We start from the raw sequence: 111,330 nt of genomic DNA, 5'->3' as shown, positions 1-111,330 counted from the left end.
ATTTCAGAATTAAAAGAGCTTAAACAGAATAGTTTTGAAAAGATAGATGAAGCAATCAATGACTTTATTAACCAACTGTCGCGATTCATTCAAAATGCACTGAAACAGATCATATAAAAACTAATTACGTCTAGAAAAGCTCAATAGTGACAGGGCTTGAGCTTGATTTTGGTGCTTTCAAGTTTCAGGTACCTTATTCAAAGATATTGAAGCCCCAGGTTCATAGACAATCTTAACTTTTCTAGCAAAATTATCCGCTTATAATTTCATTATAAAGTGATTTTGTATTGGTAGCAAATATTTAGAATTGCAGCCAATCACATCTTCTCAACCGTACTCAAGTCATAAATACTGTAGTCGCAACGGTAGATAAACAAGCGCCGACCATCCACATTGATCTTAGTCGTTGATTTCATATCCGTGCCTGTGACCCTAACTCGGTTGCCAACAAAGACAGCGATTGGCTTGCCTGCTTGTGATCTAATCATGATCACTCTCGACTTGCCGACCCAATTGTTTTTGAAATTGTTATAAATCTCTGACAGCATTGGCACGCTAGGATTTAGATTCTTGATATTTACCTTTTGGTTGAATTTATCTTGGTAATTGGTCAAACCTTCATTGGCAATCAAAGACGAACCTACGTGAATCATTTGGTGGTTGCCATACTCCACATCAATTACATTAGATTGCTCATTGCGGTTAGAATCCACCTTTGACATTGGCTTATAAGTCGAAATCTTAACCGAAGATGCCTTGATCTGATCAATCTTTTGACCATCATAATCATAAGTTGAAATGGTAAATGGCAAACCCGTGATGTTAGAGCGAATATCAAGCGTTACATCAGAAAACCAGGCACAACCTGACAACGTCAAGCTAAGCACCATCAATAAAACAGCTATTCCGATTTTTTTACGTTTCATTTTTACTACCTACATTCTATGATTCATCCTAAGCAAAAATTTGCTTAATCCATCTAGCAAACATCTCTGGCCAAACCTGAACTTCTGGAATTACCTTTTCCGCCTTATCATAGTTGCTTTCTAGATTGGCTAGACCTAGTCCGTGTCTACCATAAGGGAAAATATGGAGTTCAAAAGGAATCTCTTGATCGCTCAAGGCCTGAGCAAAGAGCAGACTATTTTGGCAAGGAACAGAGGCGTCAGCTGCCGTATGCCATAAGAAAGTTGCTGGAACATCAGCATTTACCTGCTTAATTAAGTCGAATTTGTCTAAAAGTTCCTGATCGACCATTTTTTCACCTAACAGATTTTCAAAAGAGCCTTGGTGGGCATACTTACCACTTGAAAGTACGCTATAGCCGAGCATCAAAGCGTTAGGCTTAATGTCTTCAGCGTTGAAATGTTCTTTAAGCAAATCCGAATTCCAGAAAACGCCCAAACTGCCGGCTAAATGTCCACCTGCAGAAAAGCCCGCAACGCAAATCTGTTCAGGATCGACATGCAATTCTTCAGCATGATCGCGGACATATTTAACTCCAGTTGCTAATTCTATTAAAGCTTGCGGAAAGCGAGCTGGCGCAACGCTATATTCAACTATAAACGCCTGCATCCCTAGACCAAGCATTCTAATTGCCACCGGTTCAGCTTCGCGATCAGACCGCATCCGGTAAGCACCACCAGGGCAAATAATTACTGCCGGACGCTTTCTGCCAGCGTCAAATTCTTCGAAATTATCCAAAATATAAGCATTCAACTTAACTTCTTTATTTTCTGGGGTTGTTAACTTTTCAGTAAAAAATTTCATTTTCGATCATCCCGTTTCTTGTTATTACTTATAAATATTATACCTTTTAAATAATTACATTGGCATGGCAAGAATGGGGATAAAAATACCCTTTTCAAATCCTGAAGGATTCAAAAAGGGTACAAATTAAGCTCTATTTTCTATCAATGGCTAAATAGATTGCACCTACAAAGATGACGGTATTGCTTTAAAAGCTCAAAGAATCTATTTTTAGAATATTTTTTCGTCAAAAATAAAATTAATGACATTATTAACAAATATACGATTAATAGCCAAATTTTTACTCTCCCAAACAACTAATCAAAGTTATTATAGATCAGATTTACAAAAAATACATAGCTCTATACTAATATAAAAATCAAGCCATCATTATGACAGCTTGATTTTTCCTTACTATTTGCTTTTTAATTCTGATCAATCTTTCTTGCATACGAATTGCCAATATTCAACCGCTTGCGATATTTAGCAATTACTCGTCTAGATAAATCAATCCCTATTTTTCTAAATTCCATCACCAGTTCATCATCACTCAATGGGGAAAGTTTATTTTCATGGTCGATGAACTCCCTAAGCAAGGTTTGGATCTTCTCTTGTGTGTAGCCAGAGATTCCTTTAACTAGCAGGATTTTCAATGCAAAAACTTGACCGCGGCATTCAAAGTATTTATCCTTGATTGCTCGACTAATTGTAGAGGGAGACAAGTCAAGTTCCTGGGCTAGTTCTTTTAATCCGATTTGCTTAAGCTCTGATTTCTTGGAAGTTAACAGAAATTGTTTCTGCCTTTTGGCTAGCAGCTTTGCCACAGCAAGCAAAGTACCAGTTCTGCGCTCAATGGACTTGGCTATTTGTTGGTAGGATGTTTTTTGATCAAGAAAATAATGTTTCTCTTGATCGCTAGCCTGTTGAGCTAAAGCAGAATATTCATTATCATCAAAGACAAGTTCCGGAGCAAAAATATCGGTCTTGGAGATCGATATTTGACCATCCATAATTGTGAAAATTAAATCAGGAATTAAAAATTGAGTAGCATTGTTGTTTAGTAAGTATCCATTAGCCGGAATCGGCTTGAGCTTTTGAATGGCCGCTAAAGCCTGCTCAAGTTCTATTTCCGACCAAGGAAAACTCTTCCAGACAGCTGGATCAGCTAAAAGTTCTAATTGCTGGTTATTCAAAATCGCTAATGCAACCGAGTTGAAAGTGGGAAGTGCTTGGGCTTGCAATAAAAGACATTCATTTAAGTCTCTAGCTGCGATACCAATTGGATCAAAAGTATGCAAAATTTCGAGTCCATTTTCCAAATCTACTGGAGCAAAAGTCGTCTGACTAGCTAATTCTGCTAAAGGGGATCTAAAATAGCCGTCATGATCTAAGTTTAGAATCAAGTACTTAACAACTGCTGTCTGTTTTGGGGTTAAAGACATTTCTGCCAGTTGCATAAGCAAGTGATCGATCAAGCTCTCTTGACTGTCGCCAATCCAATCTAAATTATGGTTTTGTTTGGGATAAGTGACACTAACGAATGGATTGGTTTCAGCATAATCCTTGATAAATAGCGCTAGATCATTGCTGCCAAGCGATAGAATATGTAAATCTTGCTTTAAGCGATTGGACAAGAAGAGTCGCGTCACTAATTTAGCTTGTGGCTTTAATGCTAATTGCTGATTTTGTGACATCGACTGCTTCCTTCCTAAATACTTACCATCTGAATGCGAACGATATTCTTATTCATCGAAATATCCTCAATAATGTCCGCATAATTTATCGAGCGGGGAACTTCAATATCATAGATATTTTCATAAAGCGCCCCATTAGCTGATTGAGTCACCTTGAAGTTAACATTAGTAATTGTAATATTTTTATCTTCAAAATATTGTTGAAGAAATTCTTTGGTTTCGAGTTTGTGCCGATACTGAATCTCTAGTTTTTTCATTGGATGAATACGGATCAATTTCTTTGAAAAAACTAACACGATCAAAACAATAACCGCACCTGCGATTCCGATTTCGTAATCTCCCATGCCGATTGCCAATCCCATTCCTGCAACGGCCCATAGTGAAGCCGCCGTTGTCAAACCTAATACTGTTCGGTGCTGAACCAAGATTGTTCCTGCACCTAAAAATCCAATACCAGAAATAACCTGAGCGATTAGTCTCGCCTCATCTGCACGGATGATGCCAGCCAATTTCGGCTGAGTCAAAGCCAGCTGCAGGGCATCGTAGCCAATCTTCTTTTGAATCAAGGCAATGATGCAAGAGCCGACGCAGACCAAGACGTGCGTTTTGATGCCGGCTGGGCGATTCTTATGTTCGCGATCGAACCCAATGCAAGTTGCAATAATAACAGCTATGACCAGCCGAATAGTTATTTCCGGAAGGGTCACTGCTTGTATCATCTAGACAACACCAACCAAACCTAAAACGATTGAAAGAACTAATACGCCAAGCAAAATCCAGTTAACGTTGACTTTCTTAGACAATAACCAGTAGCAGCCTAAGGTTACTAATAGTGGTACTAGTCCCTTCCAAAGTTGGTCAAGGTATTGTTGCAACATAATTGGCTTACCACCAGAAATTGGAATACTCAACTTAGATTGGAACTTAACCATTGTAGCGGTCATGCAGCCAATCATCATCAAACCTAAAGTTGAAGCTGCCTTGTTCAACAATTTCATTGAACCTGACTTGTACATGTCTTGAATAAAAGTATCACCAACAGTGAATCCCATGTAAGTTAGGTAATATCTAGTTAAAATAGCAGGAATATTGTAAATAAGCAAGAACAAGATAGGTCCTAAAATTGAGCCTTGGCTTGCTAAACTGATACCAATACCAGCAGCAATAACTCTGATAACACCCCAGAAGATCGAGTCACCGATACCGGACAAAGGTCCCATCAAAGAAGTCTTGATGGCAACGATTGATTCAGGATCGAATTCTGGATCTTGTGCAGCCTTCTTTTCCATTGAAGCAACCAAACCCATTACGAATGTACCAACGTTTTGAGTAATGTTGTACCAAGTAGTGTGACGCATCATTGCCTTACGGTGACCTTCAGGGTCATTCTTGTAGTATTCATCAAAGGCTGGCATTACTGAGTACATGAAACCAGGAGCATGGGTCTTAGTGGCACCTGCTCTACTTGCAAAAACTGTAAATGAACGCCAGAAAATACGGTTGATTACCTTTTTGTCTTCAGGTGAAACGTTTTGTGTTACTTTCATCATGCGAAGAAATCCTCCTCTTCTTGTTCAGCTGATGTTGAAGCAGCGCTAGTAGTCTTTACGCCGGAAACAGCCAATTCTTTTTGCTTGTTTTCAATATCCATAAGTTGCTTATCGCGCATCCATTGGATGAAGACAATAATGATACCAATTGCAGCAACGGCTACAGATGGAAGTTCGCAGTAAGCTGCCAAGATGAAACCTAAGAAGTAGTATGGAGATAATTCCTTGCTCCAAAGCATTCTCATCAAGATAGCGAAACCAACAGCTGGAAGAAGACCACCAGTAGCAGCTAAACCAGCCATCAAGTTAGCAGGAATTTGGCTTACCAAGTGTTGAACTGGCTTAGCACCTGCAAGTACGGCAAAGAATGTTACTAGTGAGAAAGTGAAGTAGTTGGCAACCCACATTCCAAAGTGCAGTCTAGTCAACATCTTAGGATCATTCTTTTCAGCCGCCTTATCAACTAATGGCGCAAAGACGTTCATAACCACGTTCTTTAAGAACATTGAGATAAAAGCACCGAAAACGCCGATTGGCACAGCCAAGGCTAAAGCTGCCTTAGTGTTAACGCCTAAAGTAATGGCAAAAGTAGTTGCCAAAACAGTGGCAGTAACAGGTTCTGCAGACAAGGCCCCACCAATATCAACAGCTCCCATAAAGATTGCTTCCAAAGAAGCACCGATTAAAACACCAGTTCTAATATCGCCGAAGACGATACCTGCGATCATACCAACCACAAGTGGTCGTTCGATCATTGTTTGACCCCAGAGCCAGTTACCACCGAAGCAGATAAATACACATAGGGCTGCAAGAAAAGCAGTTAATAACATAATTATTCCTCCAAAATTTTTTGACCTAGATATTCTTCAACATTGAAGCAATTGAAGTCTTAGCATTGCTTGGAACAACTTGATGGAATACTGGAACATCCAATTCAACCAATTCCTTCAAAGCTGCAAGTTCATCGTCAGACAACATCAAGGTTGAAGAAATTTGCGTAGCATTGTCGGCATCCTTAGTGAAACGACCAACGTTTGCGACATTGATTCCGTCAATGTCCTTAACATTCTTAGCGATCTTCAAGGCATCAGCTACACAGTTAGTCAAAGCGAAAATTCTCATATTGCCGGCCTTAGGGTTGTTGAAGACCTTGATTGCGTCGTCAACGCTTCTGATCAACAACTTCTTGCCAGTTGGCGTTGCCATCTTCAAAGTCATTTGTACCATCTCATTTTCAGCAGCATTGTCATTAGCAACGACGATACCTGGCGTATCCAATTCCTTAGTCCAAACCAAAGCAACTTGACCGTGAATCAAACGATCATCGACTCTTAGTTGTGCAATCATGTTTATTCCTCCATTTAAAAACTAATCAAAAAAATCATCTTGATCATCTTCAGATGAACTTTCAAGTTCTACAAGTTGAACCTGACTTTGAGCAATCAATTCTTGTAAATGCTCCTTGGTTAATTCCTCACCATCAAGCAAAACTGACATAATCACTGCTAAATTCGTTTGCGTTACTATAAAAATATCCTTTTCCTTAGCAGCTGCTAGTGTAACCTTTTGGTTAACGCTCCCTCCCAAGAGATCAGTAAAGATTACAGCTGGACGCTTTGCTTCTTTAATGAATTCATTGATCTTTGGTACATAATCAGTTTGATCAACGTAAGCATCGATCACTTTGATACTATCGCCCATTCCAGTTAAAATCTCGATTGAGCTTTGAATACCAGAAGCCATATGTCCATGACTAGCAATCAATATATCTTTCATTCTCTTGCTCCTTCCTTTTTTGCTATTCACTTACTTATTAGCAAAAATTGTGCCAAGTTGGTCAAATCCCGATTCTAAAGGATAAAAAAAGAAGTGTTTAAAACTTAAACACTTCTAAATTTACTTTTTAAACACTAATCGATGAACTGTTTAAACAATTCATACAAAAGTGAAATTTCATAATCTGATAGCTTGATATTGTATTTCATTTCAATTGGTTGAAAAATGCTGTGAGTTATCATGAAGAACTGCTCTTCCTGCTTACCGCTAACTTCTACCTTAATATCAGCCGTTCTTTGAAGCATCAAACGTTCAATCATTAGCGCAATGTGCATGTAGAGATTGAGTTTAACTTTACCATCTAGTTTCAAATGGTAAAAATTCTCGTACTTGCTGTTGATAGCTTCCACTTCATTTAAGATCACATCTGGATTCAAGAAGGCCAAACGCTCGGAAATTCCTTCTTTAGAGAAGAACTGCAATAGTTTCTGGAAGAAATAGTTGATCTGATCCTCGCTCAAATATACACCTAGCCACTTGCGCAACTGCTTTTCGCCTGAGGCATCCAGCAGATCATAGAGATTCAAATGTCTGAAACTTACTTCATCGCTAATATCCATCGTTGTCAAAACAAACAAAGTATTAGAAAAATAGTTCCATTCCTGGCTGCGGATTTTTTCCTTAAGAGTTGCGTAATCTAAAGGGATAACCTTGATCTTATTTGGCAAAATTGGCTGGATGATCTCCTTGACCTTCTCTGAAATACCAATTCCCGAAATACAAGAAACCAAGATATTAGGCGATTGAGAAAAGCCTTCATAGTATTGAACATTGATTCGGTAGTCGTCGGCCTTTTCTGCAATATTCTTAAAGTCGGTATTTGCCTGCATCTTAAGCGCAATATCTAAAGCAGTTAGCGTAGTAATATTGTTAACAACCAGCAAATCTCCATCAAGATGATCCTTGATCGTCGAATAAAGCTGACTAAGCGAGCCCATATCAACCATCAAGACAAAACCATTAGTCGTATTAAAGCTATCGATCAGCTTATTGGCCTCAGCGATAATCTTATCTACTCCGGCGTCAATTGGCATATCAATCGCATCAAAAATATAGTTGCCACACAAAGTGTTGACCACGCTTTGAATACTAGTAGCTGATCCCTTGCCGTGAGCCACCATCAAGGCTCTTAGCTTGATATTTTCATCAACATGATCGCTCAATAAAAGAGTCAACACGAGCATCAAAATACGGTAGTCGCGCTGATCTTTTTTGACTAATTCTTGATAAAAGGTCGAAGCCACATGGTAAGTTCGTGGCAGCTTGCGACTTACTAATGGTTGCAATTGTTCAAGCTGATCATCAGCAATAGCGAAATTGCTAGCATAGAACAAATACAAAACCTCTTCTAAATAATGCGCTTGGGATAGGCCAAACTTCTCTTCGATAATCTTTTGGTAGAGCTTTTGATGCAGACTATGCAAATTATCATTTAGCTCTTGCTTAGCTTCTTGCTGATCAAGCGACAAAAGATCCAGCTTAACTTGCTTCATCGAGCTGCTGCTAAAATCCTCAGTCAAAGCTTGCAAGTCTGCTTTAATTTGATCAAACTTGCTGTCTAGTTGACTAGTTGCTTTCAACTTTGGCAAAACCTGATAATCTATCATCAATGAGCCATAGTTTTCTGTATTAGTCCTTAAAGGAATTGGCAAATGGCCCAATTTCAAAACGATTGTTTCCTGTTCAACTTGCTCGCGATAAGCCGAAGCACAGGCAACCCGGATGGCATTTTTCAAATAACCAATATTTCCTGGATTGTCTACCTGCAACAGAGCTGCCAATAAATTAGGCTCGATCTCTAACTTACGCTGCATTGTTTTAGCTTCACGATAAAAGAGCAGGCGCAAGATATCTAGCCGCTCATCAAGTGGCCTTTTGGCATAGTCTGGCAACTTAATTCTAATCGGAATTCTTCTTAGAAAAGTCGTCAACAGAACCTTTTCCGGATCTTCTGTTGTCGCCATGATTAGCCGAACTTGGGCCTTATGAGGAGTTGAATTATCTCCCATTTTGAAAAATTGCCCACTATCAATAAAGCTGAATAATTTTTCTTGATTTTCGCTGCTCAAGCGATGCACTTCATCCAAAAACAAATATCCATGATCAGCTTGCTGCAATAGGCCATCTTTTTCTTCATCAGCGCCAGTATAAGCACCTTTAACATAGCCAAAAAGCATGCTCGAGACTAATTCTGGGTTGTTGGCATAATCTGCACAGTTCAAAACAATATAAGGAGCATCTTTAGCAATAATGCCTTCTTTTTTGGCACATTCGCCAATTTTGCTAGCTAAATATGACTTCCCCACCCCAGAGTGGCCAGTGATCAAAATATTCAATCCGTTAGGCGGATATACGACTGCAGCTTTAACTTGTTCAACTGTCTTTTTGAGTGAGCCATGCACCCCAACAAAGTCAGTTAGCCTTGCTGACGCTTTTTTGCTAGCTGCTGCTTGAACCGACCATAGAACTGGCCGACCGTCTTGTTTAACAACCTTCTTTTCAAGCAAGAGTTCATTTAAGTAATGGCTAACAACTGACCGCGAGAGGTTCAATTTTTCAGCCAATTGGCTTGTAGTTATTGGATCGGGTAAGTCTGTCAATTCTGATAAAACTCGATTTTTTGCTATATCCATAATTCTTTCCGTTGTAAAAAGTAACTAAATTCTAAGATAGTGTTATTTTAATTGATACGGCACATTTTTTCTAGTTCTTCTTAGCAAAAGACAATCCGGGTATTTTCATCAATCTGTTCCAATAATGGCAAAAACTCCGGATCAACATATCCGATCACGTTGCTGCGCGAATCAAAAGGCAATTCCTTTTTGATTAAATAAACTTCTCCGCTGTAGCGCTTTGCTAGCTTGTTTTGCATCACAATTGCGCCTGGAATTCGCTTTAGTGGGTGGTCAATTTCAACTTCCGGAGTTCTTGGAAGCAGCAACCTGATCAACTTCTCAGGCTGGTCAGCGCGAATCATTATTTCTTGGCCAGCAAGGCTGGTATAATTTTCACGCAGATGACAAGGCAGATGCATGATCTTTTGCTCTTGATAGTCCTTGATCCAGGCCAAGTACTTTTCACTAATGGCCAAATCACCTACAAAAATATCATCAACTTGTGCTTCGTGAATTAGTTCAACTGCTGCCACATATGGATTCATTCCGCGGTGTCTTTCAACGCTGGGCAAACCTGCATACAAAGGGAATCGTTTCTTCTTGTCGCCTGGAATAAAAGCTTGCGTAACTAGTCCTCGTGACTTAAGCAAGAAGTTGCGCTGCTTGAAGCGGCCCCAGTCCATACCAGTTTCTTCTTCTGGATAAAAATTGTAGGTCAAACGCAATTGATTAAAGTCGATGCCGTTTTGTTCAGCCTTTTCTAGATAAAAATCATTGATCACGCTCGCATTCAAGAAAACCAGAAAGTCCTGTTGCAGATTCTTGATCAAGTCAAAATCATCAAATCCATAGTCTAAACGCAAGGCCTGAATCTTAAATTCTCTTAATGTCGCATAATCGCCAGCTGGCAAGGATAACTTGTTAAAAGTCTCCGGCGAAATATCGGGAACTAAGATTAGTCCCAATTGATTGCATTGAGCAAGCAGCTTTTGAATTGTTGCAGCTACTTGTTCATCGTCTTCTTCAGGCAACTGCAGGGAAGTGAAGACATATTTTGCTCCCATCTGGGCTGACTTTTGCACATAATCTGGATCATACTGACTCAAATATACCGAAATTCCTAACACTATGATCACCTCAAAATACTATTTTTTCCTACTATACCCCACTATGCCAAAAAAGCGAGCCTAGCCGGCTCACTTTTTACAATTATTATAATTTACTTTTCTTGAGTAACTTCGCCATCAGTCATGGCAGATGCTGGAACACCGAAGAAGTAAGTTACCAAAAATCCACCTACATAAGCTGAAAGCAATCCAAGTACGTAGCCCCACCACATGTTGTTAGCAATCAATGGAATCAAAGCTACACCAGATGGGCCAATTGCAATGGCACCGATCTTGCCAATACCGCCAACAACGGCACCGCCGATACCACCACCGATACATGCAGTAATAAATGGCCGACCTAAAGGCAAGGTAACACCATAAATCAATGGTTCCCCAACACCTAAAATACCAACTGGAAGCGCACCTTTGATCAAGCGAGTCAAGCTCTTATTCTTGCGACACTTTACCCACAAGGCAATCGCAGCACCAACTTGGCCGGCACCAGCCATCGCTAAGATTGGTAAAAGTGGCGTATTGCCTAATTTTTGAATCATTTCAAGGTGAATTGGCGTCAAGATTTGGTGCAAACCAAGCATAACCATTGGCAAAAATAGCGATCCTAAAATAAATCCAGCTACAGCCCCGCCGACATTAAGTACCCAGTTGATTGCGCCAACTAATGAATTAGAAACCGCACCAGCTAGTGGCATAATTAGAAATACTGTCAATAAGCCTGTGGCAAGAATCGTCAAGAATGGGGTGAAAATAATATCAACCGAATCAGCTATATGCTTGTGCAGGAACTTTTCAATATATGACAAAAGCCAAACCGCTAGCAAAACTCCGATGATCCCGCCTTGACCAGCAGCTAGAGGCTTGCCATCAAAAATATTGGTAATAGTTACTGGAGCCACAATTCCTGGTAAGTAGACGATCCCACCGATAATACCACCAAGACCGGGCGTTGCGCCAAATTCTTTAGCAGCATTGATACCAACATAGACATTAAGATAAGCAAATAAGGCACTAGACATCATTGCCAAAACGGTTACGCCCAAGTTCCAACTTGCTGGCAAAATCTTAACCGTCAACATGTTTCTCATAATTCCGGCTACGCCAGAAATCAAACCAGCACCAACAAAGGCTGGAATGAGTGGAACAAAGATCGCCGAAATATGTTGCAAGGCAATCCGCCACCAAGTCTGCTTCAAGCTGGCTTTGCGGGCTGCATGAACTTCTGCAGCCTTACGAGCAACCTCCTCTTTTTCAGCCTGGTAGGAAGAAATGTTGCTTGGAAATTCCTCGCCTTCCTTAACGCCAGCTTCTTCATTCATGATAGCCGCCACCTTGGTATTGATTCCCGGTCCCAAGACCACTTCCAAAGTTTCAGCTTCGACCACGCCGATGACGCCATCGAGCTTCTTCAAGCCTTCGACATTGACCTTGGACATGTCTTTGATATGAATTCTTAGTCTAGTCATGCAGTGAATCAGCGACTGAACATTGCCAATGCCGCCAATTTCGCCATAAATCTGATCGCTAAGAATCTGATATTTATCAGCCATTTCAAATTCCCCTCTCTATGGTTGAAAATGATAGCTATACCTAAATATTTTTGAAATAATATTTTATATTTACGGTATAAGTAACCGCTTACTCATGGTCAATCTTAGCATTCACTAGTAATTTATTCAAGCTTATTTGTTAAAAATCTTTATTTATAGCAAAGGTATGTACCAAATTTATCAATATTAAAATAATAATTATTGAAATTTAATTTCATAAGTATATATTTTTGGCAAAAATAAACCCTTCCAAATATTTCTTCGGAAGGGTTGATTTTTCTCTTATTTCTCCAAAACTCGACTAACATTGCCGTCATTTTCTGCCAGTAACTTTTCAGCTTGATCCTTATCTAGGCCGCTCTTAGCCATCACAATTGCTAGACCAACATTCATCTGAGCTGACTGCAAAAGCTGCTGGGCTTGTTCATAACTAACGCCTGTACAAGTTTGGATGATTCTTTGTGCACGATCAACCAATTTCTCGTTAGTTGGCAAAACATCGATCATCACATTTTGATAAACCTTGCCTTGCTTGATCATTACAGCTGTTGAAATCATATTCAGAATCATCTTCTGTGCCGTTCCGGCCTTCATCCTAGTTGAGCCAGTAATAACTTCAGGGCCAACCACAGCTTCAATAGCCACTTGAGAATTTTGGCCAATTAAACTGCCACTGACGCAAGCAATTGAAATGGTCGCTGCCCCGCACTCATTGGCATATTTTAAGCCCCCAATTACATATGGCGTTCTGCCACTAGCGGCAAGGCCAATAACAACATCTTTAGCACTCAAGTGCAAGTCTTGCAAATCTTTTTTGGCTAAAATTTGACTGTCTTCTGCCCCTTCAACCGCCTGATACATCGCACCTTGACCGCCGGCAATTAAACCAATTGCCTGCTTGGGGTCAATACCATAAGTTGGCACTAATTCGGCCGCATCTAATACACCCAAGCGGCCACTAGTTCCAGCGCCAATGTAGATCAAGCGTCCACCTGCATGATAATTAGCAGAGGCTAAGTCGATTGCATGAGCAATTTGCTGTTTTTGACTAGCAACGGCGCTTGCTACTTTTTGATCTTCTTGATTAATTGTTTCGACCATTTCAAGCGTTGACATTTGGTCAATATGAAGCGTATTTTGATTGCGCTGCTCAGTTGGTAAATCTTTAATCGCCATCATCTGATCCTTCTTTCAATTTTTCAGTTATCTGCTGAGTATTCTTCATCTTCTGGTCAATTTGATCAAATTCTGGGACAATCGAGCTTAAGTATAAGAGACTCGAAATAAACATTTCTGAAAATAGCGAGTACACTGCTCCAACTCGAAGAAGCTGTTCGTTATCTGGCAAGGCCAAAATTACATCTGCTAGTTCACTTAAAGGCGACTTAGTATTTCTAGTCACAGCAATGATTGGGGTACCATTTTGCTTTGCTTGCTCAGCTGCTAGAAGCAATTCAGTTGTCTTTCCGCTATAAGAAAAGCAGATCATGACATCATCTTTGCTAGCATAGACTGATCGCTCCAAAGCCAGATGCAAATCGTCGTTGTAGTAAACGCGTCTACCAACGCGAATAAATTTGTAAAACAAATCCTTAGCTGCAAAACTTGACGCAGCCACGCCTTCTAAATAGATTGCCTGGGCCGAATTGATGAGATTAACGGCCTGCTTTAGTGCTTGGTGGTCAAGCTGGCTAGCGATTTTATCGAAGTTGTCAGTTAGGCCAAGATTTAATTTTTGCATGATGATTTCAGGCGAATCATTTTGCGCTACAAAAGTATCGACTTCATCCTTAGGCTGATTTTTGATTGCTAAATCTTGCGCCAGTTGCAATTGAAAGTCTTTCAAGCCTTTGAAATTTAGCAATTTGCAGAATCTAATGATCGATGCAGCTGAAGTTTCAGTTATTTCGCCCAATTCTTGCGCATTTTTGGTCAAAAAGAGTTCCGGATTTTTAAGCAAAACGCTAGCAATCTTTTTGGACGTTTTTTTGAACTTGTCATAAGAGCCAAGTACCAAATCACGAACATTCATCTTTTTTGCCTCCCATCAAAAATAAATTTTACTATTTTTGAAATAGTATTTCAACTTTTGTTAGTTGTGTACAATTAATCTGTTTATTTTTACTAAAAATTCGCGAAAAAACTGATGGTCTTTGCAGGAAATTATATTTCAAAAAACAAAAAAGCAGTTATTTAGTCACAAATTCACTCATCCAGCAAGTCGAACCCTGATCTGTCGAAATAAAATTCTCATTCAAAAATTTTTTAGCTAGATTTTACAAAAAAGTATCCTAAATCGCAAATTTTTCCGTTCTAAGACGTTTTTTCGACTTTTACTTGGAATTATACTCAAAAAAATTAAATCCATCAGATGCTATATTTTTGCCTTTTTGAGTGGAATGTAAAAATTAAGAACTCGAATTACATGTTTATTATTAAAAATGTTTTAGCTGGTACGGTATTTTTAGTGATTTAGCTCTTTTCTGCTCTGCCTATTTAGCTCAAAAATAATTCAGCCACTGTGAAGTAGAATTTTGCCTACAAAAATTATCGAGCGATTTTCTTTTTCGAGGGTAAAAAAATACATAAAAATCTTTTTATCTCTTTTTATATTCTTTTTATATTCTTTTACGCGGCTGGGAGCCCTACAGCCACAAGGGCTAGCGACACCTTTACTATAACATTTTGATACGGTTTACTATAACATTTTGATACCTTTACTATAACATTTTGAGACATCTACTATAACATTTTGATACATTTTTGGGGTCTTTGCTATAACATTTTGATACGCTAAAAATGTATCAATTTGTTATAGTAAATAGTCCTATTTCAGATGCGTAAATCTTTTCCTAACAAATTATAAAAAACTGTTATAATAAAAGCTATAAAAAACGATGGGGTGATTCTATGGCTAATGAAATCGTAAAATATAGCAACCGACTAAATGCCATTCCATTGGGAAGCTTGAAGCCCAATGAACTTGATTTCTTTTTTTCTTTGGTTCAGCAATCTTATAACCAAGGTACCAACGAAATTTCAATTGAATTTGCCAAGCTTAAGTCGCTGAGCAAGTACTCGCAAAGGGGCAATCGCTTCATTACCGACTTGATGGGGACTAACGCTGCCTTGCTCGAAATTCAGGCCTTGGTTGATGACGGAGATCGAATCAGTCAATTTTCTTGTTTTGACAAATTCGAAATAATTCGGAGTAAAAAGGTATTAAATATTCGGGTTAACCGAGATTTTTTGAGTTTGTTCAACGATTTGAAGCAATGGACTAGATTCAGTTTGGAGCAGTTCGTTGATTTGAAGTCTTCTTACGCCAAAAATATGTTCCGTTTGCTCAAGCAATATCGAACTACTGGATTTGCTAGATTGGACAAGGATTCATTTTTCGATTTTTTGGATTTGCCTAAGAGCTATCGCAAGAATCCGGCCATGCTCGAAATCAGAGTGCTCAAGCCAATTGAGGAAGAGCTCTCACCTATTTTCAAAAATCTCGAGATCAGCAAGGTCCGTGGAAGCGGGCGTGGTAAGCCGATCATTGCCTTTGAATTCAAGTTCGACGCTGAACCTAATGATCAAGATGACTTCTTTGAAACGCCAGCCAATGATCAAAGGCGAGTAGTTGGACTTTATCGCAGAGTAAAAAATCCAGCAACTAGAAAGCGCGTGGAAAAGAAAACTGATTGGAGCAAGAAAAAGCCAGCTGATGAACTATCTGCTGACGCAGAAAAGTTGAACCAGATGTTTAGAGAGCTTGAAGAGGGCGATTCTAAAGGCAAAAGCGTGAAATAAATTGTTTAGCTATAACATTTTGATACATTTCAACTAGACACAAGATTTTGTATCAAAATGTTATTGATAATCAATATCTAGTTTTTATCTATAACACTTTGATACATATTAGCAAATCTTTCTTAATCTTGTATTTTTGCTGGTTTTGAATCAATATCTAGTGCTTTAGCTATAACATTTTGATACATTAGGCTCAAATTGCTCAAAATTATTGAACGATTTGGGCCTTTTTGTATAACGTTTTGATACATTTGGGCTTGATTTGTTCAATTTAACTATAACGTTTTGATACAGTTGCTAAGCAGAATTTGTTTAACTATAACATTTTGATACACTAGAAAAGTTTGCAAAGAAAGACTCCAGAACCGCGTGATTCTGGAGTCTTTTGACTATAAAGCTTTGATAATATCTTCAATCAATTCGCTGGCTGAGCTATAGCCACGCTTCTTGTATTCAACAGTGAGCTTTTCTCTGACATCTTCATGCAAACTGAAGTTGTAGGTCTTTTTAGGATTTTTCTTCTTTTGAAAAGCCTTCAAGTTAGTTATTTCTTCATGCTTTGGTGTAGCAGCTGGCTTTTCGTTTTCTTGTTTGTTGATTGCCTCCCCTTTTTCGATTGAGTTGGCAATGCTAATATCGCGCTTAAATGGCATCTTACTTCCCTCTTTCTAGTTAGACAGCCTTGGTAATTTCAGCAAAAACTTCGTTAATTTCTTCGTAAAACTGTGGCTTTTGTTGATCGAAGTAACGCTTCATCTTCATGAATTCTGGATTGCTGCGTTTTTCTTCTGGCAAATCAGCGTTGTTGATTTTGGCATATTCTTGCATTTCGGCCACAGAAACCTTGTAGCTGGTTGAACGGTTGAAGATTTCTCTTTCAGGAATAATGGCTAACCAGTTGACGCCTTCTTCGCGTTCTTTTTCAACCATTTTCAAAAAGTCCTGACTCAAGCCATAATTGCGGCGGATTTCGTTAGCCAAATAGAAGAACTTAGCCTTAACGAAAGTCTCGCCAGTGGTGTAGTCAATGGCTTCATTTTTGAGCTTTTCAACCCGAGTTGAAAATTCAACAATACTGTCATAGGACATTTGGTTAGGAATGACTGGACTTAGGACTGCGTCAGAAACGATGATTGCATTCTTGGTTGCAGTTTGTACATCAGGGTGAGTGTCGATAATCATGTAGTCGTACTGATCTAGATTGTAGCGATCATAATGTTTATTTAGCCAAAGGAAGAGCAACATGTTCTTTTGAGGATTGTCGTTGATTCGACTTTGAACAGTATCAAGGCGAGTGCTTCCGCCGATTAGATCAATATTGTCTTTAACATGGTGAATCTTGACTGTTGAACCATCAGAATTATCAACGTCCAAAATGTCAGCAGCTGTACCCTCTTGGTCGGTTACATCATAGATTCGACTCAAGCTGCTTTGTTCATCAAAGTCTAAAAGCAAAACTTTGTGACCTTGGTGAGCGAGATATTCCGCGTAATTGTATGAGAGAGTGGTCTTGCCAATACCACCCTTAACGGTTGAAAAAGTAATGATTTCCATTGGGAAATACCTTTCTATTTATACATCTTATTATAGAAATCTTTGTTTAATAATACATGTAAGCATGCATACAAAGATATATTGATTTGTAAAGCTAAATATTTATGCAAAAATATGTTGAAATTAGTCAACAAGATAAAATCGCTAACTTTGTTGAATTACATATGTCTAATTATACATTATTTTTAAGTGATTTGAATATACAAGATTACATATATTTATTTAATCAAAGATAAAAATATATTTTTCGACAAAATATCAAACAAAAATATAACTAATAATTTCAACAAATTATTACACAATGATTTAAGCAAATTTCTTAACAAGCAACTTCAAATATTTATGTATAAGTTTAACTAACATAATCAACAATCATCTTACGTAAACATACATGTAAAAATTTAAACAAATTTATGCATGGATAATTCACTGACAAAACATATATTCGATTGCAGGAAAAAGTTTTTCAATCTAACTCATCTACAAACAATTGTATAAAAAATTCAACAATAATTTATATAAATTAACATGTATGTGTTTAACTGATTCTATTCTATAAATATTTATCTAAAAATAAAAATGTGTAAATTATCAGGTATAAATATATTATAGCGGACATTAATGAGCAAGTGGGCACATTTCAAAAGTTATTTATTTTCGTGAATTTTCTTAGCTATCGGCTTTATATCGGTAATTAATCTATCGTAACAATTCTATCTTCGGTTATTTTATTTTCTAGACAATATTAAGCGAAAAATTATGGTACAATAAGTAAAGTTTTTGTAAAAATAGAATTGAGAGTTACATGCGAATTAGAAGAGATAAATATACTTTAAGAAAAACAACTGTCGGCTTAGTTTCTGTAATGATGGCAGGTGGCTTTTTGCTGATGTCGCATTCTGCTAAGGCGGCTGAACTAGGAGTAGATAAGACTATTCAAGATAAGGACAATCACGCTAACATCCAAGAGGATCAAGCAGAGAATAATCAAGCAGTTCCAGCTAAGCCAAGTCAAAGTGGTATGGCTAATGGCGATACTAAGAATCCAATCAACTATCAAGGTAGCCAAGAGCAAGCTGAAAAAAAGCAAGATGTAATTTATCAAGGCCAAAATATCGGCGAAGCAGCTACTTACTTCACCTTTAAAGGCTTAGATGGCAAAACTTACGTAACGCCATATGCTACTTCTGGTTTAAGCACTGAAATTGACTTAAATTCAATTGATCGAAATTCAATCGAACTCCACATTTTTTATCAAGATAATGGCCAAGGTGGAAATCCTGGCTTAATGATAACTTGGAACAATCGAATCGACCAACTTTACCAGCCAGGTCAAAACTGGCAAGCTAACTTAGCAGTTGATGATAGTCGCTTAGTTGATGGCAAGTTCCAGATGAAGAGTCAATCAGGTAATGACTATAGCTATCAAGTTGGTACTTATGGCAATGTCGAAGACATTAATGACTTTATCAAAGCTGGCAAGGATATAACTAAGACAGGTACCATTTACATGCACAGCAATGTAGCTGCTGATGATAAATTTGACTTAACTATTCCGCTTATTTATGTAGGTCAAAGCAATGATAAGAATAAGCTAGTCGATACTTATTACGACGTATACACTCCACATTCTTCTGAAAATAGCTATAAGTTTGTAGAACGCCATATTGAAAATATTGAGCCAGCTAAGCCAAGCGAAAGTGGCTCCTATTATGCTGATGATCCTGATCCTGTTTACTACCAAGGCGATCAAGCTGATGCCGAAAAATGGCAAGACGTAATTTACTCTGATCAAAATATTGGTGAAGCGGCAACTTATTATACCTTCAAAGGTTTAGACGGCAAAACTTATGTCACTCCATACATTGCTTCTGGCTTAAATACTCAAATTGATCTGAGTGCTATTGATCCAGACTCAATTGAACTTCATATTTTTTATAAGGATAATGGAAAAAGCGGCAACCCTGGTTTAATGGTAACTTGGGATAACGGCAAAGATAAGTCTTTTGCTCCTAATGTAGGTTGGAATGCTAATTTAACTGTTGATGGTAGTCGGCTGGTTAATGGCAAATTCCAAATCAAGAGCAAGTATGGCAATCAATATAGCTACAAAGTTGGTACTTATGGCAATGTTAAGAATGTTGCTGAATTTTTAAAAAATGGTGGTGACATTACCAAAACAGGTACTATCTACATGCATGATACCATCAACGCTTGGGATATGATTGATATGATAATTCCACTTAAGTATGTTGGTCAGGCAAATGATAAAAATAATTTGATAAGCACTTACCATGATGTTTGGACTGCTCGTGAGAGCAGGGGCAATTATACTTTTATTAAGCCCTCAATGACTTCAGATCAAATTGATAATTACTTGGCATTGGGCACGATTGACGAACAAGGAAATTGGATTTTTAACCAAGAATTATCTGATCTAGTTAACCAAGCTGGTATCAATGGCAAGAATTCATATCAAATCACCTTGCCAAATGGTCAAGTGGTTGATTTTACAAGAGCAGTTAAATTATTCCCACAAAACGAAATTTATCGTTTGTTGCTTGATAAAATTGAGCAAGTAATCAGTCAGTATGGCTACACGGTGGAATTCGATTCTACTAGTCAAAATCCGGCTCAAAGTTACGCTTACCGTTTGACTTTAGGTTATCCAGCAAAAGATCAAAATGGCGATACCTTAGTCTTTATCGATGGCAAGGCAACTAAGCTCAAGGACTTAGCCCCTGACCAACAAGCTAAGCTCTACAATATCGTATCAATGGTGCCAGTGATCACTTTTGGAAAAGACGAAATCTTCCTTGATCAAACTGACAGTTCTAAGATTTGGGATCCATATCAAACTGGGACTGACCAAGCTCTCATCAATCATCTCTATCAAACAAGCGATGCGGTGATTGGCAAGGCGCTTCCAGCAAGTCAGTTAAAGGATTTGCCAGTAAATGGCGATAATTTGCAGGTTGAATACTATTACCAAGCTCAAAAAGGTGATGGGGAAGTAGTTAAGGTCGATCAGATTGATACAGCTAAGTCTGGATACTACACGGTTGTTTATAGCGTAATGAACGGATCGCAAAAGATTTCTAAGACAGCTCATGTGCTAGTTGTAGCTAAGGCAAAGCCAGTTGATCCAGATGTAACTGACGATACTACAACTGATACCGAAAATTTGGTAATTGACAATAGTCAAGATCAGCCAGCTGATGCAAATCATCCAGCTTCTCAAGGTCCAAAACAGCCAAGTCAAGATGAAGACGAAGGCAGTCATATGACTTTTAAAGATGATCAAGCTAAAAAGGTAAAGCAAGCTAAGGCTACAACTCATCAAAGTCAAGCTAAGTTGGTTAAATTAGCTACTGCTAAAACTGTGGCTAATTCATCAGCCTCTGTTAAGGAACAAACTTTACCCGAAACAGGTGATAAGGATAATTGGGCAGTTGCATTTTTAGGTGCGGTGCTCAGCTTATTAGGTTTATCTGGTTTAGCTACTAAAAGACAAAAAGATTAATCATTAGGCAGCGAAATTTATCGCTGCTTTTTTTATATAAAAAAATATATGTATTATTACCTACCAATCTCATGTATAATTATAAATAAATATTTCAACAAATAATTATATAAATTTTGAGGTGAAGATGAAAAAGCTAAGAAAAATCATTATTGGCTTGGTCTTGGCTATTATTTTGCTTGTAGCAGCAGGAGCAATTTACCTGAAAACTAACAGCTATTCAGCTAGCTCCCAAGCAGTTAAAATTAGCCAAACAGCTAAGGTAAAAAATTCTCGAGTTACCGAATTTAAAGCTAAGAAAAATAAATTAACAGTAATTTTCTACCCGGGGGCTTTGGTTCAACCTGAGGCTTATTCTATCTGGGCCAGCAAATTGGCAAGGGCGGGGTATACGGTAAAAATCGCCCACTTTCTATTGAACTTGGCAATTTTTGATTTATCAGCAGCTGATAAATTGCATCAACAAGGGCAGAAATTTGTCATTGGCGGACACTCACTAGGCGGAGCAATGGCCAGTCGGTATGCTCATCAGAATTTGAAAAAGCTACAAGGCGTTTTCTTTTTAGCAGCCTATCCAGATCAAAAGGGGCGACTTGATCAAACTAGTTTGGCTGTTTTGTCCATTACTGCCAGTCGAGATGGAGTTTTGAATCAAGAAAAATACCAAAAAGGCAAACAGTATTTGCCAGCAAATGCAGAGTATGAAACAGTCAAGGGTGGCAATCATGCCGGCTTTGGTGATTATGGCCAGCAAAAGGGCGACCGGCCAGCGACTATTTCCAAGCAAACTCAGCAAGAATTGATCGCTAAATATTTAATCAAATGGTTAAACAAGCTTTCTAGATAAATATTTATTGAATATTTTATATAATAATTTCAACAAATAAATATATAAATTTATATATAAATAAAAAGGCATGCCTACTAATCTAGGCAATGCCTTTTGTTTTTACAAAGGATTTTGATCGAGTTGATTGATTAATAATTCCACAAATAAGCAAGCGATCGACTGTGAGTCAATCGAACTATGGAAGTTAAAGGACTTCCCAGGCAAAACGATGATATTTTTGAAGAACTGCTTGAGCGGAGTGGCTGGATTCATGGTGATCAAGAATGTATTAGGATTTTCAGCAAAGAAAGGACTCAGTTCGCCTTTGAAATTATCTGATAGATCGCCGTTTATCGAAAAGAAAATTATCGTGTCATCTTTAGTAGCCGAAGGCAATAAGTGAGACATCGAAGTAAAGCCCTCCGCCCAAAGGCTAGGCTTATGCAAATCGATTAGGGCAAAGTGGAGCTGCTTGGCTGGAAGCGATGAGTAATAAATTCCAGTTGAAAAGATGATGCGTGATTTTTTTATTTTATCGATTAATAATGATAAATCTAAGCTTTGAAATTCGATAATTGCCTCTTGATATTCCTTCAAGAAGTCATGTTGCGGGTTGCCGGCTTTTTCTAGTTCGAGTTCTTTAGCTAAAACTTGCTTGAACTCTTTAAAGCCATTAAATGATAATTTTGCGCAGAAGCGCTGCACCGCAGCAATCGACGTTCCAGTATTGGAGGCCAATTTTTGAATGGTCATCAATTTCGTTTTTTGTGGATGCTGCAAAATATAGTCGCAAATAGCTTGATCGTTCTTTGAAAAGTCGATATTTTTCGGATTTAGCAATGATGATACTGACATATAAAACTCTCCTTTTGCTTAAATCTTATCACAGTAGAACGATAATTTTTACAAAAGATTCTTGTAAGCGGTTCTTTCAACTGGTATGATAAAAGCGTAAATAATTATCGTATAAAAACAATAATTTATCGAAATGGAAGGTAGGTAGAATTATGGACTACAACAAGCTTGCCAAAGATATTGTTGCTGGCGTGGGTGGCAAAGACAATATCGATTCAGTTGCTCACTGTATGACTCGGCTCCGCTTTAGCTTGAAGGATGTCAGCAAGGTTAATAAAGATCAACTTGAGGACATTAGCGAAGTATTGGGCCAGGTTTATGCTGGTGGACAATATATGGTAATTTTAGGGCCAAACTTGTTGCCAACATATGAGGCAACGGTCAAGAATTTTGATTTAAAGACGGGCCCAGCAGTTGATGAAAATCTAGATGGCAATTTGGCCAATAAAGAAAAACTCACTTGGAAAAATGCTGGCTCTAAACTACTAAGCTTTATTCAAGCATCTGTTACACCAATGATCCCTGGATTAGTTGCAGGTGGTATGTTTAAAGTTGTTTTGATTTTGATCGTTAACTTTGTCGATCCTAATTTTGCCAAAACAACCGACTACACGATCCTGTCAATGATTGGCGATGCGCCATTCTTCTTCATGCCAATTATGGTTGCTTATGGTGCAGCTACTAAACTAGGAGCAACGCCAGGCTATGCTATGATGGCGACAGCTTCGTTGATTTATCCAACTTTCCATGACATGGTTACGCAACTTGCTGCAAAACCTGGCAGCGTAAGCATGACCCTGTTTGGTATGCCAGTCAAGATTTTGAATTAGAAGGGGACACATGATAATGAAGAAAATATTTCCAGATGGATTTTTAATTGGTGGAGCAACTGCAAGTTTTCAATTTGAAGGTGGTTTTGGCGAAGATGGACACCTGCCATCAAGTCATGATTATGAAACTAATGGTTCGCCTGAACATCCTCGCCACCATACAATGAAGTTGCCAGATGGCACGATTGTCAAACCAGAAAGTTCATTTATCGATGCTCAAGATGTTCCAATGGATGCAGAACCTGTCTTTTTGGATGATGAATACTATCCAAGTCACAAGGCGGTTGATTTTTACCACCATTATAAAGAAGATATTAAGTTAATGGCTGAGGCGGGCTTCAATGTCTATCGCTTCTCCATTAGTTGGAGTCGCATTTTCCCAACTGGCGAAGAAGAGCAGCCAAATGAAGCTGGGCTAGCCTTCTATGATAAGGTTTTAACTGAACTGGAAAAATACCAGATTCAGCCACTAATTACCATTTGCCACGACGAAATGCCAATGCCACTGGCTTTAAAGTATGATGGCTGGAATTCGCGCAAGGTAATTGACCTTTATGTTAAATATGCCAAAGTCCTCTTTGAACGCTTTGGCAAGCGTTGCAAGTATTGGCTAACTTTCAATGAAATCAATGCGGTTCGTGGTTTTGGACCAACTGGGGTTCACAAGGCTAGCGGCCTTGATCGCTATCAAGCTGCACACAATATGTTCGTAGCTTCTGCTAAGACAGTTAAGATGGGACATGAAATGATGCCTGGTAGCATGTTTAGTACCATGTATGCTTTGAGTACAGTCTATCCAGCTAGCTGCAAGCCAGAAGATGTTTTCCATGTGCAACAACAATTGCGGGAAAACTGGTACTTCGTTGATACAATGGGACGCGGAGCATATCCAAGCTATGCCAATGCTATTTTGCAGCATCATGGAATTGATTTTGACCAATTGGACATTACTGATGAAGATCGAAAGATTCTAAAAGAAGGTCAATTAGACTTCATTTCCTTCAGTTACTACCGTTCAAATACGGTTAAAGCTGGCGATAAATGGTTCAATGTCGGTGGTTCGCCAAACCCATATCTTGAAACTACGCCATGGGGCTGGGGCGTTGACCCACTTGGCTTGCGCTACACCATGAACATGGTCTACGATCGAATTCAAAAGCCAATCTTTATTGTCGAAAATGGCATGGGTGCAATTGATGAGCCAGATGAAAATGGCTACGTTGAAGATGACTACCGGATTAAATACATGAATGACCACTTGCTTGCGATGACTGAAGCAATCAATAATGATGGAGTAGAGTGCCTAGGCTACACTATGTGGGGTCCAATTGACTTAGTTTCCTTATCAACTGGTGAAATGAAGAAGCGCTACGGCATAATTTACGTTGATATGGATGATCTGGGCAATGGTAGTTTGAAGCGTATACCGAAAAAATCATTTGCTTGGATGAAAGAAGTTATTGCAAGCCGGGGTGAAAAATTGGTAAAATAGAAGATCGTAAAAAACGCTATCAATCTAAAACTAACTGTGAAAATCGCAGTTAGTTTTTTGTTGCAATCAGTTTCTTGATAATGATAAATATCTAAAGATAATAAAAAATATAAATCATATTGGTTTTTTGTAATTTAGCAGTATAATTTACTTAATCATAATATTAAATTAAGTTAAATATTTAATATTATGATCAGTATAAGTCTTATAAAAGAAAAGATGTGGTTTTATGAGAAGGCTAAAAATAACAGTACTGAGTGACTTTCTAAATGATTTGCCACTAGGGGCATTCATAACCTATGCATATTGGTATGCTTACCAGCAGACGCATGATCAGGGCATCGTCTCATTGCTTGGAACAGTGTCAATGATTGCCTTATTATTAGCAGTCTTTGGTGGCTACATTTCTGATAAATATAGCAAAATAAAATTGATGCGTTTCTTGATTATGTTGAGATTTGTGTTTATTGCTTTGGGAACAGTTTTTTTAGCATTGAATCCAAAGATGGGGGTTGTCGCAGTCTGCTTTGTTGTAATTAGCAGTTCGGTGATTAATGTTGTTTATAACCCTTTAACCGAAGCGCTTGCGCCAGCGTTGATTGATAATGACGATGAATTAATTGAAGCAAACTCTTGGGTTTCACTAGCTAATAGTATTGCCACAATCGTTTCATCAGGTGTAGCTACAATCTTTGTTGCTATTAATCGACCAGTAATTTCATTGCTTATTCTTTTGATCTCAGTGATTATTTCTTACATTTTCTTAGGTTTTATTAAACCAGATCAAGCCCCATCTTATGCTGGAGAAATGAAGGTTAAGTATATTTTCGAAGACTTTGCTGATGGAATGAAGTTGGTTTGGCACAATAAATTAATCACGTTAATGATACCAATTGCCATTATTGCCAATTTTTGTTTCTATGTAATTTGGCTATTGATGCCTAAATTTGCACTTACGGTATTTGACCAGTACAGATTTGTTTATAACGGGATTGATATTGCTTTTACCGTTGGTGGAATCATTGGTGCTTTTACTTTTTCTAAAATTAAAGACAAGATAAATTCTGCAGTTGTATGTCCAACTTGTCTTGCCCTGCAGGCTCTGAGTTTAACAATCGTTGGAATTAGCTCTTTACTTGGACAATCAGTAGTGTCTGCGGTTATCTGCATTGCATGTTGGCTAGCGTATGGCTTTTTCAATAGTATTTTTTCAATTGTTTACTTCTCAGTTGTACAGATGTCGTCATCTAAAGATAATACTGGCTTAATGATTGGTGCAGTTATGACTGTATTTTCAATTGTCAATCCGATCGCTACTGCTATGAGCGCACCATTGGGGGACAATGTTCAATTGCCTATTTTGATTTCCGTTTTAGGTGCAATTATGGTTTTGGTCTCTGTGATGACTTTTACCCCAATCTATCAAAGAATATTCAAGAAATACGATACCGTTTATGGAAAATGATGAAGCTATAACTAATATGAGACGTAATAGTGGACATGATACTAACTATATGAAATAATACCTCTGAAAACGATTACATAATTTAACGGTGATGCTATTCCAAATGCATTTGGTTATAATGTCAGATTGGTAAATTCAAGTAATCAACCTAGATCTAGTTTTGTTGGCATGCAGTCAATTAGCTACAACAACAGACACTCCAATCGAATTCATAAGGGCTTTGGGCAAGTACAAGATACGCTAGAGTCTTATTTCGAGTAAGAAAGATTAAAAAATTCAATCAACGAGAAAAATCTATTTACACAAAACATTTGACAGTTTCCAAAATGTAGATGCTTGGTGCCCAAATGATATTAAACCTCAATGATTCCCTAGTGAATTTTATTTCTAGGAAAGAGCTTACTTAAACTAAAACGCCTTACTTTGGCAGGATCGCAATGATCAGCCAAGTAGGGCGTTTTTTTATAAGAAATTGTAATTGTAACCTATCAAAATTCCAAGTAACCTGGATCAATGGTACAATGAAAAGATAAATGAATAGCAAAAAGGGGAAAATATGAAAAAAACAACCTTTAAGTTCAAGGACTTCTTCCGATTGCTCGATCAGGTTCATCCTAAGTATTGGCAATTGGTAGTAGGTACGCTATTGGGATCTTTAGGAACCCTATCTGGTTTGATTGTACCAAAGATGACGGGAAATTTGATCAATACTTTCCGGCACATCTCGCCAGGATTAGTTATTGGGATGATCGTCTTGATTGTTGCTGGACTGATTGCGGGGATGTTCTCCGGCTTAGTTTTAGGTTACTTTGGTCAGGATGTCATTAGCAAGATGCGGCGCCTGCTTTGGCAGAAATTATTGAATTTGCCTGTTACATACTATGACAATTCTAAAACCGGTGAAATCAGTTCACGCCTAGTTAACGATACTTCTCAGATCAACAATTTGCTGGCTAATACCTTGCCTTCAGCGGTTACGGCTGTTTTGCAGTTTATTGGTTCTTTGGTCATTATGCTGACGATGGATTGGCAGATGACCTTGATCATTGTCGTTGCAGTTCCGCTTATTACCTTGCTTATGTTGCCAATTATGGCCCAATCAAGAAAAATTGGTAAAATTTTGCAAGATAAATTGGCAAGCTTAAACAGCAACAGTACGACTGTTTTAGGTGAAATTCGTTTGGTTAAAGCTTCAAACGGCGAAGAGACCGAGCTTACTTCTGGAAATGCAGATATCAAGAAACTTTATGATGTCGGGGTTAAGCAAGCCTTTATCAATTCATTGACTTCGCCAATTATCAATATGGCGATGATCATCTTGGTTGTCAGCATTCTTGGCTACGGCGTGTACCGAGTAATGACGGGTTCGATGCGGATGGGTGATTTGGTTTCATTCTTGATGTATCTCTTCCAAATTATGACGCCAGTGATTGTGGTTAGCCAATTTTTCAATGAATTATCAAGAACTAGCGGTGCAACTGAGCGAATTTCTGAAATTTTGCAAGAAAAAGAAGAAAACAAGGGGACCGACTTGATCGTTGATATCTCCGGCAAGACCTTGAAGGTGCAGGATTTGACCTTCTCTTATGAAGAAGGTAGCCCAGTCTTGCACGGCATCAACTTCGAAGCAAAGCCAAATACGGTTGTTGCCTTTGCCGGTCCATCTGGTGGAGGAAAGTCGACTTTGTTCTCAATGATCGAGCGCTTCTATGAACCTGATAGTGGTCAGATCTTGATCGGCAATCATGACGTTAGCTTGATTGACTTAGACAATTGGCGTAGACAAATCGGTTTGGTAGGGCAAAATTCAGCCGTTATGCCAGGTACGATTCGTGAGAATTTGCTTTACGGCTTAGATAGCGAAGTTGGCGAAGAGCAGATTTGGGAAGCCTTGAAGATGGCTTATGCCGATGGTTTTATTAAAGAAATGGAACATGGCTTGGAAACGCAAATTGGTGAAAGAGGCGTCAAGCTTTCTGGTGGTCAAAGACAGAGAATCGCGATTGCCAGAGCCTTCTTGAGAAATCCAAAGATTTTGATGCTTGATGAAGCAACAGCCAGCCTAGATTCAGAATCTGAAGCAATGGTTCAAAAGGCCTTGGGCAAACTGATGAAGAATCGGACTACTTTGGTAATTGCTCACCGCTTGAGCACGATTGTGGATGCCAATCAGATCTACTTTATCGATCATGGAACGGTTTCTGATTATGGAACGCACGAAGAGTTAATTCATTCTACGCCACTTTATGCCGAATATGTTCGAAACCAATTTAAGGGAATTAAATAATAAGAATCCAGGCAGGTTAGCTGTCTGGATTTTTTGATTTGCTAGTATCAAAATGGCGACAAAGAAAAAGAGAACTATTGTGAGTAGCCCTCTTTGCACGAAGCCGTAAAAAACGGTGGTACTTATTGCTTTAACTAAAAGTCGTAGTAACAGTTTCCCCAAAAGTTAGTAGCGGCTTTTTAGTTTGCTCTCAAACAAATATATACCCAAAAATAAAAACATTAATTTGCATAAATATTTCAACAATAAATTATACAAATTAATGATATAAATAAATATATATTTTTACAAATATTGCTTCAAAAATTCACCGACTCCATTATGATCATTGTCTGCAGTTACAAAGTCAGCCAAGTCCTTCAGCTGATCAATCGCATTGCCCATCGCCACCTTAGTTATTCCAGGAAGCTGGAAGGCTGACAGATCGTTTAGATTGTCGCCGAAAACTACAATCTCTTCTGGCTTAAGTCCTAGTTCATTGCGCAGAATCTCTAAGGCCTTGCCCTTAGTTACGCCATGCTTGGTTAACTCCAAAGTCCAACCACCACTTGTAGTAACATCGAAATTCGCCTCTAGCTCTTTTTGCCAGCGCTTGAAGAAGCGACTGCGGAAAATATGGGAGCCATGGAATTCGCATTTGATGATTTTGCCGTAGTCTTCCTTGGTCAAAGTTCTAGCTCGCATCTGCCACATGGTCTTGCAGAAAGTCTCCTGCATGCGATTAACTCTGGACTTTACATAGAAGTGATTTGCTCCCAAGAGATAAGGCCCTCTAATTGAAAAAGTCCGTATCTTCAATAATAGATCCAATTGTTCCTTAGATAAGGTTGATTGGTAGATAATTGTGCCATCACTTTTTTGGATTAAACCGCCATTGTAGCCAATCAGATATTCGAGCTTGATACCTGGAAAAGCTTGCTGGATCGAATTCTTTGGTCTGCCGGATAAGGGCACGACTAAAACTCCTTGATCGATCAACTGTTTGAGCACTTCTTTGGTTTCTGGCGAGATTTGTCGTCTAGAATTAAGGACTGTTCCATCCAAATCAGTTGCTACTAATTTGATTTTAGCCATGAGTTACCTCGCTTCTTAATAAGAAATCTTCCATTTGACTATGCGATGGAACTTTTCGCCAGGAACTAAAGAGGCCATTTGCAACTTAGGATCGTTAGTTGGGGCTGCTTGTGCTTCTAAAGCAATTCCATCGTGGGCATGCAAATGGCTGAGGACATCAGTCTTAGGGAAGCCGTTAGCCGTAAATACTACCAAAGCTTGAGCGTTAGTTGAAATTTCCAACTTGCGCTTATTTTTATTTGAAGTCAAAGTTGCCGCAATCTTGTTGCCATTTAAAATAAATGGGTGATCGAAGCCATTTCTAACCTTGACTTGGTGTTCATCAGACTTCAAGGCATCCCCAATTCGCCTACTCTTTCTAAAATCAAAGACCGTTCCCTTAACCTTGGCCATTCCAGCTTCAGCTGGCAAAGTTTGATCATCAACTGGCAAGTAGTAGTCGGCGTCAAGTTCCAAGTTCAAGTCTTCGATTGAAGAATCTGGCCCATCCAAACGGAAGTAAGTGTGGTTAGTTGGATTAAATAAAGTTAACTGATCGCTGACGGCTTCAATTTCATATTTCAAAGCATTGTCATTATCTAAACTATAAGTAACTTTGATCTTAACGTTGCCAGGGAAATGATTGGCGAGATCTGGATCTAAGAAGTAAAAGCTTACTTCTACCTTGTCGTTGCGATTCTTAAGTTCAAAGTCCCAGACTTGATTGTCTAAACCTAGCTTTCCACCGCTATGCAAAGTATGCTGATGGTTGTTAGCGATAAAGTGGACAGTCTGGTTGCCATTTTCCCAGCGAGCATCTTTGATTCGTCCAGCCACGCGGCCAACTGTTGCACCGATGAAATTGCGCTCTTTAGAGTAGTCTTCCGGCTTTTTGAGCGACATAAGAATATTTTCGTGACCGTGTTTAGTCGGAATTTCGAACTTCTCCAACGTTGCTCCGTAGTTCAAGAGGCTAATTCGCACGCCATGTTTGTTTTCTAAGATGATCTCGCATAGATCATGACCATTTAAGTTGTCATATTTATTGATTTTGATACTCATTTTATTTTTTCTCCATCTATTTAAGCGTTTACAAAAATTATATACTTTTCTGTCGAACGATGATAGAGGGAGATAATCAATTATAATAAAATGTAATTTTAAAAAATTACAAAAAATACTTGCAAGAATATATTTTAGTGCTAAACTATAAATATCAGCAAAAGTAATTTTAAGAAATTACAGAAAGGAATCCAAGATGAAACTAACTCATTATGTAAAACTTGAAGCTGGCAAGCCGGTCTCACGCTTTGTTGATGAGCCTGATGCAACGACCTATCCATTCTACTTACAAAGTAATTTTGATGATGACTTAGTTGGCATGAATCATCAAAATGCTGAAAATCGTTTCTTGCACACTAGCAAGGAGGATGTTTCTCTAACTAAGGCTGGGGATATCCTGTTTAATTTGATGACTGGCCAAGCAAGTCTGGTTAGTCCAAGTCATACAGGTTACTATTTCTCGCAAAATTATGTTCGACTTACGATAAAAAAAGAACTTGATCCAAAGTTTCTGGTTTATCTATTAAATGAGAATCACCAAGTTAGACGATCGCTGATTGCTAGCTTGCAGGGAAGCCAGGTAATCAAGTTTACGGTTAGGGCATTGCGAGAGGTTATCCTTCCTAAGCTGCCGAAACTAACGAAGCAACAGCTGATTGGCCAGATTTACTTTGATCAGTTAAGGATTACCGCTTTGAAAAAAAGGCAGGCTGAGAATCAGAAAATTAAACGCATGAATGAATTGAAGGAGGCGGTTGATCATGCTTGAACATCAAGATGAATTAACCTTTGAACAAAATTTTGTCGATTATCTGAGTGGCCAAAGCTCAATGCCAGAAGTTAATGAACCAAAGGCTGCTTATATTGCTGGTAAGCGTTCATGGGAATATTTGCCAGATGTTCATACGACTGAAGCCTTGTGGGCTAACTTCAAGCAAATCTTGGAGCAGCACAATCAGGCCAGTCTGGATCATCCCTTGTCAGAAAATGAATTTGCTCAAGTCAAAAAGGAAATTTCTGATTTAAAAACGCCTTACCAAGCTGGTCAGTTCTTATACGGCTTGAATGGAGTTTCCCAAGTTGAAGTTGATCTTGACGATGGACGCCATGTTTATTTGACTGTCTTTGACCAAAGACAAATCGGCGCTGGCGATACGGTTTATCAAGTAGTTAAGCAGATTGAACGGCAACCTGTTTTAAGTGGAAAAGAAAAAAGACGCTTCGATACCACCTTGTTAATCAATGGGCTGCCAATTATTCAGATTGAAGAAAAAACTGATGCCCATGACGTCAATGAGGCCTTAAATCAGATGGAGCAATATATCAATGAAGCCCAGTATTCAGATATATATTCGACCTTGCAGATTCTAGTGGCCTTGACGCCCCATGATGCTAAGTATATGGCCAATACGACTGCTGAGCGTTTTAATAAAGATTTTGCCTTTAACTGGCAGACTGAAAAAGGCGAAAAGGTGCGTGGCTGGAAGAAATTCTGTGATCTCTTCCTATCAATTCCAATGGCCCACCAAATGGCTACTAATTATATGATTCTTGACGGAACCAAGAATAAGCAAATGCTTAAGGTAATGCGTCCATATCAAGTTTATGCCACTAGAGCAGTTATTGATGGAATCAAAAAGGTGGACTTCGAAAACCGCACTAATAAAGTAGGCTATATATGGCACACAACCGGATCTGGTAAAACAATTACTAGTTTTAAAACAGCTTGGTTAGCAAGTAGATTGCCCAATGTCGATAAGGTAGTCTTTTTAGTTGACCGAATCGCCTTAACTAATCAGACTTTGGATAATTACCGAGCTTATGATCCAGATGCTGAAGGAGAAAGCCTAGGAACGGTAGCTGATACAGCTAATACTTATGATTTAAGTCGCAAGTTGCGTTCCAAAGATAATGGAATTATCGTCACTTCAGTTCAGAAGCTAGAAACTTTGATTAAGCGTAAGAATGTTAAATTGCCTGACAAGAATATCGTCTTCATTGTCGATGAAGCCCATCGCTCAACTGGCGGGGATGCCTTCGCTCTTTTGCAAAAGGCCTTTCCACATTCTGCCTGGGTAGGCTACACTGGTACGCCAATGTTTGATGATAAGAAAAAAGACAAAGATCAAAGAACTAGCCTGACTACGCAGGATATTTTTGGTGATTTGCTTCATGCTTATACCATTAAACAAGCGATTGCTGATGGCAACGTCTTAGGTTTCAAGGTCGACTTTGAAACAACGATTGATACCAAGGCCATGCGCGAAGAATTCTTACCACAGTTCTACCATGAGAAATATCCTGAATGGACTGATCTGGAGATCAAAGATAAGATTGCTCATTTAAGCGATGATGATATGGATGACAATGTTCAGCCAAGTTTCTATGACAATAATAAGGAACACGTCGAAAAGGTAGTTGAAGACATCTTTAAGAAATGGCGCAACCGGTCAAATAACAACCGCTATAATGCCATGCTGACTACGCACGTTCACAGTGGAGCAAGTACCAAGATGGCGATGATGTACTTTGACGAGTTCCAGAGAATTAATGAAGAGCACCGGCAAAATGGCGGTCTAATGCTCAAAGTGGCGGTTACTTTCAGTCAAGATACTTCAAATGGCGATAACCAGTTGCAAACTAATCTTGGCTTGGACAAGGCAATCAAGGCTTATAATGAGACCTTTGGTACTAGTTTTGATATGACAACGGTTAAGGAATATACCCAAGATGTGATGGCTAGATTGAATAAGTCGGCTCAAGATGGCAATTACCTGGACTTAGTTATCGTAGTCGATCAATTGTTAACTGGCTTTGATGCGCCAGAATTGAATACTCTATATGTCGATCGAACATTGAAGGGGGCATATTTGATTCAAGCATATTCGCGGACCAATCGAATTGCTGACTTGCAGGAAAAGCCATGGGGCCGAGTAATCAACTACCGCTGGCCAAAGCATAACGAAAAGTTGATGGATGAAGCTTTAGCAATCTACGCCGATATTCGTTCAGCTGATATTCAAACTGAATTAGTCAATGTAACAGTGGTTGCACCAGAATATAAGGTTTTAGTTGAAGATACCAAGAAGATAGTTAGCGAGCTGCGTAATTTGACTAATGACTTCACTGATACGCCTAAGTCGGAAACAATGAAATTGGAAATGCTCAAGACTTTGCGCAAGTATAATTCCAATATTGCTAAGCTAAAGCAGTATACACAAGACGAAAGCGAAGATGGCACCAAGGAAGGCTTTGACTACCACCATCCAGAAAAATTGCTTGATCAATTAGATATCACAGTGGATGAAGAGACTACTTTGACGACTACTTTGGCTAACCAGCTAAAGCGTGAAATTGCCAAGACAAAGCATGTCCCCACCCAGCAGATTAAGTTGAATTTGACCCATATTAAAGAAGTTGAAATTAACTACGACTATCTAGATGAGCTTTGGGTTCAATTGATGAATGAAGTTCATGAAAACAAGCAAAAAGAGGCTGAGGAAACGAGTCAGAAGATTCATAGATTCGCAGATGCTTTGGAAAATCAAGAATATGCTAATGATATTCGAACTACGGCTAAGCGAATTTTGACTAGACAATACCCACCAGAGTCAGAGAAGATCAACTACCCAGTTACCAGCAAAGACATTAAGGGCAAAGAATTAGTTGATAAGGTGACTAGACTCAGTCAAAATGAAGTCTATCAGGCTTTCATCAACCAGTGGGGATTGAATGAAGCTGTGAGTGTTAGACAGCTGGCCGAGTTAATCAGCACGCATGTTTTCAATGAAAAGGACCTGGATAATCAGGGACAGTTGAAGAGAATAGTTCAAGAGGCTGGCAAGACTTATCAAAAGCATGCACAGGATCCTAAGGTTAAAGGGATGTTTGTGATCGTATATCTCAATAAGGTGAGGGATGCGGTGTATGAGCTAGCTGATAAGGTTGTTGGTGGATTGTTAGATGAGTAAGGTGACGATGATGGAAAAAAATAATGGTATACCTAAGTTGAGGTTCCCAGGTTTTACTGATCCTTGGGAACAGCGAAAGTTAGGGGATTTCTTTAAAAAATATCAAAATAAGATATTTCTAGATGATACTACAAAATATATTCAAATATCAGTAAGAAATACAGGAAAAGTTGAATATCGTACGACTAATTATGGAAAAAATATAGGTAGGAAGCGTCAATATTTAGTAGACACTAAAAATTATCCCGATACTTTAACATTTACTAGACAGACTGTTTATGAAGGTGGTATAGGCTACATACCCAGTTCACTTAATGGTGCAATTGTTACTGAGAACATGCCGTTGTTGGCTAAAAATAGTAAGATAGACAAAAATTTTTCAAAAATATTATTTAAGACACACTTGTATTATCACAATGTTATCGAAAAGAACAAACCTATTGGTTCGGCACAAAAAGCTTTACATGAAAAGGTATGGCTCGAAAGCGTCGTAACAGTACCTACTTTACTTGAACAACAGAAGATAGGGGAATTTTTCAAACAACTAGATTCCCTCATCGCCCTTCATCAGCGTAAGTTAGACCACCTTAAAGAAAAGAAACGTGGTCTACTTCAAAAGATGTTCCCTAAAAATGGTGAGGTAGTACCCGAATTACGGTTCCCTGGTTTTACCGATCCTTGGGAACAGCGCAAGGTTGGTTATTATTTAAAAAAGAGTACTGTTTCAGGATCAAATGGTACGGTAGCTAAAAAATTAACTGTAAAGTTATGGGGAAAAGGTGTAGTTCAGAAAGAGACGATAACTCAAGGAAGCAGCAATACAAAATATTATAAAAGAAGTGCTGGTCAATTGATGTATGGAAAATTAGATTTTTTGCATGCAGCCTTTGGAATTGTACCAAAAAAGTTAGACGGGTATGAATCAACAGCCGATTCTCCAGCTTTCGATGTAGTAAACGGAGATTCTAGATTTTTATTAGAAAACTTTTTACGTCGAGACTTTTATCTCCAGAATGGTGAAAAGGCTAATGGCTCTCGAAGAGCTAAACGTATACACGAAAATGTCTTTTTAAACATGGAAATATATGCTCCTAATACTATGGAACAAAGGGCAATATCAGACTTTCTCCAACAACTTGACACCCTCATCTCTCTTCATCAGCGTAAGCTAGATCACCTCAAAGAAATGAAAAAAGCATTGCTACAACAGATGTTTATCTAACAGAAAATGTAAAAGGAGCACAAAAAATGGACAACTCAATCGAAAAAATCGGCGCCAAACTCTGGGAAATGGCCAACGAACTCAGAGGAAATATGGACGCCTCTGAATATAAGAACTATATTTTGGCATTCATGTTCTATAGATACTTGTCAGAACACCAAGAAAAGTACTTTGCTGAAAATGTTGGCTTAACTGCTGAAGATGGCAAGACTCTTAATGATGATTATGTTGAAAAAGCTGCCGAATACGGCGAAGATCAATTCATTAAGCTAGCGTCAGACAACCTAGGATATGCAATTGCACCAAATGATACTTGGGCATCTTTGATTAAGCGCATTGATGAAGGTGAAGTAATTCCTAGCGATTACCAGGCAATGTTTGATAACTTCAACAACAATGCTAAGTTGAACGTTCAAGCAAATAAGGACTTCCAAGGCGTGTTCAATGACGTGAACCTTGGTGACAACAAGCTTGGAACTAGCACAACCCTTAGAGCTAAGTCATTGAGCAAGATCGTTAAGTTGGTTGATAGCATGGAATACACCGATGAAAATGGCAAGGACATTCTAGGCGCGATCTATGAATACTTAATCAAACAATTCGCTTCATCAGCTGGTAAGAAGGGTGGAGAATTCTATACTCCTCACGAAGTATCAATCGTTTTATCTAAGTTAGTTACCTTAGGTGAAGTTGATCAAGACAAAGAATTTAGCGTTTACGACCCTACTTGTGGTTCTGGTTCTTTGCTATTGACTGTAGGTAATCAATTACCGGCAGGCATGAAAGATAAGATTCAATATTTTGGTCAAGAACTGAACACTACTACTTACAACTTGGCTAGAATGAACTTGATGATGCACAACGTTGATTACTTCTCAATGCACTTGAGCAATGCGGATACATTGGAACAAGACTGGCCTGATGGTCCCGATGCACAAGGAATTGATCGTCCAAGATTCTTTGATGCAGTTGTCGCAAACCCTCCATACTCCGCTCACTGGAACAACGCAGAAAGCAAATTGAAGGATCCAAGGTTTAGCGATTATGGCAAGCTAGCACCTAAGACTAAGGCTGACTATGCCTTTGTTCTTCACTCTCTTTATCATTTAAATGCTAATGGTAAGATGGCTATTGTTTTGCCACACGGTGTATTATTCCGTGGTGCAGCGGAAGAAATGATTCGTAAGAACATCATCGACAAGAATTACCTTGATGCAGTAATTGGTTTGCCAGCTAACTTGTTCTACGGAACTTCAATCCCAACTTGTGTTGTGGTATTTAAGAAGAACAGAAGCAACAAGGATATTCTCTTTATCGATGCAAGTAAGGATTTCGAAAAGGCCAAGAACCAAAACAGATTGACTGACGAGAATATTGATAAGATTATAGAAGCATATAAAGAACGAAAGGATATCGACAAGTATGCTCACGTAGCAAGTCTTGATGAAATCAAGGAAAATGATTACAATCTTAACATCCCTAGATATGTCGATACTTTCGAAGAAGAACCAGAAATCGATCTTGCAGAAGTAAATCGTCAGTTAAAAGAAGATGATGCAGAGATTGCAGAATTGGAAAAGAAGATCAACGAACAGCTTAAATTACTAGGCGTTGACGAAATATAGATATACAAGAAGGCAGATAATTTATCTGCTTTTTTTGTTATGACTGGGAACAGCGGAAGTTAGCATCATTATTTGCGAAGTTTACAGATGGTGATTGGATTGAATCAAAAGACCAAGCTAGTTCCGGTATTCGACTAGTACAGACAGGAAATATTGGAATTACAGAATTTATTAATAAGTTCGGTAATGAAAAGTGGATATCAGAAGAAACTTTTAAAAAACTTAATTGTGAGGAAATCTTTCCAGGGGATATTATAATTTCACGATTGCCTGATCCAGCTGGTAGGGCTTGTATATTACCAAAGCTAAAGACAAGGATGATAACAGCTGTTGACTGTACAATAGCAAGAACATCTAGGGAAACTTCTGCAGAATTTATAGTTCAATATTTATCAACACAAACATATTTCAAGTATGTGCAAAGCTGCCTAGCTGGGGGAACGAGGCAAAGAATTAGTCGTAAAAATCTTGCCGACTTCAATGTAAGTATCCCAACTGATATAAAAGAGCAAAAGCAAATAGGAGATTTCTTTAAACAACTTGACTCTCTCATCGCTCTTTATCAGCGTAAGCCACAAACAAAATCTAACTTAAACTTGATAAATACCTCATTACAAGATCATTATCCTGATTTTCGAGTTCATTGATAATGTGCATGTACACTTTCTGCGTGGTGGTAATCGATGAATGTCCCAACCTGCGCGAAACACTAGCAATCGATACGCCCGCAAACATCAGCAGGGATGCATGCGTATGTCGCAAACCATGTATCGAAATTTCAGGGATGCCACATTTTTTGCAATGTCGATTAAGCCACTTATTAGGCGTCGAATTACAAACGGGACCACTAGCAAAGATAGGCTTTTTCGGCTCTTTGTTCCTAATAAGCTGTTGGAATTGCATCCCTAGCTGCCAATCAATTTGTACCTTTCGAATCGAGGATTTATTTTTTGTCGGACTAAAACCCGTTCCTTTTTTATAATCCCAGGTCTTATCGACTGAAATAGTTTGATGAATAAAATCGAAATCATCAGGCGTCAATGCAATAGCTTCTGAAAAACGCAGTCCAGTTTTAGCGATTAACAAAATTAACCAATCCCAGTTAACTTCAGGACTTAAGTCCAAATCTTCTAAAAGACTGTGCAATTCAAATTGATTGAGATACTTCTTGCGCTTAGGTCTAGGAGCCTTGCCTTTGAAAATTGCTTTTCTAGTTGGATTACGAGGAATTAATCCTTCGTCAACCGCATCTAAAATTGCGCCTTTGATTTGATGATGAAAATCAATAACAGTCTGGCGTTCATGTGTGAGCGCGTAAAGGTTCAATAATTCTTGATACTGCGAGCGATCAAGATCCTTCAGCTGTAAATTTGGAACGAGCGTTGCAATATGCTGATGATTGTTGAGGTACTTTTCAAGCGTAACCTCACGAACAGCGCCTTCTTTGTATAGTTTGATCCATTGCAAAAAATAATCTTTGAATAAACTGTTGGGTGTAAAATTACTGAGTTCCATAATAGTTCTCCATCTTCAGGTGGCTTACGCTGATGAAGGGTGATGAGGGAATCAAAGGTATCAAAGAATTCACTTATCTTTCTTTGCTCTGTTGTAGAGTTTGGCATAGTAAGTATCAATTTTTTTAATTTACTAAGATACATATACGTTCTAGATCCACCCTGTTTTTGTAAAAGAGCATACTTTGCAAATTCATTTCCATGGTTTAATTGTATTTGTAAATAACGAGAATCTAAATGTTTATTTGTTGTAAAAACAGGATAAAGCGTGCTTACTATTCCTTTATCGACAATTTTATTGATGTTAAATCTAAAAATATTGTCATCTGACATATGGCGGTAAGTGAAATAACCATATGGAACAACATTATAACCAGTGTTATCTTTCGAAGCCACTTGATTACCTGAATAATATTCCGTTTGAAGAAAAATTCCTTTTCTTGATGAAGTTAAAATTGGATATTGATTATTTACGATTGTTTTTTCATGAAATTCAATTATAAAATCCCCCAACTTCCGCTGTTCCCATTTAACATAAATGACAGCAAATCTAGTTTTCTTCCTATCGTCAAAACACTTTCACAAAATATGACGGAAATCAACCATGATCCAAGTCCAGTATCTCAAAAAGCAAGGACAATATCTAAAAATATCGCTTCATAAAACTTCCGCCGTTCCACAGTAATTTAAATTTTTGCTAAAATAAACATAGAAAAAGGGCAGTTGTACTGGTAATACAACTACCCCAGAGTCACTACAAGCAGTGGCTAAATGGATAAAAGTTGATATTTAGACCGCTACTTCAAGCGGTCTTTTTCTACGTAAAGTCAAGCGCAATAAGGTGTTTGGCTTTATTTTTTATCTAAATTTTGTCATGAGTATCTTTTAGTGGCGATTTATTTTTTTAGAAAGCATACTAAATAAGCCCACCTCTATATTTAATTTATGGGCTTAGCGTTATAATGTACTTGATCAATTAATTACGACTAAAGTCTTTTTGGTTATGTGTGGCTACGTTGTAATCATATAGTTGATCATTGATAATCAGAGCATAAATGGTCCTGATTAGTTTATGAATTGAAGCAATAGCTATCTTTTTGAACCCTTTGGTTTGAGAGGATAGCTTTTTGCTTTCATAATAATCTGCTATATGACACGGATTTGTCTTAGCTGCATTATCAATTTGTCCAATAGCTCGATAAAGCAACTTACGTGCGACTGCATTGCCATGTTTAGTAATACTTAAATTAGATTCCATTTCTCCTGACTGATATCTGCCTGGATCAATTCCGATAAAAGCATTGATTTTATTAGGATTACTAAATCTGCGTAAATCTCCTAACTCTGCTAAAACTCTGACAGCAGTGGTCTGTGCAAAGCCTGGAATGCTTTCTAGGTTTTCTAAATCATGATTAGGCAAAGACTTCGCTAACTTAACCATTCTTGCGATTAAATTTTCTCTTTGATCACTTAAATTAAGCAATCTGTGTGCATAATACTGCACTTGCTCGACTTCTATGCTAGAGCAAGATACAACTGGATAAGCTTGATAAGCTAATTCAATTAATTTATCTGCAGTCCTTAGAGCGTGTTTAAAAGCAATCCCCTTTAAGCTCATTAACCAGTTAATAAGCTGTTTTTTATCTTCTCTTCTTACTAAGTCACAATGAGGATATCGCACAACTATTTGCCAGTAATTTTTACCTTTAGCAGAAGAAAATAGATTTTCAATTTCAGGAAAAGTCGATTGTAGAGCTTGGTGAAGTCAATTTTTAGCCATTACTAAGTCAGCTGTTAACTGGTCATAGAAGCGGCTCAAAGCATTAAGCTGCTTATAAGTTTGAGATTGAAGTTGATTAATTGGATGATGATATAGTCTTTGAATTAAGGCTAAATGATAAGCATCAGTTTTATCAGTCTTATTATGACGTAGTCCCATATCCATTTCTTTTTTAGCTTTAAGAGGATTAAGAATTACATAATCATAGCCATAGTCTTCCAGAAAAGATTGCAGTGTACGTGAATAAACACCGGTAGCTTCAAAAATAATTTGCGGATGTTTAGAAAAAGCGGTTAATTCATGAAGCAATTGAATAAAACCAGGACGATTATTAGTAATGGTTAGTTCATTTTTGCTTTCACCAATTAGTTCACAAACAGTAGAAGTAGATTTGCTTACATCAATTCCAAAAGTAACTTGCATAATAAAAACCTCCAAAACTTAGTAGTAAAACGTATTTACTTAAGAAATCAGATCTAATTTTCTAAACTCGACATCTAGTGTCCACATTCTTCGAAGAGACTATTGAAAACTTAAGTAAAACTGCCAGTTTTGTATACGACATCAAGTGTCTAAAGACCTCAGGGCATATCGTTTTACTACTACTTTAATTCTACAAAAGAATAAAAATAGTGAATCAATTATCCCGTCGGATAACTAATTCACTATTTAGCTTAGAATGTTTTATTTCCAGTTGAACCAACGTTTCTTTTTTTGCTGTTTTTCGTCTTCTGAGGACTTCTGAGCGGTTTTAGACTCATCTTTGGGAAGAATCTAGGTAATGCAGCTGTTGAGCCTGAGCTGTGAGTTTTTGCGCTTGGGTAGCTAATTGATTGCTGGTTTCGATTTGGGTATTTTTGATTTCTAATTCCTTGGCTAGTCTTTCAACTTCTGCTTGGAGAGAAGTGATGGTTTGATTTTTGGAATCAATCAATTGTTGGTAGTGCTCTTTGAGTTCAGCAATTTCTTGTTTTTGACGATTGGTAAGGATGGTAATTTGAGAATGTAATCCATCTATTACTTCCTGAGTTCTGCTAACCTTTGAGCTTTTATTTCTAGTCGTTTCAAGGGTTTTAAAGTAAGTAATAGCCATATCTTTAACTTGAGTTGGATAGTAATTAACATTGCCTATTTTATCAACTGGTGATGCCTTGACTTTGGCTAGATAATTTGACACTTTGTGATAGTCACTGAACCCCAGTATATCAGCTATTTCACGTGTAGTATATGTTTCTTTTCTTGCTTGATTTGTCATAGTAATACCTCAATGTAATATTATGTAATGTTACTTAATACATATTACACTCTTTTTGGAGTGGTATATTTGAGTTTTTAACGATCTAGTCCCTGACTTCTACGCCATTGTAGATATTCCTTTTCTTTTTCGGTTAATTTAGACTGAGATTCTTGCTGTGCTTCTTCTTCTCGCTGTCTCAACTCTTCGACTAATTCCAGCTCTTCTTGCTTCTTTGCCATCAATCGTTGAGCGTTTGCTTTGGCTGTTGCTAGGTCATCACCTACTAATCCTGCCTTATACGCAGATAATAGTTCCTTGGCGTGCTTATTCTTGGCTAGAGCCTTCTGTTGCTGAGCCAATAGTTCTGCAATCAATGCCTGAGTTAGTGGAGTCTTATCGTTTGAAAGCTCGTTTTTGGATTACTCCAAACCTACTTAGGGTTAACACCCCAAGACCCCAATTTAAATTACCAAAAGGAGTGATATAAATGCCAAGAAAAAAGAAGACCGAACTAGATGATCTGATGAAATACATGAAACAGATTCAAGATTATAAGCTCCAATTATCAACTAATCCAGAGGACATAGAGGCTAAAATGAACTTGCAAATCGCAGAAGCAAGAGCGGAGTATTTCCGTGAAAAGATCGATCGAAACTTGCTTAGACAACTTGAAGAAATCGACCAACCAAAAGGTGCTTCAAGAGAAGAAATGATCAAATCCGCTACTGATTTTAGGGATTCGACTTACCCAGAATCTAATCCGCTGGAACGGTATCAACGAGAGGCATTGACCGCTTATATCGATTTTTTAGCAAATGAAAAATAGTGTCTGAGGAAAAGTCTATTTTTAGTTAATTTTAGACCTTCACGCAAAAGAAAAATCCTATTAAATCAAGGTTTATCAATACCAAGATTTAGTAGGATTTCTTAATTTCCGAGTTTTCCCAGACACCTTTTTATATTTTTTGATAAAACATCTATATTGACTATTTATCTTTATCAATGTATTCAGCTGCAAGCTTTTTAAGTTCATTTAGTTTTGGCATATTTTTATCCTCAAATGTTTTTGCAATAGAAGTGTGGTATGCCTCATAGATATTGTCTATTTGCTTTTCTGAAAAACTCCCTTTATCATTGCACCATTTTCTTAATTCTTTCAAAGTGATATCTTTTGAATCGTTGAGATGATCGTAGAATAAGTCTATTAATTCATCTTCATCTTTTTCTGTAAATCCAAAAACATGTCGAAGATAAGAACTATCCTTCATGCGGTCAAAATTAGGATCAAGATGTTCAATTAGTTCGTATAGATCATCGATCATCAATTCATATCTATGTAAAATCTCAACAATTTTTTTAATGTCAGAATTATCAGTTGAAATATCGTATAAATGTAAACTCATTTTTCACCTTTTAAACTAAAGCATCAATTACAGAAGTTATAACATGAGCTGTTACATTTGCGTTTTTACTTGGTACACCAACGGATCTTAGCGCATTATAAATAACTTTCTTAATAACATCTTTACCACCCTTTTTAGCTCGATCGATTGATCTTAGTGGCCCTTCCATACTTCTTAATGCTTCGCCAAAATTAACAGCTTCTTTTCTTCCAACAACTTTTCCAATTATGTTAGTTATTTTAGTTCTATTCTTTAAGATATATTGAGCAATTCTAAATGCAGAATTTCCTACTCCACGATCGGGATATTTGGGAATGTAAATATTTTCTTCAGCTGCAGCGGCCCGAATTATTTCGCGTTGCTTTTCTGAACTGAGAGAATAGAATACTTCGGGGCTATTAGTTGTTTCTACATTGGAATTCGACATACCTTCTTCAGCTAAAACAGAAGCACTCGGTGTTAGAGACGTAATAAATAAAATTCCCCCTAAAGTTAATGCTATTGCCTTTTTTATCCTATTCATGATAAGTCCTCTTTGTGTCTTTTAAGCGTTTTCAAAATTGTAGCATAATTAGAACTATAAAGACAATTTATAAGCTTAAATTTTATTTTTTGTGAAAAAAGAGCCATATAGGATTCAGATCGTTGATCCCATAGGCTCTTTTTTTGACGTTTTTTCAATTTCACAAGTAGATTGGTGCTGAGAAGGCAATTCTACGGCAGTTTCGTTAGTCCAGACCTAAGGCAGTAGGCTAGAATGCTGATAGATCAATGTTTATCGGTGTTTTTCTGCCTGAAATAAGTGTGATTAAAATATCAATTTTAAAAAGACAAAGGAAAAATATTCTTAAGGCTACCCTTGATTTTCTCGTTCTTGAATGTCATGTTCCATTAAATCTCTAACGATGTTCAGATACCGCTCGGGAACCGGATATCCCCTATATGAATGGGGAAGATCGTCTTCTAGTCTAATAGATTCCTGGTTGTGAGGGATAGGATCGTCAGTCTCACCGCTTAAATAGTCAACAGAGGTGTGTAGAACTCTAGCTACCGCTGTTAAAGCCATGATTCCAGGCTTTCTATTTTTCCAGTTATAGATGCTTCTTTTCCCTAAGCCTGCTTTATCGTTGACTTCCAGCAGGGACATTTTCCTTTTTTTTGCTAGTTCTTTCGTTCTTTCAAACTCGATCATGATAGAGAAACTCCAATTTTTCAAAAAATATATCGTAAAAGCATATTTTTAGTTGACAAGTTTATTAAATAAGCATATTATAAAATCGTCAACAAAAAATAAACAGGCCGATGACTTAATTATTTTTCACTGTTAGCTATTGAGGTCATTGCGCTATTTATTATGCCCTAATTGTAGTATATTGACTGCTTTATGTCAAATTTATGTACGTCAATACTACATGAGGCGACTTGTTGAATATTTTTAAACAGAGGTGAAGTCCAATGGACATGTAATAGCTCCCTTTGATTATAAGAGAGGTGAATTAATTTAATCATGGATATTCATGACTATGTAGAACTGATCGCCTTAATTTTATGGGTGATCAGTGTAATTGGTATTGGCATCTTGAGCAGAGTTCATTTTAAGAATAAGCAACTGGAAGAGTTTCGTAATACTGCCGATAAATTGATGAAAAGCTATGTCTGCTTATACGACAAAGAAAACTTATCTAATATGCAGAAAATTAATCGTGTCGGCAATGCGGTAGTAGATGGACTGGAAGCTAAGGGCTTTAAGTTAAATGAACAAGAAGTGCAGGACATTTTTGCGGAAGTTGCGAAGCAAATGAACAAACAGCACGATACTCAGGATAAGCAGTAAATTTATAAATTTTTCGGAGGTTTTATGATGGTTGATATTAAAGAAATGTATGATTTAAAAGGATTACATGAAGTTGTAGTCCAAAAAGGCAATGTTGGTAGGTCATATATTTATGCATTGCAATTGTTAGAAAGTGGTACAGATGCGGTAGTATATCGAGCACGTAAAGGTTCAAGTTTTACTAAAGGTAAGTATGCAGAGAGATTATATTTAGAGGGACCAAAAACTAAAGGTATTAATATAAACCAAACTGCTGGTGGGCATACTCAAACGTGGGAATATGCAGGACCAGCAGGGAGTCGTGAGGATGGTGGTAGAGAAAATAATTCTGCTGGTTGGTTTATTGGAACCAAGAGTAAGTATAATGCAAAAGATAAAATCTACTGGGATACTCAAATTGCTAGAGTACCATTTCATAAACAAAAGTATGAGAATAACACTCAACTTCCACGAATCTCAAATTTAAACCAAGCTGGTAAAAAGTTTGGTTTAGGCTATGATGGAAGTACACTAGTAAGATCAGAAGCAGCGGTGTCACCATCACCAAATTATAGTTATTTCTTGATTGTAACAGTTGATAGTGCAGGAACTGGTTATTTCTCTGTATATGATTTAGCTGATGTGAACGATGCTTTGAATAGTGTTGGAACTGGCGATGTAAACTTAAGGACACACAATTTATCGGATCAATGTATTAATGCGTTTAAGATCGATAATTTAATTAAAAAAGTAGGATCACTTCAAGGATATGATATCGATGATAATTTAAATATCTACATTTCAAGTGAAAGACATCCTGATGCGTCTAACATTAAATCAAAGCCAAGAAAAATTGTTAAAATTCCATGGGGCACGACAGAAATAGGTCAGTGGGATATTCTAAATTTAGATGGATATAGTGAGTTAGATGATTCAGGATATGCGACAGAATTTGAAGGTATTCAAGTTAATAATGAAAATGATGTTTATCTAACTGTTGCTTATCATGATGAATGGACATATGATACAAAGAAAAATAAAATCTTTAGAATAACTTGGTAAAACGAAAGGACAATTAACCCGCAATGGAAGGCTAATTGTCCTTTTTATGATTAATATACAGTTGTAATACCGTCAACAAAAGACTTAAGTGGATGAGAAAATACTAGATGTCTAGGCTTTCTAACTACATCGAAAGCTTTAACATAATAATTTGTATTTTTTATATGATAAGCAGTACCAATTAGATTATCAAATCCTACAGTATCATCTACAACTAACTTCTTGTTTTTTGGTAATATAATCGCATCCTCAACTCTGTTATTAGCAACTTTCGTTAAAGCGTAGATATGTTTTTGATTGATTTCTTTAGGATCTCGTGTTATGACCGTTTCCTGATTAGTTGCTAATAAACGTGCTTTATGCGAATAAGGTGAAGGAAGAGCTTCAGTATAAATGGCTTTGACATTCATACACTTGATGTATCTATTAGGGCCTGTTTTATAATATTCTATATTTTTTATAATTGTATACGGAAGCCAGTATAAATAGGTAAACGTAGGAGTTTTATAATTTGACACAGTACCTTCATCTGACCGTTTCATTATGTAATATCTTTTTACGGAATTTGTCTTCTCTAATTTACCCGGAGCAGTAATTACAATGTTTTTCTTGATATAATTACCTTTTCCATATAAACGTTTTCCTTTATTGTTGTAAACGTAGGTATTATGATTTAAATACAGTTTAACTGTATCGGATTCGGCAGCACTAGCATGCTCTGCTGTTACGACAAACAAAACAGCAGCCAGAAATACTGACATTAGTACATGAATTCTTCTTTTAGCAAGCATAATATAAGCCTCCTTGTCTCAAGGCAATTATAGCACAGTAAGCATCATTTGAACAGCAATTGATGCAGGTGTTTCGCTAATTCTTTCGTTCTTTCGAACTCGATCATGATAGAGAACCCCGATTTATCAAAGATACTGATGTTTACAATGTCGATGGCACTATGCAAGACCACAAGGGAACAAAGATTGTAAAACAAGGTGGGCACATTAAAGTAGATAAGCTTGTATACATTTGGGTACCAAGTGAAAATAAAGCAGAATTGTTCTATCACCTAGTAGGCACTAAATTCTATGCTACGGGCAATATTGATCGAATCGATGTTGGTAGCGATGCTTATGTAAAGGCAAGTGATGTTAAATTTATCCCTCAAGGTTTGACATTGTCTCCATCAAATACAGCTGCTGAAGCAGAAGCTGCTGCAAAGAAGTAAACTGTGCGATAGTTTTTTGAATAGCAATTAATACAATCAAAATTCAAATAGATTTTGATTGTATTTTTTTGCCTTAAATTGTGACATTGCCATTGAAAACTGTTAGCATTTTTACTAAAATTTACCTATGAAATGAGTCTTGATTTAGTGATATTAAGATTCGTTACTATGGATAGAAAGTTTAGTGATCATAATGATCGAATTAGAACGAATCAAGGAATTAGCGAAGAAACAGCACTTATCTGTGAGAGAGGTGAACGATAGAGCAGGATAGGGCAAGAGTTCGATTTATAATTGGAAATTTACCAAGCCTTAAAAGCAGTGGCTGAGGTTTTAGGGACTACTACGGATTATCTCAATGGATCAAACGACTTGGTTCATCCGTATCCTGACGTTTCTTCGATCCCAATCGATGACGATAAGCCGTATTCTTATCGTGGCTATCATGTTCCGGATAAATATTTAGAAATAGTGAAGAGCTTGATGGATTATGATATAGGGAAAGGTGTAGCAGACGATGTTAAGGATTGATTATCAGGGCGAGTCGGAACTTAATGAATTTTTGGATAAATTTATTGCGAATATCAAATATATTCTGTTTACCATTCTTATGGAAGACCATGCACCAAGCTTTACTCTTAAGCGTAGCCGTGTTATTGCGTACAATTCTAACTGGTACAACAGAGCTGAGCGGCCTTTTACCAAAGCGCATGAGATTGGCCATGCGATTTCTAGCATCGTAACTGTATTGTATGGTGGCTCATCCTATAGCGAGGAAGCAATAGCAGACATGGTAGCTACGCAGCTGCTTTATGGATTGTCGAAAATGGTATTGGTTGGGCAGATCAAGTATCTGAAGATGGTAAGATTCATGATGATTATCGGATCGAATACTTGCAAGAAAACATTGCCTCAATGCGCGATGCTGTAACAATTGATGGCGTAGAATTGATGGGCTACACCATGTGGGGATGCATCGACTTGGTTAGTGCTGGTACTGGTGAAATGCGCAAGCGCTATGGCTTTGTTTATGTTAATAAGGATGATGAAGGCAAGGGTGACTTGTCACGTACGCCAAAAGATTCCTTCTACTGGTATAAGAAGGTTATCGCCAGTCAAGGCGAAGATTTGAGTGAGTAGTTTTGACAAAACGGATAGTCTAACGGTTATATCCCACTCTAGATAGATACACTATACGTAAATAATTTAAAAGCACTCGGTTCTGATTAGCCGAGTGCTTTTTGATGTTAGGTGATATTTTGTTATTTTTTATTACCAGAATTTTTTGAATTAATATAACAGTACAAACCTACAGTAGAAAAGAAAATTATAAACAGGTTTGTTAAAATTCTCAATATTCCATCCCAAACAAGGTAGTCTATTAATAAGAAAACATAGGGTGCCGTAAATAAGGCATCTCACATAGTAATAAAGGTGCAAAAAGCCAATGGAACATGTTACAGTAAGTAGAAACAGCTTTAAGAGTATTTTCAAAAAAGGACATACAACATGCAAACAATTTCTTACTATGATTCGCCCTTTGGAAAAATTCTACTAGCTAGCGACCAAGCAGGATTAACCGGTTTATGGTTTGAAGATGATCGTGGCTATGCAGATAATTTGACTTCAGAACATCGCTTGGGCGAATCTAGCTTTGTCAAAGATGCCAAAGAATGGCTAGATTTGTATTTTGCAAAGCAAAAGCCAGATTTTACGCCTAAATTGCATTTGCAAGGAACTGATTTCCAGATCAAAGTTTGGCAAGAGTTGATGAAGATTCCTTATGGTCAAGTTATTTCTTATAAGGACCTAGCTCAAAAAGTTTCTAGCGATCCAAAGCATTTACCTATCCGGGCAGCCGGCGGGGCAGTAGGCAAGAATCATATTACCGTCATTATTCCATGTCACCGCGTAATTGGTGCTAATAATAACCTAACTGGCTATCGAGCTGGCATTGAGAAGAAGATTCAGCTGCTAGAGCTAGAAGGAATTAATACTAAACTTTTCACAAATCCTAGATAATTAAGTAAAGTCATCCAGCTGGATGACTTTTTTAGTACATGTTGTTTTTATAAAATAACATAAAAAATAAATATATCAAGATTATGCAATCCATATCTTATAACTTAGGTATATATTTTTTTATTCAAGTGTCTGATAAAAGTATATACCATTTTTATTTCCTAATATAGAAATCAAGGCGAAACAAGCGTTTTTAGATCTTGCTGAAAATAGGCCTATAAATAATAACCAGACTTTAAAGAACTTAGAATAAATCAGCGGTTAGGCTACTTTAAATAATACCTGAAAAATATTTCAGGTTTTGAAACGTTGTTTCCCATCATCGAAACAACAGTTCGATCACTTTGAAATCGCTTTCTTTATCAAAAAAATGTGCTTTAATAAACCATGTAAGGTACCTCACAAGAAAAAAGGTAAAAATGAAACCGAAGGAGATTTTAACTTATGGTTGAGGATAACAGAAAGTTTTCAGTTGTTATTGCCGGCGGTGGTAGTACATTTACACCAGGCTTTGTGATTAATCTTTTAAAGAGTCAAGACAAGTTCCCACTTAGAAAATTGAAGTTCTACGACAACGATGCAGAACGTCAAAAGAAGATCGGTGACGCAGTTGCCATCATCATGAAGGAACGTGCTCCTGAAATCGAATTTTCATACACGACTGATCCAAAGGAAGCCTTCACTGATGTTGACTTCGTAATGGGTTCAATCCGTGTCGGTAAGTACGAAATGCGTTCATACGATGAAAAGATTCCTCTAAAATATGGCGTTTACGGCCAAGAAACTACAGGACCAGGGGGAATGGCTTACGGACTTCGTTCAATCAAGTCAATCATCGAAATCATTGATTGGATGGAAGAATACTCACCAAATGCTTGGATGATCAACTACTCAAACACTATTGCGATCGTTTCAGAAGCATGTAGAAGATTCCGTCCAAATGCTAAGGTAATCAACATTTGTGACATGCCAATCGACTTAATGGATAGAATGGCTGTTATCGCCGGACGTAAGAGCTTTAAAGACTTAGACTTTAAGTACTATGGTTTGAACCACTTTGGTTGGTGGAAAGAAGTTCGCGACCGCAAGACTGGCGAAGACTTAACTCCAATGCTTAAGGAATACGTTGCTAAGAACGGCTACTGGGTAGGCGGCGAATACGACGAACATACCGAAGCAAGTTGGGAAGCAACTTTCAAGGAAGCTGCCGAAGTTTACCAATTAGACCCAACTACTTTGCCAAACACTTACTTGCAATACTACTACTTCCCACAATACGAAGTTAAGAATGCTGATCCAAAGCACACTAGAACTGACGAAATTCTTGAATACCGTCAAAAGTTAGTCTTTGGTGAATGTGAAAGAATCGTCAAGGAAGGAACTGCTAAGGGAAACCTTTGGGACTACTCAGAAGTTCACTCAGAATACATTGTAGATATTTGCCACGCAATTGCCTACAATACTCATGAAAAATTCCTTGCCAACATTCCAAACAACGGTGCAATTTCAAATATCGCTGATGACGCAATCGTTGAAGTACCTTGCTTGTTTGGTGCAGACGGCGTACAACCAATTTGCCAAGGCGAAGCCGGCAGATTGCAATACGGTATGATCAACGAACAAGTAACTTGTGAAAAGTTGGTTGTAGATGCTTATGAACAAAAGTCATACGTAAAGATGCTCGAAGCATTCGCTTTGAACAAGACTGTTCCAGACGCATCCGTTGCCAAGAAGATTCTCGACGACATGATGGTTGTAAACAAGCCTTACTGGCCCGACTTGAAATAAAAAAGTCAAAAATTAAAGAGAAGGCAGCTTGCTATTGAGGAAGTAGCTGGCTGCCTTTATCTTTGGAGTAAAAAATGAGGTGAAGGAAATATGATGCAGAAACTGCAGAGATTCGGTGGGGCGATGTTCGTTCCAGTCCTACTGTTCTCATTCTCAGGTATAGTAGTTGCCCTTGGTAGTTTGTTCATGAACCCAATGATCTTTGGCAATATTGCTAAAGAAGGGACCATGTGGTATGGAATTTGGTACGTAATTTCTCAAGGTGGTTGGACCGTCTTCAACCAAGTAGAACTATTGTTCGTGGTTGGTTTGCCAATTGGACTTGCTAGAAGTTCCAAGGGTCGGGCAGCCATGGAATCATTAGTTACTTATTTGACTTTTAACTACTTTATTGGTGGTTTCTTAAGTCAATGGGGACCATTCTTTGGCGTTAACAACTGGAACAAGCCATTGGTTGCCAACGCAACTAACGGTGGTTTGAAGGAAATCGCTGGTATCAAGACATTGAACACTTCTATTGTTGGTGCCTTGATCGTAGCCGGTATTGTTATTTGGCTTCACAACCGTTACTTTGACAAGAAATTGCCAGAATTCCTCGGAACTTTCCAAGGTTCAACTTACATCGTAATTCTTGGCTTCTTGGCAATGATCCCAACTGCATTTTTGACTTGTCTTATTTGGCCAAAAATCCAACTTGGTATCGACTCAATGCAATCATTCATGGTATCTAGTGGAGTGATCGGCGTTTGGATCTTCAACTTCTTGAACAGAGTCTTGATTCCGACCGGTTTGCACCACTTGGTATACATCCCATTCCAATTCGGTCCAGCCGTAGTAGCTGGCGGACTTCAACCATACTGGTTGCAACACTTATCAGAATTCGCTGCAAGTTCAGCTCCATTGAAGCAACTTGCTCCACAATTCGGATTCCCTCTATATGGTAATGAAAAGGTCTTCTTGGCACCTATTATCTGTGTTGCCTTCTACGCAACAGCTAAAAAGAACAAGAAAAAGCAAACTGCTGCTTTGGTAATTCCAGCAGCCTTGACTTCATTATTTGCTGGTATTACTGAACCAGTTGACTTCACTTACTTGTTTGCTGCACCAAGTTTGTGGATTATCTACTCATTGCTTGCAGCTACTATGAACACCTTGATGTACTCATTCGGTGTTGTTGGTATGATGACTGACGGTGCCATTGGTATCGCTGCTCAAAACTGGATTCCACTTTGGGCTAACCATTGGTCAACTTACTTGATTCAATTTGCAATTGGTCTTATCTTTGCAGCACTCACATTCTTTATCTTCAAGTTCATGATCGAAAAGAACAACTACTTGACTCCAGGTCGTGAAGCAGATGACGTTGATGCTAAATTGATGTCTAAGGCTGAATACAAGGCTGCTAAGGCTGCTGAATCAGCTCAAGCAACTGATGCAAACGATCCATACATTGCAAGAGCAACTGCTTACTTGCAATTGTTAGGAGGCCCTGCAAACATTACTGAAATCAACTCTTGTGCAACTAGATTGAGAATCACCGTTGTTGATCCAAACAAGGTTGCTCCAGACTCAGCCTTCAAGCAAAACAAGGCCGTTAATGTCGTTCACCACGGTCAAGCCCTTCAAGTTATTGTTGGTTTGGACGTAGCCCAAGTTCTTGAAAGAATGGTTCATATGATCAATGAATCTGGTCAAGCTGGCAACGTAAACACCGAAGCTGATGACAATCCATTTGTTGAACGTGCAACAGGCTTTATTGACTTATTAGGTGGAAAAGAAAACATCGATAAATTTGACTCATGTGCTACTCGCTTAAGAGTAACTGTCTTTGATGAAGCAAAAGTTGCCGATGAAGCAGCCTTCAAGTCAGTTGGTGCTTACGCTCTTGAACATAATGGCAAGCAATTCAATGTTGTAGTTGGCTTAGATGTTGACAGCATTGTTGCAGAAATGAAGCAAATGCTTTAATTAGTCACTATCAATTGTATCTATGCTATACATATATCAATTCTAGGCTTATTGTGATAATATTAACTATATTATTAATTTTTATTGTATCAATACCGCAATAGGTGAAGGGAAGTTATGAGTAGTTTAAGTGCTAGAATTTTTGAAGCGAGAAAAAAGCTAAGCGATACCGATGAAGCATTGGTCAAGCAGCTTTTAGATGACCCAAAAGGCAACAGTCAGCTAAGTTTGGCTGAACTATCTGAAAAGCTGTATGTTTCAAAATCAGCAATTTTCAGATTATGCAAAAAATTAGGGTTATCCGGATATAGCGAACTGAAATTTGAGTTGATGAGAACTTTTGATGAAACAGAAGTTGAATCGACTATTGATATTGTCGATAAAACAGCTGGTATTTTGAAAGGCGTTATTCAACAATACAAACATTACAATTGTGAACCATTTTTCATAGGCTTAGAGAAAGCAGGTACTGTCTATCTGTATTCAACGGGTTGGCAGCAAGAATTGATTGCCAATTACATTGCTAAGGAACTGTTTTTGGTAGGCAAGAATACTACTGTTTTGCCATCGGCATTTGACGAATTAAGGCGTTGCAGTAGCTGGGCTAAAAAAGATGATATGCTAATTATCGTTACTTTTAGTGGAAATAGGGAACGGCTTTATGAGGAATTGAACAAGATCAGACTTACTAACAACCGTCTGAATATTGTTTCGCTGACTCGTCCAGGTGCTAACAAAATCACATCCATTTCCGATTTTAGTTTATTTTTCGATACGATCGACTTTTCTACTTATAAAGGGTTTTCAAATGAAAAGATATCCTTTTCGCCAGCTTATGTTTATGTCGACTTGCTAATCAATGAATATTATCTTTGGCACAATAATCAAAAGGAGCAGAATAATGGGGAAGCTTAAAAGTGGAGGCAAATTATACCTCAAGAAATTATCAGAATCGTTAGACATTACCCCTCGGCGACTCTTAACGGTCTATAGTTACATTTTATTTCTAACCCCGTTAGCATATTGGGCTTTCATTGAATTTCAAAGCGTGTACGCAAAAGTTACTCCTCTAGCGATAATCAAACAGAATCCTACCATCACGCTTGCATTGATTGTCTCAATAGTAGATTTTGTTCTAGGATACTATCTGCTTTTGCACAAAGAAGATTTTCTTGACAGGGATAGTTTCAAGTTGCTCATGGTAACGCAATTCATAGCTCAGGCGATGCTTGTTAATATCATTTGTGCTTTGATCGCAGTTGTTGGTCTATTGAACATGGGTTCATTAGAGTATACTGATGATAGGGCAGTATTGCAGAGAAATAAGTTTACAATTTTTAGTTCACTAGCAGGTCTAGCATTTAGCTTTGTACTTCTAGTTATTATCAAATTAAGATAAGAAGGTTATGCATTATGTTTAAATTATTTGGCAAAAAGAAATCAAAAGCACATCAAGTTTACGCTCCAACAGATGGCAAACTTATGCCAATCACTGAAGTTAAAGATGATGTCTTTTCAACCAAGATGCTCGGCGATGGCCTAGCAGTAAAGTCAACTAGTGGCAAGATTTATGCCCCAGTAGATGGAACTATCACGACTGTTTTTCCTACCAAGCACGCGATCGGCATCACTACTGAAGAAGGATTGGAAATCTTGATTCACTTAGGCTTAGACACGGTTGAATTGAAGGGTGAACCATTTGAAACCCTGGTTCAAGTTGGCCAAACCGTCAAGCACGGCACTCAATTAGTAAACATGGATTCTGCCAAGATTCAGGCAGCTGGCTATGATGACACAGTAATCGTGGTTTACACTAACATGGATTTACTTGAATCAGTCAGCGAAGTTAAGCCTGGCGACGTAAGTCATGATCAAGAAGTACAAGAAATTACTTATAAGTAATCTATTTTGCAAAAGCCTTCGACCCTAGGTCGAGGGCTTTTTCTACGTATTCGTTCACAATACGCAATCGCAAGTTTTCTTCTTTCAGCTTTTGGATCTCTTTCTCCAGTTCCTTTTACAAAACTTTCAATAAATTTATGTTCATTTAGTCCTGCAATTGGTGCAAAAATGTAAGCAACAGCTAAAAATACTACCGAAATTTCAGTGAAGTACCAGCCTTTTTGTTGAACACCCCAGATCATAATGATAAATCCTAGAGCAAAGACAAGTAAGGTCAATTTTTGTCGAATTGTAAAAACCTGTTTTGTGTCTGTGGTGACTAAATTTAAGAATTTTACTCGGTCAGCTTCATATTGATCGTAAACGATTGACTTGGTGGGATCTTTTCGAACTTTTTCAGCATAATGAGTAACATAAAGAATACCAACAATTAAGCAGGTTAACCACATGACTAATATAAGTGGCAATGCGGAAGTAAAGTTGATCCCAGCTGCGTTAGACGCAATCACTGTTGAGAATGGATTGATGGTAGATGCCATCGTTCCCAAACTAGTTCCTAAGAAAATGGTACCAACGACTGTCATTGTATCGTAGCCAGCCATCAAAAATACTGGGATTAAAATCGGGTAGAAGGCCATAGTTTCTTCGGCAAGACCAAAGGTTGTCCCTCCAATTGCGATTAGTGCCATAACTAGGACAATTAACAGCGTTTGTTTGCCCTCAATCTTCTTTGAAAGGCTTGCCATTCCAGCATCAATTGCCCCATTGGCGTGGACAATGCCGATACATCCCCCAAGGATTAAAACGAAGACAATAATATCAATGCTTTGGGCAATTCCGTTTACCTGGGAAGTTAAAAATTGCTCGACAGCTTCAATAAAAGTTGGCTTCTTGATTTTAATTCTCCGATAAGAATTAGGGATTGCTACTGGTTTATAAATCGTACCATCCGTAAATTTCTTTAAAGCAATTTTTACTCCATATTTGTCAAGAGTAGCTTTAGTTGCACTTGCAGTACTGGTTTTTCCTTCAGGATTTGTGATAATAAACTCATTTTTGGGCTTATCATATGCCAAAGTTGTATAGTTACCAGCAGGAATAAAGAATGTTAGTAACTGAACTAAAATTAGGATAATGATGATTACCGTATAGGCGGTCGGAAATTCAAATTTTTTCTTTGATTGTGTCATAGTGCTCCTCACTTTATGAATAGTAGTTCTTATTCTATATTTTAATACTTTTTAAAGAAAACGGTTTCTTAACATTTGTAAGTAAAAGCTAGTGGTACAATTTAAGTATTAAAAGACAAAGATAATAGATACGAAAGGAAGTCATTATGAGAACCAAAAAATTGATATCGACTGTCGTGGCATTATCTTCTGTAGTTTTATTGGCAAGCATGTCAAACTCAGTAAACGCAGATGAAATTGTTCATCCTAAGCAACCGGATCAAACTGGTAAGCTATATTTGCGTGCTAACTCATACATTTATACTAAATCAGGTAAACGTACTTCTTATGCAGGTAAGTGGAAACTATTAAAAGATGAGTCGGTTAAATACACGGGTACAATTAAGCCTTTGACTAAGAATTACAAATACTATTTTAAGGATAATCAGGCGCAAAAGTATTGGCTGCCTTATCGTACGTACCACAAGTATGCGTATTATCAAATTGCTAACAATAAATATGTTAAAGCAGCTAACGTAAGTGAAGTTAATGGCAATTACATAATTGCTCGCGATCAGGTAGTTAAACCAAAAAAGGGAGCAACAATTTTTACTCCAAATGGTCAATACAACAAAGAATCATATAGTTGGCCTAATTTTGGTAGTTCTCAAAAACTAACATCAATTAAGTCGCTGGTTGTTGATAGTTACGTTGAAACAGCTGATGGTAACCATACGGTACGTTATTACCACATTAAGGGTATAAGTAATCAATATATTCGTGATCCGTTTTTATCAACGCAACCTAAGTTTAGTGTAGAAGCTGAAACAAGCTATACAGCAATAACTGCAGCTAAAGCAATATCTTTATATGATGCAACAGGTAAAGCTGTTTCTTCTGTAAGAAAGAATCATTTGATGCAAGGAATTGAACGGATTTATTTATGGGTACCAGCTGATAATCAAGCTGAATTATTCTACCGAATCAGTGATACTCAAAATTCAACTCCTTTATATGTTAAAGTTGCAGATGTCCGCTATGAGTATGGTCCGAGTGTAAAATTGTACAATTCAGCCAAAGATGCCCAAACTACGTTCAATAAAAAGGCTGATAAAACCGAGTTGGAGCAACTGATAAAGTCTGCAGATAGTGTCCGTTCTACTGCAAAATATTTAAATTCAACCTATCACTACAGGGCTAATTTTGATAGTGCTCTTAAACTAGCAAAACAAGCAGCTCAAGCAAAATCGTCACAAATGGAAATTGATCAAGCTGTTTGGTTCTTACAACAAGAATTAAATAGTCTTCAAGGAAATCAAATTACTGTAAATAGTTATGATCATTTGACCAATGATGAAGCCAAAAAAATCACTCAGATGGCTACAAACTTGTATTCAGCCAAGTATGATAAGAGCTCAAAAGATGGAAAGCGAACATCTGCTAGAGCACTGATGATCAATCACAATACTAAGTTGGTCTTGGAGATAACAGAAACGGGCTACACGGCATCAGGCTATCAAACGGTTGATAAACAAACATATACTGATCTGAAGCTTAGCGATTTTGCCAAACTAGCACCAAAAGCAAGTAAAGTTAATAGCAGCTTTGAAAGTTCGGACAATCAAACTGATTTAGCTAGTGATGCTACTTTGAGTAAGTATGCTCAGTTAATTAAATATGATGATCGTACCAGTGTTTTAGTGGCTAAAACTGATACACCAATTTATCAAGCAGCTAACTTAACAGAGCAAGCATTGCGTTCCGGAGATTTCAGCTTAACAAAGACAGGTAAAATGATTAACAAGGGCAATAATATTGGTTATCTTGTTGGTCCAGTTGTTAAGTTAGATGGCAACTATTACTTAAAAGTTGAGGCCAAAACGCCATATTTTGTAAGAGCAAATGACGTAAAACTTGATAATTTTGCAAATAGCGCTGAATTTAAGAAGTATGATGCTTTACTCAAAGCAGCTTTAAACAACAACTATCGAGTTAATGAAGTAGGACTTAAATTTACTAATGCTAAAATTCCTGTTTATGCGATTGATTCATATGGTAACTTACGTGAGAATCTTACAGAAACTTTGACTAATATAGCTTCTGGTACTAACGATTATGCATATTTTTTAAATAACCCATTCATTACTAAGTATAACGGTGAATTTTATTACCGTGGCCTGACATCATTAAGTTCAGTTTATAAAGCTACTGATGTAATTCCTGTTAAAGCACAGGGAAAATAGGATTAATGGAGCTGTGTCTGGGAAAAAACTAACTCTCAGATACCAAAAGACGATCAATCCAACTCTTAATTTGAGTTGCTTGATCGTCTTTTTCTCGTTATTTTTATTTTCCCAGACACTTTTGTTTTTCTCAAAAATTGTCAAAACTTTATCAAGCAAAAAGAATAACAAGAATGATGATTTTCGTGCATGTAAATCAAAGGTGTTCACTTTTTTTGCAAAAAAAAGAATATTTTTTGATCTTCTTACAATATAAAAAGTAATATATATTTGATTTAAGAAGGAGAGAAATATATGACACAGTTAGATAAGTTGAATAGTAAAAATCGTAAATATTATATACTGAATGATCTACTAAATGGAGAGCATCTTTCTTATCAAGCTTTATCTGACGAATACTTAGTATCTCGCTCAAGCATAGCTAATGATATTGCCTGGATAAGAGAATTCATATCGCAGGATAATTTACAGATAAGCTTTGATAATGATGGCTCATACATTGACTCTGAAGAAGTTGCAAAACAATCAGTTATAAAAAGAGTTATTTTAGAGAACAAAGATTGTGGTATTGATAAACTATTTTTGCATCCCTCATTGGAAGAAGATGTTATGAAAATAATTCATAATGTTTTGGACAAAAAGTCGTATAGAATCTCCGATTTATATTTTGAAAATATTACTTTGATATTGGCAATATACATCTCTCGTAGCAAGAAAGGATTTAAGGTAAATGACTTCCATAATCCCAAAATTCCTAGGATTGAACTGGCAAATTATCCAATTTGTAACTCACTGTTAAGAGAATTGGAAGCATCAGAAATTTATACATTTTCAGAAGAAGAGATAAGATATTTGACATATATTCTGCTTGCAAATGGATTTGATCTGGTTTTGAAGGAGAATCGAATTGAGAGCAATTTGAAAGAAAAAGTCGAAAAATTAATATACGACATAGGCGATGAATATGGAGTAGATATAGGCAATGATTCTAAGTTATTGAATGACTTGCTAATACATATAAGTCAATTGATCAAACGTTCAAGAACGAATACGACAATTGTTAACCCAATTTTGAAAGAAATAAAAATCAATTATGGAAAGCTTTTTGGGATAGTTTGGTATTGTATAAAAAATTCCAGTCTAAGTAACGAAATATTTATATCGGATGATGAGGTTGGGTTTATAACCATTCACTTTCAAGCAGCAATAGAAAGAATGCAAGATCAAAAGCAAATTTATTTTGTGTGTCCGCATGGAATTGGGACTAGTTCATTAGCATTAACTCGTCTGCAAAACTTTTTGCCATCTTCATGCTCAGTATCTGTTTTATCTTTGAACGAACTAAAGGGAAAGAACTTAGATAAGGTTCAAATGATTGTTTCAACCACGAAACTATCTAAACTATCTGTTCCTGTTGTAAATGTGTCACCAATAATCCGCGACGAAGATATTACTCGTGTCATGGCGACCCTTATGAAGGTATCGAAAAACCGATATATAAAAGAGAAAACATGTCTAAGAGATATGGATCCGAATATAGATTTTTCAATATTGTATTTAGAAGATAAAGAAGAATTGGATCAAGACAGTATCTTAAATAAGATATTAGATCAGGTGGATTTTTCTTCTGAAATGAGACGAAAAGAATACCTAAATTCTATTAATGAGAGAGAAAAGATGCAATCATAAAAATGAAATACCGTCCGCAAGCTGTTAGAAGAGTCTACATGCCTAAAGCCAATGGCAAAAAGCGACCTTTAGGAATACCCACGGTCGTAGACCGGGTAATCCAACAAGCGATTGCTCAAGTGCTAATGAAGATCTATGATCCTCATTTTAGCGAGCATAGTTATGGATTTAGACCTGGACGCAGTGCTCATGATGCCATCAATCAAGTTCTAGAATACTTGAATGACGGTTATCAATGGGTGGTCGATCTTGACACTGAGAAATACTTTGACACGGTAAATCATGACAAATTAATTTCAATAATTAGAGAAAGAGTAAATGACAAAACCACCCTCCATTTGATTCGGGCATTCTTGAAAGCCGGAATTATGGAAGATGGTTTGGTTAAGCCTAATAAATTAGGCGTCCCGCAAGGCGGACCTCTTTCGCCAATTCTGTCTAATATCTATTTAGATAAAATGGACCAAGAATTGGAACAAAGAGGCTTGCACTTTGTGCGCTATGCCGATGACTGCAATATTTTTGTCAAAAGTGGTAAATCTGCCAAACGCGTGATGGATTCAATTTCATCCTGGCTAGAAAGAAAACTCTTCTTAAAGGTCAACGCAACCAAAACAAAGGTTGTTAAACCAACTAAGAGCAACTTTCTCGGTTTTGGCTTTTGGAAAAGCGGTAACTCTTGGCAGACAAGACCAGGAGACGATCGTAAAGCCAAACTTTACGACAAGATTAGAGAGCTCCTCTGTCGCAGGAAAGCAGTTGCACAACCGCTATCACTAGTCTTTACGAAGGTAAACCAAGTGGTTAGGGGCTGGATCAACTACTTTAAAATTGGCGGAATGAAGCAATTTCTAACTAAATTCAGTCAATGGTTGCGTCATAAAATACGGGTGGTAATCATTAAACAATGGAAACTGCCAAAACGAATATATACTAACTTGATGCGGATTAACAAGGCACTGAGAACTTTAACGATGAAGATATTCATAAAGTGGCTAATACCCGTCTAGGTTGGTATAAACGCAGTACAGGGCATGTCATTAACTTTTTGCTTAGCCCAAAAGTATTGGGCATAAGCAAAGCGGATCGCCCAGGCTTGGTCGATCCGCTAGAATACTATATATTTCGTAAATAATTACAAATGTAGCGCCGGATACGGAACCGTACGTCCGGTGCAATGAGAGGGGCGAGTTGTTAAACTCCTTCTACTCTATTGCTTTTGATGACTCAATTGTTCTCTTCATGGTATACTTAACTTGTAAATATTTTTTGATTGATTTGATTTTTTCTTGCTTAAGGCAAGACGCTAGCTTATTTAGCTGGATGCGAGTGAATTTTTTTGACAGACTCTAATTGAGTTAGTGTATTGAATTTTATTGAGTGTATTTACAATTTCACGTGAGATTTAAAAGGAGTGCGAACATAATTTGTTTGCGCTCTTTTTGCGTACAATTTTTTTCTATTCGAAAAATAATAAATTGTTATAATTGTTATGTAAGTGTTAAGAAAAGAGGACACTGGGATGTTAATGATTGCAATCGATGTTGGTACGACCAATGCAAAGGTAATAGTTTTCGATGAAAAGGGAAAAGTAGTAGCTAAAGCAGCCCATGGCTATCAGCTGCGCTGTCAACTGCCTGGACAAGCTGAAGAAGATATAGGCGAAATTTGGTCAGCGGTCAAACAAGGATTGAAAGAAGTTGCTGCTAGGATTGACGAGCCTTGTGCAATTACCATGTCGACGGCTATGCATAGCCTGATTGGAATCAAGAATCACCAAGCAATTACGCCGCTTTACAGCTGGGCAGATACCCGGGCAGCTAAATATGCTAAAGATGCAAAGTTAGCTGCAATTGCCAAACGCTCAGGCGTACCGCTTCATCCCATGACTCCACTAGTTAAATTGAGCTGGCTAAAAGCTGAAAATCCGGATCTTTATCAATCAGTCGATCGCTGGATTGATTTGAAAAGCTTTTTGGTGTATCAATTTACCGGCAAGTATCAGACAGACTATAGCTTGGCCGATAGCTACGGCTTTTTTGATCATGAAACTAACTCATGGGATCAAGAGGCTCTTCAGTATTTAGATTTGACTGCTGAAAAGTTGCCTGAAGCAATCGATACAACTAGCAAGCTTGAGATTATTAATTCAGCCTTGATGAAAGAACTAGGCCTTGAGGCTAAAGACTTGGTCATTGGGGCATCAGATGGGACTTTGAGCAATCTTGCCCAGGCAAATCCAGCTACTTCTTTATCGATTAGCTTGGGTACTTCTTCAGCTATCAGAAGCGAAGTTAGCCAGCGCAAACTTGATCCATCTGGCAAGGCTTTTGTTTATTATTTAATGCCAACTCGCTGGGTAGTAGGTGCCCCGTCCAACAATTGCGGAAATATTTGGGCTTGGTGGAAGCAGATACTAGGGTTATCTTTTGAAGAAATGGATGACTTAGTAGCTTCTTCTAGTTTAGGCAGCCATGGAATTTTATTTTATCCATATCTTTATGGCGAAAGGGCGCCTTTGTGGGATGCAAATGCCTCAGGAAAATTGCTGAACTTGCGGGCGGATAACACCAAGGCAGACTTGCTTAGAGCAATTTTGGAAGGAATTTTATTCAATTTGTGCGAAAACTATACCTTGATTGCACCCTTATTAGGAGAAATCAAAGAAGTTAACGTTAGTGGCGGATTAGCTGGTGTTGACGGCGTTTTGCAGATGCTGGCAGACATCTTGAATTTGCCAGTGAATTTGACTAAGCAAGGGGATGCTTCTGCCTTAGGAGCTGCGGTGCTAGGCTTTAGTGTTTATCAAAAAAGCTTGCCCATTGTTGATCATGGACAAGCTAGGTTTGAACCAAATAAGCAGAATGTATTAGCTTATGAGCAGATATTTAATCAGTGGCATAAGCAGCTAAATTAGCTATAAAAAAGCAAAATCCAGACATGAAAGATGTCTGGACGCTTAAGGAATATGTCTCGGAGTTAAATGTAAACGAGTTTTAAGTATAACTATAATATAAAGAGAAGGATATCTCCGAGAATAGGATGTCATGTATAGTGTGTAGGTTCTGCATCCTGTTAGTTAGTAGGTTTACAGGATGAAATATCAATTAGTATTGATATAGAGGGGATGTGTAGCGACTATCCATCGCTACAATCATAGTCTAGCACCATGGCTCCCAAAATATATAATAATATGCTCAGCCTATAGAAAATCTTAAGAAAATTAAAAAAGCTGTAAACTATTTGATAAAGCTTCGTTTTGCATATTGCAAGTCGCATGATTTATAAGTACACTAGGGATGTAAGCATTTTAGGCAAAGTGTGTTAGAGGGACGCGAATATGGAAAGTGATGATAAGGTATTTCTAGAAATAAATGATGACATTCAAAAGATTCAGGGCGTAGAAGTTGCTGATCCTGAAACTTACTTGGAGCTTAAGTCAGCAGTCGTGAATAATGCCGTTCATGGTTGGATTCCAACTAAGGGGGATATTGAATCATTGCTTCAGGTAGCTGATAAATTAGATCCAAGATTTTTGAAAATCTATCGACAAATTAATGCGAAATAATTATTTGCTTTGCAAAAAAGTGATTTTATCTAATTAGGGTAGAATCGCTTTTTTACAAGTAATTCAAATGGTAATTTTGATGTTGAATTTTTCTAAATTTAGATATAAAATTGTGGATATTTCAAATGAAAGAGCTAATGTGAAAAATGTTTGGTAGAAAAAGAAAAATCGAAACAGAAAAAATAATTCTTACCGATATTGATCAAATTTTGCAAGATACCACTATCAAAGCTGAAGAGCGTGATGCATTAATTAGGGTAAAGAATAGACTAGAAAAGGGCCAATACATGCAAAGAGTGTTGAACGACTTTTTAGCACAAGTCAGAAGCTTGGCTTTAAAGTCACAATTATCACCTTCAGTTAGAAAGTTCTACTTAAACATAATCAATGACGCATATCCAGGCACTGCTTGGAGTGGCATGATGTTCATGTAAAAATTGCAAATAAGAGACGAAAAAAGCTACATTATCCAACTGGGGTAATGTAGCTTTTTTACAAGTATGTAAACCCAAATATGGAAGAAGTCCAAGGAGTTATTCACTGTGTGTAAGTTCATTATAGCATGTTTGTTTTCTAAAGGTCCAAATAAACGCTTGTTAAAATAATCAGTTAATTTTCCTGATAGATCAATGATCTGATCGAATTGACTATCAATGATGGGTAATTTTTTCTATAATTAAGAAAGTACAAAATGACGAATTTTGAAAAATATCAACAGAACGGGGATGCAGATTTTGAAGTTAATCTTAGTAAGACACGGCCTAAGTCAGGCAAATGTTGCTAGAACAGTCTCAGGTGCCAAAAGCAATCTAGAATTAAGTCAAAAAGGGATCAAAATTACAACTAAAGCTAGCGAAAGTTTGAAGTTAGAACAAATTGACTTAATTTATGCTAGTCCTCTGATAAGAGCTCAGCAGACTGCGGAAATATTAACGCAAGGAAAAGATTTCTTAACTGACGATCGCTTGATGGAAATGAATTTCGGTTCATGGGAAGGCGCTGATGAAAATTATTTGCGCACTACTTACCCAGACGACTTTGACTTTGAGTTAATGATTGGGACGAACTATATCAAAGATGCGACTGGAGCTGAAAGCTATCAAGATGTGATTGATCGTTGCATGAATTTTATGGATGATTTAAAAAAGCAAGCAGGTGATAAGACTGTGATGCTGGTTTGTCATGGCTTTACGATTCGCTGCTTGATTGCTGGAATATTCGGTTTGGATATCCTTAGCGTAGGTGTGCCAAGGAACTCATCGTTTACAGAAATTGCCTTGGATGAAAATAACAACTTCATGCCTCGTTTGAAGAGCTTCAATCGTCCAGTACCAGAGTATTTTGCTTAAGGACTAGGAAAGAATAGACATGATGAAGTTAGACGAAGACTTGATTTATGAAGTTTTGTCGGCTGTTAGTGAAATACCTACTGGCAAAGTGGCTAGTTACGGGGTGATTGCTAAATTGACTGGTCATGACAAAAATGCCCGTCTGGTTGGCCGAATCCTTCATCAAGCAGAAGATTTTGGTGATTATCCTTGCCACCGGGTAGTTAATTCGGCTGGAAGACTAGTTCCAGGTTGGCAGCAACAGAGGCAGTTGCTTAAGGCAGAAGGTATTGAATTCAAAGCAAATGGCAATGTCGACATGAAAAAGTGTCTTTGGCCCCCCTTTGAATGATCGCAGCATTCCACGATTTGTGGAATTAGGTAGGCAAACTAAAAAGCCGCGTATCACTTTTGGTCGAGTTGCGCAGCTTTTTAGTTAACGTAATTTACCACCGTTTATAACGGATCTGTGTAAAGGGAGCTACTGGTAATAGCTCTCTTTTTTTATAAGACAATTATAGCACTTTTTATAAAAAATAGATAACCACTTCAAATAGTTTGCTACTAAATCATAAAAATAAAGATAAAAAATAAGAGACAGTTAACCTCCCTTTGATTAGCTGTCTCTTTTAATGTAAAGATGTGAATTAGATAAGATATATGTTTCCCTGAGGCTATGCAATATGCGTGCATATTAGAATAAGTATTATAAGATAAGCACAATTACCGCTTGCATACGCTACCTCAAAAGAGGCACATTTTTACCACACGCGAATACTTCGACTTTTGATACTCACTATCCGTACTTTTCTTAAAACCTCTATGCTTATTATAACCCAAGTGTTATTTTTTTGTGTAGTATCTTTCGCATGACTTTGATAAGCAGATGCTGTACAATCTTTGTTGAAGGGGTGATGGAGATTGGATACTCGGCGATTAAATATTTTTGTAGATGTCTGCAAGACGAAGAATTTTTCGGAGACGGCAAGACGGTTGTATGTAACTAGATCAGCAATTATTCAACAAATTAATAAGCTTGAAGAAGAGTTAGATACCAAATTGTTTGAACGGGAAACGCATTCGATTAAGTTGACAGAAGCAGCCAAGAGAATCTTGCCGTTAGCCAAAAAGATGGTCTCTTTGGAAGACGACATGGTCGATATTGTTTCCAGCTTATCTAAGACTATTACAATAGGAACTATTTTCGCAAAGCAACCAATTTTGATGAATAAAGCAATTGCAAAGAATGTGGATTTTAGACATAAGTTTAATATTGAGTTTGAAATGCTTTATGGATTGACCAATATTAATCCTGATATTGATTTTATTGAAACCTATGAGGCCAATAAGTTGATAGATGATGCGTTTGACTTTTTGCCTTTACTTTATAAGAATATTTATATCGCAATGCCAGAAAATAATCCTTTGTCAAAGAAGCAGACTATCGATTTTGATGATTTAAAAGGCTATAGCGTTGCGATGGTTCAGAATGGTATTTCTGTTATGAGTGATAGCATCAAGGAGCAATTTGATCATTATCCTGAGATCACGATTAAGAATTATGGAGTCTATGATTCCGCATTTTTTGCTAAAGCACAGTACAACAACTATCTGATCTGTATTGCAGACGGGATAGAAGCAAATTTGAAGTCTTATGTTTTTAGGCCATTAAATATTGATTTGAAGGCTCAGTATGGCCTATATTATCGAAAAGATGCAAGTGAGCCTGCTAAGAAGTTTTATAACTTGTTGGTAGAAACTTGGGATCTGAAGTAATAAATAGAAATAAATAGGCATATTCATATTGAAATGAATATGCCTATTTTTGTTGAAAATTATGTTGAAATATATCAACGTATTTTTACAAAAATGGCTAAACCAAAGGATTCAATGTCATTAAGTTATTGATACTTCTGTGCCATACAAGAGCCGGGATATGTTAGGAATTAGCTCTGGTGGAGTTGGCTTGGGTCCAATTGGCAGCGTTGCTGCTGGAGCGGCCAGCTTTACAAAAATGGTGGTATTGTTCAAGAGTCTCGACTTACCAAAAATTTCTAAAAAGATTATGAAAGATAAAGATCATGTGGGTTTAAGCCGATTTACTAAAAAGGTAAAGGGTACAAATGATTAGGAAGACCCTAAGACAGGTTATAGAATCTCTAAAGATAGAGATAACCATGGTGGAAGCGATGTAAAATTAAAAGATAAAAGAGCAGGGCATCCACGAATTGCTTCTTTAGGCAAAAATGGCAAGCTATTGAGACATTAATAGTTAGAAAGGAACAAGCAATGGCAAAATCGAACGAATATATCATCGATAAATATAAATTGCGTGGGCTTAAACGTTATTGGCGATACAATCTTGATTATTTTGAAAAATTGTTAAACGATCCAGAAGAAATAGAATTTTTCTTTGTCTATACTTTAGAAACACACAAGACAAAAATTTCTGGTAAATATAAACGCTGGCTAATTAATTTTTTGCTTGAGGCTCACTTGGGAATACAACAGGGTACACTCACAGCGCAAGTAGCTGGGGGGTAGATATTTGAGTGATTTAGGCAGAAGATTAAATCATATAAATATTTAAGAAAGCAAGATTAGACTAATGGTTTATGGGTTACCGCAAAAATATTGCCACTTACGTGAAAATACTAAAAATTTCAAAATTATAGTCTCTATGTTATAATCAGTACAGCAACGAAAAAATTATAGTGTAAAAACAAGATGCTCAACAAAAAGAGGAGAAAGACCAGGCTAGTAGCTGGTCTTTCTCCTCTTTTTGTCATCACTTAATTATACGTTTTTTATCTTTTTACCAGTCAATCCCATCGCATTAATTGCCACGATAATTGACGACATCGCCATGGCCACAGCACCAACGGCTGGGTCTAGAGTGATTCCCATAAATGACAACACACCGGCAGCGAGTGGAATTGCGACAATATTGTAGCCTGCTCCCCACCAGAGATTTTGAACCATTTTCCGATTTGTGATTTTAGCCAAATCAAGAAAATGTAAAATATCGCTAGGTTCTGATTTAACCAACACAACATCAGCGGAATCAATGGCAACATCGGTTCCGGCACCAATTGCAATTCCAATATCGGCCGCGGAAAGACTTGGTGCGTCATTTACGCCGTCACCAACCATGATGACGTGATTGCCCTTTGCTTGATAATCAGCAATAATCTTTTGCTTATCATCTGGTAATAGGCCTGCATGGAATTCAGTCAATCCTAGTAAGTTAGCAACGTGTTCCGCGGCTTTTGGATTATCACCAGTGAGCATTACAGGGGTAATTCCTCGCCTCTGAAGACCACTAATTAATTCCTTAGCACTCGCTTTGATGGTGTCGCCTTCAGCAACCATTCCTTGAACTTGGGTGCCCTGCAATAGGAAGCTGACGGAATTACCCTTAGCAGCCCATTTATCAGCAGTGGCTTTGTCAAACCTGATCCCTTGCTTCGTTAAATAGTTACCATTAACAATCATATAGTCAGTGCCATCAATATTACCGGAAATACCAACGCCCGGAATATTTTGAGACTTTTCAGCCGCAACGACTTCAATGTTCTTCGCTTGGGCTTCAGCAATGATTGCTTGGGCCAGCGGATGAGTCGAATTATTTTCAAGGGCGGCCAGTCGGCTTAATAACGTTGTTTCGTCAATCCCATCATTTGGAATCAATGCATTCACCGTAAATTTACCTTCTGTTAACGTGCCAGTTTTATCCAAGAGAACGTGGCTAACATGTTGACTTGCTTCAATGGCTTGGCGATTTCGAACTAATAGCCCATTTTGAGCGCCAATCGTAGTAGAACGAGAAACCACTAATGGAATCGCTAATCCTAATGCATGCGGGCAAGCAATCACGAAGACGGTCACCATGATCGTCATTGCAGTCGCCAATCCCTGGGGTAACCAGGTAAAGAAAGCAATAATCCCAACACCAAGTGCCGCGTAAAATAGATACTTAGCAACTAAATCAGCTTTATCTTCTGCTTTAGATTTAGCTTGCTGGGCATTTCGAACCATTTTCATTACTTGAGAAAGATAGCCGGAGTCACCAGTACCACTAATTTTAACCGTTAGCGTCCCGTTATTGTTGATTGTACCACCAATGACCTTATCGCCAACGTTCTTGGTAACGGCAGCAGATTCACCGGTTACCAGTGCTTCATTCACGGTCGACTCACCAGCCGTAATAACACCATCGGCTGGAATACTCTCACCTGAACGCACTTGGAAAGCTTGACCAACTTTTAAATCAGATACTGGCACTTCTTTTGTTTCACCATTATCTGTAACTAGATGGGCCGTCTTAGGCAACAGAGCCGCCATCTTTTGTAATGCATTCCCAGCCCCCATCAATGCATTCATTTCAATCCAGTGTCCTAGAAGCATAATTAAAATCAGGGTTGCAAGTTCGAACGAAAAATCCATTACAGGATTTGCCGGGTTCAAGAAGTTGTTGGCAATAAATGCGTACAAACTGTAGAAATATGAAACGGAAATTCCAAGGGTTACTAGCGTCATCATTTCAGGAGATTTATTCTGAATTTCCGCTTTAGCCCCCTTTAAAAAGGGCATTCCGCCATAAAAGTAAAGTGCCGTATCAAACAAAACGATGATAATGCCAACAATTAGCGGTGAACTGAAACTAAGGATGGAAACGTTTAAACCCATGATTGGTGCTAACAGTAAAACTGGAATCGCTAAGACAACGGAGACCCAAAATTTAACTTTCAAATTCCCCATATGCATCATTGAGCCACCGTGCATCATCATGTCGGTCCCAGCCATATCCATATCACCGTGATTCATGTTCATTTGGCTGTGATCCGTTTCGGTCATATCGTGATCCATATGACTCATATTTGATTCATTATTTTCCATATTCTTAGCACTCATGTTTTTCATGTTCATATGTTCCTCTTTATTTTCCATGATTATCGACCCCCTAAAAATAAGTGTGCCTAGCAAAGCGGTTAGAAGCCTAAATATAAGTTCCTTGTGTGGGAATCCCCGGGCTCGGGATTTTTGTGCAGCAATCCTAAAAGTAAACAGAACTCCACAGTCTTAACACGTTTGATCACCTGGCAAGCAGTTACACTGAACTTCCTCGGGCGCTGTTTTGGCCTTTTCAGCTAGAATCGCCTGTAAGTTCGCAATATCCGCCCGTGAGAGTTCCCTTGACTGAATAACGCCGGCAATTGTTGAACCAGCCCGCATCGCACACATATGGTCAAACAAATCATCTGCCGCTGCCGCCATTGATTCCTTCTCGCCAACAACCGGCTTATACGTGAATGGTCGACTACCGCCATGCTGCGCAACCGCCTGTTTTTGAATCAACCTGTGAAGTAGCGTTTTGGTTGTTGAAGCTGACCAGCCTTCTAATTCGTTCATAGCATCAATTAGTTCACGACTAGTCGCATGTCCCATTGTCCAAATTACTTTCATAACCATCCATTCAGAATCGGTGATGGTTACATTCTTTGCATCCTTCAATTGGCTTCCTCCATTAATTAAATTTCAAGTTTACATTTGTAGCCTCCTGACACTTATTAGTTTACAATTGTAGTCACAATAATGCAACTCTTTATCCAGAAAGATCCTGGCATATCACACACCAGATGAAATCTTCGAAAGAGAATTAGATAAAATCTATCAAACAGCCTAAATGTTCAATTTATTATTGCAATTTACAAAAATAATTATGTTATAATTAAAAAACAAATTTAATTTGGTTGTTGATTTTTAGTGGAATTATAGGGGGGTAACTAGCTTTGGCAAAAATTAATATTAGAAAATATAAGTCAGATAACTTTGATGATATAGCAAAGATAATGGATCAAGGGCGAATGCAAGAATTAGAGTCAGAAGGATTGGCTGAAACTTTTATTCCATTAAGGGATGCACCATATCTTGATTATTTCTTGTCATGCAAGATTTATGTTGCTGAAGAAGATGATCAAGTCGTAGGATTTGTTGGTCTAGGAAACAGACGACTTGAATTTTTGTACGTATTGCCCCAAATGCAGAAAAAAGGAATAGGTACGGCATTAATGAAACAAGCACTAGTTCAACTACCACGGCCGGTGAAATTAGCAGTTTTTAGTGACAATATTAAAGCCAAAAAGTTATATGAAAAATTTGGCTTTAAAGTGATTAACACCGTTACAGAAAAATGGTCTGATGAACTTCCGATAAAATTTTCTGAAGATACTATGGAATTGAAATAGATGTTGGGAGGAATAGGAATGAGTGAGGAACTACATATTTTAAACTTTGATGGCAATAAACATGCCGTAATTGAGCCTGATCATGATCATGAACCATTTAAATTTCATGACAAATTATTATATGTATTTGTTCCAAAAGGAATTGAAAGATTATTGCAATGCAACAAGTAGCGGTCATGGCGATATTGATCTTATTCAACCAGGTATTCATAAAGCCCATGGATTAGCAGAATTGGGCCAAATATTAGGCATCTCTTTAGATGAAATGTGTGCTTTTGGCGATGGGGGAAATGATTTGGAAATGATCAAGGAAGTAGGCGATGGCGTAGCAATGTCAAATGCCAATCCTACTTTGCTTAAAGTGGCAAAACACGTAACTACTTCCAATAATGAACAAGGCGTTTTAGCTTATTTAGAAAAAATGATGTAGTAAAAGATCGCAGATTGCGGTCTTTTTGTTCATCTGCGGATACTTTCTTAGTAAAATCATGAAATCGTGTTCAAAATTCTCTGCTAAATCGATATAATTGTAGTGTATAGCTATCGAAAGTCGAGAAAACAACATGAAACTAAATAAAGATGACAAAACACTGCATGAAATTGCATCCCTAGTGGAATATGCCTTTTTGAAAAGGAATTCCGTCGTTAACGATCCTAACTTTTTAAGTCGGTACGAGCATAGTGATGGATATGGGGAATTTCATGATGGCGAACTAAAAAGTTACGTTATGGCTAACAAATTTGAGAGCATGATTTTCAATGCGCCTGTAAAGATGGCTGGGGTAGGCTATGTGTCTTCTTATCCTGAAAACAGGGGTCGCGGCGATATTTCTAGAATCATGGAAGAAATTTTAAATGATTGCTACAAAAACGATGTGCCTTTGTCTAATTTAGCACCATTTTCTGAATCGTTTTATCGTCAATATGGCTATGAAAATGCGATTTATCAAAAGATCATTAGCTTTGCAGGAGCATCCTTGCGCTTTTTCAAACCGATAAAAGATGGTCAAATCTTGCGTGCTAAAGCCGATGATGAACAAATCTTGAGCTTGGTTAAGCAAGTTTACAATCGAGCAATTAACTCTGGCGATGAAAAGAATACAATCGTTCGCGCTAAATGGTGGTGGGAGCGACTTAAGACATATTATCCTGATCGTTTTGTAGCTGTTTATCTTGATGAACAAAGCCAGCCAAGGGCTTATATGTTTTATAAATTTGAACAAGATAATTTTGTAGTTGATGAATTCTTCTATGAAAATTCTCTGGCTGCTAAGGCACTTTTATCATATATGGGAAGTCATGCAGCTTCGTTCAAGCAATTTAAGATTGCTATGCCAGAGGGGTCGACTTTAGAAGAGTTGTTTCCCGAAATTCATACGCTAAAGATTTCGCTTGAACCATACATGATGAGTAGAATTATTGATTTTGGCAAAATTCTATCAATCGTGAAGATCAAGAGTCCGTTCAGTTCAGTCAAATTAGAAGTTACTGGCGATAATTATTGTCAGTGGAATAATGGAGTTTGGAAGATTCACAATAACCTAGATCAACCAAATACGATCGAAAAGTCGACTAATGCGGCCTTGATGGATTATTCAGCCGATATTCGCACTTGGACGAAGATTTTGCTGGGACATTTGTCTTTAGAGCAAGGAATTGAACTAGGTTTAGTTGAAAAATATTCTGATAAAGAAATTCATTTTGCAACAGGCAAAGTCAGCTTCTACGATTACTTCTAGTGAGATAACACATAACTATCGATAAGCATAGTTATGTGTTATTTGTTTGCCGGTAATTTTTACAGTTATAATAATCTCGAAAAGGGGAGGATTATTACGAAGATGAAAAAACTAAATTTATTGCTATTAGTCCTAGTTGCAGCTTGCTTTTTAGTTGCATGCAGTAATAAAGACACTACTTCTAGCCGGCCAAAGATAGAAACACCGACTTTCTTTTTCCATGGATGGGGATCAAGCATCAATGCAGAAAAGCAAATGGTCCGCTCAGCTAGTCGTTCAATTAATGCGAGCATTCTGACAGCCATTGTTGATAAGCATGGCAAAGTAAACTTAGTCGGCCATTCAATGGGCAATATGTCGATTATGTTTATGATTAAGAACTATCACAACCGTAAAAACTTCCCACAAGTCAACAAACAAGTCGATATTGCGGGGCACTTCAATGGAATTTGTGGAATCTCTAAGGTTTCTGAATCGCCCTTGTCAAAGTCAGGTAAGCCAAGCAAGTTAGATGAGACTTATCGTCAATTATTACCAATTAAGGAAATATATCCTAAGTCTTTAGTAATGAATATTTTTGGTAATAAAGACGATGACAGTAATTCTGACGGACCAGTTGCAGTCAATTCTGCTAGAAGTTTACGCTATCTAGTTATGCCTAATGCTAAGGGATATATAGAGCATGAAATCCATGGCAGAAAGGAACAGCACAGCCAATTGCATGAAAATATTCAAGTTGATAAATTGCTGATTGATTTCCTTTGGTAGCTGAGCGTTACAAGCGGATATATTCACATTATATGATAAAATTACAATGTAAGGGTTAACATTTTAGTCGGAAAAATTAACATATCTATTTTGGGCAAAGCATTTTTGTGATGTATAGAAAGTAGGTAGGGTTATGAATTTTCCAAAGAATTTAGATCAATATCATCGCTTCTCGATTCGAAAACTGTCGATTGGAGCAGCGTCAGTGATGATTGCAACTGTATTTTACTTAGGGACTGGGTCGATAGTTCAAGCTGATCAAGTTACGCCAGAAACCACCATTGTCAGTGAAGAGACTAAGCCGGCTGAAGATGATGCTCTTGAAAAGAAAGCGGAAGTTGTTACTGAAGAAACTACTGCTAGTGAAGTAGCTAATTCTGATCCAAAGTTGGAAACAGAAAATTCAGTTATAGCATCAACTACTGAAACTGTGACCAGCAATAAAGACGGCCCACTTGAAGTTGAGCCAGAAACTACTGCTGAAGCAGAAATAAGCAATTCGTCAGCCACTGATAAAATTCAAAAGGTCAAATCCAAGGCTGCACCAGCGCCTTTAGTGAATGATTTCATCGATATAGGGGATGCAGATAGTTTCATCCAGGCACTAGCTAATGCCAAAAAGGATGGCAGCGAAACTAAATTACGATTGACTGGCGACATTGATCTAGGCAATACGACGGTAGAAATTTTATCTGGTCAAAACATTCACATCAGCAATGATCAAGAAAAAAGAACGATCTATCTAGGCGATCAGTGGTTTATTCATGAAGGCGCCAAGCTGGTTCTAGAAGGCAGCTACGATGAAGCGAGTGGAGAGATTGGTTTAGCGATTACTCGTCCGCAAAGAGAAAATCCGCAGACTGATCTAACTGCAATCAATAAACCTGATGAAAAAGGCTGGATCACTTGGGTCAATGAAAAAAGTCCAGAAGCAGCTATTGTCGTCAATGGCCAAGCCAAGTTCAACAATGTCGATGTCTACGATCTCTTTACAGCTGGTGGTGGCAAGCTGTTTGCTTACGAGCCAGGTGGAACGATCTTAGTTACTGGTAAGGATGCTAATCTTGATTTAGAAGGTCATACACAAATTAGAGATAATGTCATATTCGGTACCATACCCTACTTTCTGCAAGAATACAACTATGCTGCTGGAATAACGTATTACGTTGATCCTACAGAAAACTACAAGGTGACGGGTAATATTGGACCTGATGTTGTATTCAAAGATAACTCAGTGCAGTTTGGCAAAATTAACGATGTATATGGTCAACCGAATAAATCAGATCCGGGCGTACCGATGGCAGCTGGGGCTTTGGCAATTAGTCGTGGTGGCGAGGTCAATATCACGGGGACCACTTTCGAAAATAATATCGGTGGTTACTATGGTGCAATTATGATTGGTGGTCGCTACAATATTATGACTGCCTCGTATGCTCAAGATGTTAAGGCACATGTTAATATTCACGGAGCTAAGATTATTAATAATACTGGGGCTATTAGTGGTGGAGGAATTACCATCGCTAGTGCTGCCGATGTAGTCATTGATCATGATACTTTGATCGCTAATAACAAAGTTGGGTTTATTGGAGCTAAAAAATTAGAAAATTCCTTTACTTCGATTGGTGGAACTCGCTGTGGCGGGGGTATAGCAATCGCTGAAGATCCAGTTGACGCAGTAGAATATGGCGTAGATAAGACTAATTTGACTCATGTGGTCATTGATGGGGCAACAATTGATAACAATACTTCAGCGGATATTGGTGGGGGAATTTACATCAACACAGATGGAGTTGAAATTAAGAAAGCGACTATTTCTAATAACACTGCCTACTCACAAGGTGGAGGCATCTATGTTTCAGATGTTCTCTATAATCTGAATATGTCTAACGCAGCAATTTATGAAAATACCGCCAAATCCTTGTTGCCAGGAGCAATCGATCCAAGCTTCATCATGGGGTCAGGCGGAGGTATTTGGGCTTGCCCAACAGGAAGTACTGTAATCAATGTAACTAATGGTTGGGCGGTGTTTGATAATACTGCTGAAATTCTTGGTGATGATTTTTATCATGAAGAACTAGATCCCAAAATAAAAGTTAAGCTTAATGTCCAAAATCGTTCGTTAGGTGGTGGGGATGCCAATTGGACACACGATCGGGATAGGATGTATGGTCAAAAATTAGGCGGTTCGGAAGAATTGTTTGATGCCGGTTTGAAGAGTCACTTGTCGGATTCAGCGAAGGCTTTGGCTAAGAAATTAGCTTCCGTACATATTTTTGGCAATAGTGCTACTTATGGTGGTGGTATTGGAACTAACGGTGGAGTTTACAGTAACTTTAATCCAAATGATGAGAAGACTAGACAGATTGAAATAAAAAAAGTTTGGGCTGATCAAAATAAAGCTACTCCAGAAGCCGTAGTAATCGATGTCTTTGCGACAGTTGACGGTGAGAAGTTCAAGGTGACTAGCTTTGAGCTTACTAAGGAAAACAACTGGACTTACACATTGACGGATCTGCCAATTGGAATCAAATATTCATTTGTTGAACAGATGATTGACGTGGACAAGGATGGCAAGGCAGATTGGATTCAAGATGGGGATGTTGAAGAAAAGGATGCCGAAGCTGAAAATTCTGAACTAGTTATTACCAACAAGTGGAACAATGTTCCGCCTGAACCAGAAAAACCAACTGAGCCTGAGAAGCCGACTACTCCGGAAGAACCAACGCCTCAAACGCCAACAATTCCTGATAATCCAACGCCTAATGAAGAAACTCCAACTCCTAATGAGGAAACAGAAACTAGCAAGATTACCAAGGAAGACGAAAAAGATTCTAAGACAAATAATAAAGCTGATCGAAAAGAAACTTCTACAGCTAAATTAGCAAGCAAATCTGTCAAGGCTCCGACCTTGCCTAATACTGGCGAGCGTCAGAATAAGGCGGACTTGACGGTATTTGGTCTAATTTCAGTTGTACTTGCAAGTTTATTAGGTTTAACTGTCGATCGAAGAAAAGATTTTGAATAAAAAGTACATAGAAAAGGACTGATGAACATTATCAATGATATGTCCGAATTTCGGGGTTCATATCACAATGAGAGTTCATCAGCCCTTTTTGCATTAATTAATTTGTTAGATCTTCACCATTTGAGGCAATGACTTTCTTGTACCAATAGAATGAATCTTTGCGGTATCGCTGCATTGATCCATTGCCATAGTCGTCTTCATCAACATAGATAAAGCCGTAGCGTTTCTTCATTTCGCCAGTACTTGCACTGACCAAATCAATGCATCCCCATGGCAAATAACCCATCAAATCAACGCCATCTTCGTCAACTGCTTTTTTCATTTGTTCAATGTGGTTGCGCATATATTCAATTCGGTAATCGTCATGAATTTCATGCTCTTTGGTCATCTTATCGTAAGCGCCAAGGCCATTTTCAACGATAAAGAGTGGCTTGTGCCAGCGAGTCGTCATCCAGTTCATAGCATAGCGCAAGCCCACAGGATCGATTTGCCAGCCCCAATCTGATGCTTCTACATACGGATTTTTGACCAAATCAGTACTTTCGCGATAGTTCATGTGACCAGGATATTGAACTGCAAATGACATGTAGTAAGAAAAAGCAACATAATCAACAGTGCCATTTTTGAGAATGGTCAAGTCATTGTCAGTGATATCCAAATTATAATTCTTGTTCTTAAAGTAAGCTGTTAGCCAGTTAGGATATTCGCCATTGATATGAACGTCGCCGAAGTAAAGACGAGTATCCATGGCTCTATTAGCAAATAAAATATCCTCAGGCTTAGAAGTTAATGGGTAGATTGGACAAACAGCCAACATGCAGCCAATCTGCAATGAAGGATCAATTGCGTGACCAATCTGCACGGCTTGTGCACTAGCAACCAATTCATAATGGGCAGCTTGATACATCATCTGTTCACGGTCATCACTATCTTTGAATTTGATGCCGGAATTTTCATAAACAGATCCATCGCTGTCGTAGTTGGTTTGGTTGTTAATTTCGTTAAAGGTCATCCAATACTTGACCTTATCATGATATCTTTCAAAACAAACAGTTGCAAAGCGTGCAAATAGGTCAATCAACTTACGGTTGGACCAGCCACCATATTCAGTTACCAAATGATAAGGCATTTCAAAGTGGGAAAGAGTAACGACTGGTTCGATTCCATACTTCAAGCATTCATCAAATAAATTATCGTAAAACTTCAACCCTTCCTCATTTGGCCTGGTTTCATCGCCATTAGGGAAAATCCTAGTCCAAGCAATTGAGGTTCTAAAAGCTTTAAAACCCATTTCTGCCATTAGTGCAATATCTTCTGGATAATGGTGGTAGAAGTCAATTGCCTTGTGGTTAGGATAGTATTTGCCCTTTTCAATTGTATCAGTTAATTCACGAGGATGATCTTTATCGCCCAAGGTCATTAGATCAGCAATCGAAAGGCCTTTGCCGCCTTCTTGATAGCCGCCTTCTAGTTGATGAGCTGCCACTGCTCCGCCCCATAGAAAGCCATCTTTAAAAATTTTATTCATACGGAAAAACTCCTTTAACAGTCAAATTACAATCAAATTATATGTAATTGATTTCAAAAATCATAGTTAACGGAGTGTTTTAGGTATTATTCGAAAAATAAGAATTTTATTCCAAGTCTGGAACAACTTGTTCCGAATCTTAGTTGGTCATACCAGCTAAAATATTAACCAGCTCTTCTATGATATACATTGCGGGAATTTGTGAGGTCATGTCATATTGATTAGGCAAGCGTCGTTGCTTGATATGATAATTCAAAATATGCTGACTTATTTTGGCAATCGCACTAGTTTCATCGCTAGTAACGGAAATAATTGTTACGTCTTCATTGTTGACGAAGCTATTGAGTAATTCAATGATTTCTGTCGTATTTCCTGAAACAGAAAAACAAATCAAAGCTGTATCAGTGGTGTTTTTAAGTTTTGCTTTCAAAGGATAGAAGGGATCAGAGACAGCAGTAGTATTGAACTCCAAAGAGGCCATTTTTCTAGCGGCATATTCTGCTAAAAAGGCCGAGTCTCCCATACCAACGGTAATAATATTGTCGCTATCGTAAATAATATCTGCGACAACCTGCAGACTATTGTTAATATCTTTAGGGAAATTGTTGTCGTCAATGAATTTAAGCTGGTGGTTGGGATCGTGACCAGCATTGGCATTCTTGATGTATGCTTTGAATTCCAAAAAACTGCTAAAATTCATCTTATGGATAAAGCGCATGACTGAAGAGCTAGAGACATGAGCATTTTGGGCAATATCCCGTACACGCATATAGACAACTTTTTCGCTATTATCAACTACATATCGATAAATTGTTAAATCTACTTCTGATAGAGAAGATAGGTCTTTATAACCAAAGAAAGCCATAATTTTTCTCCTAATATAAAAATGATCTATATTCATTATAATGGAACACAGTGTTCCAGGGAAGGTATAAAAGTCCAAAAGATCGGATAAATTCCAAAGTCGGTCAAAAGCATTGCAAAATAGTAACCGCTTCCATAAAATGAGGGTGTGAATTAAATAAAAAGGTTTTAGAGGGGACAAAATCATGAAAGATTTTATTAATAATAAAGTACTGCCTCCTATTATGAAATTCGTCAACACCAAGGCAATCGTTGCCTTGAAAGACGGAATGGTTCTATCATTGCCATTCATCATGGTAGGTTCAGTATTCTTATTGATGGCTTCATTCCCAGTGCCAGTTGTTGCTAACTGGATGAATCAAATGGGCTTAACTCCATTTTGGAACCAAGCATATAACGCATCGTTTGGGATTGTTGCTGTCTTTGCAGTAGTCGGGATCGCTTATACCTGGGCAAAAAATGAACAAGTCGATCCATTGCCTGCGGGTATGACTGCATTTGTTGGATTTTTGATTATCATGAACCCAACTTCGGCAGTTATGAACGGAACTAAGACTGTGATCTCTGCTCAGCAAGCTCCATCATTATTAGGTGGTTTCATTGACCGTACTTGGCTTGGCGGTCAGGGGATGATTGCAGCGATCATCGTTGGTTTGATTACTGGTTGGATTTACTCTTGGTTTATCAAGAAGAAGATCACTATTAAGTTACCAGAACAAGTTCCACCTGCAGTTGCCGGTTCATTTGTTGCTTTGATTCCAGCTGCCGCTTTAACAGTTTGCTGGTTAGTTGTCTATATCTTCTTTGAAAAAGTAGCCCACACTACTTTAACTCAATGGATTTATGCCACAATTCAAACCCCACTTCAAGGTGTAACTGACTCATTTGGTGGTATCTTGCTTTTGACGCTTTTAGTTCCATTTTTCTGGTTCTTTGGTGTTCACGGCTCAACTCTGGTTGGTGGTATCGCTGGTCCTATTCTTGGTGCCAACGCCTTGGAAAATGCAGAAATCTTCAAGAAATTTGGTTATGTTGATGCTGCACATGGTGGTCACATCGTTATCCAAGGTTTGTTTGACCAATTCTCAACCGTAACTGGTGCTGGAATGACTTTAGGATTAGTTGTCTTTATCACTTTCTTTGCTAAATCAACTCAATTGAAGAGTATTGGTAAATTGGCTTTAGTACCAGGAATCTTCAATATCAACGAACCAGTATTGTTTGGTTTGCCAATCGTTATGAACCCACTTTTAGCAATTCCATTCTTTATCATGCCACCACTATCTGCTGGTTCAACTTACCTTTTGATCAAGGCTGGAATTCTACCATACCTAACTGGTGTTCAAGTTCCTTGGACCACTCCTCCTGTAATTTCTGGTTTCTTAATTGGTGGTTGGAAAGTGGCTATCTGGCAAGCAATTATCTTAGTAATTTCATTCTTCGTTTACTTGCCATTTGCTCATAGCTACGATAATATGCTCTACAAAGAAGAAGTAGCTAAAGAAAAATAATCTTTTAATAATGATCAAAAGACGCCTAATTAGGCGCCTTTTTTCTAACATAGACAAGGAAATTGACAGCCCTTGCAAAATTTGATTAAATGAAATTGCAGGTAAGAATAATAAAAAAAGCTGTATACTCGTGCAACCGAATTAACGTTTAAGCGATATGTAATATCGTCGGCCACGGGGCCGTCCCTTACATGGGGGCGGTTTTTTTGATTAGGGGCAAGTATGGAAATATTTATTTACTCAGATGAGTCGGGAGTTTTCGATAATGTACACAATGAGGTCTTCGTTTTTGGTGGTGTATTCTTTCTTTCACGTGAGGAAAAGGATATTGCCACTAGAAAATATCGGCATGTGGAAAGCATTATTCGCAAAAAGGAAGATCGAAACGATACCGAAGAATTGAAGGCTGCCAAGCTGAGTCCAACAACTAGAAACAAAATCTACCGATCCTTGAATAACTTAGAGAAGTTTGGGGTTATCATTCACCAACAAAGGATATTGGGGCAGATTTTTAAAAGTAAAAAGTCAAAGCGGAGATACTTAGACTATGCGTACAAAATCGCTTTAAAAAGAAAGTTCGAACAACTGATTCTTAATAAAACTATCAACCCTAATAAGGTTACAGCTATCTATATCTTTGCAGATGAGCGTTCGGTAGCAAAAGATGAAAGAAATGAATTGAAGGAAACACTGGAAGAAGAATTTAAGGATGGCAGATTTAATGAGACTTATTCCAAATTCTTTGCGCCAATGTTTCCTAACTTGCGCAGCATTGAAGTTAGCTATTGCAACTCGGCGAAGGTTACCTTGGTACGCACAGCCGATGTTGTAGCTAACCGGCTTTATCGCAGCGTAGCAGAAAATGATACCAAGACATTGTCTCAACGCGAGAATTTTTGCATTACGCATTTGCCATAAAAAGAAGCGCCATATGGCGCTTCTTTATTATTCCTAAACTTTCGAGTGGGTCGAAAAATACATCGAAATCCTCGCTTGATCTATTAAATAACTGCTTTACCTTGTCCGGCCATTTGTCTAGGGTAAGTTCTCTACAACCAGCATCTCTAGTTGTAATACGTATTTTGTACACATCTTTATCTAATAAATCTGGCTGATCGATATTTTCATTTTTCATAATCAAATTAGCTTCTGTTAGGGTATTATCGAGAAATTCGATAACACATATGCTATGAAAGGTTTGTTTAATATCATAGTATCCACTAGCTTCTTGACGATAATAATCAATCGTTTCTGTTTTGCGATCGAGTTGATTGTTCATGTTAGTTTCCCTTTGAGTGTTTTTTATAAGATAAGTGAAAACTAGCTGGATGTCAAACTGCTTTAGGAATTGGTTTTTATAGCAAAAAAAGCTAACCATAAAGATTAGCTTTCCCACAGTCATATACAAGTTAAGATTGGAGTTAGTGAGTGCGAGTCACTAGCTCCTTTTTTTCGTCATTATACAGAAGTTGGTTTGCAAATTCAATCTTTAAGGGTCATCACCCACAATGCTTAGCCAAAATAAATAACTAACGATTATAACTATTGTAAGTATTGTTAGTACGCTGTTAACTATAATCTTGAGTTTCTTAGATATAGAACTACTCATTTCAAAAGTAAAAGCTAAGTATCCAGCTGTATAAATAGGTATGATTCGCAAAATAGATATCGGTTTAGCAAAAATTAAGTTCAAAATATAACTGATTACAACTAACACGATAAGACTTATAAAAAATTTGAATATTTCTTTTTTCATTTTAGTTATTAAAAGTTGATCCTACCATTATTAGGGTATGTATCATGCTTATCCCAATATTCTGCAATAATTGTACCGGGAGATGAATAATTTAACGCAGTGTCTATAATTTTTGAACTTACTGCATTATTATCTTATAAAATTAATATTATTACTTTTAGAGGCTTAAGACAGTCTATCTTTAGACTTTTCGTAGTTTTCTGTTACTGTAGCCAAAGCTTCACGTTGCTTATTTTGATCAACGTGAGTATATAGATCTGTAGCAGAGGTGCCTTTTTGCCCTAATTGTTGGGCTACTAGCACTTGATCCTTGGTCACGGCATATAGTTCAGAAGCCAAGGTGTGGCGCAACTTATGTGGCGTAAGAGGGTGGCCGAAGGCTTTAGAATATTTGCCAACGAAGTTTTCAATCGAATTAGAAGCAATTCGATTGATTTTGCCACGCGTTCTTGCCAAAAAGAGGGCTTTTTCATTTTCCTCTGGTTGATAGCGATTCTTTCTGATTTCTAGATAATCAGAAAGGTAGGGTAGAGCCCACTGGGCGATTGGCACTGTATCTTTTTGCCCACCTTTGCGCATTACGTCAAGGTTAGCGGCCTTGATATTAAGCTGGTTCAAATTAGAATTAGCGCATTCTGAGACGCGTATTCCCGTTGCAAGTAGCAGGGCAATAATTGCTAAATCACGTTCTTTATTTTGCTCAAAGTAGTGCTTGCCATAGTTGTTGAGTGACTTTACATAATCTTTTTCAATGTAATCTAAGAACTGATATTTCAAGTCGCCGGTTAGCATATGAGCCTCAATCTGATGAGCGCGGTAGTTCAAGGTCTCTGTGCTCTTGAGCGATTGAATCTTGAGCATGACATTGCGGTAGAAATATGGCTCACCATCATTGTTATCTGCAACCACCGTCAAGTAGTGATATAAAGATCTTAAGGCATTGATTGAACGATTGATCGTCGTTGGTGTGTTGAGTTTGCCTTGTTTGTTGACTTGATGTTCCAAAAAATCGATATAGAGCATGATGTCATTACGGCGTAATTGCTCAAGCGTAGTCAGTGAGATATCTTTATTGGTCTTAGCATCAGTAATTTTGCTGCTTCTTAACCAATCGAAAAAGCGCCGGATTTCTGTTAAATATTGATATGCAGTTGTAACTGAATGGTGGTTGCTTAAGTAAAATTCATGCACATAGTCTGGCAGCTTGGACAATTCATTATCAATCAGTTTTAAATATTTTTGTTCTTCCAAATCTGTATACCTCGAATTGTTAAAAATACTTGTTAGGAGACAGATTTATTGTAACATATTTTGTTGATTAAAATTCACATTTTAACAAACAAAATCGGGATTATAAAAAAACGCCTGATAAAATCAGACATTTTTCTTTATTTAGTCAGAACTGATAGCTTATATTTTTATCCTTCTAAGCGTCATTTCACTATTATGACGCCTAGAAATCACAATAAATAACCAAAAAGCCCATTATCATAGGATTTTTGACTAGATAAAGAGCTTCGTGTTAGAATAAACCTAAACGTTATAATTAAAAAAATATAAAATAAGACGCTTAATTAGAAAGTACAAAAAATGGCAAAACAAAGCAAAAAAAGACAGATACATAATGTAAAACCAATCCGTGATTCAGTCGTTATGGAAGAAGTTCAAGATGCGCTAAAGAACCAAACCGAAGATGGGATGCGCAACTACACTATCTTTCAAACGGGCAAGGCAACTCTACTTCGAGTTAGCGATGTCTTAGCCCTCAAGAAATCCGATGTTTATGAGGAAAACGGCGAAATCAAACGCAATGCCTATACCTTTGACCAAAAAACAGGCAAGCCCAACACCCTTTTCTTGATGCCGGTTGCTAAAGACTTAACTGACTACTACAACTATCTCAAGCAATATCAAAAAGAGCATCCCCGCGTGAAAGTCTTCTCCAGTCAATGGCTCTTCCCTAGTTTCCGCCATCCGCAAAAACATATCGACGGCAAGCGCTACTGGCACATCATGGATGATGTTGGCAAGATGCTCGGCATCAACTATCTTGGTACACACACCATGCGCAAGACTGGTGCCTATCGGGTCTACCAACAGAGCGGGCATGATATTGGCTTAGTAATGAAATTGCTCAACCACTCTAGCGAAAGTATGACCCTGAGATATATCGGAGTTGACCGCGAAACGATTGAAAGCAAGTTGAGCAAGATTGATTTTGGTTAATGCTGAGATCGACATTCTACGGCTTTTAAATTTAAAAAGATGGTTAGTTAATCATTTAAAGTCATAGAATATCAACTTGACATAAATATTTTTGTAAACAAAAATCAGCTAGAGTTTGGAGCCACTCTAGCTGATTTTCTGTTTGGGATAAATGAATATGAATAAAGAAATTTAGTTATATGGTATATGAAAAAAGTCAAAAATTTGACTTACTGTTGTTTCCAAAGAAATTTGTTAATCGATCTTTTTCCTTTGATCGATTATCTATAGTATAGGAGGCATTTGCGAAGATTTTGTGACCTTTTATTGAAAAAGTAGTAAATCTTTTACGCAATTGATCCTTCGATTGTTTCTAAATCATCTTTGCCATCAAATTTGACGATTGCTTTAATAGCAGCAGTCAAGCCTTTAACAATCTCGTCTAGACTCATTGATGGTTGGCCAGGCTTATCGACAACTTGGGATGGCAAGTAAGGAATATGAATAAAGCCTGCCTTGATATTTGGAAATTCCTTATCGCGCATGTATTGAACTTGGTACATAATGTGGTTGCAGACATAAGTTCCTGCTGTAGTTGAGATTCTTGCTGGCAAACCTGCATCCCTAATTGCCTTAACCATTGCCTTAATTGGCAATTGAGTAAAGTAGGCAGTTTGGCCATCTTCATGAATAGTTCTGTTCAAAGGTTGGAAGCCATCGTTGTCAGCAATTCGACCATCATCAAAATTGATCGCTACTTTTTCAGGAGTAAGTTCTGCTCTACCACCAGCTTGACCAACGTCTAGGACATAATCTGGTTGAAATTCTTCGATTGCTTGATGAACAACTTCGGCTGACTTGTCAAAAACAGTTGGAATTTCCAACTTCTTGATTTCAGCACCGACAATTGTGTCTGGCAAACGCTTGACTGCTTCAATGGCTGGGTTGATTTTCTCGCCACCGAATGGATCAAAACCTGTAACTAGAATTTTCATATTTTTTCTCCTTTAAGTCGAATATTTAATTTTTTCATCGAAAACTGCTATAATACTGATAGAAAGAAAAAGAGAGCTACTACCAATAGCTCCCTTTACACGGATCCGTTATAAACGGTGGCAAGATGATTAACAAAAAGTCGCTAAGCTCTTCTCAAAGTCCTCAGTGGCTTTTTGTTTTGCCTACTTTTTCCACCGCCTATTCCAAATCCGTGCACCAAATACTACACAGCTTAATGATAGTTGTTTTCTTAAAATGCTAAAACATACATCAACACAATATGACATATCAATAAAATAATGGCCACTGGCGCTTGTTGCTTGATTACGCCAAGATTGTCATCCATTTTCATCAAAGCAACTGGCAGTGAGTTAAAATTAGCCGCCATTGGCGTCATTAACGTTCCGCAGTATCCTGATGTCATACCGAGCGCTGCTACAACAGCAGGATTTCCGCCTTGAGCGATGATGAATGGGACACCAATTGCTGCAGTAATCACGGCAAAAGCCGCAAAAGCATTGCCCATGATCATAGTAAAGATAGCCATTGCGCAGCAATAAACGATTACGCCAACCAAGTGGTTGCCAGCAGGGATGACGTGAGAAATCATCTTGGAAGTCAATTCGCCAACTCCAGCTGCCGTAAAGACTGCGCCTAAAGTTGCCAACAATTGTGGCAAAATTCCGGCCGTGCCCAAGGTTCTAACCATTCTTTGTGAATCATGATAAACCATCTTGAATGGTGCCTTGGTCAAAATCATCGCCGACAACAGTGACACAACAGCACCGATTCCAATCGCCACTTGACCACCTAAGTCAGTGTAAGATGCGATCAGAATTGAAACTACAGCCAAGACGATACTTGGAATAAAAATTCTTCCGCCCAGCTTTTTGGCAAATTCACTAGCCCGATCAGTATCAACCGCCTTGATTGTACCTAAGCGAACTTGCTTGAATAAAGCCAAAAGGCCAATCATCACCACAAAAATTCCTGATATCACTGCTGGGAGCAGATCGCCAAAGGTAAAGACGATTGCTAGAATAATCCAAAATGCCCCCGTACCATATCTAGTGGGGTTGCTCTTATCGCGAATTGATTCAATTCCGGCCAAGGCCATAATTACACCAATTACTGCGTAAAAGAATTCTAAAAGCATGTTAGCCATTATTTATCCCCCTTCTTTTGAAACTTCTTATCAAATAGGAAGTTATAGATTGCAACTATCACCAAGGTAACAATTGCAATTGGAATCGAATACTGAACTACTTGGTTAGGAGTAACGTTGTATTTCAGTGATTTCATTGTGCTAGCTATTAGCAAAACACCCCCCGATCCCATGAAGAGGTTCTGGGCAAAGAAGTTACCCAAGTTGTCAGTAGCAGCTGAGCGACCCTTGATCAAGTCTTGCTCAACATCAGTCAACTTTTCGCCCTTTTGCAAGCTGGCTGCAGCTGAAACCATTGGCGAAATCAATGGTCTAACAAACTGAACCTGCCCTTGCAAAGAAATTCCAAATAGACCACCAAGCTCTCTAGCTGCTAAATAAACATTCAAGATCTTGCTTGGCGTCATCTTCTTCAGCTTGGAGATTGCATTGACGGCTACTTGCTTTAGACCGTGGCTTTCAATTAAGCCGATCATTGGCAAGGTCAAGACAAAGACAGTAACTGAGCGGTTAGCAACAAAGCTGGTCCCGATAGTTTCCAATAACTTGACCACATCCATCCCTGACAATAGGCCAGTTACAATCGCTGAAACAACTACGACGGCTGCACTGTCCCACTTTAAGGCGAAACCTACGATAATCAATAAGATACCTAATAATTTTAAGTATTCCATTTTGCACCTTCTTTTCAATTAAAATACTTAATATTATTGTAGCAAATATCTTATATATTATCTCGATGTTATTTTTACTTTCCGGGATGCTTAATGCCGTTCATCCTAGTGAAATAAGCTTCCCAGAGCTTTTGCTTCAATTGCTTATTTTCAACCTTTACATCCTTATTTTCTTTTTCTTCTTGTACTTGTTTTTCTTGTTTCCTTTCTTGTGTCATTTTTATTTTTTCACTTCCTTTTCTTATAATCTACCACCAGTCTAACAGATCTGTATTACAAAATTATTCTTATCTTGTATCTTTTGCCAAATCATAATAATTTTAATCGACAATTTTTTGGCTAGCGGTATGATAAATTATTGCTTATCGTATTAACAATAATTTGTTATATGTATATAATGGTATTGTAAGCGATTTATTGTTAAGTTTAAGGATGATGTTATTATGGTTAAACAAAAAAAGAAGCTGCAGTTCCCTACAGCTTACACTGTGATCATTATTGTGCTGATCATGGTGCAGATTTTGACTTTCTTTATCCCGGCTGGTAATTATGCTACCTTGGCCTACGAAAGTGGCAAGAATGAATTTGTAATTACCAATCCAGACGGAAAGACTAAAACGGAAGCTGCTAGCCAACAAACGCTTGATAAATACAAGGTAAAGATCAAGCTCAATAAGTTTAAAGATGGCACGATTTACAAGCCGGTTGCTATTCCTAATTCATACAAGCGAATAGATCTCAAAAAGCCCAGCTTCATCGAAGCAATTGGGCAATTCCTAACCTCGCAGGTTAACGGTATTGCCCAAAGTATCGATATTATCGTCTTTGTATTGATCCTTGGGGGATGTATCGGCGTAGTTCATGCCAACGGTTCAATCGATGCTGGTATGGCTGCCTTGTCTAAGAAGATTCAAGGTAAGCAGATGCTCTTGATTATCTTAGTTATGTATTTGATCGCCCTTGGTGGTACTACTTTTGGCCTAGCTGAAGAAACTATGGCCTTTTATCCAATCTTGATTCCAGTCTTCTTGATGGCCGGGTATGATACGATGACCGTGGTCGCAACGATCTTCTTAGGAACAAGCTTGGGTAGTATGGCCTCAACGGTTAACCCATTCTCAACGGTTATTGCCTCAAACGCAGCCGGCATCAACTTCACTACAGCCTTGCCACTTAGAATAGCCATGTGGGCAACTTGCCTAGTCGCTGGAGCTGTCTACACGATTCGTTATGCGGAAAAGGTCCGCAAAGATCCAACAAAGTCAATTGTTTACGACCAATACGAATCTGATCGCGAAAAGTTCCTCAACCTTGATGATCAAGTTGCTGAACAGAAGTTTACGATTAGACAAAAGTTAACTTTGACCATCTTCATGCTTGGCTTTGTGATCATGATCTGGGGCGTACAACAAAAAGGTTGGTACTTCACCGAAATTTCAGTAGTCTTCTTAGCTGTTGCTTATATCTTTGCACCAATTGCTGGACTGAGCGAACACAAGTTTATCGATAGTTTTGTTAGCGGAGCTGAAGACCTATTAGGAGTGGCCTTGACGATTGGTTTAGCTAGAGCGGTATCAATCATCATGGAAGATAGCCACACTAGTGACACAATCATGCACTTCTTTAGCCAACAAATTTCCGGCATGAACTCTCTTGCCTTCATCTGGGTATTGTTCCTAGTTTACATTGTATTAGGTTTCTTCATTCAGTCATCATCAGGTTTGGCCGTTCTATCAATGCCAATTATGGCTCCTCTAGCCAATGTAGTTGGAATTGACCGTGCCAGCATCATCGATGCCTACAACTGGGGACAAGGGTTCATCAGTTTGGTCGCACCAACTGGCTTAATTTTGATGAGTTTGATGTTAGTAGGAATTAACTTTGATAAATGGTTCAAGTTCTGTTGGAAGTTGCTTTTAATTGAATTTGGCATTTGTTTGGCCTTCTTAGCATTAGGATTAGTTGTATATTAGTTAGTTAAAGAGCATCCCCACTGCAGAGGATGCTCTTTTTGTTATAGTATCAATCAATCTTCGAATCACTGAAGAACATCTTAGAAACCTCGTCATTTAATTCCCGACCACTAGCCAATATATATACGTAAGTATATGGAATGTTAGCCAACGCTTCATCTACCTCATCTATAAAGTAACATTTAAATAAAAAACCTTTTTTTGCAATCTCTTCACTAAAGAAATCTTTATATACTTGCGGAAGTTGCTGATATGACACTGGTTTAAAAATTATTCCATCACTTTTAGCTTTAGTTTTATGTGTTAACCACTCTCTGAAGCTTTCACGACTATCAACATAAATTTCAGATTTAAGAATATCGTCAAACTGCAAAAATATGAAATTTTTTTCTTCTGGAAATTTGGTAGCTCGATATTTTTGTGATTCTAGCAAAAAATCAATTAATTTTCTTTTGTATTTGCCAGAAATTCTAGTCTTATTGGTTTCTAAATCTGAAACAAAGAAAAATTCTTTTTCCTCTGGATCATTCAGTAGTGCTTTAAAATAATTGATATTATAGTGCCAATGGCGTTTTAATCCCCTTATCTTATATTTATCTGGACCAATCATAACTTTCTCCTTTTGAAATTAGTGCCACAAGATTTTACCACTTTTGCTTAGTGAAGCTACTCGATTATGGCGTTTTGAGCTATCTTCTAATTTTTTATCACTCCCACCGTGCTTACTAGTATCTTTTGATACCCTATAGCCTGTTTTTGGATCTTCCCAGGCATCTTGTCCCCTTACCTTTTTAGTGAATTTACTCGTATCGATATGATCTTTGTCCCTCAAATCTTTCTTAGGGATGTTCCTTTTATCCTTCTCTGTAAGTTTAGCCTTAGCTACAGAAACACCATTGCGATAAGCTTGTCCACCGATATAAACTGATGCAACACCAGCTGCAATTCCACCAAGTTTTCCAAACCCAACTCCACCAGAACCAAGTCCCATTTGATCTCGAGCTAAATATGGAACAGTAGAATCAATTGATTTGCTTGAATCTGCACTCTGCAGATACTGGCATAAGTGGAACAAGCACCTAAACAAGTAGCGCTGTCACAACTGCTAAAATCAACTTTTTGAATTTTTTCATAATTATCGCCTCTATTATTTATTATTTTAAATAATACTCATCAATTTCACGGTGTAAATAAAAAATCACTACAATTGACATAGTCTACTGTAGTGATCACAATTCTATTCAAATTAAAGCTCTTTCTTCAGTAAATAATCAATCTGTGGGTCATCGCCGACTTGATATACATGTTGGCCGAATCGTTTGAAGCCGTTTTTCGCATAAAATTTCTGAGCACGGATATTCTTCTCATAAACTCCAAGCCAGATAAACTGTTTGCCAGCTTCTTTGGCCAATTTCAAGGCATAATCCATCAAGACGCTACCTAGGCCTTGATGCTGAAAAGCCTTGCGAATGTAGATTCTTTCAAGTTCAAAGTGGTCGTCATCCATCTCTTCAGTCTGAGCCTCGCCTTGATTCACTTTCAAGTAACCTGCGATCTTAGAATCTACAGATAAAAAGAAAAACTGACTATCCGGATTTTGCAATTCTCGGCTTAGCTTATCATCAGCATAATTATCCCGCAAAAATTCTGCCATATCATCAGGTGCAGTAAATGGATCGAATGTTTCCTTGAAGGTTTCGCGTGAGATAGCCTGTAAGATCTTCAAATCAGATAAAGTGATGGGTTGGATTTCGTAATTTGCCATTAAGTGGGCCCCCTTTTCTTTTTATATAAATTTTGGTACTATTTCGTACTAAAATCAAGAAAAATTACTATTGCACTTGTCTACTCTCGCTTACCCATGTCTTTTGCTTAAGCCATCAAAAACTGTTATAATTATTGTAGATAAAAAAGAGAGCTACTGGTAATAGCTCCCTTTGCACAGATCCGTTATAAACGGTGGTAAGATTACATCAACTAAAAAGCTGCGAAACCCTGCCAAAAGTTATACGCGGCTTTTTAATTTACCTACCTAATTCCACAGATCGTGGAATGCTGCGATCATTTCTTTTAAGGCTATCAGCCACTTGGTTTTTTTGGTTAACGAAGTTAGAGTCGTAGCCAAGATACCAAGTAAATAGATCACAGCTATGACAGATCAAATAAAGGCTGCCATTAAACAAACTGTACCTCCTTTCATTGAGATTCGAGTCAAAGGTTATTACACCATTGGCACCACCTCCGTGAAATGAAAGTACCACCGCCTATACTTTTCTGTGCTAATAATATTTTAGCAAACTATGCTAAAGTTTACACTTCCATCTTAATTTTATGCCGCCTTAGGGCGGATTTTTTGTTCCAATTTCTACATATATTTCTTCAAAAACTTACCTACCTTCTGCTGATACTCTTTAGGATAAGTCGCAAAAGACCGTGCATGAGTTGCCCTCTTGGCGATCCATAGCTCTTTGGGCCCCTTAGTTGCCTTATAATTTGCATATACCATCTTAGTTGGAACGAATGGATCATTGCCACCATGAATAAATAGCATCGGCTTACGATTATGCGCTAAAGACTTAACCGCAGATGCATCTGCTGGCTCAAAGCCAAGCTTTGCCTTACATAAAAGCCCCAGCAAATTGACCGCTGTCTTTGCTACAGGCCCAGGTAAATGATACAAATCGCCAGCCTCATGCAAAAATTCACTCTTAACATCAGTATAGCCACAGTCCTCGATATAAACCTTTACCTGCTTAGGCATCTTGATGCCACTAGTCATCATCGTAGTAGCCCCACCCATACTTACACCAAAGATCGCCACCTTCTGCTGTTTACCTTCTTTAGTCAGCAGCTTCTTAATCCACTTGCGAACGTCATATCGCTCAGGCCAGCCATAGCCGATATACTTGCCCTGACTCTGCCCATGAGCTCGCGCGTCTGGCATTAAAACATTATAACCTAGCTTATGAAACATAGCAGCATAGGCTCCCATTGAGTCTTTGTTATTAGAAAAGCCATGCAATAATACCACGCTCTTATCTGAACTGGCAGGGATGTAATTGGCATCTAAGCGATAGTTGCTGGTATTAGATTTAATGTACCATTTTTGCTTTTTAGCTTTTTCATACCACCTTTTTTGTTCAAATAGTGGATCTTTCTTGCTCTGAGTAGAATATTTGTTTAAAACACTCTTGTCACCCGGAACAAAGGCAGTCTTGAAAAAATACGCTTCACTAGCCCCTACCAATACTAGTAATAAAGCAATAATTCCAGCAATACTTAGCCAAATTCTCTTTTTATGTTTTCTGTTCAAAATTTCAACTCCTATATAAAATTAATAAGATTAATTATACACTTTTTGATTTCATATTGGATATTGACATTTAAGGAAAAATGGTTGCTTATATGTGTATACCAAAATTTGTTATTTATTGAAGTTTGATTTGAGTTGGTCGGCCAGTGTTTTTATTATTCTATTAGTTTTAGTAACAACCTTTTAGCATCCATGTACAGTTTTAAAAAATTAACAAAAAACACCCAAATTGGGTGCTAAAAACTAAAATTATCTTCTTCGGTAAATCAAATCGGTAATACCGTTGTAGCTTTTGCTGCTAACTAAATGCAGATCTTGCTTAGCAAACTTGCGATTGAACAAGCGAATCCCTGATCCAAGAATAGTCGGAATAACATTTAGGTAATATTCATCAATTAACCCATCAGCAATAAGTGGCTGAATAACTTGGCTGCCACCGCAGATCCAGATTGTCTTGCCCTGCTTTTGTCTTAACTCACTAACTAAAGAACTAGGATCCTTTGAAGTGAAAATAATGTTTGATTCATTCGCTAAATGCTTGCTAGTAATCACATAAGTCTGACAGTTTGCATAAGGCCATTCATTAGGGCTCAACTCAGTTTTGAGTTGATGATACGTCTTATAGCCCATCACGACTGTATCTACTTCCTTGATAAATTCATCATAAGATTGGGTATCATTTTGTCCAGACTGCTCACCTGCTAGCCAGCTGACGTCGCCATTTTCAGTTGCAATAAAGCCATCAACACTCATCGCAATAAATAATGTTACTTTGCGCATATTATTTCCTTTCTAGCTGTTTAACAATTTTAGTATCTAACTTTTCCCTGCCATAATTGTACTTTGCTGCAGCAATTTTAGGCAAAAAAAGCACCTATATGGGTGCTTTGAAAAATCAGATGTCAATTAGAACTAATTTTCATCCTTTTTCTTCTTTCTGCCAATGAATAGTGAGGCTAAGCCTAAAAGCATTGCCATTGAACCAGCGAGGATTGAAAGATCGCTCTTTCTTTCCCCAGTTTGTGGAAGCGTAGACTTCTTGGACTTGGATTCAGCTACTGCGCCAGCTGACTTGTGGTCTGCCATTGGCTTAGCTGTCTCTGAACTGCCCTTAGTCTTGCTGCCCTTGCCCTTGCTATCCTTGTCATACAGAGTCAAGTGTTCCTTGCTGGTTGTTGACTTAGGTGCAACTAACTTAGAACCAGGAATTACATCTTGTGATCCATCTGGGTAAGTGATAGTTGCTGTGCCGTCATCACCAATTTCTACATTAGTGTTTGGTGGGAACTTGTCCTTGTTAGCATCTTCAACCTTGTCAGCATCAGTCTTGTTGTCTGGAGTGGTTGGCTTATCATCAGGTTCAGTGGGGTTGGTTGGAGTTTCTGGGTTGTCTGGAGTGGTATCTGGCGCTCCCTTCCACCAAGGTGCAGCATCGGTTCTGTTTTCTAATCCGGTACTCTTAGCAGTATCGATGAACTTTTCAAGGTCAATGGAGCCTGCTGGAGTACCAAAATCAACAGTTTGAGGGACAGTTATAACATTAGCCTTGGCTGCATCGGTTTCAGAACCATCCAAATTGTTAACTTTAGCATGGACAGTAACAACATCAACGGAACCGTCAATGTAGGTCACCTTGATCTTGCCGACCTTATCACCAGTTGTAATCGCATCGATTGTATCGGCGTTGCTATTCCATTCAAAAATAGTACCTTCTGGTAAGGCATCTTTATTAGTAATAAAGTCTAATGGACGAACAGTATCACGTTGGTTGTAGACCTTATCTTGAGTTGTTGGTTCATTAAATGTAGACAAAGCCTTCACTGTTACATTAACTGCAACATCCCGGGTTGAACCATCTGAGAATGTAACAACAGCAGTTGCTGGATAAGTTAATTCAGTTAACCCATCCATAATTGGTCTTGTACTTGGTTCTTCCTTCCATGCAATTGAAGTTACAGTAGCATTTGAAGGTGGAGTTACTTGAACAGCATCATGTACATCAGGAGCTGGAGTACCCCAGTTAACTACTTGGTCATGGACTGTGTATTTAGCGTTATCTGCAGCTTTGTCGGAGTCAGTAGCCTTTACTCCAAGCTAGCTGAAAATTTACTATAATAACTTCTCTCACAAGATAATTGTAGCGTTTTCAAGCATTGAACTAATAATAAAAAGCTTGTGAAATATTCACTTATCCTAGCATAAGAAAAATATAGAATCCTCCGATTAATCAAGATTGCAGCCGATTTTTTAAAATCATGTTATACTAGATCCAGTTTATTTACGGAGGAATAACTTTGAAAAGCACATTCAAAACTATTAATTCAATTGGAAAACTTGTTCGAAGTCAGTTATTTTATTGTCTGGTATTTTTTCTAGGGTTAGCTATTGCCAATCAAGTAGTCATCATCCCAATCTTTCGTTTTTTGATGACTTTGATCTTGCAGATGGCTTTAATTCCGCTGCTTTCCTACCAAAACATCCTAACCATTCTCTTGCATCATCCTTTGGCAGCTGGTTTTATGTTGCTAGAGTTAATCGCTCTTTTGCTAGTTATCTACTTCGAATTTGCCTTAACGCTCTGGTTTATCCGAGACTTAAGGGAAGGAGATTTTGGCAAATTAAAAAGGCAATTCCGACTCTCGGTCACTAACCTTCGCTTGTCGTCATTGCCTTTGCTTTTATTTTATACATTATTGATTTTACCTTTTGCTTCAGTCTTTTTCAGGACGCCACTTCTAGCCAAGGTAAAGATACCGGAATTTATTTTGGACTATCTAACTCGCAGTCCTTGGATGTTCTCACTGTTTCTAGTTTTATGGCTTTTATTAGCTTATTTGGGAATTCGTTATGTTCTAACTCTGCCTTTAATGGTAATGAAAGGCTACTCTGCTAGAGCTGCCCTTAAGTCCAGCTGGCAATTAACGCGCCGACAGTTCAAAGCCTTGCTAGGCAAAATTATCGCGCTAACCATCTTCAATAGCTTCCTATCTATTATGCTCATTACTATTAGCTACCTTTTGCAAGCTGGCTTTGATCACTGGGCCAAGCCTTGGGCTATGGCTTTTGCCATTATCAATCTCTTGCTAGTTCAATTAGCAATTGAAATTCTAAGCATTTTCAGTACGATTGTGGCAATCTCTTTCTTGCTTCCCTTGCTTGAGATTAATGATTCCATCATCATCCGCAAAATTCCAAGCTCAAAGAAATTAAAATTGGCCTTTGGGATCACTGCTAGCTTACTAACGATCTTTTATTCCCTTAATGCCCTGCTTTATTTCACCAAATTCGAGCAAACAAGGCCTTTGATTATTTCTCACCGCGGAGTCAGTCAGGAAAATGGCGTCCAAAATACCATCCCTGCTTTAAAATTAACTCATAAATTGCATCCCGATTATGTCGAACTTGACGTTCATGAAACTAAGGATCACAACTTTGTCGTAATGCATGATGAGAATTACAAGACACTAACCGGCGTTAACAAAAAGCCAATTGAGCTAACTTTAAGCCAAGCTACTCAGCTAACTGCCACAGAAAACGGCCATAAGGCTAAACTTGCTAGCTTTGATGATTATTTGAAAACCGCTAATAACTTGCATCAAAAATTGCTCATCGAAGTCAAGACCACTCGCTTTGATTCAGCCGGCATGCTTAAAAGATTCAACCAGCTCTATAGCAAAAATATCCTAAAGCATGGCCATTTATTGCAATCATTAGACTATAATGCAGTCGAGCAGCTCAAAGAAATCAATTCTAAATTAAAGGTCTACTATATTCAGCCTTATAATCTTAGTTATCCAAATAGTGTGGCTGACGGCTTTTCGATGGAATATTCAACGATGAATGAAGATTTCGTCGTTCAGGCTCACTTCAACAATAAGCCAGTCTTCACTTGGGATATGAATGAGGATAGCACCATCATGCGGATGCTTTACTATGGCGTTGATGGTTTGATTACCGACAATGTGCAGCTAGCCAGACAGGTAAGCCAGGAATATCTCAAGACTAGCAACTATGCCGACCAGATTCTCAATTTTGTGGCATTTAAGTTTTAAAAAATAAAATCAGCTCTCAATGGAATGTGAGCTGATTTTTTAGTAGATATTGAACTTTTAGGTGAATTAATCTTCCTTGCCAGCTTGCCTACTTATAGCTACCAGATTCAAATGCCGATACGAATATATCAAGGCAACTGAACTCAAGAACCAAGTCACTGGATAGATCCAATTAGCGAGGTTGATATTCTGATAAAAAGGTCTCGTGCCAAGCAAAACTACCAATCTTACCACGACCCAGCAAACCATCATCACCATCATTGGAATCGTGGCCTTGCCAGCTCCTCTCATCACTGACGCAATTAAGTGGGTCAAAGCAACCATGAAAAAGAAGAATCCGCACACTCTAGCTCTGCCAACCCCATAGCTGACAACTGATGGAGTAGGATCAAACATCGCGATTAATTGCGGAGCAAATAAGAAAACAGAAAAACCAATTGCTTCTGCTAAAAATACCGCAAACCAAACGCCAAAGCGTACCCCTTGCTTGATGCGGGTGATCTGGCCAGCGCCTAAGTTCTGCGCCACAAAAGTCGTCAGTGCCAAAGTAAAGCTCGTCACTGGCAAAAAGGCAAAACCTTCAACTCTGGTATAAGCCCCAATGCCGGCAACTGCATGCGCGCCAAACATATTGATGTAGGATTGAATCACCACATTAGAAATTGCAATCAACGAGTTTTGCACCCCTGAAGGCAAGCCATATTTGACCGTTAAATCTAGAATTTGGCGGTCAATTTTTAGATGGCGAATATCGACCCGGCTTGGCCCGGAAAATTTGCGCAGCTTGTTATAGGCAAGTAAAGCTGACAGAGTCTGCGCAATCACCGTGGCTAGTGCAGAATAGCCAACGCCAAGCTTTAACCAGGCAATAAAGATTAGATCAAAGCTGATATTGACGATCGAAGAAATTACCAAGTAATATAGCGGATTTTTGCTATCGCCGTTAGCTTGCAGAATACTGATAAAAGTGTTGTACATAACAAAGCCCATCGAACCTAGGAAATACACTCTTAGAAATTCGACTGATTCAGGCATAATGCTTTTGGGCGTACCCATTAAAATCAGGATCTGCGGCGTCAAAACAACCCCGATAATCGTCAAAATTAAACCGCAAATCAAGCCAAGTGCAACTATAGTTGAAACAGCTTGACGAATTTTGTGATCGTTTTTGGCGCCAATATACTGGGCAATTACGACCCCGGCACCCATAGCTAGACCTTGAAAAAGTCCGATCAAGAGCATAATCAAGCTGCCAGAAGATGACACAGCTGCTAGGGCATTAGAGCCAATAAAATTGCCGACTACTAATGAATCGGCTGCACTATACAATTGTTGAAAAAGATTTCCCAGAAAAAGTGGTATGGCAAACTTAACAATTTGCCTGCGATATGAACCCTCCGTCATAGAAATAGATTCAGTTTTCGTAAAAAGCCCCCCTTTTTTTATTCAAAGATCAACTAAAACTTAAAGCCCTTCTGAAAGATTGGCTGCTGGCGCAAATCATAAATTGATCCGGCAACTGGCACAATGGCAAAGGGACGCAAGATTTCCCTTCTTTCTGAGTGATTAGCCGAAATTTGTGCCATTTCGGGACGCTTGGCAAAGATTTCATCTAGATACTTGAGGTCAACTTCTTGAGCAATTCCATCCAAGGTAAAGCCAACACTGTCCAAGGTTTCATCCCCTTTTAATGCAGTAATCGAAATCTTGGGATGATTTTTTAAACGATTGTAGAAGGCCTTTTGATAAGTTGTTGCAAAAATTAGCTTATCGCCATCTCTGACTTCAATGTCAGCTACATTGGTATGTGGATCGCCATTTTCGTCAACTGTCCCAAAGATAACTGATTGGAAACTGTCGACTATCAATTGCAAGAATTCATCATTAGTTAGCTTGCTATCTAACATCGGAACTGGTTTACGCATGTCTACACACTTTCTTTTTTACAAAATTATTTACTTATTAAGTATAACTTAAATACTTCAGACTCTCCAATAATGTTCGCTAATTTAAAACAAAAAATTCTTAAAGCAAGTACTATTAGCTTTTAGGCTACTGTAAGCTATTTATGTTTACTGATTTATCTTTTTATTTGATTTTTTACTTAATATATGGTAAAAAATCATTAAATATTTATAATAAAGGGGTATGGATATGGATAAGATGAAAAAAATTGCAGTATTAATGCTCGATTATCAGCGTTAACAAACTCGGTCGTATTTAAATCAACTGTGCTAGCTGAAGAAAATAATTCAAATTCTACAATAACAACGATTACATCAAGAGATGGATACAAAGTTTTTTCTAGCCTTACTTCTAGTGAACAGCGTGAGATAATCCGTCAAGCTGCTGCTGAAGAAGGTATATACATTCCTAAGTATCCAGACAGAGGTGCAGCAAATTCTGCATTTAAAATTGCTCAATTTATTCTAAAAAACAGAACTAAAGTTACAAATGTAATCAGAACATTTCCAATATTTGCCCGTAACTGCTATAATATGGGTAAATAAAAAGAGAGCTACGTCCAATAGCTCTCTTGCACGGATCCGTTATAAACGGTGGCAAATGATATTAAACAAAAAGTCGCTTAACCTTCGCCAAAGCAGTTCAGCGGCTTTTTGTTTTGCCTATTTCTTCCACATCTAAATTTCTTCTCTTTACATTCATAATTACGTCTCCACATATCTCTTTACATTTCGTAATATTAAAATTTATATAAATAACGTACACAAATTCATTTATTTTTTCAAGCAAAAACACTTGGCTTGATCTGATCGAGGTTGAAGACCTTTTTTAAGCATATTATTTTCAATAAATAACATATACATTGATTTAAAAATGACCGTATCTAGAGTTTTAAAAGGAAAAGAATCTATAACACTTTTGTTATTGCATTATTACCCACAAAGTATTTCACATTGCCGTCTAAAAGCTATAGCATATTACTTGTAAAGAAAACGTTTTCTTATGGAATAATAAGCTAATAGAAAAGGACTTGAAATAATGAAAGCAGGAACATACGAAGTTAAAGCTAAAGGTCATGGTTCATCATTTATGCCGATGAAAGTTACCCTTTCTGCTGACCGAATCGAAAAGATCGAAGTTGATGCCAAAGGCGAAACTAAGGGAGTTGCTGATGAAGTCTTCCACCGTTTGCCAGAGCAAATCGTTAGCGCACAAACACTTAATGTCGACGCTGTCAGCGGGGCAACGATTTCATCAAATGGCGTAATCGATGGCGTTAGTCAAGCAATTGAACTTGCTGGTGGCGACAGCGATGAATTCAAGCACCGTCCAAAGCCAACTAAAGTAAGCCGCCAAGATATTGACCTTACAGCCGATGTCCTCGTAATTGGTGCTGGTGGTGCGGGCCTTGCAGCAGCTGCCAAGAGTCTTGAAAACGATAAGCAAGTTGTTATTTTGGAAAAATATCCACAAATTGGCGGCAACACTACCCGTGCTGGTGGCCCAATGAACGCAGCTGAGCCTGACTGGCAAAAGAAATTCCCTGCCCTTCACGGCGAAAAGAAAACTTTAAAGGAATTGATTGCCACTCCAGTTGAAGAAATTGACCCTGAATACCGCGCAGACTTTGAAGCTTTGCAAAAGCAAGTCCAAGACTACTTAGATAGCGGTGCTGATTATCTATTCGACTCTACTCTTTTGCACGAAATTCAAACCTACCTCGGTGGTAAGCGGACTGACTTAGAGGGCCATGAAATCCACGGCGACTACAACTTGGTCAAGACTTTGGTTAACAACGTTTTAGACTCAGTTAAATGGCTAGCAAAATTGGGCGTTGAATTTGATGAAAAAGATGTCACTATGCCAGTTGGTGCCCTCTGGCGCAGAGGTCACAAGCCAGTTGAACCAATGGGATATGCCTTCATCCATGTTTTAGGCGACTGGGTTAAAGAGCATGGTGGTCAAATTTTGACTGAAACTAGAGCTGAACATTTAATTATTGAAAGCGGTCGTGTTGTTGGCGCAACTGCTACTAAGGCTGATGGCAGCAAAGTAACAGTTCATGCCAAGGCCGTCATCTTAACTGCTGGTGGTTTTGGTGCTAATACCAAGATGGTTCAAAAGTACAACACTTACTGGAAAGAAATTGCTGATGACATTGCTACAACCAACTCCCCTGCCATTACTGGTGACGGGATCGAACTTGGTCTTGAAGCCGGCAGTGATTTAGTTGGCATGGGCTTTATTCAATTGATGCCAGTATCTGATCCAGTAACCGGTGAACTATTTACTGGTTTGCAAACTCCACCAGAAAACTTCATTATGGTTAACCAAAAAGGCAAACGCTTTGTCAATGAATACGCTGAACGTGACACTTTAGCAGCTGCTGCTATTGATAATGGTGGCTTGTTCTACTTGATTGCCGATGACAAGATCAAGGAAACTGCCTACAACACCACTCAAGAATCAATCGATGCTCAAGTTGAAGTTGGCACTTTATTTAGAGCAGATACTTTAGAAGAATTGGCTGAAAAAGTCGGCATGGACCCTGAAACCTTAGCAACTACGATCAAGAACTACAACTCATACGTTGATGCAGGCCATGATCCTGAATTTAGCAAGAGTGCTTTCAACTTGAAATGCGAAGTTGCACCATTTTACGCAACGCCAAGAAAGCCTGCTATCCACCACACAATGGGAGGTTTGAAGATTGATACCAAGGCTCATGTTTTGAATAAAGATGGTCAAGCTATCCCAGGACTTTATTCAGCCGGCGAAAACGCTGGAGGGATGCACGCTGGCAACCGTTTAGGTGGTAACTCTTTAGCTGATATCTTTACTTTTGGTAGAATAGCGGCTGAAACTGCTAAGGAAGAAATGTAGTAGGTGAAGTTATGTTTTTTAAGAGTCATTTTGGCACGGTTCTGACCTCAGTTCTATCAATCTTTATGGGATTGGTTATGGCACTTTGCGTAATTTTCCTCAATCATTTACCTTTAACTTGGGTAAATATCTTTGAACTATGGGCAGAAATCTTCTGGATTGTCTTTATCGTAAGTATGTTTATTCCATACAACACTTGGGGCAACAAGTTTGCAGAGCTCTTTCACTTAAAAGAAGGAACTGTCGCTTTTGCCTTAGTTCAAGGAATTATACCATCTGTCGTATTAAATTCATTCAACACCTTTATTTGTACGGCAGCTTCAATCTTCTACAATCCCGCTATTCCTCAAGCAGCTCGCATGGAGGCTTACATCCATGGATCATTATCTTCATGGATCCCATGCTTTATCGTTTCTTATGTAGCTTCATTTGTTGCTGTTTGGCTTGGCAAGATTGTAGCTCAAAAATTTGCCACAGAATAACAAAAACGCCTAGAAGAATCAATCTTCCAGGCGTTTTTATTTTGCAAAAATTATTGTACGGTCTCATTGCAACTTACAAATATTTCGTTAGTATCTCATCTGAGTAGTTCACTAAATCAAGACTAACTAATTGATTATACAAAAATTCTCGTGATGTGGTTAAGCGAAAATCATCATTGATATTTATTAGAGTTACTGCTTGATCTGTCACCTTACTAATAATGCCTTGATTATTCGCTGTGAAATTAAATGCATCCAGCGTCATAACCTTATTCTCAACAAATAACTATGAAAAATCCTCTTTTAATCTTGGCAATTTCTTTGTTAGCTCGTGAGGATCATAGCTACCTTTATTAAGTTGATATTTCTTAGCAAAAGATAAATATCTCAACACATCGTTATCTTCACTGATGTGTGTAATGTATTTTTTATTCAATACAGTGTAAGAGTCAAATTGACTCTCACTCGTGATGGAATCTAATAAAAATAAATCATGATTCTCATCCAAAATTCTTCCAACTACCGGCTCACCTGCTCTGGCGTCACCATAATGGTCAAGCATAATTTGAACAAGATCATCTGGATCATTAGCTGCAATAGATTGGGTAGAATTCAGCCAAGCACGCTTTACTTCTAAGTCAATACTATGAACTGAAGCAATAATGATATCCTCTAATGGAATCTCTAGCACATATGGTTCAAGCTCATAATCACGAAACTCCCTAAACTTAACTAATTGGTTACCAACTTCGACAATCTGGCCTTCATAAGTGCGGTTAGTAGAAGTTTCAATAGAAATTAGCTCATCACTTTTTAAACTATGCAAAAATTCTTCAATAGACTGACTAATGCTTATTTCTGGTATATAGTAACTATCGTGTACTTGATCCAATGCTTTTTCCGGAAAATCATTATAGGTCTGAGAAATCGATGATCTAATCATCTGTAGATACCATTATAAAAAGTAAAAAACTTGAGCATATCATTATTATCTAGATATGTACTATAATAATATTAGATTTAGCTAATGAAAGTTAGCTATTTTGATGACTACATCTTCATCTCTTGATATAGTCACGTTTTTCCAAACATCCTAGTGCATTGGAAATAATGATGCACTTGTTCGCGTATAAAAAGACCACTGATTTATTCCGTCGGTGGTCTTTTTATCTATACTATATTAACAGTTAAGTGATATTATTACACTTTAACCATTGTTTAAGCTCTATTCTTGAAATGTCATTCACCCTCTTGCCATCCAAGACAAGCGTGTCAGGCAACAATTTTCTCAACTCTTCCACGCCACGTTCTGGGGTACTCAAAAGGAAGTTAGAAATTGCGCCTAGCTTCCTTATTTATTGATCTAAATTCGAGGGAAAGAAATAGGATTTGTTACTTGGTTAAGACTTGGACATCCCATCCTTTCATTGAACTCTTAGCTTTTTCACCAGTTAAGATGTCTTCATAATCCGCAAATTTATTTGGCAACGTCTTTTCTTCATTACTCATGTTAAGCACAAAGTAAAGCTCCTTGCCATCATCAGTCACACGCTTAGTTACTTCAAGCTTATGGCTATCACCAACTAATGACTCAACACCGGTTTCAAGAACAATATGATTAAATAATTGTGTCAAACCCTGATAATCAAGTTTAGTACCAACATACCAGGCTCTACCCTTACCGTAGTTATTTTCAGTCACAGCAGCTGTACCAGCATAGAATTCATCGGCATAAGTTGCCAAAACTTTTGCATCATTTGGATGAATCAAATCACACATTAAGTTAGTTTCGTATTCTTTGCCATCCATCGTGACTCTAACTTTTTGACCTGGAACCATTGCGTCGCTTTCTTCAACCCAGATGCCGGTGACATCTTTCAATGGACCAGGATAGCCGCCAAGGTAAACATTGTCAGTTGAATCAACCATACCTGACATGTAGGTAGTAACGAAGTGGCCGCCCTTTTCAACATAGCTGTTGATCTTTTCAGCTAAACCTGCTTTAACCATGTAAAGCACTGGTGCAACAACCAAGTCATAGTTACTAAAGTCATCATCAACACCAATAATATCGGTTGGAATGTTGCGTTCATAGAATTGACGGTAGTAGTCCAAAATTGAGTCAACATAATTCAAATCTTGAGTAATGCCATCAACATATTCGTATGACCAGAAGTTGCTCCAATCAAAGACAATTGCGACTTTAGCTTTAGTCTTTGAACCTAAGATTGTTGGACCAGCTTCCTTTAATTTTTGACCCAAATCAGCCAATTCACGGAAGGCTCTAGTATCGGTTCTTTGTGAATGAGCAATAATTGCACTGTGGAATTTTTCGGACCCACCCACTGCTTGCTTTAATTGGAAAAACTGTACAGTGTCAGCACCGTGAGCAACAGCTTGCAATTCAGTTGCAGCCATTTGACCTGGACGCTTTAGTGGACTGTAAGATTGCCAGTCAACTTGTGAAGGTGCAGATTCCATTAACATAAATGGTTGATGCTTAAGGCTTCTCATTAAGTCATACAAGAATGCTGGCTTATAAGCAGGTGCGTCGTAAGTTGGATAACTATCATAAGAAATAATATCTTGATCCTTGGCCCACTTTTGATAGTCAATCATCTTGTTTGGCAAACTGTGGAAGTTAGTAGTTACAGGCTTTTCAGGATCGTACTTCTTGATGACTGCCTTTTCCATCTTGAAGAGGTTTTGCAAACTTTCGGATTGAAAGCGCAAGTAGTCGATTGAAAGGCCAGCAACAATGGTTTCGCTACTTTCTGGACCCCATGCATCCCCCAACTCGTTTGGAACAACAATTTCATCCCAGTCATAAATCGTGTGACTCCAAACATTCATGTTCCAAGCCTTGTTGAGCGCACCCAAGGTCTTGTATTTGTTTCTCAACCAATCACGGAAGGCGTTTTGACAATTTCCACAGTAGCAGTTGCCACCGTATTCATTGTTCACGTGCCAAACTACGATATGCGGATTGTCAGCGTAGTGCTGGGCCAATTTTTTAACTAACTCACTATCCAGTCTTTGATAATTCTTGCTGTTCGGACAGAAATTGTGCCGCTGACCAAAGACGTGACGTCTGCCTTGGTAATCAACTCTTGCGATATCCGGATACTTTTTAAACATCCAGGCTGGCATTGCGGCTGTTGCCGTACCCATCACAATATCAAAGTTTGCATCAGATAATTCTTGAACGATCTTGTCTAATTTAGAAAAGTCATAGACTCCTTCTCTAGGTTCAAGAACTGCCCAAGAGAAAATATTAATTGTAGCTGAATTTAAATCTGCCTTTTTAAAGACCTTAATGTCTTCAGGCCATGTTTCTTCTGTCCATTGATCGGGATTGTAGTCCCCACCATAAAGAAAACGTGATAATGTTTTTGTCATTTTTAAAACTCTACTTAAACTGGACTTCTACTACTTCATCACCGTGTTTTACAGTAGAACCTGCTTTAATTGGACTAGCTTTTTTAATTCTACCTGGTTGAGTGTAGAAGGTAACGATCATATCCTTGTAGCCATTCTTAAGAGTCAAATCACGATCAAATTCTAGTAATAAGTTGCCCTTCTTGACTTCTTGTCCATCATCATAATACGTTTCAAAGCCTTCACCACGCAAGTTTACTGTTCCAAGACCAACGTGGACGACTACTTGCAAGCCATTATCTGAGATAATCTCAAAGGCGTGTTTTGTACCAAAGGTAAATCTAATCTTACCATCGAATGGTGCATAGATCTTGCCGGCACTTGGTTTGATTGCGAATCCCTTTCCTGGGAATGGCTTACCATCTTCGTCGACGACGGAGGACATTTGCATCAATTCACCATCGGCTGGTGCGTAAATCTTTTGCTGTCTAGGTCTTGCTTTAGTTGAATCGTCTTTTTCAATTTCACCTTCAGCAAGCTTAGTCTTCAATTCTTCAACAACTTCGGCGTGTTTCTTTTCGGTCAAAGTTACTTTGCTTAAGAACACGATGATTGAAATTACAGCTAAGATTAAAGGAATATATAAGGCCATTGTATTAAAAGTGCTGATATCGTGTGCTGTCATGTCGGCAGCAGTTGCGGCACCTGTCATACCAGCTGCAATAGCTACATATCCAACCAAAGCATTAGAAACAGCACCAGTAAATTTATCGATCATTGGACGAACTGCCAAAACGACGGCCTCGTTTCTTTGACCACTCTTAAGCTGACCATATTCAATCGCATCAGTTAAGGTCAAAACAGTTACTAATTGAGCAAAGTTGATGTTGAATAAAACCAACCCTAAGTCCATTAACACAACATTATCACGGCAGAAAATGAATAAAAGATAAGCACAGATCATGCAAGCTTGACCTGCAACAAACAACCATTTTCTTGGAATGTACTTATTTAAAACTGGGAATAATGGACTGACACAGAACCCTACAATCGTTGCAGCAAGCCCTACAACCCAGAATTCACCTGGTTTACCAATGACAAACTTGTACAGGTAGAACAAAACCCCGTTAGTAATAGTGCTAGCAAGTGAAAAGACTAAGTAGGCTAAACTCGGCCAAAGAATTTGATCGTTATGGAAAATAGCACTGAAGACTTGAGGCAAAGTAGTTTTCTGCTTGGCTGAATTTCTAATTAAATTGTGCTTTTCTTTAGTACCTAAGCAAACAATAATGGCACAAACAATTGCTAAAGCTGAAATTACGGCCGCAAAGGCAAGCCAACCTGGTGCACCTTCTTCATGTTTACCAGTAACTGCATAAGTTACCCCAGTTACTAAAGGAACAACGATAATTGCTAAACCGTTCCAACCAATAGCACCTGAAAAGGCACCCAATGAAGTATAAATACCACGCTCATGTGAATCTTCACTTAAAGCCGGAACCATACCCCAATATGAAACATCGGATAATGAATAGAAGATATCAAAACCGATGTAGATAATTACGAATAAGATAGCGAAAAGAATCCAATTGCTTTGCGCTAAGCCAAAGATTCCAGTAAATAAAATTAATAATAATACTGCACTAACTACAGTACCCAAGAAAATCCATGGCTTAAACTTTCCCCATCTTGTTTTGGTATTATCAACTATGTTGCCCAAGATTGGGTCAATAACCAACTCGACAATTCTAATCACTACCATTAAGCCAGTGATTAAACCAATCAATTTATCAGCTACTGATTGCTCTAGCCCACTGAACATTCCGCTGGTAATAAAAATAATAAAGTATGCACTCATTACACCATAAAAAGCTGCGTGTCCTAAGTTACCCAGACAGAATGATGCATAGGAAATTATTTGTTTCCCTGAATTTTTATGACCGTTTGTCATAATGCTTCCTCCTAAATTGTTATCATCTGTAATCGCTTACACATCTTAGTATACGCTTAGTATCAGTTTTGGTAAATAATTTATTTAATATAACTAAATTATTTACTTAGAGTAAAAATAAAAGAGAATGCTATGCTTCAGCATTCTCCTTTCAAAATATTCAAAATAAAAAATTTTTATTTACTAAAAAATTTATTCAGCTTTAGGAATAAAGCTTTTACGTACCACCAAGTTAGTGTTCATATTCACATCAATATGCGCACGATCAGGTTGAATAATCAAATTGGTCAGCATAGTTAAAGCTAAATCAATCATTTCCTGCTGGTTGATGTTGTAAGAAGAAAGTGGTGGTGATACGTACTTCACTACATTACTGTTATTGATACTCAAAATTGCGGTATCTTTTGGTACGTTAATATTTTCTTCGTTAAAGGCCTGTAAAACACCAACTGCTAATGTATCAGAAGCAATTAAAAATGCATCTGGTAAATTGTTCTTGCACTTCTTTATTACTTCTTTGCCAAGCTTATAACCATTTTCAACGCTGAATGGTCCTAAAACGAACATGTTGCTGTCATCTTTTCCGCGAACCTTCATATATTCCGCAAAGGCAACGGAACGTGGATCATTTTCTTGAATATGATCATGCTTAGGACCAACACCACCAATAAAACCAATCGATTCATAGCCGTTTTTAATAAACAAATCAATAGCATTCTTAACTGTTAAAGTTAAGTTAGGTCTAATTGAATCGAACAATTCGGGAGCTGGATTAGTATCAACAAACACCCCATTTGGTAAAACTCCGTGCAATTTTACCAACTCAGCATTTTCGATTGGCGCTGCTCCTACTCCAATAAAACCTTGGAACAATGAGGCATTTTCAATTAAGTCAGCCGCATTATAAAAGGTCTTCATCTTCATTGATTCTTGCTTAACGGTTTCTACCAAGGCTTGCTTTAAAGAAGCAAAATACTCATCTTGCAACTGTTCTTTATGGTTAGTGCGGTAAAGAAGCGCAATTGTAGGCTTAATTTCCTTTTCTTGGTGGTCTTTCCAATAACCAAGCTTATTAGCAATTTCTAAAATTTTATTTTTGGTATCTGCAGTAATCGATAAGTTAGGATCATTATTGAGCAACCGCGAAACAGTCGCAGAAGAATACCCCGACTTTTGTGCAATTTCTTTAATAGTTGTCATAATTATTTATTTTCCATTTACTAGTATTCCTGTCTTTATTATACAAAATATTTACTTAATTCCAATAAAGATCAATTTTATTCAAAAATATTTTTCTCGAGATTTGCCAATTAATTTATTTACTTTTAAATACTAAATTATTTATTTATTTGATAAATTATTTAATTTGGTGTTATAATAAAACCGTTTTCAAAATATATTTTTTATAGAAACTAGGTCTTATCATGAAAGCAAATATCAAATGGCTTGATGATCCTGAAGTCTTCAGGATTAATCAACTGCCAGCTCACAGTGATCATCCCTTTTACAAAGATTACCGTGAATGGCAAAACCACAGCAGCAGTTTTAAACAAAGCCTCAACGGTGCCTGGCAGTTTCATTTTTCAAAAGATCCTCAAAGCCGGCCCATTGATTTTTACAAACGCAGCTTTGACTCATCTTCCTTTGACACCATCCCCGTTCCTAGTGAAATTGAATTAAACGGCTACGCCCAAAATCAATACACTAACATTCTGTATCCCTGGGAAAGCAAAATCTATCGTAAACCTGCCTACACCCTGGGGCGCGGCATCAAGGATGGCGATTTTAGTCAAGGAAAAGACAACACAGTCGGTTCATATCTTAAACACTTTGACTTAAATCCTGCTTTAGCCGGCCATGACATCCATATTCAATTCGAAGGCGTTGAACGGGCCATGTATGTCTATCTCAACGGTCACTTCATCGGTTACGCCGAAGATAGTTTCACACCTTCCGAATTCGATCTTACACCTTACATTCAAGCAAAAGACAACATCTTAGCTGTCGAAGTCTTCAAACACAGCACTGCTTCCTGGCTAGAAGATCAAGATATGTTTAGATTCTCCGGTATTTTTCGTTCAGTTGAACTCTTAGCCTTACCTCGGACTCATCTAATGGATCTAGATATCAAACCAACTGTTGTCAATGATTACCATGACGGTGTCTTCAACGCTAAATTGCACTTTATGGGTAAAACCAGTGGCAATGTCCACGTCTTAATTGAAGATATCGATGGCAAAACTTTGCTTAATAAAAAGTTGCCACTTAAATCAACCGTTGAAATTGAAAACGAAACTTTTGCCAATGTTCACCTATGGGACAACTATGATCCATACCTTTATCAATTAATCATTGAAGTTCATGACCAAGATGGCAAATTAGTTGAACTTATTCCTTACCAATTTGGTTTTAGAAAAATTGAAACTACCAAGGATCATGTGGTTTTGCTTAACGGCAAAAGATTAATCATCAACGGCGTTAATCGTCACGAATGGGATGCTAAGCGTGGCCGCAGCATTACCCTAGCCGACATGAAGCAAGACATTGCCACCTTTAAACACAACAATATCAATGCCGTTAGAACCTGCCACTATCCAAATCAAATTCCTTGGTACTATCTCTGCGATCAAAATGGAATTTACATGATGGCGGAAAACAATTTGGAGTCCCACGGCACCTGGCAAAAGTTAGGCCAAGTTGAAGCTACTTCCAATGTACCCGGCAGCATCCCCGAATGGCGTGAAGTCGTCGTCGACCGTGCCCGCAGCAATTATGAAACCTTCAAGAATCACACTGCAATCTTATTCTGGTCACTTGGCAACGAATCATATGCCGGCAGCAACATCGCCGCTATGAACAAATTCTACAAAGATCACGATTCTTCTCGCCTCACCCACTACGAAGGCGTCTTCCATGCACCAGAATTTAAGAAAGAAATCTCAGACCTTGAAAGCTGTATGTATTTGCCACCTAAAGAGGCAGAAGAATATCTCCAAAATCCTAAAAAGCCACTTGTCGAATGTGAATACATGCACGACATGGGCAACTCCGACGGTGGCATGGGCTCTTACATCAAGCTAATTGATAAATACCCTCAGTACATGGGCGGCTTTATCTGGGACTTCATCGATCAGGCTCTGCTTGTGCATGATCCAGTCAGCGGACAGGACGTATTGCGTTACGGTGGCGACTTTGATGATCGTCACTCCGATTATGAATTCTCTGGCAACGGTTTAATGTTCGCAGACCGCACACCCAAGCCAGCAATGCAGGAGGTTAGATACTACTATGGCTTACACAAATAATTTACACGTCGTTTATGGCGAAGCTAGTTTAGGAGTCAATGGTCAAGATTTCGCCTATTTATTCAGCTACGAGCGTGGTGGCCTTGAATCTTTGAAGATCAAGGACAAAGAATGGCTTTACCGCACGCCTACACCAACTTTTTGGCGGGCGACC

94 protein-coding genes and 9 pseudogenes are annotated in these 111,330 nt (G+C 38.0%); 51 read left to right on the top strand and 52 right to left on the bottom strand.

Annotation, left to right across the window (positions count from 1 at the left end; all coding sequences use genetic code 11):
* Positions 1 to 317: 317 nt before the first annotated feature.
* The 13 genes and pseudogenes from BN53_RS02485 to BN53_RS02425 form a co-directional block, all read right to left on the bottom strand.
* On the bottom strand, positions 318 to 926 hold the full coding sequence (locus BN53_RS02485; protein WP_009559327.1) for a DUF5052 family protein: 609 nt from the start codon (positions 924 to 926) through the stop codon (positions 318 to 320).
* Between the two features lie 28 nt (positions 927 to 954).
* Positions 955 to 1,770 carry an alpha/beta hydrolase gene (locus BN53_RS02480; protein WP_009559326.1) on the bottom strand — a complete coding sequence of 272 codons (816 nt, stop codon included), beginning with the start codon at positions 1,768 to 1,770 and terminating at the stop codon, positions 955 to 957.
* A 404-nt stretch (positions 1,771 to 2,174) separates the two neighbouring features.
* Positions 2,175 to 3,443 carry an RNA polymerase factor sigma-54 gene (gene rpoN / locus BN53_RS02475; protein ID WP_009559325.1) on the bottom strand — a complete coding sequence of 423 codons (1,269 nt, stop codon included), beginning with the start codon at positions 3,441 to 3,443 and terminating at the stop codon, positions 2,175 to 2,177.
* A gap of 14 nt (positions 3,444 to 3,457) precedes the next feature.
* On the bottom strand, positions 3,458 to 4,162 hold the full coding sequence (locus tag BN53_RS02470; RefSeq protein ID WP_009559324.1) for an MgtC/SapB family protein: 705 nt from the start codon (positions 4,160 to 4,162) through the stop codon (positions 3,458 to 3,460).
* Complete coding sequence (locus BN53_RS02465) at positions 4,163 to 4,990, bottom strand: PTS system mannose/fructose/sorbose family transporter subunit IID (protein WP_009559323.1); 828 nt, start codon at positions 4,988 to 4,990, stop codon at positions 4,163 to 4,165.
* On the bottom strand, positions 4,990 to 5,823 hold the full coding sequence (locus BN53_RS02460; protein WP_009559322.1) for a PTS mannose/fructose/sorbose/N-acetylgalactosamine transporter subunit IIC: 834 nt from the start codon (positions 5,821 to 5,823) through the stop codon (positions 4,990 to 4,992). Before BN53_RS02460 ends, BN53_RS02465 begins: the two co-directional genes overlap by 1 nt.
* 25 nt (positions 5,824 to 5,848) lie before the next feature.
* Positions 5,849 to 6,340 carry a PTS sugar transporter subunit IIB gene (locus BN53_RS02455; protein WP_009559321.1) on the bottom strand — a complete coding sequence of 164 codons (492 nt, stop codon included), beginning with the start codon at positions 6,338 to 6,340 and terminating at the stop codon, positions 5,849 to 5,851.
* 21 nt (positions 6,341 to 6,361) lie between these two features.
* On the bottom strand, positions 6,362 to 6,769 hold the full coding sequence (locus BN53_RS02450; protein WP_009559320.1) for a PTS sugar transporter subunit IIA: 408 nt from the start codon (positions 6,767 to 6,769) through the stop codon (positions 6,362 to 6,364).
* Positions 6,770 to 6,903: 134 nt separating this feature from the next.
* Positions 6,904 to 9,462, bottom strand: a complete 2,559-nt coding sequence (locus tag BN53_RS02445) for a sigma 54-interacting transcriptional regulator (RefSeq protein WP_009559319.1) — start codon at positions 9,460 to 9,462, stop codon at positions 6,904 to 6,906.
* Positions 9,463 to 9,542: 80 nt separating this feature from the next.
* The gene (locus BN53_RS02440; RefSeq protein WP_009559318.1) at positions 9,543 to 10,571 is read right to left on the bottom strand and encodes a MupG family TIM beta-alpha barrel fold protein; all 1,029 of its coding nucleotides are present in this window, start codon (positions 10,569 to 10,571) and stop codon (positions 9,543 to 9,545) included.
* A gap of 122 nt (positions 10,572 to 10,693) precedes the next feature.
* A pseudogene (locus tag BN53_RS02435) lies at positions 10,694 to 12,118 on the bottom strand (PTS transporter subunit EIIC); the annotation flags it as partial.
* Between the two features lie 282 nt (positions 12,119 to 12,400).
* Positions 12,401 to 13,294, bottom strand: coding sequence for an N-acetylmuramic acid 6-phosphate etherase (gene murQ / locus BN53_RS02430; protein ID WP_009559316.1), 894 nt, complete (start codon positions 13,292 to 13,294; stop codon positions 12,401 to 12,403).
* Entirely contained in the window at positions 13,284 to 14,150 is an 867-nt protein-coding gene (locus BN53_RS02425) for a MurR/RpiR family transcriptional regulator (RefSeq protein ID WP_009559315.1), read from the bottom strand. The genes murQ and BN53_RS02425 overlap by 11 nt, the downstream gene beginning before the upstream one ends.
* An 878-nt stretch (positions 14,151 to 15,028) precedes the next feature.
* On the opposite strand from BN53_RS02425, the gene BN53_RS02420 reads away from it, so the two are divergent.
* The gene (locus BN53_RS02420) at positions 15,029 to 15,919 is read left to right on the top strand and encodes a replication initiation protein (RefSeq protein WP_009559314.1); all 891 of its coding nucleotides are present in this window, start codon (positions 15,029 to 15,031) and stop codon (positions 15,917 to 15,919) included.
* 389 nt (positions 15,920 to 16,308) lie between these two features.
* Here the strand turns inward: BN53_RS02420 and BN53_RS02415 are convergent, their stop codons facing one another.
* Both BN53_RS02415 and BN53_RS02410 read right to left on the bottom strand, forming a co-directional pair.
* A complete protein-coding gene (locus BN53_RS02415; RefSeq protein WP_009559313.1) occupies positions 16,309 to 16,572 on the bottom strand; it encodes a hypothetical protein in 264 nt (87 codons plus the stop codon).
* A gap of 19 nt (positions 16,573 to 16,591) precedes the next feature.
* Positions 16,592 to 17,473 carry a ParA family protein gene (locus BN53_RS02410; RefSeq protein ID WP_009559312.1) on the bottom strand — a complete coding sequence of 294 codons (882 nt, stop codon included), beginning with the start codon at positions 17,471 to 17,473 and terminating at the stop codon, positions 16,592 to 16,594.
* A gap of 805 nt (positions 17,474 to 18,278) precedes the next feature.
* On the opposite strand from BN53_RS02410, the gene BN53_RS02405 reads away from it, so the two are divergent.
* Together BN53_RS02405 and BN53_RS02400 are read left to right on the top strand one after the other, a co-directional pair.
* Entirely contained in the window at positions 18,279 to 20,996 is a 2,718-nt protein-coding gene (locus BN53_RS02405; protein WP_009559311.1) for an LPXTG cell wall anchor domain-containing protein, read from the top strand.
* A 127-nt stretch (positions 20,997 to 21,123) separates the two neighbouring features.
* Positions 21,124 to 21,843, top strand: a complete 720-nt coding sequence (locus BN53_RS02400; RefSeq protein WP_009559310.1) for an alpha/beta hydrolase — start codon at positions 21,124 to 21,126, stop codon at positions 21,841 to 21,843.
* A 102-nt stretch (positions 21,844 to 21,945) separates the two neighbouring features.
* On the opposite strand, the gene BN53_RS02395 is transcribed toward BN53_RS02400, so the two are convergent.
* Positions 21,946 to 22,680 carry a MurR/RpiR family transcriptional regulator gene (locus tag BN53_RS02395; protein WP_009559309.1) on the bottom strand — a complete coding sequence of 245 codons (735 nt, stop codon included), beginning with the start codon at positions 22,678 to 22,680 and terminating at the stop codon, positions 21,946 to 21,948.
* 152 nt (positions 22,681 to 22,832) lie between these two features.
* Between BN53_RS02395 and BN53_RS02390 the strand changes: the two genes are divergently transcribed.
* The 4 genes from BN53_RS02390 to BN53_RS02375 all read left to right on the top strand — a co-directional run bounded on the left by BN53_RS02390 (position 22,833) and on the right by BN53_RS02375 (position 28,754).
* Complete coding sequence (locus tag BN53_RS02390) at positions 22,833 to 23,510, top strand: PTS transporter subunit EIIB (RefSeq protein WP_009559308.1); 678 nt, start codon at positions 22,833 to 22,835, stop codon at positions 23,508 to 23,510.
* Positions 23,511 to 23,526: 16 nt separating this feature from the next.
* Positions 23,527 to 25,002, top strand: coding sequence for a glycoside hydrolase family 1 protein (locus tag BN53_RS02385; RefSeq protein ID WP_009559307.1), 1,476 nt, complete (start codon positions 23,527 to 23,529; stop codon positions 25,000 to 25,002).
* A gap of 229 nt (positions 25,003 to 25,231) precedes the next feature.
* Positions 25,232 to 26,467, top strand: coding sequence for an MFS transporter (locus tag BN53_RS02380; protein ID WP_009559306.1), 1,236 nt, complete (start codon positions 25,232 to 25,234; stop codon positions 26,465 to 26,467).
* 556 nt (positions 26,468 to 27,023) lie between these two features.
* Entirely contained in the window at positions 27,024 to 28,754 is a 1,731-nt protein-coding gene (locus tag BN53_RS02375; protein ID WP_009559305.1) for an ABC transporter ATP-binding protein, read from the top strand.
* 285 nt (positions 28,755 to 29,039) lie between these two features.
* On the opposite strand, the gene BN53_RS02370 is transcribed toward BN53_RS02375, so the two are convergent.
* Positions 29,040 to 29,828 carry a Cof-type HAD-IIB family hydrolase gene (locus tag BN53_RS02370; protein ID WP_009559304.1) on the bottom strand — a complete coding sequence of 263 codons (789 nt, stop codon included), beginning with the start codon at positions 29,826 to 29,828 and terminating at the stop codon, positions 29,040 to 29,042.
* 15 nt (positions 29,829 to 29,843) lie between these two features.
* Complete coding sequence (locus BN53_RS02365) at positions 29,844 to 30,869, bottom strand: aldose epimerase family protein (protein WP_009559303.1); 1,026 nt, start codon at positions 30,867 to 30,869, stop codon at positions 29,844 to 29,846.
* Between the two features lie 196 nt (positions 30,870 to 31,065).
* On the opposite strand from BN53_RS02365, the gene BN53_RS02360 reads away from it, so the two are divergent.
* Genes BN53_RS02360 through BN53_RS10065 form a run of 5 tightly spaced genes read left to right on the top strand, consistent with a single transcriptional unit; the run spans position 31,066 to position 38,334 of the window.
* Positions 31,066 to 31,638 carry a restriction endonuclease subunit S gene (locus tag BN53_RS02360; RefSeq protein WP_009559302.1) on the top strand — a complete coding sequence of 191 codons (573 nt, stop codon included), beginning with the start codon at positions 31,066 to 31,068 and terminating at the stop codon, positions 31,636 to 31,638.
* Positions 31,631 to 34,840: a type I restriction endonuclease subunit R gene (locus BN53_RS02355; RefSeq protein ID WP_009559301.1), complete on the top strand. Its 3,210-nt coding sequence runs from the start codon at positions 31,631 to 31,633 to the stop codon at positions 34,838 to 34,840. The genes BN53_RS02360 and BN53_RS02355 overlap by 8 nt, the downstream gene beginning before the upstream one ends.
* On the top strand, positions 34,833 to 36,062 hold the full coding sequence (locus tag BN53_RS02350) for a restriction endonuclease subunit S (RefSeq protein WP_009559300.1): 1,230 nt from the start codon (positions 34,833 to 34,835) through the stop codon (positions 36,060 to 36,062). Before BN53_RS02355 ends, BN53_RS02350 begins: the two co-directional genes overlap by 8 nt.
* Before the next feature lie 26 nt (positions 36,063 to 36,088).
* Positions 36,089 to 37,687, top strand: a complete 1,599-nt coding sequence (locus BN53_RS02345) for a type I restriction-modification system subunit M (RefSeq protein WP_009559298.1) — start codon at positions 36,089 to 36,091, stop codon at positions 37,685 to 37,687.
* Positions 37,688 to 37,710: 23 nt separating this feature from the next.
* Positions 37,711 to 38,334 (top strand): restriction endonuclease subunit S, encoded by a 624-nt coding sequence (locus BN53_RS10065; RefSeq protein ID WP_081495911.1) that lies wholly within the window; start codon positions 37,711 to 37,713, stop codon positions 38,332 to 38,334.
* On the opposite strand, the gene BN53_RS02340 is transcribed toward BN53_RS10065, so the two are convergent.
* The 5 genes and pseudogenes from BN53_RS02340 to BN53_RS02325 form a co-directional block, all read right to left on the bottom strand.
* The gene (locus tag BN53_RS02340) at positions 38,273 to 39,154 is read right to left on the bottom strand and encodes a site-specific integrase (RefSeq protein WP_009559297.1); all 882 of its coding nucleotides are present in this window, start codon (positions 39,152 to 39,154) and stop codon (positions 38,273 to 38,275) included. The two genes, BN53_RS10065 and BN53_RS02340, sit on opposite strands and share 62 nt — an antisense overlap.
* Positions 39,046 to 39,714 carry a restriction endonuclease subunit S gene (locus tag BN53_RS09360; protein ID WP_009559296.1) on the bottom strand — a complete coding sequence of 223 codons (669 nt, stop codon included), beginning with the start codon at positions 39,712 to 39,714 and terminating at the stop codon, positions 39,046 to 39,048. The genes BN53_RS02340 and BN53_RS09360 overlap by 109 nt, the downstream gene beginning before the upstream one ends.
* A gap of 463 nt (positions 39,715 to 40,177) precedes the next feature.
* Positions 40,178 to 41,404, bottom strand: a pseudogene (locus BN53_RS02335) (IS110 family RNA-guided transposase).
* Positions 41,405 to 41,738: 334 nt separating this feature from the next.
* On the bottom strand, positions 41,739 to 42,236 hold the full coding sequence (locus tag BN53_RS02330) for a hypothetical protein (protein ID WP_009559293.1): 498 nt from the start codon (positions 42,234 to 42,236) through the stop codon (positions 41,739 to 41,741).
* A 77-nt stretch (positions 42,237 to 42,313) separates the two neighbouring features.
* Positions 42,314 to 42,592 (bottom strand): hypothetical protein, encoded by a 279-nt coding sequence (locus BN53_RS02325; protein WP_009559292.1) that lies wholly within the window; start codon positions 42,590 to 42,592, stop codon positions 42,314 to 42,316.
* Positions 42,593 to 42,705: 113 nt separating this feature from the next.
* On the opposite strand from BN53_RS02325, the gene BN53_RS02320 reads away from it, so the two are divergent.
* Positions 42,706 to 43,044, top strand: coding sequence for a hypothetical protein (locus tag BN53_RS02320; RefSeq protein WP_009559291.1), 339 nt, complete (start codon positions 42,706 to 42,708; stop codon positions 43,042 to 43,044).
* A gap of 160 nt (positions 43,045 to 43,204) precedes the next feature.
* Here BN53_RS02320 and BN53_RS02315 read toward each other — a convergent pair whose 3' ends face one another.
* From BN53_RS02315 to BN53_RS02305, 3 genes are all read right to left on the bottom strand, one after another.
* Positions 43,205 to 43,621 carry a hypothetical protein gene (locus BN53_RS02315; RefSeq protein ID WP_009559290.1) on the bottom strand — a complete coding sequence of 139 codons (417 nt, stop codon included), beginning with the start codon at positions 43,619 to 43,621 and terminating at the stop codon, positions 43,205 to 43,207.
* Between the two features lie 10 nt (positions 43,622 to 43,631).
* Positions 43,632 to 44,144 carry a hypothetical protein gene (locus BN53_RS02310; RefSeq protein ID WP_009559288.1) on the bottom strand — a complete coding sequence of 171 codons (513 nt, stop codon included), beginning with the start codon at positions 44,142 to 44,144 and terminating at the stop codon, positions 43,632 to 43,634.
* A 330-nt stretch (positions 44,145 to 44,474) separates the two neighbouring features.
* On the bottom strand, positions 44,475 to 44,813 hold the full coding sequence (locus tag BN53_RS02305) for a helix-turn-helix domain-containing protein (RefSeq protein ID WP_009559287.1): 339 nt from the start codon (positions 44,811 to 44,813) through the stop codon (positions 44,475 to 44,477).
* A 315-nt stretch (positions 44,814 to 45,128) separates the two neighbouring features.
* Here BN53_RS02305 and BN53_RS02300 point away from each other — a divergent pair, with 315 nt between their 5' ends.
* Together BN53_RS02300 and BN53_RS02295 are read left to right on the top strand one after the other, a co-directional pair.
* Positions 45,129 to 45,455, top strand: coding sequence for a hypothetical protein (locus BN53_RS02300; protein WP_009559286.1), 327 nt, complete (start codon positions 45,129 to 45,131; stop codon positions 45,453 to 45,455).
* A 24-nt stretch (positions 45,456 to 45,479) separates the two neighbouring features.
* Positions 45,480 to 46,496, top strand: coding sequence for a helveticin J family class III bacteriocin (locus tag BN53_RS02295; RefSeq protein ID WP_238318406.1), 1,017 nt, complete (start codon positions 45,480 to 45,482; stop codon positions 46,494 to 46,496).
* Positions 46,497 to 46,546: 50 nt separating this feature from the next.
* Here the strand turns inward: BN53_RS02295 and BN53_RS02290 are convergent, their stop codons facing one another.
* Positions 46,547 to 47,287 (bottom strand): hypothetical protein, encoded by a 741-nt coding sequence (locus tag BN53_RS02290; RefSeq protein ID WP_009559284.1) that lies wholly within the window; start codon positions 47,285 to 47,287, stop codon positions 46,547 to 46,549.
* Positions 47,288 to 47,409: 122 nt separating this feature from the next.
* On the opposite strand from BN53_RS02290, the pseudogene BN53_RS02285 reads away from it, so the two are divergent.
* The 3 genes and pseudogenes from BN53_RS02285 to BN53_RS02270 all read left to right on the top strand — a co-directional run.
* Positions 47,410 to 47,718 (top strand): annotated as a pseudogene (locus BN53_RS02285) (SLAP domain-containing protein); the annotation flags it as partial.
* 294 nt (positions 47,719 to 48,012) lie between these two features.
* Positions 48,013 to 48,249 carry a putative transcriptional regulator gene (locus BN53_RS02280; RefSeq protein WP_009559281.1) on the top strand — a complete coding sequence of 79 codons (237 nt, stop codon included), beginning with the start codon at positions 48,013 to 48,015 and terminating at the stop codon, positions 48,247 to 48,249.
* Positions 48,250 to 48,522: 273 nt separating this feature from the next.
* Positions 48,523 to 48,858: pseudogene (locus tag BN53_RS02270) on the top strand (family 1 glycosylhydrolase); the annotation flags it as partial.
* A gap of 122 nt (positions 48,859 to 48,980) precedes the next feature.
* Here the strand turns inward: BN53_RS02270 and BN53_RS10015 are convergent.
* Positions 48,981 to 49,115: pseudogene (locus tag BN53_RS10015) on the bottom strand (hypothetical protein); the annotation flags it as partial.
* Positions 49,116 to 49,227: 112 nt separating this feature from the next.
* On the opposite strand from BN53_RS10015, the gene BN53_RS02265 reads away from it, so the two are divergent.
* The 6 genes from BN53_RS02265 (at position 49,228) to BN53_RS02240 (ending at position 55,398) form a co-directional block, all read left to right on the top strand.
* Complete coding sequence (locus tag BN53_RS02265; protein WP_009559278.1) at positions 49,228 to 49,740, top strand: methylated-DNA--[protein]-cysteine S-methyltransferase; 513 nt, start codon at positions 49,228 to 49,230, stop codon at positions 49,738 to 49,740.
* A gap of 444 nt (positions 49,741 to 50,184) precedes the next feature.
* Positions 50,185 to 51,528 (top strand): family 4 glycosyl hydrolase, encoded by a 1,344-nt coding sequence (locus BN53_RS02260; protein WP_009559277.1) that lies wholly within the window; start codon positions 50,185 to 50,187, stop codon positions 51,526 to 51,528.
* A gap of 90 nt (positions 51,529 to 51,618) precedes the next feature.
* The gene (locus tag BN53_RS02255) at positions 51,619 to 53,496 is read left to right on the top strand and encodes a PTS sugar transporter subunit IIBC (RefSeq protein ID WP_009559276.1); all 1,878 of its coding nucleotides are present in this window, start codon (positions 51,619 to 51,621) and stop codon (positions 53,494 to 53,496) included.
* Between the two features lie 117 nt (positions 53,497 to 53,613).
* Positions 53,614 to 54,411 carry a MurR/RpiR family transcriptional regulator gene (locus tag BN53_RS02250; RefSeq protein WP_009559275.1) on the top strand — a complete coding sequence of 266 codons (798 nt, stop codon included), beginning with the start codon at positions 53,614 to 53,616 and terminating at the stop codon, positions 54,409 to 54,411.
* Positions 54,398 to 54,895 (top strand): hypothetical protein, encoded by a 498-nt coding sequence (locus tag BN53_RS02245; protein ID WP_009559274.1) that lies wholly within the window; start codon positions 54,398 to 54,400, stop codon positions 54,893 to 54,895. The genes BN53_RS02250 and BN53_RS02245 overlap by 14 nt, the downstream gene beginning before the upstream one ends.
* Positions 54,896 to 54,909: 14 nt before the next feature.
* On the top strand, positions 54,910 to 55,398 hold the full coding sequence (locus BN53_RS02240; RefSeq protein ID WP_009559273.1) for a PTS sugar transporter subunit IIA: 489 nt from the start codon (positions 54,910 to 54,912) through the stop codon (positions 55,396 to 55,398).
* A 101-nt stretch (positions 55,399 to 55,499) separates the two neighbouring features.
* Here BN53_RS02240 and BN53_RS02235 read toward each other — a convergent pair.
* Positions 55,500 to 56,588 (bottom strand): annotated as a pseudogene (locus BN53_RS02235) (YfcC family protein); the annotation flags it as partial.
* Positions 56,589 to 56,734: 146 nt separating this feature from the next.
* Here BN53_RS02235 and BN53_RS02230 point away from each other — a divergent pair.
* The 11 genes and pseudogenes from BN53_RS02230 to BN53_RS02180 all read left to right on the top strand — a co-directional run bounded on the left by BN53_RS02230 (position 56,735) and on the right by BN53_RS02180 (position 67,939).
* Positions 56,735 to 58,810 carry an SLAP domain-containing protein gene (locus BN53_RS02230; RefSeq protein WP_009559271.1) on the top strand — a complete coding sequence of 692 codons (2,076 nt, stop codon included), beginning with the start codon at positions 56,735 to 56,737 and terminating at the stop codon, positions 58,808 to 58,810.
* 294 nt (positions 58,811 to 59,104) lie between these two features.
* Positions 59,105 to 60,499, top strand: a complete 1,395-nt coding sequence (locus tag BN53_RS02225; protein ID WP_009559270.1) for a BglG family transcription antiterminator — start codon at positions 59,105 to 59,107, stop codon at positions 60,497 to 60,499.
* Positions 60,478 to 61,634: pseudogene (gene ltrA / locus BN53_RS02220) on the top strand (group II intron reverse transcriptase/maturase); the annotation flags it as partial. The gene BN53_RS02225 and the pseudogene ltrA, both read left to right, overlap by 22 nt.
* Before the next feature lie 387 nt (positions 61,635 to 62,021).
* On the top strand, positions 62,022 to 63,416 hold the full coding sequence (locus tag BN53_RS02215; protein WP_009559268.1) for a gluconokinase: 1,395 nt from the start codon (positions 62,022 to 62,024) through the stop codon (positions 63,414 to 63,416).
* Positions 63,417 to 63,839: 423 nt separating this feature from the next.
* The gene (locus tag BN53_RS02210; RefSeq protein WP_009559267.1) at positions 63,840 to 64,067 is read left to right on the top strand and encodes a hypothetical protein; all 228 of its coding nucleotides are present in this window, start codon (positions 63,840 to 63,842) and stop codon (positions 64,065 to 64,067) included.
* Positions 64,068 to 64,213: 146 nt separating this feature from the next.
* Positions 64,214 to 64,501: a bacteriocin immunity family protein gene (locus BN53_RS02205; RefSeq protein ID WP_009559266.1), complete on the top strand. Its 288-nt coding sequence runs from the start codon at positions 64,214 to 64,216 to the stop codon at positions 64,499 to 64,501.
* Between the two features lie 267 nt (positions 64,502 to 64,768).
* The gene (locus BN53_RS02200) at positions 64,769 to 65,416 is read left to right on the top strand and encodes a histidine phosphatase family protein (RefSeq protein ID WP_236695135.1); all 648 of its coding nucleotides are present in this window, start codon (positions 64,769 to 64,771) and stop codon (positions 65,414 to 65,416) included.
* 19 nt (positions 65,417 to 65,435) lie between these two features.
* A complete protein-coding gene (locus tag BN53_RS02195) occupies positions 65,436 to 65,747 on the top strand; it encodes an MGMT family protein (protein WP_009559264.1) in 312 nt (103 codons plus the stop codon).
* A gap of 569 nt (positions 65,748 to 66,316) precedes the next feature.
* A complete protein-coding gene (locus BN53_RS02190) occupies positions 66,317 to 67,171 on the top strand; it encodes a LysR family transcriptional regulator (RefSeq protein WP_009559263.1) in 855 nt (284 codons plus the stop codon).
* A gap of 160 nt (positions 67,172 to 67,331) precedes the next feature.
* Positions 67,332 to 67,526, top strand: coding sequence for a hypothetical protein (locus tag BN53_RS02185; protein WP_009559262.1), 195 nt, complete (start codon positions 67,332 to 67,334; stop codon positions 67,524 to 67,526).
* A 158-nt stretch (positions 67,527 to 67,684) separates the two neighbouring features.
* Positions 67,685 to 67,939 carry a hypothetical protein gene (locus tag BN53_RS02180; protein WP_009559261.1) on the top strand — a complete coding sequence of 85 codons (255 nt, stop codon included), beginning with the start codon at positions 67,685 to 67,687 and terminating at the stop codon, positions 67,937 to 67,939.
* A gap of 252 nt (positions 67,940 to 68,191) precedes the next feature.
* On the opposite strand, the gene BN53_RS02175 is transcribed toward BN53_RS02180, so the two are convergent.
* Positions 68,192 to 70,345 (bottom strand): heavy metal translocating P-type ATPase, encoded by a 2,154-nt coding sequence (locus tag BN53_RS02175; protein WP_009559260.1) that lies wholly within the window; start codon positions 70,343 to 70,345, stop codon positions 68,192 to 68,194.
* Positions 70,346 to 70,477: 132 nt separating this feature from the next.
* Positions 70,478 to 70,909: a CopY/TcrY family copper transport repressor gene (locus BN53_RS02170; protein ID WP_009559259.1), complete on the bottom strand. Its 432-nt coding sequence runs from the start codon at positions 70,907 to 70,909 to the stop codon at positions 70,478 to 70,480.
* Positions 70,910 to 71,247: 338 nt separating this feature from the next.
* Between BN53_RS02170 and BN53_RS02165 the strand changes: the two genes are divergently transcribed.
* The 6 genes and pseudogenes from BN53_RS02165 (at position 71,248) to BN53_RS02145 (ending at position 77,175) form a co-directional block, all read left to right on the top strand.
* Complete coding sequence (locus tag BN53_RS02165) at positions 71,248 to 71,643, top strand: GNAT family N-acetyltransferase (RefSeq protein WP_050992846.1); 396 nt, start codon at positions 71,248 to 71,250, stop codon at positions 71,641 to 71,643.
* An 18-nt stretch (positions 71,644 to 71,661) separates the two neighbouring features.
* A complete protein-coding gene (locus BN53_RS09860; protein WP_009559257.1) occupies positions 71,662 to 71,814 on the top strand; it encodes a hypothetical protein in 153 nt (50 codons plus the stop codon).
* A pseudogene (locus tag BN53_RS02160) lies at positions 71,786 to 72,073 on the top strand (HAD hydrolase family protein); the annotation flags it as partial. The gene BN53_RS09860 and the pseudogene BN53_RS02160, both read left to right, overlap by 29 nt.
* Before the next feature lie 133 nt (positions 72,074 to 72,206).
* Positions 72,207 to 73,382 carry a GNAT family N-acetyltransferase gene (locus tag BN53_RS02155; RefSeq protein WP_009559255.1) on the top strand — a complete coding sequence of 392 codons (1,176 nt, stop codon included), beginning with the start codon at positions 72,207 to 72,209 and terminating at the stop codon, positions 73,380 to 73,382.
* A gap of 102 nt (positions 73,383 to 73,484) precedes the next feature.
* A complete protein-coding gene (locus tag BN53_RS02150) occupies positions 73,485 to 74,150 on the top strand; it encodes an alpha/beta hydrolase (RefSeq protein WP_009559254.1) in 666 nt (221 codons plus the stop codon).
* Positions 74,151 to 74,283: 133 nt separating this feature from the next.
* The gene (locus tag BN53_RS02145; protein WP_009559253.1) at positions 74,284 to 77,175 is read left to right on the top strand and encodes a YSIRK-type signal peptide-containing protein; all 2,892 of its coding nucleotides are present in this window, start codon (positions 74,284 to 74,286) and stop codon (positions 77,173 to 77,175) included.
* 97 nt (positions 77,176 to 77,272) lie between these two features.
* Here BN53_RS02145 and BN53_RS02140 read toward each other — a convergent pair whose 3' ends face one another.
* Both BN53_RS02140 and BN53_RS02135 read right to left on the bottom strand, forming a co-directional pair.
* Positions 77,273 to 78,703: a 6-phospho-beta-glucosidase gene (locus BN53_RS02140; protein ID WP_009559252.1), complete on the bottom strand. Its 1,431-nt coding sequence runs from the start codon at positions 78,701 to 78,703 to the stop codon at positions 77,273 to 77,275.
* 139 nt (positions 78,704 to 78,842) lie between these two features.
* Complete coding sequence (locus BN53_RS02135; RefSeq protein WP_009559251.1) at positions 78,843 to 79,568, bottom strand: MurR/RpiR family transcriptional regulator; 726 nt, start codon at positions 79,566 to 79,568, stop codon at positions 78,843 to 78,845.
* Positions 79,569 to 79,752: 184 nt separating this feature from the next.
* On the opposite strand from BN53_RS02135, the gene BN53_RS02130 reads away from it, so the two are divergent.
* Positions 79,753 to 81,078, top strand: a complete 1,326-nt coding sequence (locus tag BN53_RS02130) for a PTS sugar transporter subunit IIC (RefSeq protein WP_009559250.1) — start codon at positions 79,753 to 79,755, stop codon at positions 81,076 to 81,078.
* Between the two features lie 222 nt (positions 81,079 to 81,300).
* On the top strand, positions 81,301 to 81,996 hold the full coding sequence (locus tag BN53_RS02125; protein WP_009559249.1) for a DUF3800 domain-containing protein: 696 nt from the start codon (positions 81,301 to 81,303) through the stop codon (positions 81,994 to 81,996).
* Here the strand turns inward: BN53_RS02125 and BN53_RS02120 are convergent.
* Both BN53_RS02120 and xerS read right to left on the bottom strand, forming a co-directional pair.
* On the bottom strand, positions 81,980 to 82,357 hold the full coding sequence (locus BN53_RS02120; protein ID WP_009559248.1) for a hypothetical protein: 378 nt from the start codon (positions 82,355 to 82,357) through the stop codon (positions 81,980 to 81,982). The two genes, BN53_RS02125 and BN53_RS02120, sit on opposite strands and share 17 nt — an antisense overlap.
* A 642-nt stretch (positions 82,358 to 82,999) precedes the next feature.
* Positions 83,000 to 84,085: a tyrosine recombinase XerS gene (gene xerS, locus BN53_RS02110; protein ID WP_009559247.1), complete on the bottom strand. Its 1,086-nt coding sequence runs from the start codon at positions 84,083 to 84,085 to the stop codon at positions 83,000 to 83,002.
* Positions 84,086 to 84,424: 339 nt separating this feature from the next.
* Between xerS and BN53_RS02105 the strand changes: the two genes are divergently transcribed.
* On the top strand, positions 84,425 to 85,060 hold the full coding sequence (locus tag BN53_RS02105; protein ID WP_009559246.1) for a tyrosine-type recombinase/integrase: 636 nt from the start codon (positions 84,425 to 84,427) through the stop codon (positions 85,058 to 85,060).
* A 326-nt stretch (positions 85,061 to 85,386) separates the two neighbouring features.
* Here BN53_RS02105 and pcp read toward each other — a convergent pair whose 3' ends face one another.
* The 4 genes from pcp to BN53_RS09555 all read right to left on the bottom strand — a co-directional run bounded on the left by pcp (position 85,387) and on the right by BN53_RS09555 (position 88,092).
* On the bottom strand, positions 85,387 to 86,034 hold the full coding sequence (gene pcp, locus BN53_RS02100) for a pyroglutamyl-peptidase I (RefSeq protein ID WP_009559245.1): 648 nt from the start codon (positions 86,032 to 86,034) through the stop codon (positions 85,387 to 85,389).
* A 251-nt stretch (positions 86,035 to 86,285) separates the two neighbouring features.
* Complete coding sequence (locus BN53_RS02095) at positions 86,286 to 87,200, bottom strand: DUF979 domain-containing protein (protein ID WP_009559244.1); 915 nt, start codon at positions 87,198 to 87,200, stop codon at positions 86,286 to 86,288.
* A complete protein-coding gene (locus BN53_RS02090) occupies positions 87,200 to 87,874 on the bottom strand; it encodes a DUF969 domain-containing protein (protein ID WP_009559243.1) in 675 nt (224 codons plus the stop codon). The genes BN53_RS02095 and BN53_RS02090 overlap by 1 nt, the downstream gene beginning before the upstream one ends.
* Before the next feature lie 74 nt (positions 87,875 to 87,948).
* Positions 87,949 to 88,092 carry a hypothetical protein gene (locus BN53_RS09555; RefSeq protein WP_009559242.1) on the bottom strand — a complete coding sequence of 48 codons (144 nt, stop codon included), beginning with the start codon at positions 88,090 to 88,092 and terminating at the stop codon, positions 87,949 to 87,951.
* 225 nt (positions 88,093 to 88,317) lie between these two features.
* Here BN53_RS09555 and BN53_RS02085 point away from each other — a divergent pair, with 225 nt between their 5' ends.
* The gene (locus tag BN53_RS02085; protein WP_009559241.1) at positions 88,318 to 89,847 is read left to right on the top strand and encodes a YfcC family protein; all 1,530 of its coding nucleotides are present in this window, start codon (positions 88,318 to 88,320) and stop codon (positions 89,845 to 89,847) included.
* Positions 89,848 to 89,896: 49 nt separating this feature from the next.
* Here the strand turns inward: BN53_RS02085 and BN53_RS02080 are convergent, their stop codons facing one another.
* From BN53_RS02080 to BN53_RS02055, 7 genes and pseudogenes are all read right to left on the bottom strand, one after another.
* Positions 89,897 to 90,457, bottom strand: coding sequence for a hypothetical protein (locus BN53_RS02080; RefSeq protein ID WP_009559240.1), 561 nt, complete (start codon positions 90,455 to 90,457; stop codon positions 89,897 to 89,899).
* An 18-nt stretch (positions 90,458 to 90,475) separates the two neighbouring features.
* The gene (locus tag BN53_RS02075; protein ID WP_009559239.1) at positions 90,476 to 90,922 is read right to left on the bottom strand and encodes a hypothetical protein; all 447 of its coding nucleotides are present in this window, start codon (positions 90,920 to 90,922) and stop codon (positions 90,476 to 90,478) included.
* Positions 90,923 to 91,093: 171 nt separating this feature from the next.
* The gene (locus BN53_RS02070) at positions 91,094 to 91,612 is read right to left on the bottom strand and encodes a GNAT family N-acetyltransferase (RefSeq protein WP_009559238.1); all 519 of its coding nucleotides are present in this window, start codon (positions 91,610 to 91,612) and stop codon (positions 91,094 to 91,096) included.
* A gap of 600 nt (positions 91,613 to 92,212) precedes the next feature.
* On the bottom strand, positions 92,213 to 93,160 hold the full coding sequence (locus BN53_RS02065) for an alpha/beta hydrolase (RefSeq protein WP_009559236.1): 948 nt from the start codon (positions 93,158 to 93,160) through the stop codon (positions 92,213 to 92,215).
* Between the two features lie 249 nt (positions 93,161 to 93,409).
* Entirely contained in the window at positions 93,410 to 93,940 is a 531-nt protein-coding gene (locus BN53_RS02060) for a dihydrofolate reductase family protein (RefSeq protein ID WP_009559235.1), read from the bottom strand.
* A 132-nt stretch (positions 93,941 to 94,072) separates the two neighbouring features.
* Positions 94,073 to 94,246 carry an LPXTG cell wall anchor domain-containing protein gene (locus tag BN53_RS09855; RefSeq protein WP_236695138.1) on the bottom strand — a complete coding sequence of 58 codons (174 nt, stop codon included), beginning with the start codon at positions 94,244 to 94,246 and terminating at the stop codon, positions 94,073 to 94,075.
* A 111-nt stretch (positions 94,247 to 94,357) separates the two neighbouring features.
* Positions 94,358 to 95,209, bottom strand: a pseudogene (locus tag BN53_RS02055) (Rib/alpha-like domain-containing protein); the annotation flags it as partial.
* 245 nt (positions 95,210 to 95,454) lie between these two features.
* Between BN53_RS02055 and BN53_RS02050 the strand changes: the two are divergent.
* Positions 95,455 to 97,212 carry a glycerophosphodiester phosphodiesterase gene (locus BN53_RS02050; protein ID WP_009559232.1) on the top strand — a complete coding sequence of 586 codons (1,758 nt, stop codon included), beginning with the start codon at positions 95,455 to 95,457 and terminating at the stop codon, positions 97,210 to 97,212.
* 66 nt (positions 97,213 to 97,278) lie between these two features.
* Here the strand turns inward: BN53_RS02050 and BN53_RS02045 are convergent, their stop codons facing one another.
* Together BN53_RS02045 and BN53_RS02040 are read right to left on the bottom strand one after the other, a co-directional pair.
* Positions 97,279 to 98,616, bottom strand: a complete 1,338-nt coding sequence (locus tag BN53_RS02045; protein ID WP_009559231.1) for an MATE family efflux transporter — start codon at positions 98,614 to 98,616, stop codon at positions 97,279 to 97,281.
* A gap of 53 nt (positions 98,617 to 98,669) precedes the next feature.
* Positions 98,670 to 99,137: a pyridoxamine 5'-phosphate oxidase family protein gene (locus BN53_RS02040; protein ID WP_009559230.1), complete on the bottom strand. Its 468-nt coding sequence runs from the start codon at positions 99,135 to 99,137 to the stop codon at positions 98,670 to 98,672.
* A gap of 306 nt (positions 99,138 to 99,443) precedes the next feature.
* Between BN53_RS02040 and BN53_RS09550 the strand changes: the two genes are divergently transcribed.
* From BN53_RS09550 to BN53_RS02030, 3 genes are all read left to right on the top strand, one after another.
* Positions 99,444 to 99,722, top strand: coding sequence for a hypothetical protein (locus BN53_RS09550; RefSeq protein ID WP_009559229.1), 279 nt, complete (start codon positions 99,444 to 99,446; stop codon positions 99,720 to 99,722).
* Positions 99,723 to 100,215: 493 nt separating this feature from the next.
* Positions 100,216 to 102,060 carry a flavocytochrome c gene (locus BN53_RS02035; RefSeq protein WP_009559228.1) on the top strand — a complete coding sequence of 615 codons (1,845 nt, stop codon included), beginning with the start codon at positions 100,216 to 100,218 and terminating at the stop codon, positions 102,058 to 102,060.
* A gap of 11 nt (positions 102,061 to 102,071) precedes the next feature.
* A complete protein-coding gene (locus BN53_RS02030; protein WP_009559227.1) occupies positions 102,072 to 102,542 on the top strand; it encodes a hypothetical protein in 471 nt (156 codons plus the stop codon).
* Positions 102,543 to 102,828: 286 nt separating this feature from the next.
* Here the strand turns inward: BN53_RS02030 and BN53_RS02020 are convergent, their stop codons facing one another.
* The 4 genes from BN53_RS02020 to BN53_RS02005 form a co-directional block, all read right to left on the bottom strand.
* Positions 102,829 to 103,485: a hypothetical protein gene (locus BN53_RS02020; RefSeq protein ID WP_009559224.1), complete on the bottom strand. Its 657-nt coding sequence runs from the start codon at positions 103,483 to 103,485 to the stop codon at positions 102,829 to 102,831.
* A 449-nt stretch (positions 103,486 to 103,934) separates the two neighbouring features.
* On the bottom strand, positions 103,935 to 105,941 hold the full coding sequence (locus BN53_RS02015; RefSeq protein ID WP_009559223.1) for a beta-galactosidase: 2,007 nt from the start codon (positions 105,939 to 105,941) through the stop codon (positions 103,935 to 103,937).
* A 10-nt stretch (positions 105,942 to 105,951) separates the two neighbouring features.
* Positions 105,952 to 107,871, bottom strand: coding sequence for a sugar MFS transporter (locus BN53_RS02010; protein ID WP_009559222.1), 1,920 nt, complete (start codon positions 107,869 to 107,871; stop codon positions 105,952 to 105,954).
* A 192-nt stretch (positions 107,872 to 108,063) separates the two neighbouring features.
* Positions 108,064 to 109,071: a LacI family DNA-binding transcriptional regulator gene (locus tag BN53_RS02005; RefSeq protein ID WP_009559221.1), complete on the bottom strand. Its 1,008-nt coding sequence runs from the start codon at positions 109,069 to 109,071 to the stop codon at positions 108,064 to 108,066.
* 224 nt (positions 109,072 to 109,295) lie between these two features.
* Between BN53_RS02005 and BN53_RS02000 the strand changes: the two genes are divergently transcribed.
* Positions 109,296 to 111,176 carry a glycoside hydrolase family 2 TIM barrel-domain containing protein gene (locus BN53_RS02000; protein WP_009559220.1) on the top strand — a complete coding sequence of 627 codons (1,881 nt, stop codon included), beginning with the start codon at positions 109,296 to 109,298 and terminating at the stop codon, positions 111,174 to 111,176.
* A partial coding sequence (locus BN53_RS01995; RefSeq protein WP_040537268.1) for a beta-galactosidase small subunit-related protein occupies positions 111,160 to 111,330 on the top strand: 171 nt, incomplete at its 3' end. The genes BN53_RS02000 and BN53_RS01995, both read left to right, overlap by 17 nt.

Source organism: Lactobacillus pasteurii DSM 23907 = CRBIP 24.76 (assembly GCF_000297025.1).
In the GTDB taxonomy this organism is placed as follows: Bacteria; Bacillota; Bacilli; order Lactobacillales; family Lactobacillaceae; genus Lactobacillus; species Lactobacillus pasteurii.
Note: the sequence above shows the minus strand (reverse complement) of the source record. Positions and strands in the feature narration are given on the sequence as shown.

Excerpts from the sequence above, each read along its gene's own strand:
- BN53_RS02060 (WP_009559235.1), bottom strand. The coding sequence starts at position 93,940 with ATGCGCAAAGTAACATTATTTATTGCGATGAGTGTTGATGGCTTTATT.
- BN53_RS02040 (WP_009559230.1), bottom strand. The coding sequence starts at position 99,137 with ATGCGTAAACCAGTTCCGATGTTAGATAGCAAGCTAACTAATGATGAA.
- BN53_RS02000 (WP_009559220.1), top strand. The coding sequence starts at position 109,296 with ATGAAAGCAAATATCAAATGGCTTGATGATCCTGAAGTCTTCAGGATT.
- BN53_RS02030 (WP_009559227.1), top strand. The coding sequence starts at position 102,072 with ATGTTTTTTAAGAGTCATTTTGGCACGGTTCTGACCTCAGTTCTATCA.
- BN53_RS02410 (WP_009559312.1), bottom strand. The coding sequence starts at position 17,473 with ATGGAAATCATTACTTTTTCAACCGTTAAGGGTGGTATTGGCAAGACC.
- BN53_RS02385 (WP_009559307.1), top strand. The coding sequence starts at position 23,527 with ATGAAGAAAATATTTCCAGATGGATTTTTAATTGGTGGAGCAACTGCA.
- BN53_RS02125 (WP_009559249.1), top strand. The coding sequence starts at position 81,301 with ATGGAAATATTTATTTACTCAGATGAGTCGGGAGTTTTCGATAATGTA.
- BN53_RS02260 (WP_009559277.1), top strand. The coding sequence starts at position 50,185 with ATGGTTGAGGATAACAGAAAGTTTTCAGTTGTTATTGCCGGCGGTGGT.
- BN53_RS02455 (WP_009559321.1), bottom strand. The coding sequence starts at position 6,340 with ATGATTGCACAACTAAGAGTCGATGATCGTTTGATTCACGGTCAAGTT.
- rpoN (WP_009559325.1), bottom strand. The coding sequence starts at position 3,443 with ATGTCACAAAATCAGCAATTAGCATTAAAGCCACAAGCTAAATTAGTG.
- BN53_RS02460 (WP_009559322.1), bottom strand. The coding sequence starts at position 5,823 with ATGTTATTAACTGCTTTTCTTGCAGCCCTATGTGTATTTATCTGCTTC.
- BN53_RS02380 (WP_009559306.1), top strand. The coding sequence starts at position 25,232 with ATGAGAAGGCTAAAAATAACAGTACTGAGTGACTTTCTAAATGATTTG.
- BN53_RS02305 (WP_009559287.1), bottom strand. The coding sequence starts at position 44,813 with ATGATCGAGTTTGAAAGAACGAAAGAACTAGCAAAAAAAAGGAAAATG.
- BN53_RS02265 (WP_009559278.1), top strand. The coding sequence starts at position 49,228 with ATGCAAACAATTTCTTACTATGATTCGCCCTTTGGAAAAATTCTACTA.
- BN53_RS02120 (WP_009559248.1), bottom strand. The coding sequence starts at position 82,357 with ATGAACAATCAACTCGATCGCAAAACAGAAACGATTGATTATTATCGT.
- BN53_RS02045 (WP_009559231.1), bottom strand. The coding sequence starts at position 98,616 with ATGACGGAGGGTTCATATCGCAGGCAAATTGTTAAGTTTGCCATACCA.
- BN53_RS02350 (WP_009559300.1), top strand. The coding sequence starts at position 34,833 with ATGAGTAAGGTGACGATGATGGAAAAAAATAATGGTATACCTAAGTTG.
- BN53_RS02450 (WP_009559320.1), bottom strand. The coding sequence starts at position 6,769 with ATGAAAGATATATTGATTGCTAGTCATGGACATATGGCTTCTGGTATT.
- BN53_RS02130 (WP_009559250.1), top strand. The coding sequence starts at position 79,753 with ATGAAAGATTTTATTAATAATAAAGTACTGCCTCCTATTATGAAATTC.
- BN53_RS02360 (WP_009559302.1), top strand. The coding sequence starts at position 31,066 with ATGAAACTAACTCATTATGTAAAACTTGAAGCTGGCAAGCCGGTCTCA.
- BN53_RS02150 (WP_009559254.1), top strand. The coding sequence starts at position 73,485 with ATGAAAAAACTAAATTTATTGCTATTAGTCCTAGTTGCAGCTTGCTTT.
- BN53_RS02095 (WP_009559244.1), bottom strand. The coding sequence starts at position 87,200 with ATGGCTAACATGCTTTTAGAATTCTTTTACGCAGTAATTGGTGTAATT.
- BN53_RS02135 (WP_009559251.1), bottom strand. The coding sequence starts at position 79,568 with ATGGCTTTCTTTGGTTATAAAGACCTATCTTCTCTATCAGAAGTAGAT.
- BN53_RS02300 (WP_009559286.1), top strand. The coding sequence starts at position 45,129 with ATGGATATTCATGACTATGTAGAACTGATCGCCTTAATTTTATGGGTG.
- BN53_RS02080 (WP_009559240.1), bottom strand. The coding sequence starts at position 90,457 with ATGATTGGTCCAGATAAATATAAGATAAGGGGATTAAAACGCCATTGG.
- BN53_RS02145 (WP_009559253.1), top strand. The coding sequence starts at position 74,284 with ATGAATTTTCCAAAGAATTTAGATCAATATCATCGCTTCTCGATTCGA.
- BN53_RS02180 (WP_009559261.1), top strand. The coding sequence starts at position 67,685 with ATGGCAAAATCGAACGAATATATCATCGATAAATATAAATTGCGTGGG.
- BN53_RS02345 (WP_009559298.1), top strand. The coding sequence starts at position 36,089 with ATGGACAACTCAATCGAAAAAATCGGCGCCAAACTCTGGGAAATGGCC.
- BN53_RS02415 (WP_009559313.1), bottom strand. The coding sequence starts at position 16,572 with ATGCCATTTAAGCGCGATATTAGCATTGCCAACTCAATCGAAAAAGGG.
- BN53_RS02290 (WP_009559284.1), bottom strand. The coding sequence starts at position 47,287 with ATGCTTGCTAAAAGAAGAATTCATGTACTAATGTCAGTATTTCTGGCT.
- BN53_RS02240 (WP_009559273.1), top strand. The coding sequence starts at position 54,910 with ATGTTTAAATTATTTGGCAAAAAGAAATCAAAAGCACATCAAGTTTAC.
- BN53_RS09860 (WP_009559257.1), top strand. The coding sequence starts at position 71,662 with ATGAGTGAGGAACTACATATTTTAAACTTTGATGGCAATAAACATGCC.
- BN53_RS02020 (WP_009559224.1), bottom strand. The coding sequence starts at position 103,485 with ATGATTAGATCATCGATTTCTCAGACCTATAATGATTTTCCGGAAAAA.
- BN53_RS02445 (WP_009559319.1), bottom strand. The coding sequence starts at position 9,462 with ATGGATATAGCAAAAAATCGAGTTTTATCAGAATTGACAGACTTACCC.
- BN53_RS02295 (WP_238318406.1), top strand. The coding sequence starts at position 45,480 with ATGATGGTTGATATTAAAGAAATGTATGATTTAAAAGGATTACATGAA.
- BN53_RS02250 (WP_009559275.1), top strand. The coding sequence starts at position 53,614 with ATGAGTAGTTTAAGTGCTAGAATTTTTGAAGCGAGAAAAAAGCTAAGC.
- BN53_RS02395 (WP_009559309.1), bottom strand. The coding sequence starts at position 22,680 with ATGTCAGTATCATCATTGCTAAATCCGAAAAATATCGACTTTTCAAAG.
- BN53_RS02375 (WP_009559305.1), top strand. The coding sequence starts at position 27,024 with ATGAAAAAAACAACCTTTAAGTTCAAGGACTTCTTCCGATTGCTCGAT.
- BN53_RS02185 (WP_009559262.1), top strand. The coding sequence starts at position 67,332 with ATGTTAGGAATTAGCTCTGGTGGAGTTGGCTTGGGTCCAATTGGCAGC.
- BN53_RS09555 (WP_009559242.1), bottom strand. The coding sequence starts at position 88,092 with ATGACACAAGAAAGGAAACAAGAAAAACAAGTACAAGAAGAAAAAGAA.
- BN53_RS09855 (WP_236695138.1), bottom strand. The coding sequence starts at position 94,246 with ATGGCAGACCACAAGTCAGCTGGCGCAGTAGCTGAATCCAAGTCCAAG.
- BN53_RS02205 (WP_009559266.1), top strand. The coding sequence starts at position 64,214 with ATGTTTGGTAGAAAAAGAAAAATCGAAACAGAAAAAATAATTCTTACC.
- BN53_RS02175 (WP_009559260.1), bottom strand. The coding sequence starts at position 70,345 with ATGGAAAATAAAGAGGAACATATGAACATGAAAAACATGAGTGCTAAG.
- BN53_RS02165 (WP_050992846.1), top strand. The coding sequence starts at position 71,248 with ATGGATCAAGGGCGAATGCAAGAATTAGAGTCAGAAGGATTGGCTGAA.
- BN53_RS02105 (WP_009559246.1), top strand. The coding sequence starts at position 84,425 with ATGGCAAAACAAAGCAAAAAAAGACAGATACATAATGTAAAACCAATC.
- BN53_RS02005 (WP_009559221.1), bottom strand. The coding sequence starts at position 109,071 with ATGACAACTATTAAAGAAATTGCACAAAAGTCGGGGTATTCTTCTGCG.
- BN53_RS02420 (WP_009559314.1), top strand. The coding sequence starts at position 15,029 with ATGGCTAATGAAATCGTAAAATATAGCAACCGACTAAATGCCATTCCA.
- BN53_RS02485 (WP_009559327.1), bottom strand. The coding sequence starts at position 926 with ATGAAACGTAAAAAAATCGGAATAGCTGTTTTATTGATGGTGCTTAGC.
- BN53_RS02390 (WP_009559308.1), top strand. The coding sequence starts at position 22,833 with ATGGACTACAACAAGCTTGCCAAAGATATTGTTGCTGGCGTGGGTGGC.
- BN53_RS02320 (WP_009559291.1), top strand. The coding sequence starts at position 42,706 with ATGCCAAGAAAAAAGAAGACCGAACTAGATGATCTGATGAAATACATG.
- BN53_RS02215 (WP_009559268.1), top strand. The coding sequence starts at position 62,022 with ATGTTAATGATTGCAATCGATGTTGGTACGACCAATGCAAAGGTAATA.
- BN53_RS02480 (WP_009559326.1), bottom strand. The coding sequence starts at position 1,770 with ATGAAATTTTTTACTGAAAAGTTAACAACCCCAGAAAATAAAGAAGTT.
- BN53_RS02355 (WP_009559301.1), top strand. The coding sequence starts at position 31,631 with ATGCTTGAACATCAAGATGAATTAACCTTTGAACAAAATTTTGTCGAT.
- BN53_RS02400 (WP_009559310.1), top strand. The coding sequence starts at position 21,124 with ATGAAAAAGCTAAGAAAAATCATTATTGGCTTGGTCTTGGCTATTATT.
- BN53_RS02425 (WP_009559315.1), bottom strand. The coding sequence starts at position 14,150 with ATGAATGTTCGTGATTTGGTACTTGGCTCTTATGACAAGTTCAAAAAA.
- BN53_RS02010 (WP_009559222.1), bottom strand. The coding sequence starts at position 107,871 with ATGACAAACGGTCATAAAAATTCAGGGAAACAAATAATTTCCTATGCA.
- BN53_RS02210 (WP_009559267.1), top strand. The coding sequence starts at position 63,840 with ATGGAAAGTGATGATAAGGTATTTCTAGAAATAAATGATGACATTCAA.
- BN53_RS02245 (WP_009559274.1), top strand. The coding sequence starts at position 54,398 with ATGGGGAAGCTTAAAAGTGGAGGCAAATTATACCTCAAGAAATTATCA.
- BN53_RS02465 (WP_009559323.1), bottom strand. The coding sequence starts at position 4,990 with ATGAAAGTAACACAAAACGTTTCACCTGAAGACAAAAAGGTAATCAAC.
- BN53_RS02365 (WP_009559303.1), bottom strand. The coding sequence starts at position 30,869 with ATGAGTATCAAAATCAATAAATATGACAACTTAAATGGTCATGATCTA.
- BN53_RS02315 (WP_009559290.1), bottom strand. The coding sequence starts at position 43,621 with ATGAGTTTACATTTATACGATATTTCAACTGATAATTCTGACATTAAA.
- BN53_RS02155 (WP_009559255.1), top strand. The coding sequence starts at position 72,207 with ATGAAACTAAATAAAGATGACAAAACACTGCATGAAATTGCATCCCTA.
- pcp (WP_009559245.1), bottom strand. The coding sequence starts at position 86,034 with ATGAAAATTCTAGTTACAGGTTTTGATCCATTCGGTGGCGAGAAAATC.
- BN53_RS02090 (WP_009559243.1), bottom strand. The coding sequence starts at position 87,874 with ATGGAATACTTAAAATTATTAGGTATCTTATTGATTATCGTAGGTTTC.
- BN53_RS02015 (WP_009559223.1), bottom strand. The coding sequence starts at position 105,941 with ATGACAAAAACATTATCACGTTTTCTTTATGGTGGGGACTACAATCCC.
- murQ (WP_009559316.1), bottom strand. The coding sequence starts at position 13,294 with ATGGCGATTAAAGATTTACCAACTGAGCAGCGCAATCAAAATACGCTT.
- BN53_RS02070 (WP_009559238.1), bottom strand. The coding sequence starts at position 91,612 with ATGGCAAATTACGAAATCCAACCCATCACTTTATCTGATTTGAAGATC.
- BN53_RS02255 (WP_009559276.1), top strand. The coding sequence starts at position 51,619 with ATGATGCAGAAACTGCAGAGATTCGGTGGGGCGATGTTCGTTCCAGTC.
- BN53_RS02310 (WP_009559288.1), bottom strand. The coding sequence starts at position 44,144 with ATGAATAGGATAAAAAAGGCAATAGCATTAACTTTAGGGGGAATTTTA.
- BN53_RS02470 (WP_009559324.1), bottom strand. The coding sequence starts at position 4,162 with ATGATACAAGCAGTGACCCTTCCGGAAATAACTATTCGGCTGGTCATA.
- BN53_RS02370 (WP_009559304.1), bottom strand. The coding sequence starts at position 29,828 with ATGGCTAAAATCAAATTAGTAGCAACTGATTTGGATGGAACAGTCCTT.
- BN53_RS02085 (WP_009559241.1), top strand. The coding sequence starts at position 88,318 with ATGGTTAAACAAAAAAAGAAGCTGCAGTTCCCTACAGCTTACACTGTG.
- BN53_RS02035 (WP_009559228.1), top strand. The coding sequence starts at position 100,216 with ATGAAAGCAGGAACATACGAAGTTAAAGCTAAAGGTCATGGTTCATCA.
- BN53_RS02225 (WP_009559270.1), top strand. The coding sequence starts at position 59,105 with ATGACACAGTTAGATAAGTTGAATAGTAAAAATCGTAAATATTATATA.
- BN53_RS02405 (WP_009559311.1), top strand. The coding sequence starts at position 18,279 with ATGCGAATTAGAAGAGATAAATATACTTTAAGAAAAACAACTGTCGGC.
- BN53_RS02230 (WP_009559271.1), top strand. The coding sequence starts at position 56,735 with ATGAGAACCAAAAAATTGATATCGACTGTCGTGGCATTATCTTCTGTA.
- BN53_RS02330 (WP_009559293.1), bottom strand. The coding sequence starts at position 42,236 with ATGACAAATCAAGCAAGAAAAGAAACATATACTACACGTGAAATAGCT.
- BN53_RS02195 (WP_009559264.1), top strand. The coding sequence starts at position 65,436 with ATGATGAAGTTAGACGAAGACTTGATTTATGAAGTTTTGTCGGCTGTT.
- BN53_RS02140 (WP_009559252.1), bottom strand. The coding sequence starts at position 78,703 with ATGAATAAAATTTTTAAAGATGGCTTTCTATGGGGCGGAGCAGTGGCA.